The sequence below is a fragment of the Stenotrophomonas sp. CCNWLW162 genome (genome assembly GCF_037203745.1).
In the GTDB taxonomy this organism is placed as follows: Bacteria; Pseudomonadota; Gammaproteobacteria; order Xanthomonadales; family Xanthomonadaceae; genus Stenotrophomonas; species Stenotrophomonas maltophilia_AQ.
In genome coordinates, this window is sequence record NZ_JBBCBL010000001.1 from 238,668 (window position 1) to 352,912 (window position 114,245).

The 114,245-nt window shown below is 66.4% G+C and carries 105 protein-coding genes and 3 tRNA genes (2 of these 108 cut by a window edge); 50 read left to right on the forward strand and 58 right to left on the reverse strand.

The genetic code is table 11. The annotated features are described in order from the left end of the window. From pgsA to V9K93_RS01275, 12 genes are all read right to left on the reverse strand, one after another. A protein-coding gene (pgsA, locus tag V9K93_RS01220) for a CDP-diacylglycerol--glycerol-3-phosphate 3-phosphatidyltransferase (protein WP_004152330.1) crosses the window boundary here: on the reverse strand, positions 1-8 show its beginning. It extends 619 nt beyond the left edge of the window; the window shows 8 of its 627 coding nt (coding positions 1-8); it begins with the start codon at positions 6-8; the stop codon falls past the left edge of the window. 18 nt (positions 9-26) lie between these two features. Next, positions 27-1,871: an excinuclease ABC subunit UvrC gene (gene uvrC / locus V9K93_RS01225; RefSeq protein WP_046984501.1), complete on the reverse strand. Its 1,845-nt coding sequence runs from the start codon at positions 1,869-1,871 to the stop codon at positions 27-29. Beyond that, entirely contained in the window at positions 1,868-3,280 is a 1,413-nt protein-coding gene (locus V9K93_RS01230; RefSeq protein ID WP_046984502.1) for a nhl repeat protein, read from the reverse strand. Before V9K93_RS01230 ends, uvrC begins: the two co-directional genes overlap by 4 nt. Further along, on the reverse strand, positions 3,277-3,765 hold the full coding sequence (locus V9K93_RS01235; protein ID WP_136638763.1) for a low molecular weight protein-tyrosine-phosphatase: 489 nt from the start codon (positions 3,763-3,765) through the stop codon (positions 3,277-3,279). Before V9K93_RS01235 ends, V9K93_RS01230 begins: the two co-directional genes overlap by 4 nt. Then, the gene (gene kdsB, locus V9K93_RS01240) at positions 3,762-4,535 is read right to left on the reverse strand and encodes a 3-deoxy-manno-octulosonate cytidylyltransferase (protein WP_136638764.1); all 774 of its coding nucleotides are present in this window, start codon (positions 4,533-4,535) and stop codon (positions 3,762-3,764) included. Before kdsB ends, V9K93_RS01235 begins: the two co-directional genes overlap by 4 nt. Before the next feature lie 75 nt (positions 4,536-4,610). Further along, positions 4,611-5,630, reverse strand: a complete 1,020-nt coding sequence (gene lpxK / locus V9K93_RS01245; protein ID WP_046984505.1) for a tetraacyldisaccharide 4'-kinase — start codon at positions 5,628-5,630, stop codon at positions 4,611-4,613. Continuing rightward, positions 5,630-7,378 carry a lipid A export permease/ATP-binding protein MsbA gene (gene msbA / locus V9K93_RS01250; protein WP_136638765.1) on the reverse strand — a complete coding sequence of 583 codons (1,749 nt, stop codon included), beginning with the start codon at positions 7,376-7,378 and terminating at the stop codon, positions 5,630-5,632. The genes lpxK and msbA overlap by 1 nt, the downstream gene beginning before the upstream one ends. Then, positions 7,375-7,797 carry an ExbD/TolR family protein gene (locus V9K93_RS01255; protein WP_046984507.1) on the reverse strand — a complete coding sequence of 141 codons (423 nt, stop codon included), beginning with the start codon at positions 7,795-7,797 and terminating at the stop codon, positions 7,375-7,377. The genes msbA and V9K93_RS01255 overlap by 4 nt, the downstream gene beginning before the upstream one ends. Positions 7,798-7,800: 3 nt before the next feature. Then, a complete protein-coding gene (locus tag V9K93_RS01260) occupies positions 7,801-8,463 on the reverse strand; it encodes a MotA/TolQ/ExbB proton channel family protein (RefSeq protein ID WP_046984508.1) in 663 nt (220 codons plus the stop codon). A 3-nt stretch (positions 8,464-8,466) separates the two neighbouring features. Continuing rightward, the gene (locus tag V9K93_RS01265) at positions 8,467-10,866 is read right to left on the reverse strand and encodes a DNA internalization-related competence protein ComEC/Rec2 (RefSeq protein ID WP_337301968.1); all 2,400 of its coding nucleotides are present in this window, start codon (positions 10,864-10,866) and stop codon (positions 8,467-8,469) included. Positions 10,867-10,924: 58 nt separating this feature from the next. Continuing rightward, positions 10,925-12,268, reverse strand: a complete 1,344-nt coding sequence (locus V9K93_RS01270; RefSeq protein ID WP_253078659.1) for a sensor histidine kinase — start codon at positions 12,266-12,268, stop codon at positions 10,925-10,927. 1 nt (position 12,269) lies between these two features. After that, positions 12,270-12,941: a response regulator transcription factor gene (locus tag V9K93_RS01275; protein WP_046984515.1), complete on the reverse strand. Its 672-nt coding sequence runs from the start codon at positions 12,939-12,941 to the stop codon at positions 12,270-12,272. A 143-nt stretch (positions 12,942-13,084) separates the two neighbouring features. On the opposite strand from V9K93_RS01275, the gene V9K93_RS01280 reads away from it, so the two are divergent. Then, on the forward strand, positions 13,085-13,852 hold the full coding sequence (locus V9K93_RS01280; protein WP_046984511.1) for a MipA/OmpV family protein: 768 nt from the start codon (positions 13,085-13,087) through the stop codon (positions 13,850-13,852). Between the two features lie 32 nt (positions 13,853-13,884). Next, entirely contained in the window at positions 13,885-14,169 is a 285-nt protein-coding gene (locus V9K93_RS01285) for a hypothetical protein (protein ID WP_004152241.1), read from the forward strand. 54 nt (positions 14,170-14,223) lie between these two features. Here the strand turns inward: V9K93_RS01285 and V9K93_RS01290 are convergent, their stop codons facing one another. Then, the gene (locus V9K93_RS01290; RefSeq protein WP_162838403.1) at positions 14,224-14,364 is read right to left on the reverse strand and encodes a hypothetical protein; all 141 of its coding nucleotides are present in this window, start codon (positions 14,362-14,364) and stop codon (positions 14,224-14,226) included. A gap of 182 nt (positions 14,365-14,546) precedes the next feature. Between V9K93_RS01290 and V9K93_RS01295 the strand changes: the two genes are divergently transcribed. Next, positions 14,547-14,879, forward strand: coding sequence for a hypothetical protein (locus tag V9K93_RS01295; protein WP_046984512.1), 333 nt, complete (start codon positions 14,547-14,549; stop codon positions 14,877-14,879). 98 nt (positions 14,880-14,977) lie between these two features. Here the strand turns inward: V9K93_RS01295 and V9K93_RS01300 are convergent. From V9K93_RS01300 to uvrB, 3 genes are all read right to left on the reverse strand, one after another. Next, positions 14,978-15,052 (reverse strand) — tRNA-Val (locus V9K93_RS01300). A 98-nt stretch (positions 15,053-15,150) separates the two neighbouring features. Continuing rightward, positions 15,151-15,225 (reverse strand) — tRNA-Val (locus tag V9K93_RS01305). A 106-nt stretch (positions 15,226-15,331) separates the two neighbouring features. Continuing rightward, complete coding sequence (gene uvrB, locus V9K93_RS01310) at positions 15,332-17,356, reverse strand: excinuclease ABC subunit UvrB (protein WP_046984513.1); 2,025 nt, start codon at positions 17,354-17,356, stop codon at positions 15,332-15,334. Positions 17,357-17,484: 128 nt separating this feature from the next. Between uvrB and V9K93_RS01315 the strand changes: the two genes are divergently transcribed. After that, complete coding sequence (locus V9K93_RS01315) at positions 17,485-18,021, forward strand: GspH/FimT family protein (RefSeq protein ID WP_337301969.1); 537 nt, start codon at positions 17,485-17,487, stop codon at positions 18,019-18,021. A 49-nt stretch (positions 18,022-18,070) separates the two neighbouring features. On the opposite strand, the gene V9K93_RS01320 is transcribed toward V9K93_RS01315, so the two are convergent. From V9K93_RS01320 to grxD, 11 genes are all read right to left on the reverse strand, one after another. Continuing rightward, positions 18,071-18,147: transfer RNA gene (locus tag V9K93_RS01320), tRNA-Asn, on the reverse strand. 47 nt (positions 18,148-18,194) lie between these two features. Beyond that, the gene (locus V9K93_RS01325; protein WP_046983310.1) at positions 18,195-18,620 is read right to left on the reverse strand and encodes a type IV pilin protein; all 426 of its coding nucleotides are present in this window, start codon (positions 18,618-18,620) and stop codon (positions 18,195-18,197) included. A gap of 13 nt (positions 18,621-18,633) precedes the next feature. Further along, complete coding sequence (locus V9K93_RS01330; RefSeq protein WP_337302153.1) at positions 18,634-22,446, reverse strand: pilus assembly protein; 3,813 nt, start codon at positions 22,444-22,446, stop codon at positions 18,634-18,636. An 11-nt stretch (positions 22,447-22,457) separates the two neighbouring features. Continuing rightward, the gene (locus V9K93_RS01335; RefSeq protein ID WP_046983312.1) at positions 22,458-22,979 is read right to left on the reverse strand and encodes a pilus assembly PilX family protein; all 522 of its coding nucleotides are present in this window, start codon (positions 22,977-22,979) and stop codon (positions 22,458-22,460) included. A gap of 3 nt (positions 22,980-22,982) precedes the next feature. Further along, positions 22,983-24,152, reverse strand: coding sequence for a PilW family protein (locus tag V9K93_RS01340; RefSeq protein WP_046983313.1), 1,170 nt, complete (start codon positions 24,150-24,152; stop codon positions 22,983-22,985). After that, entirely contained in the window at positions 24,149-24,649 is a 501-nt protein-coding gene (gene pilV / locus V9K93_RS01345; protein WP_046983314.1) for a type IV pilus modification protein PilV, read from the reverse strand. The genes V9K93_RS01340 and pilV overlap by 4 nt, the downstream gene beginning before the upstream one ends. Beyond that, entirely contained in the window at positions 24,646-25,161 is a 516-nt protein-coding gene (locus V9K93_RS01350; RefSeq protein WP_046983315.1) for a GspH/FimT family pseudopilin, read from the reverse strand. The genes pilV and V9K93_RS01350 overlap by 4 nt, the downstream gene beginning before the upstream one ends. Before the next feature lie 173 nt (positions 25,162-25,334). Then, on the reverse strand, positions 25,335-26,723 hold the full coding sequence (gene ppnN, locus V9K93_RS01355; protein ID WP_004152180.1) for a nucleotide 5'-monophosphate nucleosidase PpnN: 1,389 nt from the start codon (positions 26,721-26,723) through the stop codon (positions 25,335-25,337). A 252-nt stretch (positions 26,724-26,975) separates the two neighbouring features. Beyond that, entirely contained in the window at positions 26,976-30,224 is a 3,249-nt protein-coding gene (locus tag V9K93_RS01360; RefSeq protein WP_136638771.1) for a TonB-dependent receptor, read from the reverse strand. A 230-nt stretch (positions 30,225-30,454) separates the two neighbouring features. Continuing rightward, positions 30,455-31,231 (reverse strand): SDR family NAD(P)-dependent oxidoreductase, encoded by a 777-nt coding sequence (locus tag V9K93_RS01365; RefSeq protein ID WP_046983317.1) that lies wholly within the window; start codon positions 31,229-31,231, stop codon positions 30,455-30,457. Next, entirely contained in the window at positions 31,228-31,548 is a 321-nt protein-coding gene (gene grxD / locus V9K93_RS01370) for a Grx4 family monothiol glutaredoxin (RefSeq protein WP_004152129.1), read from the reverse strand. The genes V9K93_RS01365 and grxD overlap by 4 nt, the downstream gene beginning before the upstream one ends. 119 nt (positions 31,549-31,667) lie before the next feature. On the opposite strand from grxD, the gene V9K93_RS01375 reads away from it, so the two are divergent. Next, positions 31,668-32,246, forward strand: a complete 579-nt coding sequence (locus V9K93_RS01375) for a superoxide dismutase (protein WP_046983318.1) — start codon at positions 31,668-31,670, stop codon at positions 32,244-32,246. 37 nt (positions 32,247-32,283) lie between these two features. On the opposite strand, the gene V9K93_RS01380 is transcribed toward V9K93_RS01375, so the two are convergent. From V9K93_RS01380 to purE, 3 genes are all read right to left on the reverse strand, one after another. After that, positions 32,284-32,625: a carboxymuconolactone decarboxylase family protein gene (locus V9K93_RS01380; RefSeq protein WP_046983319.1), complete on the reverse strand. Its 342-nt coding sequence runs from the start codon at positions 32,623-32,625 to the stop codon at positions 32,284-32,286. Positions 32,626-32,737: 112 nt separating this feature from the next. Continuing rightward, positions 32,738-33,886, reverse strand: a complete 1,149-nt coding sequence (locus V9K93_RS01385) for a 5-(carboxyamino)imidazole ribonucleotide synthase (protein WP_136638774.1) — start codon at positions 33,884-33,886, stop codon at positions 32,738-32,740. Beyond that, on the reverse strand, positions 33,883-34,386 hold the full coding sequence (purE, locus tag V9K93_RS01390) for a 5-(carboxyamino)imidazole ribonucleotide mutase (RefSeq protein WP_005412808.1): 504 nt from the start codon (positions 34,384-34,386) through the stop codon (positions 33,883-33,885). Before purE ends, V9K93_RS01385 begins: the two co-directional genes overlap by 4 nt. Positions 34,387-34,444: 58 nt before the next feature. Between purE and V9K93_RS01395 the strand changes: the two genes are divergently transcribed. From V9K93_RS01395 to V9K93_RS01410, 4 genes are all read left to right on the forward strand, one after another. Then, positions 34,445-34,714 (forward strand): Trm112 family protein, encoded by a 270-nt coding sequence (locus V9K93_RS01395; protein ID WP_032128883.1) that lies wholly within the window; start codon positions 34,445-34,447, stop codon positions 34,712-34,714. After that, complete coding sequence (gene nadC, locus V9K93_RS01400; RefSeq protein ID WP_012510596.1) at positions 34,711-35,562, forward strand: carboxylating nicotinate-nucleotide diphosphorylase; 852 nt, start codon at positions 34,711-34,713, stop codon at positions 35,560-35,562. The genes V9K93_RS01395 and nadC overlap by 4 nt, the downstream gene beginning before the upstream one ends. 115 nt (positions 35,563-35,677) lie before the next feature. Further along, positions 35,678-36,679, forward strand: a complete 1,002-nt coding sequence (locus V9K93_RS01405; protein WP_308518087.1) for a DUF2272 domain-containing protein — start codon at positions 35,678-35,680, stop codon at positions 36,677-36,679. Positions 36,680-36,746: 67 nt separating this feature from the next. Continuing rightward, positions 36,747-37,097 carry a DUF3301 domain-containing protein gene (locus V9K93_RS01410; RefSeq protein WP_012510594.1) on the forward strand — a complete coding sequence of 117 codons (351 nt, stop codon included), beginning with the start codon at positions 36,747-36,749 and terminating at the stop codon, positions 37,095-37,097. Positions 37,098-37,250: 153 nt separating this feature from the next. Here V9K93_RS01410 and V9K93_RS01415 read toward each other — a convergent pair whose 3' ends face one another. The 7 genes from V9K93_RS01415 to V9K93_RS01445 form a co-directional block, all read right to left on the reverse strand. After that, positions 37,251-37,703 carry a ClpXP protease specificity-enhancing factor gene (locus V9K93_RS01415; protein WP_046983322.1) on the reverse strand — a complete coding sequence of 151 codons (453 nt, stop codon included), beginning with the start codon at positions 37,701-37,703 and terminating at the stop codon, positions 37,251-37,253. Between the two features lie 84 nt (positions 37,704-37,787). Continuing rightward, on the reverse strand, positions 37,788-38,423 hold the full coding sequence (locus V9K93_RS01420; protein ID WP_046983323.1) for a glutathione S-transferase N-terminal domain-containing protein: 636 nt from the start codon (positions 38,421-38,423) through the stop codon (positions 37,788-37,790). Between the two features lie 134 nt (positions 38,424-38,557). Beyond that, positions 38,558-39,307 carry a cytochrome c1 gene (locus V9K93_RS01425; protein ID WP_046983324.1) on the reverse strand — a complete coding sequence of 250 codons (750 nt, stop codon included), beginning with the start codon at positions 39,305-39,307 and terminating at the stop codon, positions 38,558-38,560. After that, positions 39,300-40,559, reverse strand: coding sequence for a cytochrome b (locus V9K93_RS01430; RefSeq protein WP_046983325.1), 1,260 nt, complete (start codon positions 40,557-40,559; stop codon positions 39,300-39,302). The genes V9K93_RS01425 and V9K93_RS01430 overlap by 8 nt, the downstream gene beginning before the upstream one ends. Continuing rightward, complete coding sequence (gene petA / locus V9K93_RS01435; RefSeq protein WP_004151998.1) at positions 40,559-41,179, reverse strand: ubiquinol-cytochrome c reductase iron-sulfur subunit; 621 nt, start codon at positions 41,177-41,179, stop codon at positions 40,559-40,561. The genes V9K93_RS01430 and petA overlap by 1 nt, the downstream gene beginning before the upstream one ends. 211 nt (positions 41,180-41,390) lie before the next feature. Then, positions 41,391-42,317 (reverse strand): lytic transglycosylase domain-containing protein, encoded by a 927-nt coding sequence (locus tag V9K93_RS01440; RefSeq protein WP_337301970.1) that lies wholly within the window; start codon positions 42,315-42,317, stop codon positions 41,391-41,393. 46 nt (positions 42,318-42,363) lie between these two features. After that, entirely contained in the window at positions 42,364-43,332 is a 969-nt protein-coding gene (locus V9K93_RS01445) for a helix-turn-helix transcriptional regulator (protein WP_046983327.1), read from the reverse strand. An 80-nt stretch (positions 43,333-43,412) separates the two neighbouring features. Between V9K93_RS01445 and V9K93_RS01450 the strand changes: the two genes are divergently transcribed. Both V9K93_RS01450 and miaB read left to right on the forward strand, forming a co-directional pair. Further along, positions 43,413-44,033 carry a glutathione S-transferase family protein gene (locus V9K93_RS01450; protein ID WP_012510589.1) on the forward strand — a complete coding sequence of 207 codons (621 nt, stop codon included), beginning with the start codon at positions 43,413-43,415 and terminating at the stop codon, positions 44,031-44,033. 187 nt (positions 44,034-44,220) lie between these two features. After that, entirely contained in the window at positions 44,221-45,639 is a 1,419-nt protein-coding gene (miaB, locus tag V9K93_RS01455) for a tRNA (N6-isopentenyl adenosine(37)-C2)-methylthiotransferase MiaB (RefSeq protein WP_136638778.1), read from the forward strand. An 88-nt stretch (positions 45,640-45,727) separates the two neighbouring features. Here the strand turns inward: miaB and V9K93_RS01460 are convergent, their stop codons facing one another. From V9K93_RS01460 to V9K93_RS01470, 3 genes are all read right to left on the reverse strand, one after another. After that, positions 45,728-46,840: an ABC transporter permease gene (locus tag V9K93_RS01460; protein WP_046983329.1), complete on the reverse strand. Its 1,113-nt coding sequence runs from the start codon at positions 46,838-46,840 to the stop codon at positions 45,728-45,730. Continuing rightward, entirely contained in the window at positions 46,837-47,715 is an 879-nt protein-coding gene (locus V9K93_RS01465) for an ABC transporter ATP-binding protein (RefSeq protein WP_046983330.1), read from the reverse strand. The genes V9K93_RS01460 and V9K93_RS01465 overlap by 4 nt, the downstream gene beginning before the upstream one ends. A gap of 65 nt (positions 47,716-47,780) precedes the next feature. Next, positions 47,781-48,737, reverse strand: coding sequence for an HlyD family secretion protein (locus V9K93_RS01470; RefSeq protein WP_337301971.1), 957 nt, complete (start codon positions 48,735-48,737; stop codon positions 47,781-47,783). 502 nt (positions 48,738-49,239) lie between these two features. Here V9K93_RS01470 and V9K93_RS01475 point away from each other — a divergent pair. The 7 genes from V9K93_RS01475 to V9K93_RS01505 all read left to right on the forward strand — a co-directional run bounded on the left by V9K93_RS01475 (position 49,240) and on the right by V9K93_RS01505 (position 55,197). Then, a complete protein-coding gene (locus V9K93_RS01475) occupies positions 49,240-50,226 on the forward strand; it encodes a PhoH family protein (RefSeq protein WP_032969420.1) in 987 nt (328 codons plus the stop codon). Further along, on the forward strand, positions 50,223-50,708 hold the full coding sequence (ybeY, locus tag V9K93_RS01480; protein ID WP_019659039.1) for an rRNA maturation RNase YbeY: 486 nt from the start codon (positions 50,223-50,225) through the stop codon (positions 50,706-50,708). Before V9K93_RS01475 ends, ybeY begins: the two co-directional genes overlap by 4 nt. A gap of 54 nt (positions 50,709-50,762) precedes the next feature. Next, positions 50,763-51,371, forward strand: a complete 609-nt coding sequence (locus V9K93_RS01485; protein WP_136638779.1) for a hypothetical protein — start codon at positions 50,763-50,765, stop codon at positions 51,369-51,371. Between the two features lie 28 nt (positions 51,372-51,399). Further along, on the forward strand, positions 51,400-51,975 hold the full coding sequence (locus tag V9K93_RS01490) for a hypothetical protein (protein ID WP_337301972.1): 576 nt from the start codon (positions 51,400-51,402) through the stop codon (positions 51,973-51,975). A 64-nt stretch (positions 51,976-52,039) separates the two neighbouring features. Continuing rightward, complete coding sequence (locus tag V9K93_RS01495; RefSeq protein WP_004151956.1) at positions 52,040-52,921, forward strand: CorC family transporter; 882 nt, start codon at positions 52,040-52,042, stop codon at positions 52,919-52,921. Then, on the forward strand, positions 52,918-54,168 hold the full coding sequence (locus V9K93_RS01500; RefSeq protein ID WP_337301973.1) for a lipoprotein N-acyltransferase Lnb domain-containing protein: 1,251 nt from the start codon (positions 52,918-52,920) through the stop codon (positions 54,166-54,168). The genes V9K93_RS01495 and V9K93_RS01500 overlap by 4 nt, the downstream gene beginning before the upstream one ends. A gap of 6 nt (positions 54,169-54,174) precedes the next feature. Further along, on the forward strand, positions 54,175-55,197 hold the full coding sequence (locus V9K93_RS01505; RefSeq protein ID WP_046983335.1) for a magnesium and cobalt transport protein CorA: 1,023 nt from the start codon (positions 54,175-54,177) through the stop codon (positions 55,195-55,197). A 74-nt stretch (positions 55,198-55,271) separates the two neighbouring features. On the opposite strand, the gene V9K93_RS01510 is transcribed toward V9K93_RS01505, so the two are convergent. The 4 genes from V9K93_RS01510 to V9K93_RS01525 form a co-directional block, all read right to left on the reverse strand. Next, on the reverse strand, positions 55,272-56,636 hold the full coding sequence (locus V9K93_RS01510; RefSeq protein WP_337301974.1) for an NAD-dependent succinate-semialdehyde dehydrogenase: 1,365 nt from the start codon (positions 56,634-56,636) through the stop codon (positions 55,272-55,274). Positions 56,637-56,719: 83 nt separating this feature from the next. Next, positions 56,720-57,562, reverse strand: coding sequence for an ABC transporter permease subunit (locus V9K93_RS01515; RefSeq protein ID WP_337301975.1), 843 nt, complete (start codon positions 57,560-57,562; stop codon positions 56,720-56,722). Continuing rightward, positions 57,559-58,491 carry an ABC transporter permease subunit gene (locus tag V9K93_RS01520; protein ID WP_012510577.1) on the reverse strand — a complete coding sequence of 311 codons (933 nt, stop codon included), beginning with the start codon at positions 58,489-58,491 and terminating at the stop codon, positions 57,559-57,561. Before V9K93_RS01520 ends, V9K93_RS01515 begins: the two co-directional genes overlap by 4 nt. After that, the gene (locus tag V9K93_RS01525; RefSeq protein WP_046983338.1) at positions 58,488-59,624 is read right to left on the reverse strand and encodes an ABC transporter ATP-binding protein; all 1,137 of its coding nucleotides are present in this window, start codon (positions 59,622-59,624) and stop codon (positions 58,488-58,490) included. The genes V9K93_RS01520 and V9K93_RS01525 overlap by 4 nt, the downstream gene beginning before the upstream one ends. 273 nt (positions 59,625-59,897) lie before the next feature. Between V9K93_RS01525 and V9K93_RS01530 the strand changes: the two genes are divergently transcribed. Continuing rightward, complete coding sequence (locus tag V9K93_RS01530; protein ID WP_337301976.1) at positions 59,898-61,298, forward strand: flavin-containing monooxygenase; 1,401 nt, start codon at positions 59,898-59,900, stop codon at positions 61,296-61,298. A 39-nt stretch (positions 61,299-61,337) separates the two neighbouring features. Here the strand turns inward: V9K93_RS01530 and V9K93_RS01535 are convergent, their stop codons facing one another. The 3 genes from V9K93_RS01535 to V9K93_RS01545 all read right to left on the reverse strand — a co-directional run bounded on the left by V9K93_RS01535 (position 61,338) and on the right by V9K93_RS01545 (position 64,691). After that, entirely contained in the window at positions 61,338-62,447 is a 1,110-nt protein-coding gene (locus V9K93_RS01535) for a polyamine ABC transporter substrate-binding protein (RefSeq protein ID WP_295379778.1), read from the reverse strand. 91 nt (positions 62,448-62,538) lie between these two features. After that, positions 62,539-63,933 (reverse strand): glutamine synthetase family protein, encoded by a 1,395-nt coding sequence (locus V9K93_RS01540; protein WP_046984963.1) that lies wholly within the window; start codon positions 63,931-63,933, stop codon positions 62,539-62,541. Next, positions 63,930-64,691 (reverse strand): gamma-glutamyl-gamma-aminobutyrate hydrolase family protein, encoded by a 762-nt coding sequence (locus tag V9K93_RS01545; RefSeq protein ID WP_337301977.1) that lies wholly within the window; start codon positions 64,689-64,691, stop codon positions 63,930-63,932. Before V9K93_RS01545 ends, V9K93_RS01540 begins: the two co-directional genes overlap by 4 nt. A 161-nt stretch (positions 64,692-64,852) precedes the next feature. Between V9K93_RS01545 and V9K93_RS01550 the strand changes: the two genes are divergently transcribed. From V9K93_RS01550 to V9K93_RS01570, 5 genes are all read left to right on the forward strand, one after another. After that, positions 64,853-66,130, forward strand: coding sequence for an NAD(P)/FAD-dependent oxidoreductase (locus V9K93_RS01550; protein ID WP_317233344.1), 1,278 nt, complete (start codon positions 64,853-64,855; stop codon positions 66,128-66,130). 51 nt (positions 66,131-66,181) lie between these two features. Further along, complete coding sequence (locus V9K93_RS01555; RefSeq protein ID WP_046984960.1) at positions 66,182-67,786, forward strand: MASE1 domain-containing protein; 1,605 nt, start codon at positions 66,182-66,184, stop codon at positions 67,784-67,786. 188 nt (positions 67,787-67,974) lie between these two features. Continuing rightward, positions 67,975-69,555, forward strand: a complete 1,581-nt coding sequence (locus V9K93_RS01560; RefSeq protein ID WP_337301978.1) for an MASE1 domain-containing protein — start codon at positions 67,975-67,977, stop codon at positions 69,553-69,555. A gap of 890 nt (positions 69,556-70,445) precedes the next feature. Beyond that, positions 70,446-71,789: a diguanylate cyclase gene (locus tag V9K93_RS01565; RefSeq protein WP_136638789.1), complete on the forward strand. Its 1,344-nt coding sequence runs from the start codon at positions 70,446-70,448 to the stop codon at positions 71,787-71,789. An 85-nt stretch (positions 71,790-71,874) separates the two neighbouring features. Next, entirely contained in the window at positions 71,875-72,336 is a 462-nt protein-coding gene (locus tag V9K93_RS01570; protein ID WP_065722369.1) for a bacteriohemerythrin, read from the forward strand. Here the strand turns inward: V9K93_RS01570 and V9K93_RS01575 are convergent. Then, positions 72,317-73,618, reverse strand: a complete 1,302-nt coding sequence (locus V9K93_RS01575; protein WP_253079633.1) for an MFS transporter — start codon at positions 73,616-73,618, stop codon at positions 72,317-72,319. The genes V9K93_RS01570 and V9K93_RS01575 overlap by 20 nt on opposite strands. A gap of 147 nt (positions 73,619-73,765) precedes the next feature. On the opposite strand from V9K93_RS01575, the gene V9K93_RS01580 reads away from it, so the two are divergent. Then, complete coding sequence (locus tag V9K93_RS01580) at positions 73,766-74,407, forward strand: hypothetical protein (RefSeq protein ID WP_337301979.1); 642 nt, start codon at positions 73,766-73,768, stop codon at positions 74,405-74,407. 43 nt (positions 74,408-74,450) lie between these two features. Here the strand turns inward: V9K93_RS01580 and V9K93_RS01585 are convergent, their stop codons facing one another. After that, the gene (locus tag V9K93_RS01585) at positions 74,451-75,947 is read right to left on the reverse strand and encodes an aldehyde dehydrogenase (protein WP_337301980.1); all 1,497 of its coding nucleotides are present in this window, start codon (positions 75,945-75,947) and stop codon (positions 74,451-74,453) included. 104 nt (positions 75,948-76,051) lie between these two features. On the opposite strand from V9K93_RS01585, the gene aptA reads away from it, so the two are divergent. The 7 genes from aptA to V9K93_RS01620 all read left to right on the forward strand — a co-directional run bounded on the left by aptA (position 76,052) and on the right by V9K93_RS01620 (position 84,651). Continuing rightward, entirely contained in the window at positions 76,052-77,404 is a 1,353-nt protein-coding gene (gene aptA / locus V9K93_RS01590; RefSeq protein WP_337301981.1) for an omega-aminotransferase AptA, read from the forward strand. Between the two features lie 63 nt (positions 77,405-77,467). After that, positions 77,468-78,346 carry a plasmid replication/partition related protein gene (locus V9K93_RS01595; protein ID WP_046984954.1) on the forward strand — a complete coding sequence of 293 codons (879 nt, stop codon included), beginning with the start codon at positions 77,468-77,470 and terminating at the stop codon, positions 78,344-78,346. A gap of 118 nt (positions 78,347-78,464) precedes the next feature. Continuing rightward, on the forward strand, positions 78,465-79,751 hold the full coding sequence (locus V9K93_RS01600; RefSeq protein ID WP_136638794.1) for a DUF445 domain-containing protein: 1,287 nt from the start codon (positions 78,465-78,467) through the stop codon (positions 79,749-79,751). 292 nt (positions 79,752-80,043) lie between these two features. Continuing rightward, complete coding sequence (locus V9K93_RS01605; RefSeq protein ID WP_337301982.1) at positions 80,044-82,269, forward strand: TonB-dependent siderophore receptor; 2,226 nt, start codon at positions 80,044-80,046, stop codon at positions 82,267-82,269. 107 nt (positions 82,270-82,376) lie between these two features. Then, positions 82,377-82,691: a DUF3649 domain-containing protein gene (locus V9K93_RS01610; RefSeq protein WP_295381634.1), complete on the forward strand. Its 315-nt coding sequence runs from the start codon at positions 82,377-82,379 to the stop codon at positions 82,689-82,691. Further along, the gene (locus V9K93_RS01615; protein WP_337301983.1) at positions 82,688-84,325 is read left to right on the forward strand and encodes a PepSY-associated TM helix domain-containing protein; all 1,638 of its coding nucleotides are present in this window, start codon (positions 82,688-82,690) and stop codon (positions 84,323-84,325) included. The genes V9K93_RS01610 and V9K93_RS01615 overlap by 4 nt, the downstream gene beginning before the upstream one ends. Beyond that, positions 84,322-84,651, forward strand: a complete 330-nt coding sequence (locus V9K93_RS01620) for a DUF3325 domain-containing protein (RefSeq protein WP_337301984.1) — start codon at positions 84,322-84,324, stop codon at positions 84,649-84,651. The genes V9K93_RS01615 and V9K93_RS01620 overlap by 4 nt, the downstream gene beginning before the upstream one ends. Before the next feature lie 120 nt (positions 84,652-84,771). Here V9K93_RS01620 and rlmKL read toward each other — a convergent pair whose 3' ends face one another. Then, positions 84,772-86,910, reverse strand: coding sequence for a bifunctional 23S rRNA (guanine(2069)-N(7))-methyltransferase RlmK/23S rRNA (guanine(2445)-N(2))-methyltransferase RlmL (gene rlmKL, locus V9K93_RS01625; RefSeq protein WP_046984948.1), 2,139 nt, complete (start codon positions 86,908-86,910; stop codon positions 84,772-84,774). Positions 86,911-87,054: 144 nt separating this feature from the next. Beyond that, on the reverse strand, positions 87,055-87,582 hold the full coding sequence (locus V9K93_RS01630) for an alpha/beta hydrolase (protein WP_100434353.1): 528 nt from the start codon (positions 87,580-87,582) through the stop codon (positions 87,055-87,057). Between the two features lie 72 nt (positions 87,583-87,654). Here V9K93_RS01630 and V9K93_RS01635 point away from each other — a divergent pair, with 72 nt between their 5' ends. Then, complete coding sequence (locus tag V9K93_RS01635; RefSeq protein WP_253077618.1) at positions 87,655-88,221, forward strand: N-acetylmuramoyl-L-alanine amidase; 567 nt, start codon at positions 87,655-87,657, stop codon at positions 88,219-88,221. A gap of 326 nt (positions 88,222-88,547) precedes the next feature. Here V9K93_RS01635 and V9K93_RS01640 read toward each other — a convergent pair whose 3' ends face one another. The 3 genes from V9K93_RS01640 to V9K93_RS01650 form a co-directional block, all read right to left on the reverse strand. Continuing rightward, a complete protein-coding gene (locus V9K93_RS01640) occupies positions 88,548-89,450 on the reverse strand; it encodes a sulfurtransferase (RefSeq protein WP_253077619.1) in 903 nt (300 codons plus the stop codon). Further along, positions 89,447-90,250 carry a CoA pyrophosphatase gene (locus V9K93_RS01645; RefSeq protein ID WP_046984944.1) on the reverse strand — a complete coding sequence of 268 codons (804 nt, stop codon included), beginning with the start codon at positions 90,248-90,250 and terminating at the stop codon, positions 89,447-89,449. Before V9K93_RS01645 ends, V9K93_RS01640 begins: the two co-directional genes overlap by 4 nt. Positions 90,251-90,495: 245 nt before the next feature. Then, positions 90,496-91,197: an FKBP-type peptidyl-prolyl cis-trans isomerase gene (locus V9K93_RS01650; protein WP_004151465.1), complete on the reverse strand. Its 702-nt coding sequence runs from the start codon at positions 91,195-91,197 to the stop codon at positions 90,496-90,498. A gap of 167 nt (positions 91,198-91,364) precedes the next feature. On the opposite strand from V9K93_RS01650, the gene V9K93_RS01655 reads away from it, so the two are divergent. From V9K93_RS01655 to nth, 3 genes are read left to right on the forward strand one after another with little or no spacing between them, the layout of a single operon-like run. Beyond that, positions 91,365-92,147, forward strand: a complete 783-nt coding sequence (locus tag V9K93_RS01655) for an enoyl-CoA hydratase/isomerase family protein (RefSeq protein ID WP_136638635.1) — start codon at positions 91,365-91,367, stop codon at positions 92,145-92,147. A gap of 4 nt (positions 92,148-92,151) precedes the next feature. After that, a complete protein-coding gene (locus V9K93_RS01660; RefSeq protein ID WP_337301985.1) occupies positions 92,152-92,505 on the forward strand; it encodes a hypothetical protein in 354 nt (117 codons plus the stop codon). Beyond that, positions 92,505-93,197 (forward strand): endonuclease III, encoded by a 693-nt coding sequence (gene nth, locus V9K93_RS01665; RefSeq protein ID WP_253077621.1) that lies wholly within the window; start codon positions 92,505-92,507, stop codon positions 93,195-93,197. Before V9K93_RS01660 ends, nth begins: the two co-directional genes overlap by 1 nt. 80 nt (positions 93,198-93,277) lie before the next feature. On the opposite strand, the gene V9K93_RS01670 is transcribed toward nth, so the two are convergent. Beyond that, on the reverse strand, positions 93,278-94,510 hold the full coding sequence (locus tag V9K93_RS01670) for a porin (RefSeq protein ID WP_337301986.1): 1,233 nt from the start codon (positions 94,508-94,510) through the stop codon (positions 93,278-93,280). Between the two features lie 552 nt (positions 94,511-95,062). Here V9K93_RS01670 and pstS (V9K93_RS01675) point away from each other — a divergent pair. The 11 genes from pstS (V9K93_RS01675) to rnt all read left to right on the forward strand — a co-directional run bounded on the left by pstS (V9K93_RS01675) (position 95,063) and on the right by rnt (position 104,631). Beyond that, positions 95,063-96,079, forward strand: coding sequence for a phosphate ABC transporter substrate-binding protein PstS (gene pstS / locus V9K93_RS01675; RefSeq protein WP_337301987.1), 1,017 nt, complete (start codon positions 95,063-95,065; stop codon positions 96,077-96,079). A gap of 323 nt (positions 96,080-96,402) precedes the next feature. Next, the gene (pstS, locus tag V9K93_RS01680; RefSeq protein WP_065722382.1) at positions 96,403-97,491 is read left to right on the forward strand and encodes a phosphate ABC transporter substrate-binding protein PstS; all 1,089 of its coding nucleotides are present in this window, start codon (positions 96,403-96,405) and stop codon (positions 97,489-97,491) included. An 82-nt stretch (positions 97,492-97,573) separates the two neighbouring features. Then, positions 97,574-98,542: a phosphate ABC transporter permease subunit PstC gene (gene pstC, locus V9K93_RS01685; protein WP_337301988.1), complete on the forward strand. Its 969-nt coding sequence runs from the start codon at positions 97,574-97,576 to the stop codon at positions 98,540-98,542. After that, positions 98,542-99,405 carry a phosphate ABC transporter permease PstA gene (pstA, locus tag V9K93_RS01690; protein ID WP_004151398.1) on the forward strand — a complete coding sequence of 288 codons (864 nt, stop codon included), beginning with the start codon at positions 98,542-98,544 and terminating at the stop codon, positions 99,403-99,405. Before pstC ends, pstA begins: the two co-directional genes overlap by 1 nt. 19 nt (positions 99,406-99,424) lie before the next feature. Further along, positions 99,425-100,255 carry a phosphate ABC transporter ATP-binding protein PstB gene (gene pstB, locus V9K93_RS01695; RefSeq protein WP_005408788.1) on the forward strand — a complete coding sequence of 277 codons (831 nt, stop codon included), beginning with the start codon at positions 99,425-99,427 and terminating at the stop codon, positions 100,253-100,255. Positions 100,256-100,325: 70 nt separating this feature from the next. Continuing rightward, complete coding sequence (gene phoU / locus V9K93_RS01700) at positions 100,326-101,039, forward strand: phosphate signaling complex protein PhoU (protein ID WP_136638638.1); 714 nt, start codon at positions 100,326-100,328, stop codon at positions 101,037-101,039. A gap of 258 nt (positions 101,040-101,297) precedes the next feature. Next, positions 101,298-101,657, forward strand: a complete 360-nt coding sequence (locus tag V9K93_RS01705; protein ID WP_136638639.1) for an HvfA family oxazolone/thioamide-modified RiPP metallophore — start codon at positions 101,298-101,300, stop codon at positions 101,655-101,657. After that, positions 101,644-102,519: an HvfB family MNIO-type RiPP peptide maturase gene (locus tag V9K93_RS01710; protein ID WP_136638640.1), complete on the forward strand. Its 876-nt coding sequence runs from the start codon at positions 101,644-101,646 to the stop codon at positions 102,517-102,519. Before V9K93_RS01705 ends, V9K93_RS01710 begins: the two co-directional genes overlap by 14 nt. Further along, positions 102,512-103,267, forward strand: a complete 756-nt coding sequence (locus tag V9K93_RS01715) for an HvfC family RiPP maturation protein (protein ID WP_337301989.1) — start codon at positions 102,512-102,514, stop codon at positions 103,265-103,267. Before V9K93_RS01710 ends, V9K93_RS01715 begins: the two co-directional genes overlap by 8 nt. Before the next feature lie 22 nt (positions 103,268-103,289). Continuing rightward, the gene (locus tag V9K93_RS01720; protein ID WP_337301990.1) at positions 103,290-103,811 is read left to right on the forward strand and encodes an HvfX family Cu-binding RiPP maturation protein; all 522 of its coding nucleotides are present in this window, start codon (positions 103,290-103,292) and stop codon (positions 103,809-103,811) included. 169 nt (positions 103,812-103,980) lie between these two features. Continuing rightward, on the forward strand, positions 103,981-104,631 hold the full coding sequence (gene rnt / locus V9K93_RS01725) for a ribonuclease T (RefSeq protein WP_004151343.1): 651 nt from the start codon (positions 103,981-103,983) through the stop codon (positions 104,629-104,631). A 285-nt stretch (positions 104,632-104,916) separates the two neighbouring features. Here rnt and V9K93_RS01730 read toward each other — a convergent pair whose 3' ends face one another. The 3 genes from V9K93_RS01730 to V9K93_RS01740 form a co-directional block, all read right to left on the reverse strand. Beyond that, entirely contained in the window at positions 104,917-107,943 is a 3,027-nt protein-coding gene (locus V9K93_RS01730; RefSeq protein ID WP_046983108.1) for a two-component regulator propeller domain-containing protein, read from the reverse strand. A gap of 177 nt (positions 107,944-108,120) precedes the next feature. Next, on the reverse strand, positions 108,121-109,530 hold the full coding sequence (locus tag V9K93_RS01735; RefSeq protein WP_046983109.1) for an ATP-binding protein: 1,410 nt from the start codon (positions 109,528-109,530) through the stop codon (positions 108,121-108,123). A 6-nt stretch (positions 109,531-109,536) separates the two neighbouring features. After that, a complete protein-coding gene (locus tag V9K93_RS01740; protein WP_004151313.1) occupies positions 109,537-110,265 on the reverse strand; it encodes a response regulator in 729 nt (242 codons plus the stop codon). Between the two features lie 204 nt (positions 110,266-110,469). Between V9K93_RS01740 and V9K93_RS01745 the strand changes: the two genes are divergently transcribed. The 3 genes in view from V9K93_RS01745 to V9K93_RS01755 are tightly spaced (each overlapping or abutting the next) and all read left to right on the forward strand, a layout consistent with a single transcriptional unit that may run on beyond the window. Then, positions 110,470-111,711, forward strand: a complete 1,242-nt coding sequence (locus V9K93_RS01745; protein WP_337301991.1) for an efflux RND transporter periplasmic adaptor subunit — start codon at positions 110,470-110,472, stop codon at positions 111,709-111,711. Further along, a complete protein-coding gene (locus V9K93_RS01750; protein ID WP_337301992.1) occupies positions 111,708-113,666 on the forward strand; it encodes a MacB family efflux pump subunit in 1,959 nt (652 codons plus the stop codon). Before V9K93_RS01745 ends, V9K93_RS01750 begins: the two co-directional genes overlap by 4 nt. Beyond that, positions 113,663-114,245: the 5' portion of a TolC family protein gene (locus V9K93_RS01755; protein WP_337301993.1), read on the forward strand. 857 nt of this gene lie beyond the right edge of the window; only the first 583 of its 1,440 coding nucleotides appear in the window; it begins with the start codon at positions 113,663-113,665; its stop codon lies beyond the right edge, outside the window. The genes V9K93_RS01750 and V9K93_RS01755 overlap by 4 nt, the downstream gene beginning before the upstream one ends.

Consider the following 114,245-nt stretch of genomic DNA (forward strand, 5'->3'; position numbering starts at 1 on the left):
AACTTCATGCTTGCGTGCTTCTCTCTCTACTCGGCCGGATCAGGCGTGGCCAACCCGTGCAGGTTAGCGTAGATACGTGCCGCGAGGGCGTCATTGATGCCTTCCACCTTGGCGATTTCCGCTTCACCAGCGGCTTTCAGGCCTACAAGACCACCGAAATGCTTGAGCAGGCTGGCACGGCGGCGCGGGCCGATACCGGGAATGTCCTCCAGCTTGCTGGTCATCCGTGCCTTCTGGCGGCGGCCGCGGTGCCCGGTGATGGCGAAGCGGTGGGCCTCGTCGCGCACCTGCTGGATGAACTGCAGCGCCGGGTTGGCCGCGCCAGGACGCAGCTCGCGGCCATCGGGCATCACCAGCGCTTCGTGGCCGGCACGGCGCTCCACGCCCTTGGCCACGCCCACCAGCAGCACGCCTTCCACGCCGAGGTCGGCCAGCGCGGCCTGCGCCTGCGCAAGCTGGCCGGCACCACCATCGATCAGCAGCACGTCCGGCAGCACGCCCTGCTCTTCCACTGCACGGCGGAAGCGGCGGTCGATGGCCTGGCGCATGGCGGCGTAATCGTCGCCCGGCTCGATGCCGCTGATGTTGAAGCGGCGGTACTGCGCACGCACCGGGCCGGCGGCGTCGAACACCACGCACGACGCCACGGTGGCCTCGCCCAGCGTATGACTGATGTCGAAGCATTCGACCCGCTTGACCGGCTCTGCCAGACCCAGCATGTCGCGCAAGGCATCGCTGCGCGCGTGCTGCGCATTGCGGCTGTTGAGTTCGGTGGCCAGGGTCAGCTGCGCGTTGCGGCTGGCCAGTTCCACGTAGCCGGCGCGCTCGCCGCGCACGTTCCACTTCAGCTGCACCTTGCGCTCGGCCGAGGCCGACAGCGCAGCGACCAGCAGGTCGGCGTCGGGAATCTCGCGGTCCAGCAGGATCTCGCGCGGCGGTTCGAATTCGATGTAGTACTGCGAGACAAAGGCGGCCAGCACTTCTTCCGGGCTTTCTTCGCCATTGGTGCGCGGGAAGAACGGGCGGGTGCCGAGATTACGACCATCACGGAAGGCCAGCAGCAGCACGCAGGCCTGCGAGCCCTGCATGGCCACGGCCAGCACGTCCAGGTCGGCGGCGCGGCCATCCACGTACTGGCGGGTCTGCATGCTGCGCAGTGAAGAAATCAGGTCGCGCAGGCGTGCGGCCTGCTCGAACTCCAGCGCCTCGCTGGCGGCCTGCATCTGTTCGCCCAGTTCGCGGGTCAGCTCGTCGCTCTTGCCTTCCAGGAACAGCGCGGCGCGGCGCACCGATTCGGCGTACTCCGGCGCCGGCACCAGCTCCACGCAGGGCGCGCTGCAGCGGCCGATCTGGTACTGCAGGCACGGCCGCGAGCGGTTGCGGAACACGCTGTCCTCGCAGCTGCGCAGCTTGAACAGCTTATGCATCAGGTTCAGCGTTTCGCGTACTGCGGTAACGCCGGGGTACGGCCCGAAGTAGCGACCGGGAATGGCACGCGGCCCACGATGCAGCGCGATGCGCGGCCAGTCCTCGCGGGTCAGCAGCACATGCGGATAGGTCTTGTCGTCGCGCAACGAGACGTTGTAACGCGGCGACAGTGATTTGATCAGCTGGTTTTCCAGCAGCAACGCCTCGGCTTCCGAGCGCGTCACGGTCACGTCCATGCGCGTGATCTGCGAGATCATCGACATGATCCGCGCGTTCTTCGGGCTGCCGTTGAAGTAGCTGCCGACACGGTTGCGCAGCGCGCGCGCCTTGCCTACGTACAACAGGGTGTCGTCGGCAGCGTACATGCGGTACACGCCGGGGGCGGTGCTGAGCTGGGCCGCGAAGGCCTTGCCGTCGAAGACCGGAGCGGATACGTCGGTCATTCGCTGATCGGGACTTCGCTGAGCACGCCGCTGTCGGGGTCGAAACGCAGCACGGCGTGGGCATCGGTCTCGGCGATCCACACCGCGCCCGCACCGGCTGCCAGACCGGCCGGACCATGCAGGCGGCGCGGCAGCGGCTGGGTGGTCAGTTCACCACCGCCGAGGCGCAGGGTGCGCAGGCGGCCGTTGCCCGTATCCGCGATCCACAGCAGTGGCGCATCCGGGCTCAGTGCCATCGCCTGCGGAAACTGCAGGCTGGCCTGGGTGCGTGGGCCGTCCTCATTGCCGAAGCGCCAGGGCCCCTGCCCGACCAGCGTCTGCACCAGGTCGCCACGCAGCTGCAGCGCACGGATCGAGGAACCCAACGCGTCGGCCACGTACAGCACCTGCTGCACCACGGCCAGTGCGGTGGGCTGGGCAAAGGCAGCCAGGTGACCGCTACCATCGCGTTCGTCGATGGAACCGCTGCCGGCGCGCCACTGCAGGCTGCGCTGGCCCAGGTGGTAGCTCCAGATGCGGTTGTCGCCGGCCATGGCGATGTGCAGCTGGTTGTCGGCGATGGCCAGGCCGACCGGATGATCCAGCGACACCTGCCTGGCCTGTGCGACCGGACCTTCCACCGGCGCACCGGGACGGCCGTTGCCGCACAGGGTATCGACGATCCCGGTCAACAGGTTGATGCGGCGCACGGCATGGTTGCCGGTGTCGGCGACGTACAGCGAATCGCGCTCCAGCACCAGCGCCTGCGGGCGGTGGAAGGCCGCCTCGGCGAGGTTGCCATCCATGAAATCGGCGGTACCCAGCCCGAACTGGCGCAGGATGCGGCCACCGTGGCTGCATTCGAGGATGCGGTGATGGCCGCTGTCGGCGATGTACAGGCGTTCGGTGCTGACCGCCAGGCCGAGCGGGAAGCGCAGCGCGTGGCGCGGCTCCGGATGCAGTTCGCTGCCACCGCGCGGCGGCGCCGATGGCGCGCCCTCGCACAGTGCATTCAAGGCACGCTCCAGTTCACCCGGCGCGCCCTGCCCGACCAGCCGTTGTTGTTCGCGCCCCTGCGCATCCAGCAGCACCATGGTCGGCCAGGCGGTGACACCAAAGCGGCGCCAGCCATCCCAGTCGGCATCAAGCAGCACCGGCATCGTCAGCCCCTGGCGGCGCAGCAGCTTCAGTGCGGCACCGGCCTCGCGTTCGAAATCGAAGCGAGGCACCTGCAGCACCAGCGGTTGCAGCTTGCCGGGGTGGCGCGACAGCCATTGGCCGAACTCGGCCAGGCGTTGCGCGCTCCAGGCGGAAGCCGCGTTGACGAACAACAGCGCCACCGGCCGACCGCGCAGTTCGGTCAGGGTGCAGGGGGTGGCATTGAGCCAGGTGGCGAACTCGGGCAGGTCCGGGACGGGCTGGACGTTCATGGCCCGATTATGCCGGAGTCGGCGTCATGCAACAGTCGTGCCACGGCACGTTTTGCAGCATCGTCGACCAGTGTCCAGACCTGTTCGAAGTGATCGTTGCCGCCGGTGTAGGGGTCCGGGATCGCAACCCGGCCCTCTCCGCCGGACCACGGCAGGTACAGCGCCAGGCGTTCGCGCTGGGCGGGTGTGGCCAGGCGACCTGCATCGCGCAGGTTGGCTTCGTCGGCGCACAGAATCCAGTCGAAGCGGTCGAAATCCACGGCCTGCAGCTGGCGCGCACGCAGGCTGCCAATGCCCACGCCGTGCCCGGCCGCGCAGGCGATCGCGCGCCGGTCGGGCGGCTCACCCACGTGCCAGTCGCCGGTGCCCGCCGAATCAACCTGCACCCGCCCCGCCAGCGGCGAGGCCTCCAGGCGTGCGCGCAGCGCACCTTCGGCCATCGGCGAACGGCAGATGTTGCCGAGGCAGACGACCAGCAGCTTCATCGTGCGGCCATTGCCTGCAGCAGCACTTCGGCGCGCTCCAGGTCTTCCGGGGTGTCGATGCCGGGCGGGAACGGTTCCGGCGAGATCGCCACGCTGATCGGATAGCCAGCTTCCAGCACGCGCAGCTGCTCCAGTGACTCGACCTGCTCCAGCCGGCCCGGCGGCATCGCGGCGAACTGCTGCAGGAAACCGGCACGGTAGCCGTAGATGCCGATGTGGCGCAGCCAGGCATGGCCCTCCGGCAACGTGTCCCGGCTGCGCGCGAAACCATCGCGGTGCCAGGCGATCGGTGCGCGGCTGAAGTACATCGCCTCGTTGCGCACGTTGCGTACCAGCTTGACCACATTGGGGTCGAACAGGGTGTGCGCGTCTTCAACAGTGGTCGCCAGGGTCGACATCGGCGCATTGCCACCGACCAGTGCCTCGGCCACCGCACGGATGCCGGCCGCGGGTGCGAACGGCTCATCGCCCTGCAGATTGACCACAACGGTGTCGTCGGCCCAGCCGGCAATGCGCGCGCATTCGGCCAGGCGGTCGGTGCCGGACGCATGCGAGGCGGCGGTCATCGCCACCTTCACTTCGGCCAGGCCGGACAGTGCGTCGGCGATGCGTTGATCGTCGGTGGCGACCCAGACCTCGCCGGCACCGGCCTGCAGCGCGCGGCGCGCCACATGCAGCACCAGCGGCTCACCGCCCAGCAGGCGCAGCGGCTTGCCCGGCAGCCGCGAGGCGGCATAGCGGGCCGGAATGGCGACGACGAATTCGGTCATGCGGGCGGTACTCGGCAGGCTCGTTACAACGGGAATGCGGCCGGCGGCGCGTGAATGCAAGCGCCGCTGCGCCACTCAGTTCGGTCGCAGCTTGTCCAGGCGGTCGGTCAGCGCCACCCAGAACGCGGCAGGCAGCTCGGCACGCAGCGGAACCGCGTAGTGCCAATCATTGCCAAACGCACGGCATTTCACCGCGTCCTTCTCGGTCATCAGCACCGGCAGCTGGCTGCCGAAGGACAGGTCCTGCGGCTGGTAGGCCTGATGATCGGCGAAGGCATGCGGCACCACGCCGATGCCACGCGCGCGCAGCATGTCGAAGAAGCGCTGCGGATGCGCGATACCGGCCACGGCGTGCACGCGCTGGCCCTTGAAGTACGCCAGTGGGCGCGCACGGCCACCGGCCAGTGGCTGCGCGCTGTCGATGTGCAGCGCCATCGGCCATTGGCCGAAGCCACAGGCCTGCGTCGCGGTCTCTTCGTCGGCCTGGCCCAGATTCACTACACGGAAGTCGCATTCGCTGGCACGGCTGACCGGTTCGCGCAGCGGCCCGGCCGGGATCATCCGGCCATTGCCGTAGCGGCGCTGGGCATCGACTACTTCAATCTCGATGTCGCGCGCCAGCCGATAGTGCTGCAGGCCGTCGTCGCAGACGATCACGTCGCAACCGGCTTCGATCAGGGCCTTGCCTGCAGCCACTCGGTCGCGGTCCACCCGCACCGGCACGCCGGTCTTCCAGGCGATCAGCACCGGCTCATCACCGCCCTTGGCGGTCGGCGTGTCGGCCTGTACCCACAGCGGTTTGTCGGCGTCTTCGCGGCCGTAGCCACGGCTGGCCACGCCCGGCTTCCAGCCAGCGGCTCGCAGGCGCTCCACCAGCGCGATGGTCAGCGGCGTCTTGCCGGTGCCACCGGCGGTGATGTTGCCTACCACGATGACCGGCACCGGCAGCGTGTAGTGCTTGCGCCAGCCGCGCCGGTAGGCACGCCGGCGCAACGCGGTGACACCGGCGTACAGCGGCGCCAGCAGGCGCATCGCCCACGGAACCGGGCTGCCGTCGTACCAGTACGGCGGGGTCTGGGTACCCTTGCCGGCCATCAGTCCTGCCTTTCGCGGAACTGCATGCTGTGCAGATGCTGGTACAGGCCGCCCATGGTCAGAAGCTCCTTGTGGGTGCCACGCTCGACGATGCGGCCGTGGTCCATCACCAGCACCTGGTCGGCATGCTCGATGGTCGACAGGCGGTGCGCGATGACCAGCGTGGTGCGCTCGGGCATCAGGCGCTGCAGCGCGTCCTGCACCAGGCGCTCGGATTCGTTGTCGAGCGCGGCGGTGGCTTCGTCGAGGATCAGGATCGGCGCATCGCGCAGGATCGCGCGGGCGATCGCCAGGCGCTGGCGCTGACCGCCGGACAACAGCGCGCCGTTCTCGCCGACCGGGGTCTGCAGCTGCTGCGGCATGCGCGCGATGAACTCCCACGCATTGGCCGCTTCGGCCGCCGCACGGATCTGTTCGTCGGTCGCGTCCATGCCATAGGCGATGTTGGCGCCAATGGTGTCGTCGAACAGCATGACCTTCTGCCCGACCATTGCCACCTGGCGGCGCAGGTCGGCCAACGGATAGTCGTCCAGCGCCACACCATCCAGCGTGATGCGCCCGCCGCTGGGCTCGTAGAAGCGCGGCACCAGCCGGATCAGGCTGGTCTTGCCACTGCCGGAACGGCCGACGATGGCGGTGACCGTGCCCGGCTTGGCGACGAAGCTGATGTCATCCAGGGCAATGCCACTGTCTTCGCGGTAGCGCAGCATGACGTGCTCGAAGGCCAGTTCGCCGCGTACGCGCTGCGCTGCATTGCGGCCTTCGTCGCGCTCGACCGGCATGTCGAGGATGTCGAACAGGCGCTCGGCAGCGGACACGCCACGGGAAATCGAGGACTGCACGCTGGTCAACCGGCGCAGCGACGGAATGATCGCGGTCATCGAGATCATCAGGCCCATGAACTGGCCGGCGTTCAGGCGCCCCGCCAAGGCTTCACGGGTCGACACCCACACGATCACCGCCAGGGCCAGCGCAGCCAGGAACTGGACCACGCTGGAGGCACCGGCACGGGTGATTTCCACCTTCATGTTCAGTGCCAGCATGCGGTTGGCCAGGCGCGAGTAACGCGACATCTCATGCTGCTGGGTGCCGTGCACCTTCACTTCCTGCTGCGCGGCCAGCGACTGCTCGGCGGTCTGCGCCATCGTACCCATGCCGTCCTGGATGCCGCGGCTGATACGGCGGTAGCGCTTGCCGACGTAGGACACGATCACGCCGATCATCGGCACCACCACCAGCATCGCCACGGTGACCTTGACGCTCATCTGCAGCATCACTGCCAGCATGGCGATGATGGTCAGGGTATCTGCCACCACGGTCTTGAGCGCATCGGCGCTGGCCTGGGTGACCTGCTCGGTGTCGAAATTCAGGCGACTGACCATCACCGGCGTCGATTCCGTATCGAAATGCGAGGACGGCAGGTGCAGGTACTTGGCCAGCACCTGCTCACGCAGGTCGCGCACCACGCTGCGGCCGGTCTTGGCCAGCGCGTAGTCGCTGACCCAGGTGGCGGCACTGCGCATCAGGAACAGGCCGAGGATGGTCAGCGGCAGGATCACCGCCATTCTGGGCTCGGGATTGACGAAGCCGCGATTGACCAGCGGCTCCATCAGCTTGGTGAAGTGGTAGCCGGCCACCGACTCCACCACCATGGCGATGACGGCGGCAACCATCAGGCCCCAGTAGGCGCGGGTATACCCCAACAGACGTTTGTAGATCGGCCACACCGGCGCGTGTTTGGAACTCATGGACGCACCTCGGGTGCTGTTGCAATGGCAATACGGCGGAAACCGAGCTGACCCAGCGCATCCTGCGCGGTCACCACGGCCTGGTAGGGAGTGCGTGCGTCGGCGCGTAACAGCACCGGCTGCGTGCGGTCGCTGCCGGCCACGGCGGCGATGGTCTGCTTGACCGACTCGACGTCGCTGCGCAGCACTTCCTGGTCATTGATGAAATAGCGGCCTTCGGCGTTGATCAACACGCTGAGCGAGCGCGGCGGTTCGTTGCTGGGCTGATCGCTGGCGGTCGGCAGCTGCACCTGCAGCGTCGAGCGCGCATCGAAGGTGGTGGTGACCACGAAGAAGATGATCAGCACCAGGATGACGTCGATCAGCGGCACCAGGTCGATATGCGGCTCATCCTGGGATCGGTCGTTGCCGATACGCATCGATCAGGCCTTTGCCGTGGCAGCATTGGCTGGACGTGCGGCCGGGGCCGGGTTCAACACCCCGGGACGGCCGTCGAGCGTATCCAGCAGCGCGCTGGCTTCCTGCTCCATCTCCACCACATAGCCGTGGATGCGGCCCTTGAAGTAGCGGTGGAACATCAGTGCCGGAATGGCCACGATCATGCCGGTGGCGGTGCACACCAGCGCCTTGCCGATGCCACCGGCCAGCTGGTTCACATCACCCACGCCGTGGTCGAGGATGCCCAGGAACATCTGGATCATGCCGATCACCGTGCCCAGCAGGCCCAGCAACGGGCCGGCCGAAGCAATGGTGCCCAGCGCGTTGAGGAAGCGTTCCATGCGGTGCACCAGGTGGCGGCCGGTGTCTTCGATGCGTTCACGGATCTGGTCACGCGGCCGGTTGCGCGCTTCCAGCGCAGCGGCCAGCAGCGCGCCCAGCGGCGAGTTGCTGCGCAGGGTCTGCAGGTGGGCCGGGTCGAGCTTGCCGCGTGCCGCCCAGTTGCGCACTTCCTGGCCGAGGCCGGGCGGCAGCACTTCAGTACGCCGCAGGGACCAGAAACGCTCCAGGATGATCGCCAAAGCCAGTACGCCCAACAGCAGCAGCGGCACCATCGGCCAGCCACCGGCCTTGACCAGTTCCCACACGTTTCAACCCTCCGGCCCAGCGGCCGCTTGTTCAATCGGCGATAGGATAGCAGCCGACCGCGCCCGCCCAGCGGCATCCCACCACCGGGATGCGTGGATACGCTGTTCACGCAGCTGCAGCCCTTGTGCGCCAAGCCATACGCGGATTGCACCGGAATCGGCCGTGGCCAGCACTTCGGCCCCCTGCGCCTGCCAGCGCCGGACCACGTCCGGGCGGGGATGGCCGAAGCGGTTCTGGTGGCCGGCCGAAACCAGCGCCAGCCGTGGTGCTACCGCGGCCACCCACGGGCCGCTGGAGCTGCCGCCGCTGCCATGGTGCGGCACCAGCACCACGTCCGCCTTCAGTGCCGTTGGGGACGCCTGCAGCAGCGCCTGCTCGGCCGGCTGACCGATATCGCCGGCCAGCAGCACCACGCCATGGCGGCTGGCGATGCGCAGCACGCAGCTGTCCTCGTTCTCGGCGTGGCGGCTGCCGGGCGCCGGGTGCAGCACCTGGAAATCGACCCCGTCCCACTGCCAGCGCAGCCCCTGCTGGCACGGCCGGGTACCGGCGATGGCGCTGCCCGGTGGCGCCAGCAGCTGCAGCCCCGGCAGCTGGCGACGCAGGCTGGGCAGGCTGCCGGTGTGGTCGAGGTGATCGTGGCTGAGCATCACCTGCTGCGGCGGCGCCTGCCCCAGCGCGCGCAGGGCCGGGACCAGGATCCGCTCGTTGCCATCGCCGCCGGTCGGCGGCCCGACGTCGTACCAGAGTGCGTGCCGCGCGGTGCGCAGCAGCACCGCCGTGCCCTGGCCAACATCGTGCACCAGCAGTTCCAGCTCCCCTTCCGCCGGTGTCTCACGTGCCGGCCACAGCAGCGGCAGGCATAACAGCAGGCCGGCCAGGCCGCCGCCGTTCCCGCGAGGCAGCAGCCACCAGAACACCCCCAGCAACGCTGCGGGTACCGCCCAGCGCGGCGCCTCGGCCAGCCACCACATCGCCTGCGGATGCAGGGCCAGCGGCTGCAGGGCCTGCCAGCTGAGCTCGAACAGCCCAGCAGCGGCGCGCCATGCCCAGCGCCCCGCCCCGTCGTGCAGCGCATGCAGCCCGGTCCCCAGCAGCGACAGCGGCACTACCAGCAGCGTCCACCAGGGGATGATCGGCAGGTTGACCAGCGGGCCCAAGCGGGCAGTGCCGCCAAACAGCGCCACGCACAATGGCAGCAGGCCGAGGCTGGCCACCCCCTGGGCGGACAGGAATCCGCGCAGGCCACCACCGACGCCCTCCGGCCCGCTGCGGGGCAGGCACCACAGCAGCCACAGCACGCCACCGAAGCTGAGCCAGAAACCGGCGGCCAGCACCGACAGCGGTGCCGGCAGCAACATCACCACGGCAGCCAGTGCCAACCCCTGCCCCGCGCCGACCGGACGACGCCCGGCGCGGGCCAACGCAACCACGCCGATCATCAGCGCGGCGCGCACCGTGGGCAACGCGCCGCCGGAGACCACCGCGTAGATTACCGCCCCCAATGCGGCGCCCCACGCGGCCGCCTGCGGCCGTGGCCAGCAGCGGGCCAACCATGGGCACAGCCACCACAGCCCCCGGCACAACATCACGCCAAAGCCGGCAACCACACCGACATGGAATCCGGAGATGGCGACCAGATGGGTCAGGCCCAGTGCGCGCAGGTGTTCCCAGTCGGTATCGGACAAGCCGCGGGTATCGCCCAGTGCCAGCGCCTGTACGAAGCGAGCGGCAGGACGGGCCACCTGGGTGGCGATGGCAGCACTGCTGCGCTCGCGCCAGGCCGGCAGGCCGTGCGCGGGTCGCCGCTCACGCGCACTCGCCGGATCGCGCACCGTACCGGTGCCGGATATACCCCGCAGCAATGCATGGCGCTCGCCGTCAAAGCCTCCAGGATTGATCCGCGAACGCGGTGCCCGCACCCGCAGCGACAGCTCCCAGTGCGCGCCAGCTTGAACCGCATGGCGCCCACCATCGGTACCGCTCGCAGGCGGTCCACGCCATGGATCGTTCCAGGTGATCTGCAGGCGCTTGCCACGCAACGAGGGCAGCGCATCGGCCTCGTCGACCTTCAACACGAAACGGGTATAGCCGGGGCCACTGTGTGGAAGATCAACCACTCGGCCAAGGACCTGCACGTCCTGCGCGGGCCCTCCGGGTAGAAGCTGGCCCTGCAGGACCCAGTGTCCGTGCAATGCCGCCCACGACAGGCCGAACAGCGCAGCCGCCCAGGCGCGGCCGCGCCAAGGCACGATCCAGCCTGTGGCGCTGGCAATGGCCAACGGCATGCACAGCCACAGCGGCGGCAGCACCGGCAGCTGCACGCAGGCCAGCGCACCCAGCACCAGACCGGCGGCACAACCACTGCCAAACAGCGGTGGGGCGGATCGTTCGGCGACCATCACCCCAGCCTGGCGCCGGGGCAGCAGCTTGCCTATCGGGTTTTAGCCCGTATTGGCGTCAGCGGCGGACGCTACCGCGATGGAAATTGACACGGAAACTGGCGCCACCACCGGCCGCCTCGCCGACGCTGACCGATCCGCCATGGTGCTGCACGATCTCCTTGACCAGATGCAGGCCCAGGCCACTACCACTGCCGGCCGCACGCAGCCGATGGAACGGCTCGAAGATCGCCTCGCGGTCACCGACCGGAATGCCGGCGCCCTGGTCACTGACTTCCAGCAGGCCGCGCGCGTCCAGCCGTACGCAGATGGTTCCGCGCCCGCCACCATGGACGATGGCGTTGTGGACCAGGTTGGCGATCACCCGCCCCAGCGCCAGGCTGTCGCCGTGGATCCACACCGGCACTTCCGGCGCATCCACTTCAAAGCCATAGCCGGCGCCGACCACCAACGGCGCAAGATCCGCGGCCGCTTCGCGTACCAGCAGCGCCAGGTCCAGCCGCTGCAGTGCGCCGACATTGCGGTCGAGCCGCTGCAGGTCCAGCAGATGCTCGGCGACGTTGCCGAGGCGGGCGACATCGGTCAACAGCTGCGACTTCAACTCGCCCTGCGGCAGCTGCGACAGCCGCGCCTGCACCACTGCGATCGGCACGCGCAGTTCGTGCGCGGCATCGGCGAGGAACTTGTCACGCGCGGCATACCCCTGCTGCACCTTGTCGATTGCGTCGTTGAAGGCTTCCACCAGCGGTGCGACCTCGGTCGACACCAGCTGCGCATCCAGACGCGCACCCGGCTGGCCGATATCCAGCTCCTTGGCCTGCTGCGCGGAGCGGCGCACCCCGCGCATCGCGCGGTGGATCACCGTCGGCATCACCAGCAGCGTGACCACGATCAACGGCAGGAAGAACCACAGGCCGATCAGGCGCAGCACCATCAGCGCGCCATCCAGCAGGCCGCCCTTCGGCGCGCCACCGACCATCACCGTGATGCGGCGACCATCTTCCTTGCGGATCATCACCCGCGCCACGTCCAGGTACGGCGGCACCAGCGAGCCGAGCTCGGTGGCACCCAGCGTCGGCAGACGCGCAAGCAGCGGTGCGTGGATCGCAGGGATCGTGCCGCGCTCCAGCCAAACGCCCTTGTCATCGACGGCCGCGAACCACAGGTTACCGCCTGCCTCCGCGTCCAGCCTGCGCCAGCGCGCTTCGTCCAGGACCAAATGGCCGCCGTCGCTGTGCACCGCCTTGGCGACTGCCTCGGCCATGAACATGTCCATGCCCCAGGTGTCCTTGTCGCCCCAGGTCAGGATCAGCGCGACCACCGCGAACAGCACGGTGAAGGCCTGCGCGAGGAACAGGCGCCAGGCCAGACCCAGCGTGATGGAACGGATCGGACGCGCCATCTCAGCCCTCCGCCAGCAGATAGCCGACACCGCGGATCACATGAATTTCCACGCCCGCCCCGGCCTGCTGCAGCGCCTTGCGCAGCTTGGATATATGCGCGTCGAGCGCATTGGACTGAATCTCATCATCGAACCCGTACACCGCCGCCTCCAGCGCGCTGCGGGTGACGGTCCGCCCCTGCCGCATCGCCAATGCCTGCAGCACCAGCACCTGGCGCCGTGGCAACGCCAGCGGCTGGCCCTCCACCTGCGCCTGCAGCGACTCGAAGTCAAATTCCAGCCGGCCCAGGTGCAGGCTCGGCGTCACCATCGCCGACGGCCGCCGCGACACCGCGCGGATGCGCGCCATCAGCTCCTCGATCGCCACCGGCTTGACCAGGTAGTCATCGGCGCCGACATCCAGTCCTTCAACCTTGTCCGACAACGTGCCCTTGGCGGTCAGCATGATCACCGCCAGGTTCGGCCGCAGCGAACGCGCGGTGGCGACGAAACCTGCGCCATCGCCATCGGGCAGCTGCCGGTCGAGCAGCATCAGCTGGTGCACCGGCTCGCGCAATGCGATCGCCGCCTCGGCCAGGCTGCCGACCACGTCGGCGACCACGCCCTGCCGCTCCAGGCCCGATTGCAGGGCACGGGACAGATCGGGATCGTCTTCGACCAGGAGGATGCGCATCAGCGGCTCGGTTACGGAAACGGTGCCGATCATAGTGCCTGCTGCCAGCTTTTTCCCCCAGGCGTGCCGATTGCACCGGCGCAATGTTCTGACAATGTTGAGCCCTCACCATGCGCAGCCATCCCCCGCAAAGTGGTTGATCGATGCCGTCGCTGCCCCCGAAACTGCTGCGCCCGTTGCTGTTCTCCGCCGCCATTGGCCTGCCACTGGCAGCGTACGCCGGCGAGCAGAACCCGGGCGTGCAGGCCGGTATAAGCGCAGGGGCGACCTCTGGGGCCTACGCCCACTATGACGTCAAGCCGCTGGTCGTACCGTCCATTGCCTGGCAGGGCCAGCGCTTCTTCGCCAGCCCCGGCTCGCTGGGCATGTACCTGTACAAGGGCCAGGGCCTGCGCCTGTCGGCTGCGGTCACCCCGTACACGCTGCGCTTCAAGACCGACGACGTGAACGATCCGCAGCTGCGCCGCCTGCACAGCCGGCAGATGTCGGCCATGGCCGGCCTCAACGGCGAATACAGCGCTGACTGGGGCATCGTCGAAGCCAGCGTGATGCGCGAGGTCACCGGCCATGGCGGCGGCATTGAATCGCGCCTGCATTACAGCTATCCGATCCAGGCCGGACGCTTCACCTGGGTGCCCCGGGTGGGTGTGGTGCATTCCAGTGCACGCCTGCTCGACTACTACTACGGCATCAGCGACGCGGAAGCAGTGCGCTCGGGGCTTGCCGCCTACAACCCGGGCAGCGCGACGTCGCCGAGCCTGCAGATCGCGGTGAGCACGCCCTTGGGCACGAAGTGGCGCGCGACCGGCGTGGTCGCCAACCAATGGTTCGGTGATGCAGTGAAGGACAGCCCGATGGCGCGACGCGGTACACAGACGTCAGCCTTCGTTTCCCTGATGCGCTCGTTCTGATCGAGCGCCCGTTACGGACAAGGACACCCCACATGGCCTCCGTCTCCCCCACCACCGAAGCGCACGCGATCCTGCGTGCGCCCGACCTGGACAGCGCCGAGCGCGCCTACCTCGTCCTCATGCCCGACCTTGAGCACGTGAACGCACTGGCACGACGGGCGCTGGGCCTGTCCCGCGTGGCCGATGCGGCACGCGGCTACGCGCTGTCGATGACCCTGGTCGGGCTGCGCCTGCAGGAACTGGAAATGGGCGAAGCGACGGCCAAGGAACATCGCCAGGCGACGCTGCGCAGCCTGCGGCAGGCCTTCAGCGCCTGATCTCCAGCGTTCAGTGCCGGCGCATGCCCCCGTGCCGCGCCGTGCGGTTTACACTCAGCGGAAGGTGGTCCAGGCCAGTACCGCCGCCAGCAGGGCCACCCAGATCACCGCCTTGAACGTGCCTTCCAGCATGTTGCCGCCGAACAGCAGTTCGAAAAACGGATTGGGCCTGGAAACCGGGACGTGATCGCTCATGCGGCAGCTCCTTGCAGTGACGGCGCGATTGCGCGGTAGACCGGAGTCTACGCCTGCACGGCCCGGATTCATCGCTCCCCGGCCGTCTTTGGCGGTTCAATTCCGGCCTTCGTCGCAGGCCGGCTGCAGCACCCCACATGTCATGCCAGCCTGCGTGCACTTTCCCGCTGGAGCACCGTGCCATGCCGATGCTTGCCTTGATGCTGCTGCTCTCCAGCCTGTTCAGCGCTGGCAACGAGCCCACTGAAGAGGCCCTTCGCAGCCAGATCCTGCTTGCCGAAACCCAGCAGCCGGAAGCCGCACGACAGGATTGCGGCTCGCCCTCCCTGCTGCTGTACCGGCTGCGCCAGGACCGGGTCCTGCGGCTGGCCAACCAGCCCCTGCAACACGCCCCCGCCGATGCCCAGCCCACGCGTGGCGCGACGGTTCGCGTTGCCCAGCTCTGGGAGCGCGTGGACGGCCACTGGAAGCTGCAGCGGATGATCAGCGTCGAAGACCTGGTCGTGCAGCACTGACCATGTGCAACTGTGGCCGATGCCAAAAACGAGAAAAGCCGGCCCAGGGCCGGCTTTCATCGTAATCCACCGCTGCACCGGCAGTGCCGGGAGCCAGGTGGTGGGCGGTACAGGGTTCGAACCTGTGACCCCTACCATGTCAAGGTAGTGCTCTACCGCTGAGCTAACCGCCCATCTTGTTCTTGCCGCCCGAAAGCTGGCCTTGCTACGTAAAAACCCGGCGCCAGGGCCGGGCTTTGCAGTTCACGACAACCCTCCTGCGAGGACTTCGTGGTGGGCGGTACAGGGTTCGAACCTGTGACCCCTACCATGTCAAGGTAGTGCTCTACCGCTGAGCTAACCGCCCGTATTGCTTCTGCATTTCCGCGAATGCGTCGGTGCAGGCCGCGTATATTACGGATGCCGGCGGTTGAGCGCAATACTTTTGTGAAGATGATGCTGCACTGCCGCGTTCAGCCGAGGCTGGCCTCCTTCAGCTGCCGGATCTGGTCGCGCACGCGCGCGGCGTCCTCGAATTCCAGGTCCTTGGCGTGCTGGTACATCTTCTGCTCCAGCGCCTTGAGCCGGGCCGCCAGCTGGGCCGGGCTGAGCGAACGATAATCGGCCGCTTCCTCGGCCACGCCGGCCTTGCCCTTGCCTTTACCCTTCTTCGCCTCTTTCTCGGCTGCATCCGAACGTGCACCTTCCAGCACGTCGACGATCGGGCGCGCCACCGAGCGCGGCACGATGCCGTGCTCCTCGTTGTACTCGACCTGCTTGGCACGACGGCGGTCGGTCTCGTCGATCGCCGCCTGCATCGAGCGGGTGATCTTGTCGGCGTACAGGATCGCCTTGCCGCGAACGTTGCGCGCGGCGCGGCCGATGGTCTGGATCAGCGAGCCGGTGGAGCGCAGGAAGCCCTCCTTGTCCGCGTCCAGGATCGCCACCAGTGACACCTCGGGCATGTCCAGGCCTTCGCGCAGCAGGTTGATGCCCACCAGCACGTCAAACTTGCCCAGGCGCAGATCGCGGATGATTTCCACACGCTCGACGGTATCCACGTCCGAGTGCAGGTAGCGCACGCGGATGCCATGTTCGGTGAGATATTCGGTGAGGTTCTCGGCCATGCGCTTGGTCAAGGTGGTGACCAGCACGCGGTCGCCAGCCTTGATGCGCTCGTTGGCTTCGCTCATCAGATCATCGACCTGGGTGCCGACCGGGCGGATCTCCACCACCGGGTCGATCAGGCCGGTCGGCCGCACCACCAGCTCAGTGATTTCTTCGCCGGCCTCCCGATACTCGTACGGTCCCGGCGTCGCCGACACATAGATGCTACGCGGGCAGCGCTCTTCCCATTCCTCGAAGCGCAGTGGACGGTTGTCCAGCGCCGACGGCAGGCGGAAACCGAACTCCACCAACGTCTCCTTGCGCGAACGATCGCCCTTGAACATGGCGCCGATCTGCGGGATGGTCACGTGCGATTCGTCGATCACCAGCAGCGCATCGGGCGGCAGGTAATCGAACAGGGTCGGTGGCGGTTCGCCGGCATTCTTGCCGGTGAGGTGCCGGGAGTAGTTCTCGATGCCGTTGCAGAAGCCGACCTCGGCCATCATCTCGATGTCGAACTGGGTGCGCTGGGCCAGGCGTTGCGCTTCGACCAGCTTGTTCTGCGCATACAGCTGCTCAAGCCGCTCCTTCAGCTCGACCTTGATGGTTTCCACTGCTGCCAGCACGCGTTCGCGCGTGGTTGCATAGTGGGTCTTCGGGTAGACCGTGAAGCGCATCAGGTTGCGCATCGTCTCACCGGTCAGCGGATCGAACAGGGTGATCTTCTCGACCTCGCCATCGAACAGTTCGATGCGCAGCGCCTCGCTGTCCGACTCGGCCGGGAACACGTCGATCACCTCGCCGCGTACGCGGAACGTACCGCGCTGCAGCTCGTACTCGTTGCGCGTGTACTGCAGCTGGGTCAGGTGATTGATCAGGTCGCGCTGGTCGATGCGCTCGCCCTTGGACAGGATCAGGCGCAGCGACAGGTAGTCTTCCGGCGCGCCCAGGCCATAGATGGCCGACACCGTCGCCACCACGATCGCATCCGGGCGCGACAGCAGGGTCTTGGTCGCGGCCAGCCGCATCTGCTCGATGTGCTCGTTGATCGAACTGTCCTTCTCGATGAAGGTATCCGACGACGGCACGTAGGCTTCGGGCTGGTAGTAATCGTAATAGCTGACGAAATACTCCACCGCGTTGTGCGGGAAGAACGCCTTGAACTCGCCATACAGCTGCGCCGCCAGCGTCTTGTTCGGCGCCATGATCAGCGTCGGCTTCTGCACGTTCTGGATGACATTGGCGATGGTGTAGGTCTTGCCCGAGCCGGTGACGCCCAGCAGGGTCTGCTTGGCGATGCCTGCCTCGAAATTGCTGGTCAGCTTGGCGATGGCATCGGGCTGGTCGCCTGCCGGCGAATACGGCGAGACGAGTTCAAAACGGTCGCTCATGGTGTTGCCAGTTCCCGGGAAAGGTAAGTATACGAGGCAAGCAGTGACGGCCGGCTGAGGGGTTTCCGGGCAGGCGGGCGCGGCGGTGCCTGATGGCGGCGCCGGCGCCGGCCGGGGAGTCTGGACACATGCGCCGCCCCCTCTTCCCCCGCCCTCCCCTGCCGCGAGGCATGCATCTGGTCGAACTGCTGGTGGTCGTGGCCGTACTTGCCGTGCTGCTGGCAGCAGGCTGGCCCGCCCTGCATCCGATGTTGTTGCGCCATCGCGCGGATGCCCTGCAACTGACCCTGCACGCCAGCCTTTCCAGTGCCCGCAGCGAAGCCCTGATGCGGCGGGAACTGATCGGGCTGTGCGCCAGCGATGACGGTGAGCACTGCACCCGCGACTGGAGCGCCGGATGGATCATCTATCGCAGCGGCGGAAAGCGGGGCACACCGGAATCCAGGGAGGACATCCTGGCCCATCATCAAGGCCGCTCAGATGTCTCGATCGTTGCACAGACCAGCAGTGGACGGCCGTTGCTCTTCTTCCAGCCTGACGGACGCAGCCCCGGCGCCAATCTGACCCTGCGCATCTGCGCGGGAAGTCGACTGCATGGCAGGCTGGTGGTCAACAACGGCGGCCGCACCCGCAGCGAACGCGTCGACCGCGCGCTGCCCTGCTGACAGGCCTGAAAAAGCAAAAGCCGCGATTTCTCGCGGCTTCTGCAGTATCTGGCGCCCGAAGTTGGACTCGAACCAACGACCCCCTGATTAACAGTCAAGTGCTCTAACCGGCTGAGCTATTCGGGCGGGGAGGCGCATTGTACTGACCGTTTACGGGAAGATCAACACCTGATTTACCAGCAGTCGGAAACGGTACCGCTGGCGGTTTTGCGGTTGGCCTGGTCCACGCCCAGCGTCCCGCAGCTGTCCTTGGTCTGGTTGCCCTGGGGCGTCGCAGTCAGCGTGAACGAGGACGCCTTGCCATCAAACGTGATCGCGTAGCGCGTGGTCCCACCCTCCCGCGGCGACACTTTGCTGGGCAGAGCAAAGCCGGAATACGTGTTGTTCACCGAGTAGTAGCGCTCGGCGCGCTGTGCGTACTCCACCAGATCCGCTTTGGCCACGCCACGGTGGGACTGTCGGATGTACTGCTGGTACGAGGGAACGACGATGGCCGCCAGGATGCCGAGCACGATCACCACGATCATCAACTCGATGAGGGAGAAACCGTGCTGCCTGCCGGGACGACGCAGAGTGCGGGAAAGAGTGTTCAGGCTCATGGGATTGTCTTGGTTACTGGATCTGACGCCAGGACTGGCGGCCACAGGGATAAGGCACGTACATCGTCGGAGCACCTGCCACGTTGATCGCCATCCAGCAGGCGCGGCCGCCTCCCTTGTCCAGGCGCGGCATCACTGAAGTGTTGACGTCCCTCACCGGGGCGGTGCCGCCGGTATCCAGGCTGACCGCTGCCGTGCCCGATCCATACGCCGCCCCGTCAATGGATCCGACGCGCGCGAGCTCCAGCGACGCACCGCCCGAGATCGGATCTAGGCCGAACAACCAGTTGCTGCCCTCCGTCGAACAACCACGACCGCCGGACGTTGGCATGTAAGTGGGCATGAACACCGTGCCCGACGCAACCGCGGGATTGCCGACGAAGCGTTCGCCCGAACCCGGTAGCGCAATGCTCCACCCGCGCGCGGCCCCGCTGAACGGCTTGGCGGCGATCGAGCGCTGCTTTCCATTGGTGGCCACCGAATAGGCCACCAGATCGGACGGTACGATCGTCGTCTCGGGCTGCCCCTTGCTGGTGTCGTTGACACCGTACAGGGACTGCGCGGTGACGTCCTGCGGATCATTGTCGAACGAGAAACTGCCGGTCCCCAGAACCAGCATCACACCGCCGCCGGATCCGGTCACTGCGGTCATCCCGCCGGTGATCGGCTGGCGGTATACCTGGTTGTTGTTGTTGGTCTGGCGCGCGGTGGTGAATACCGGCGCGGTGACGGACGTCGCCGCATCTTCCAGGTCGAATTTCCAGAGCGCACCACGTTGGTCGGCCGCGTAGACCGTATCGGCCAGGCCATCGCGGCCGCGCACACGTCCCGTTCCACCACTGCTGTCGGCACGCCAACGGTCAACCGCCACGATGTTGCCCAGGCCATTGTCACCGGCCGGCGCGGTTGCCGCGGCCTCATTGGCGCTGATCATCCGTACCGCACCAGAGCCGAGGTCAACCACGAACAGCACCGCCTTGCGGTTGAGGCTGTTGTAGCCGTTGCCGAAGATCGCCTTCCACGCCACACCGTTCCCGTCCTTCACCGGCACGATCACCGGCTTGCCGAGAACATGGCCGATGTTGGCCTTCACGGTGGCATCCAGACCCGGAGCCACGTCACTGATTTCCCACAGGCGGTTGCCGGTGCCGAAACTGGACGGGGTGGTCACATCCAGCGCGAACACCGAGCGCCCACCGGCGCCCGCCGTACCCACCAGCGCCGTGGCCCATTTGCCATCGATCTGCGCGTCTGCCACTGCAATCGGTCCATCCACGTAATAGCGATGGCGGAAGCGCTGGTCGGACTTGTTGGCCGCCACGTAGGGATACAGCAGGTTGGCCATGTGCCCCAGCGCCGTGCCGGGGATGTAGGCGAAGGTCTCGCTGCCACCGGCACTGTCACTCACGCCGCTGCCGTTCATGCCACCATCGAAGGCATGCAGCATGCCGTCGTTGGCGCCGACGTAGACCATGTATCGGCCGTTGTTGCGCTTGCGGGTCAGATACGTGGCATACGAAGTGGCCATGTCAGTGCTGATGCGCTGATAGCCATAGTCATCGCGCGGCGAGCTGATCACCGGACTGGAGTTCACGATGTCACCCAGCACGGTGGTACGGGTCCGGTAGATACCGCCCGAGTTGCGTACTTCACGTGATGCATCGCCGCCCAGGTAGGCAATCGCCGTGCTGATATCCCCGCCCAGCTTTTCGGCCTCAGTGGGGGCACAGCGTGCGATGCCTGGATACTGCTTCTCGTCCTTGCTGCAGAGGTCGGTGAAGGAGATGTTGGTGCTGTTGAATACGACAGCCGCATTGCCCTTGGCCGCGACGATGTTGCGCGAACGCTGCGCGCCCAGCTTCTCGGCCGCATCCCACACCTGCGTGTACTCGGTCTGGCGGGTCGTGTTGTTCACCGTGAGCTTGGAGGCCTTCAGGCGGCTGAACCAATCGGTTTCCTCGTTGGCCACTTCGAACTGGGGCGTGACTGCCAGCGAGCCGGTGCCGATGCGCGCGCCGGTCAGCCCCTGGCTGCCCGAAGGCGCCGGCCCTGACGTAACCGACGACAGCACCCGGCGCATGGCGGTGGTGATGTCTGCCGGCGTGCGCGCGTTGATGTACTCGCCGCGGGTATTGGTTGCAGCGTGCCAGATGTCATCCACGGTGCTGGGGTTGTTGTCCTGGCGTGGCGGCCAGTTGTTGTAGATGGCCGAACTGGTATACGGATTCTGCTGCTTGTCCGGATCGAACAGGTTGCCACGTGCACCGAGGGTGATGCCGTAGAAATTGATATGCAGATTCTTGTTGCAGTCCAGCGACTTGTCGGTACTGGTCGCGCACTGCTCCGGCACCGGCACCTGCCCCTTCGGCATCCTGTCGTCGGTGCGTAATGGGTTGACGTAGTAGTACGCGGCGATGTCGGCCATCGTATCGGCGTTGCTGTCCGAGAACGGGGTCCCCATAGCACCGTCAATGTTCCCAGGGGTGGGGATTGAACTTGTCGGGAATCCATTGCCATTGTTGCTGTAACCATCGGTAAACAGCATCACGGCGTTCTTCTGGCAGGAAAGCTTGATGGGGGCCGAATCGTCGGTCCGCATGAACTGCAGGCCGGCCGCATTGACCGCATGTCGATTAGGCGTACCACCATTGGCGGTCAGCGCGATCATGTCGCTGTACAGTTGCGCTTTCTGTGAGATCAGGCTCATGTCCTGGATCGCGAGACGCTTCGCAGAATCTGACGAGCTGTTGTATTTCTGGAAATCGTTGATCTTGAAGTAGCCGACATACATGTCGTTGACGTTCAACGCATGTGTCATGCCCGCGATCATCGCGCGGTTCCGGTTGCCGTAGTAGGAGTACCAGTTGGCGAAATTCTGAAGTGCGGCAACATCATTGGAAGTGATGACATATTTCCACATGTCACATCCTGTGCCACAGGCCCCCGCAATCTGGGTACGCGCGACGCCCGCATATGCATTTGCCGTACCCGGCAACTGCGGCCAAGGGTCAGCTTTACTGATGAAGGGAGTGTAGAACGTCGCCGGTACGTACCTGAGGGACGCGTAATCCGCGGAAGTCCAGCTTCGGCCACTGCCAGAGTTATTGCTGTTTTCGGTGCCGAATGTGTAGGTTACGTTCCCTCGGCTATCCACACGCCGGGTCGCATTCGCGTAGGCCTGCCCCTTGGGTGCAATCATGCCCTTTTGCATCCGCTGGACATCCCAGCTGGATCTCCCCAGGTAGCTCGCAGCAAGCGACAGCGAATTGCCCGTGTCACGCGGATCAATGAGCGTCGCTGTCAGATCAGCCTGCGGATAGGACACGACCTCTTCCTTGACGATGTTCAGCCAAGGCTCGTACTTGATGGTCGGATCGTAGTACGCCGGGTTGTAGGCCGCCGACCGTGCGAACCCGAATACATCCAGCGCAGGAATACCGCTGTTGTCGTTGATCCGGGAGCCGGGCAGGACATAGAAGTAATCGCACTCACCCGCGTCATAGATGGGATTACCCCGCCGATCGTAGCCACTGATGATGTCGTCAACGGTGTTGAGTACACCTTTGGACCTGAAAAAGCTCTGCCGGTCATAGTTCCAGCACGCCGTACCATCCTGCCCTGGGAACTGGGTCTGGAAGGTCATCGAGCCCGAGTCGTCCACCGCCATGATGAACGACGGCGGCGCGGACACCTTCAGGTTCATCGGACGCTGCGACAGCGTGCCCTGCGCCTGCGCGGCGAACAGGCTCATCGCAAGCCAGGTACCGCCGGCCACCGCCAGCAACAGCCCGGAGCCGGCCAGGATCTTGATCTTTCGGGTCGCCATGACCGGGTTCCTCAAAGCTTGAAAACAGTGTCGACAGCCGCCGAGGAGGTCCCCTCGTTGCTGGTGGCGGCATCGCGGTCGGAGCCGAACGCGGTGATCTGGTAAACGCGTGTGGGCTCTTCGCTTTCCGGCGTGCCCATGCCGAGCGGCGTCTCGCCCAGGATGCAGGAATCGATACGGCGCACGCTGACCACCGGTGCCGCCGAAAGTTTCTGCTGGCCCACCCAACGGGTGGGGTCGAAGCCGTCATCGCAGATGCGTTTGATGGCGTCGGCCTTCAACGAGCCGCCATCGCCGGTATTGTTGTCGATCTGTTCTATCGACCGCTCGGCGTCGCGGACGGCGCGCTCAGTCGCCTGGAACGCGACGTTGGCCGCCCGGTAATTGGACGACATGCGCTCCTGCATGCTGGCCACCTGCATGCCGACCACGCCGATCAGCGACAGCAGGATCAACAGCATCAGGGCCACATACAGCACCGCGCCACGCTGCTGCGCGCGCCCCTGGAAACGACGGGAGACGGAGGGCTTCATGGGTCAGTTTCCGAACAGTCGGTTGCGCAGCGCCACGGACACCTCATACGAGGCGCGATAGCGATCGTCGTAGGTCGTGGGCGGATTGAAACCAACGCCCAGCACGCCCAGCTGGGCCACCGCGGTGTTGGCCTGCTCGGCGGCGGCCCGCTGCGGGCTGCGTACCAGCAGACCGAACTGCACCAGGCCAACCCGGCGCCACGCGGCGACGGCGGCGTCATCGGTGCCGGTGCTGACGCCGCTGGCAGTCTTCTGGAAGGTGATCGCACCGGTCGGCGGCGTGGTGCTGCTGATCGCAGTCTCGGTGTCCTGGCCGTACAGGAACTGCAGGTTCTCGATGCCTTCCACCAGCTCTTCGCCGTTGGCAAAGGTGTTGTTGCCGGTACCGCGCGCACGATACAGCGCAGGTTCGCCGGCCGTGTTCGTGGCCACGTAGTACGCCATCGATTCCACACGGTAGACCATGGTCACTGCATTGTTGGCCGAATAGGCCGAGAGATCGGCGTTGCTGGCCGTGATCGTGCTGCCGGCGATTTTCCCGGCGAACACGTTCACCCTGCTGCAATCAGCTACGGCAAATGCCGAAGGCGTCGTGACAGCACCAGCCGACAAGCGTGCGGCCGCATCCGCGGCAATGGTGATGTCCGGCGAAGCGCCGGAGCCAATGGCAAGCACCGGCGAGCCTTCCGGCGCCAGATAGCGCATCACGATGATGTCACTGCCAGCACGGGGTGCGGGCTTGAGGTTGGTGACCGCCGACGGTGTGCTGCCGGCCGCTCCCCAGGTTGCGCCGAGGGTCAGCTTGTTGCCCGGCGCCGTACCATCCGCCTCGTATCCCTGGATCGGCACGGAGAAGTCCATCGGACTGCCGTCTCCCTGCTTCACGCCGGCGATGTTGACCTTGATGCTGTTCTGCCCGCGCACGATGTGTGCCTGATCATTCACGCAGCCCATGTGCCCGGCCATGCGGATGTCGCGCTCGAGGAACTCAAGTGCGAATCGAGCATTCTCCTGGGTGCGCGCGACGCCTTCGGACAGCTGCGAGGCCGCGCGTGAGGCCATGAAGATCTGGGTCACGCCAAGCATCAGCACCAGGCCGATGACCAGCGAGATCAGCAGTTCAACCAGCGAAAGGCCGGCCGCATGGGTGGCAGCGAAGGGGGCGCGCTTCATAGGCGGGTAACCAGAGTGAACGTGGTGATGCTGTCGGGATTGGCGGCATTCCAGCGCTCGTCCCCCCAGCCGATGCCGACGGTGACCAGACCGTCGTTGACGCTCACGTTGGCACTGGCCTTGCCCCCCAGCACCTTGACGACCTGGCACTGCCAGCGCGCCACGTTCGCCTTGGATGTTGTCTGGTCGGTACTGTTGGGCCAGGTGCATGGGCCAGCCGGCGCAGTGACCGAGCCTGCAGTGAAGGAAGCCTTGGTGTACTCGCCACCCTTGAGGGTTTCACTGCGCTGCACACGCATCAGTTCGATAAGGTCGTAGGCCAGGCTGGTGGCCTGGGTACGCTGGCTGGCGCTCTGCACGAAGCGGACATTCATGGTCTGCAGCAGCGCGAAGCCCAGCAGGCCGAACGCCAGCACCAGCAGCGCGATCAGCACCTCGATCAGGCTGAAGCCACGACTGCGGGCATGCCCCCCCAGGCCGGAAAGACGACGTTTCATTTGCAGGTTCCTGCAGTGGAGCGGACCTGCCCGGAGAACAGCACGGTCAAGGTCCGCATGGGGTCACCCGCCTTGCAGCCTTGCGGCACCAGGCTCACGGTCTGGTCGGCGGAAGCGCGGCGGCGCCCCTGGGAATCGAAGGCGATGACGGCCTGGCTGGGAACCTCGACGGCCAGGCTGTTGTTGCCCTTGGAAAAACGAAGCACGCTTTCGCTTCCGCTGAGCGAACCATCGCCATCGGCGTCGCCCCAGGCCAGCATGCCCTTGCTCCAGTCACCGTCGCAGGACGTGCCGTTGCTGCTGCCGCAGACCGCGCCTCCGTGCCGGTTGCGGATGGCCTCGCTGCGAGCGAGCGACAGCAGACCGATCACCTCGTTGTTGGTGGTGGTCAAACGGTTGGAACGCATCGCGGTGCGGAAGCTGGGATAGGAGATGCTGGCCAGAATGACCAGGATGACCAGCGTGATCATCAACTCAACCAGCGTGAAGCCGTTTGGCCGGCGCAAAGACATTGGACGCTCCCCAGCGTGTTGATGGCCACGATGGGCCATCGCCCTGCCACCGGCAAGCGGCGGCAGGACGAACGGTCAATCCGGGGCGACGGGCGTCAAAGCCTTGACGACCGCTGCCCTGTCGGCCGCCCGTGGCGGGGGTCGGAGCCCGATGGGATCCGACCCCGGGCCGATCAGGCCAGCACCTGGTAGCAGGGCTGGTACTCGCCGGAGATCTTCATCCGGCGCTGCTCGACGAAGGCACGCAGCAGCCCATCCAGCGCCTGCATCATGTCCGTATCGCCGTGGATCTGGAACGGCCCGAACTGCTCGATGCGGCGCATGCCATCTTCCTTCACGTTGCCAGCCACGATGCCCGAGAACGCCCGGCGCAGGTCGGCCGCCAGCGCGTGCGGGGCACGCCCGTGGTGCAGATCCAGCGCAGCCATCGCCTCGTGGGTCGGCACGAACGGCTGCTGGTACTCCCACGGAATCTCGATCGACCAGTTGAAGAAGAACGAGTCCTTCTGCGCCAGGCGGTGCTCACGCACGCGCTTGATGCCGTTGGCCATCTTCTTGGCCACCGCCACCGGGTCGCCGATGACGATCTCGTAGCGCTCGGCGGCCGCATCGCCCAGGGTCAGGCGGATGAACCGGTCGATCTGCTCGAAGTACGGCGCTGCCACCGTCGGGCCGGTCAGGATCAGCGGGAACGGCAGGTCCTTGTTTTCCTCGCGCAGCAGGATGCCGAGCAGGTACAGGATTTCCTCGGCGGTGCCGACGCCACCGGCGAACACGATGATGCCGTGGCCAATGCGGACGAAGGCCTCCAGGCGCTTCTCGATGTCCGGCATGATCACCAGATGGTTGACGATCGGGTTCGGCGACTCGGCGGCGATGATGCCCGGCTCGGTCAGGCCGATGTAACGCGTCACGGTGCGGCGCTGCTTGGCATGGGCGATGGTGGCGCCCTTCATCGGGCCCTTCATCGCGCCCGGACCACAGCCGGTGCAGATGTCCAGACCGCGCAGGCCCAGCTCGTAGCCCACCTGCTTGGTGTACAGGTATTCGTCGCGTGAGATCGAGTGGCCGCCCCAGCACACCACCAGGTTCGGGTCGCCCGGGTTGAGGATGCGCGCGTTGCGCAGCAGGCCGAACACCGCATTGGTGATGCCCTCGGACGACTCCAGCTCGGCCGCGTAGGCCGGGCCCATCTCGATGGCCATGTAGGCCAGGTCACGCACCACTGCGAACAGCAGTTCGGCGACGCCGCGGATGATCTCGCCATCGACAAAGGCCATCGCCGGTGCATTGACCAGGTCGATGCGCACGCCGCGATCCTGCTGCGCCACCTGGATGTCGAAATCGGGATACAGATCGCGCGCCGCGCGCGGATCGTCAGAGGCGCTGCCGCTGGTCAGCACGGCCAGCGCGCAGCGGCGCAGCAGCTCGTGCATACCGCCGGCAGACGCATCGCGCAGGCGGGCCACTTCGGCCCGCGACAGCACATCCAGCCCACCGCGCGGGTAGATCCGCGCGTCCTGCACCGGCAGTGCACGGGCTGATTTTTCGTTCGTGGTCATGTCCAATTTTTCGCTTCCTTCAAGGTTTCCGACTGTACTGCCGCCCCCTTAAAAAGCAAAACGGCCGGGAAGCCCGACCGTTGGATGTGTGCTTCCCGCGTTCGCCTTTCCGGGACCGCATCGGCGGCGTTGGCACCGCGCACATTTCTGGATGCTACGCCGATGCCAGGTGACCTGCAAGAACTTTCGCCTGAACGGAAAACGGCCGGGTTTCCCCGGCCGTTCTCACTCACTGCTTCAGGCTCTGACGGATCAGAACTTGTACTTCACGGTCAGCTGCATCGACCAGCGCGACACGGCGGTGTTGCCCTTGTCGTTGTTGTTTTCCTGGATCGACGAGTTGTCGGTACGGCCGGTGAAGTTGTACAGGTACTTGCCGGTAGCCGGGTCGATACCCGAGTAGTTGGCAACGCGACGGGTGGCGTAGAAGCCGTAATCGTCGATCAAACCCCACTTCTTGTTGAGCAGATTGCCGACATTCATGATGTCCAGTGCGATCTCGCCCTTGTGGGTCTTCGCGAAGCCAGGGAATTCCTGGCTGATGCGGACATCGAAGCTGTTGACCCACTTGGCGCGGTGCGCGTTAGCCGGGACCACGCTGCCACGGTAGGCATCGAGCTCCGGATTCTGCGCCAGCCATTCGAAGAACTTCTTCTCCATGTCGGCACCGCCAGTGAAGATCACGTCACCCGGACCCTTCGGCACGTAGAACAGATCGTTGGTACCTGCGCCGTCGCCGTTCACGTCGTTATAGAACACGTAGCTGTACGGACGACCCGAACGGCCTTCATAGAACAGGCCGACGCGGGTGGCATTGTCACCGAAGAAGTTGTGCTTCCACTCCAGGGTGCCGGTGATGCGGTCCTTGATCGCATAGCGCGAGTTGTACGCAACATTGTCGTTGGCGTTCAGGCTGAGCGTGTTGTTCCAGTTCGAGGTGTTCTGCGAGCTGGACAGCGGGCTCACTTCCTTCGCCTGGGTGTAGGTATAACCCAGCGACCAGCCCCAGTTCTCGGTCAGCGGCTTGGCCAGCGAGAACGTAGCCTGGGAACCACGCCCCTTGTCGGTGTTGCGCAGCAGGATCACGTCGCCGATATCGCTCGGACGGTTGACACGGTCACTCGGGCAGGTCTGATCGGTGGCGGTACAAGCACGGCCATTCTTCTGGCCAGCCTGCATGCCGTTCGAGCCAGCATTGGCACCGTTCATGCCGTAGTCGTTCCAGTACAGCGCACGACCGTCCTGACCAACCGAGCGGTTGGCGTTCGGGGTCATGACGTCCAGACGATCGAAGTACAGACCATCCTTGACCTTGGTGACCAGCAGCTCGGCCGACGCCACGATGCCGTACCACGGCAGTTCGTGATCAAAGGCCAGGTTGGCCTTCCACACCGACGGCAGGCGGGTACCGGGAGCGATCAGGTCGACGTTCTGACGTGCCGAAGCCAGCGACGGGTCCGGGATGAACGGATTGTCAGCATCGAAGCTGAAACCACCCGGATTGCGGGTCAGGTTGTACTCGGCGTAGTTCAGGCCGGTGTTCTGGTAAGCACCTGCCAGCCACACGTTCGGGGCAGCACCGCCGAACAGGCCCACGCCACCGCGCAGCTGGGTCGGGCGGTCGCTATCGAAGGTGTAGTTGAAGCCGACGCGCGGCTGGAACAGCTTCTTGTCGACCAGCTTGGTGTTGTTGAAGCCGTACAGCTGCTCGATGCGCGGGTTGTACAGGCGCTGGGTGCTGAAGTCCGGCATGTCAACGCGGACACCGAACATCAGGCTCAGGTTGTAGTTGATCGCCCAGGTATCCTGGATGAACAGACCCGTGTTCTTCAGGTGGAACTTCGCCGGAATGTCATCCAGGCTGCCACCAGCACGCGGCACGCGCACCTGGTACGCGGACGGGGTGCCAGCTTCAAACGCAGCCAGGTTGGCGAACTCATACGCGCCGTACAGGTTGCGGCCGTAGAAGTTCATCAGGTCGTTGTCGGTGTAGTCAAAGCCGAACTTGACGGTGTGGTCACCGACGTACCAGGTACCGGCACCAAATGCGCTCAGTTCCTTCGACTCGACCAGGTTGGTGTGGGTGTTCTGCTCGGTACCGAGGTACAGCGAGTTGTTGTTGTCGAAGCGGACGCGGATCTGCGGCAGGTGCGAAGCAGCAACACGGTTGGACGAGTAGTCCTTGTGCGAGACCTTGAATTCGGTGGAGAAGTTCTCGGACCAGTCACTGAACAGTTCACCCATCCAGGTTTCATACTCGGTCGGCTGGGTGTACCAGAAGTCGCTCAGCGAAATTTCGCTGTTGCTGACCTTCGGGAAACGCACCACGTCCTGCTTCATCTTGTTGTAACGCAGGGCCGCACGGTGGTTCTCGTTGATGTTCCAGTCCAGCTTGACCGCGTACTCTTCGATCTCGGTCTTGTTGTTCAGCGCGCCTACGCCGCCGACCTGATAGCCAAGATCGGACATGCGCTTCTGAACGCGGGCGATATCAGCATCGCTGATGCCGCCAGCCTTGTTGTAGGGGCTTTCGCCAAGGCTGACGCCGCCACCGCTACGCTCGTACTTTTCGTAGTTGGTGAAGAAGAACAGCTTGTCCTTGACGATCGGGCCGCCGAAGGTCATGCCGTAGGTCTTCTCGTCCTTGAAGCCGTTGAAGTCCTGCTTGTCACCTTCCAGGCGCGAACGGACCATGTCCTTGTCGCGGTACGAACCGTACACGGTGCCGTGGAATTCATTGGTACCCGACTTGGTCACGGCGTTGATCACCGCACCGGTACCACCAGCGATGGTGGTGTCGTAGTTGGCCAGGTCGATGTTGATTTCCTGGATGGCATCCATCGACACCGGCTGACGCTCGGTCGGCAGGTTGTTGGAGCCCAGGCCGAACGGATCGGAGGCGCTGATGCCGTCGATGCGGATGGCGTTGTAACGGGTGTTCTGGCCACCGGCCGAGATCGCGCCGTCAGCCTTGCTGACCTGCGAGATGCGCGGATCCAGGCGGATGTAGTCCTGGATGTTGCGGTTGGCCGACGGCAGCGCGTCCATCGTTTCGCGGGTCACGTTGGTGCCGCTGCCCATCTTGGTGGCGCTGAACAGGTCCAGTCCGCCGGCGGTGGCGACGACGTTCACGGCGTCCAGGTTGGTGGCGGCCAAGTCGCCGCCGAGGCTGGCGTTGACCGTGTTGACCTGATTCAGGTTCAGGAAGACACCTTCTTCGGTCTTGGTGCCTTCACCGGACTTGGTGATGGTGATGGTGTACGGGCCACCCACGCGCAGGCCGCGCGCGTTGTAGCGACCCGACGCATCGGTGGTGGCACGCGAAACAGTGCCCGACTCGGTGTGGGTGATGGTGACTTCAGCGCCGGCGACAGGCTGGCCTGCAGCGGACATGACCTGGCCGCCGACACCGGCAGAGGTGCTCTGGGCGAAGGCAGGAGCGGCAGCAAGTGCAGCCACGAGACCAAGGGTGAGCTTGGACATCCGGAGTGGGTGAGTCATTTTTCGGTAGCCTCGATGCGAGTTGGCGATGGCGGAAAAAAAGCGCATCCAAGCAGCCTTGCGGGCGGCTGTTCGGACATTTATCTGGGGTTCCCTACCGTGAACGGCAGCTGCCGAAACGGTTAACACTAGATTAACACGCTACGCCCTGGATGTGACGGTTGTGCGACAAACGGCACCGGATCGCAACGCAATCGTGACGGGTTCTTCACTCCGTCTTTCCCCGGGACTTACTCGACCGGGCTCATTCCACTGGCGTCAAGGACCTGCCCGCGCCACGCGCTGCCCGCGCTGGACAGCAAGGTCACGGCCGCCGCCGCGGCCGCTTCCGGGCCCTGGGCGGCCGGATCCTGGTCGACCGAATAGGCACGGGCGCGCAGCGCCGTGCGCAGCGGGCCGGGATACAGGCCGCTGACCCGCACCGGGCTGCGGCCGAGTTCGTCGTGCAGGCTGGCGATCAGGCCGCGCAAGCCATGCTGGGCCACGCCGTAACCGCCCCAGTAGGCCTGCCCAACCCGTTCCGGCGCATCGACGGCGAACACCATCGCTGCATCTTCACGCTGCCGCAGCAGCGGCAGGCAGGCTTGGGCCAGCCAGGCCGGGGCAGTCAGGGTGACATGGACGGCACGGGCGAAGCTGGCCGGATCGGCCAGCTCGAACGGGGTCAGGCCCGGGAAGTGGGCGGCGCAGACCAGCAGGCCGTCCAGGCGGCCCAACTCGCGCTGCAGGGCCTGAGCCAGCTCGGCATAGTCATCGGGGCCGGCTCCCTCAAGGTCCAGCGGGTAGAGCAGAGGCTCCGGACCGACGGCCTGGACCTGCGCATAGACGCGATCCAGCCGGCGCGGCTTGCGCCCCATCAGGACGACAGTGGCCCCGGCGGCGGCCGCTGCGACCGCTGCGGCACTGCCCAGCCCGCCACCGGCACCGGCAACCAGCACCACGCGGTCCTGCAACGGGCGGCCATCGAGCGCCCCGTCAGTCGGTGACGTCGATGGCCAGGCACTCATCCCTGGGTCGCCTCTTCGACGATGCGCTTCAGCTCGCCGGCTTCGAACAGTTCCATGACGATGTCGCAGCCGCCGATCAACTCGCCGTTGATGAACAGTTGCGGGAAGGTCGGCAGATTGGAGAAGCGCGGCAGATTGGCGCGGATCTCCGGCTCTTCCAGCACGTTGACGGTGCGCAGGGTGACGGCGCCGGCAGCCATCAACGCCTGTACGGCGCGGCTGGAGAAGCCACACATCGGGTATTGCGGGGTGCCCTTCATGAACAAGACGAGCGGGTAACGATCGACCTCGGCCTGGATTTGCTGCATTACCGCCACAACCACACTCCTTGCTTCGCCGGACAAACCGACCGCGATGGTCGGCTAGACTGCCCAAGGTAGCCGCCATTGTAAGCCGATGGAACCGGCTGCCGCCGCCCCCTGCCACGAACCTGTCCATGCCCGTCGAATTGCCTGCCCTGCCCTACCTCTCTGGCTCCCTGCTGCCGCACCTGTCCGCGCAGACCGTGGAACTGCACCACGGCCGCCACCATCGCGCCTATGTCGATGCGGTCAATGCCGGCATTCTCGGCACCGAGTGGGAGGAGGCGTCACTGGAAGAGATCGTCCGCCACACCCAGGGCAGACTGTTCGACGCTGCGGCCCAGGCGTGGAACCACGGCTTCTACTGGCAATGCCTGCGCCCACGCGGCGGTGGCGAGCCACAGGGCCGGCTGGGCGAGCTGGTCAAGCGCCAGTTTGGCGACACGCAGCGCCTGCGCGAGGAGTTCAACCGTACCGCGCTGGGGCTGTTCGGCTCAGGCTGGGTGTGGCTGGTGCAGCATCCCGGCGGCCAGCTGGGCATCCAGGCCACCCGCAATGCCGGCACGCCGCTGACCGGCGAGAGTACGCCACTGCTGTGCTGCGATGTGTGGGAACACGCCTACTACACCGACTACCAGAATGATCGCGCGCGTTATCTGGACGCGTTCTGGCAGATGGTCAACTGGGAATTCGCCGAAAGCCAGCTGCGCTGAGGACATCCGCCGGGCATGGCCCGGCGACACGTGGACCTCACGCGCTCTCGTGCGCGGCCACGGCATCCATCACCCGCGCCGAGTAGACCAGCGCTGCACCGGCATTGAGCGACACCGCCACGCCCAGCGCTTCGGCGATTTCCTCGCGGCTGGCGCCGTGCTTCAGCGCAGCATCCACGTGCACGGTGATGCAGCCATCACAGCGGGTGGTGACCGCCACCGCCAGCGCGATCAGCTCGCGGGTCTTGGCATCGAGATGGTGGGTCTGCGCGCCGGCATTGGCCAGCGTCGCGTAGCCCTTGACCGTATCCGGTGAAAGCTTGCCGATCTCGCCGATGCGGCCCTTCAGTTCCTTGCGGTAGGCATTCCAGTCGAGCATGGGGATGAGTCCTGTGAAAGGAGCTCCACGCTACCACCGGGAATGTTGCGCCGATGCCTGCACCGGCGCGCCACAGCGTTGCATTGCCGGCCAGCGGCCGGCACTACCCTCCTCAGCGATTGCGCAGCGCGTGTACCGCCGGTGCCACCTGGGCCTGGCGGTCCAGCTCCAGGCCGACCTGCTCCAGCGCATCGGCCAGCGCATCGGCATCATCGTCGCGCAAGGTGGCGTGGCCAACCTTGCGGCCATCGCGCGCTTCCTTCCCGTAGTCGTGCCAGTGGCCGCTGGCCTGGGCCAGCACCGGCAACGGGTCGGGCATCGCGCCCAGCCAGTTCAGCATGCAGGCATGGCCGAGCATGCGGGTGCTGCCCAGCGGCAGGCCGAGCACCGCGCGCAGGTGGTTCTCGAACTGCGAAGTTTCACTGCCTTCGATGGTCCAGTGGCCGGAGTTGTGCACGCGCGGTGCCATCTCGTTGGCCAGCAGTTCGCCATCGCGGCAGAACAGCTCCAGCGCGAACACACCGACATACTGCAGGTGCTCCGCGATGCGGCGCGCATAGCCGATCGCGGCCTCATGCTCGGCGGCCGACAGCACGGCCGGGGCCACGCTGGCCGACAGCACCCCGTCGACGTGCCAGTTACCGGTGACCGGCCAGGCCTGGAAGCTGCCATCGCGGCCACGCACGGCAACCACACTGACCTCGCGCTGGAAGGCCACGAAGCCCTCCAGGATCAGGCCAGTGCGTTCGACCTGGGCGCCCAGCGCATCCCATGCCGCGTCGATGTCGGCTTCGCTGCGCAGGCGGAACTGGCCCTTGCCGTCATAGCCGAGGCGGCGCGTCTTGAGAATGCACGGCAGGCCGAACTCGGCGGCCTTCGCGGCCAGCTCGTCACGGCTGCGGATGTCGGCAAAGGCCGGCAGCGGGATGCCCAGCTGCTGGAACAGGGTCTTCTCACTCAGCCGGTCCTGGGCCACGGCCAGTGCGGCCGGCGGCGGGTAGACCGGCACGCGATCAGCCAGGAACTGCGCGCTGTCGGCAGGCACGTTCTCGAAATCGAAGGTGACCACATCGACCCTGGCGGCGAAGTCCGCCAGAGCCTGGCGGTCGTCAAACGCGCCGACGGTGAGCGGCGCCAGCGGGCCACTGCAGGCGTCGGCCGCCGGGTCATACAGTTCGAAGCGCAGTCCCAGCGGCGCACCAGCCAGAACCATCATGCGGGCGAGCTGGCCGCCGCCCAGGATGCCGACGGTCAAGCTCATTGGCGCGGATCGTCGTGGGCCATCACGTCTTCGGTCTGGCGTGCGCGGAACGCGTCAAGCGCCTGGCCGATCGCCGGCTGGTCGCTGGCCAGCATCGCGGCGGCGAACAGGGCGGCGTTCGAGGCACCTGCATTGCCGATGGCGAAGGTGGCGACCGGGATGCCGGCCGGCATCTGCACGATCGACAGCAGCGAATCCATGCCGTTGAGGGCCTTGGACTGCACGGGCACGCCCAGCACCGGCACCGCGGTCTTGGCCGCGATCATGCCCGGCAGGTGCGCGGCCCCGCCGGCACCGGCGATGATCGCGCGCAGACCACGCGGGCCCGCCTGCTCGGCGTAACTGAACAACACATCCGGCGTCCGATGGGCGGACACCACCTTCACTTCGAACGGAACACCCAGGGCTTCAAGCTTCTGGGCGGCGTGCTGCATGGTTTCCCAGTCGGAGCGGGAACCCATGACGATGCCGACAAGCGGCGCGATCGGGTTGGGGGTCATTGGCCGTCACCTGCCTTAAAGACGTATTCTAGCCATCTTCCACGCAAGACGAAGAACCATGGATCGCAAGCTGCTCGACCTGCTGGTGTCGCCGGACACCCGCCAGCCCCTGTCCCTGCTGGATGGCAAGGGCCTGGAAGCCCTCAACAAGGCCATTTCCACCGGCGCGGTGAACAAGGCCGATGGCAACCCGCTGGCGCAGCCGCTGCGCGAGGCGCTGGTCACCCGCGACCGCAAGCAGGTGTTCCGCGTCGACGATGGCATCCCGGTACTGCTGGCCGAGGAAGCCATCCCCACCGCGCAGATCGCCGACTTCCCGGCCGCATGAGCACGCTGCCGACGCCGGATGCGGCCGTGGTCGCCGCCGATGTCGCGCGTGCGCTGGCCGAGGACCTCGGCAGCGGCGACGTCACCGCCGCCCTGTTGCCTGACCAGGCCGACAGCGCCTATCTGCTGTGCAAGCAGGATGCGGTGATCGCCGGCCGCCCCTGGTTCGACGCCACCCATCGTGCACTCGACCCCGACGTGCGCATTGAATGGCGCGTTGCCGACGGCGATGCAGTCACCGCCGGCACTGTACTGGCCCTGCTGCATGGCCGCAGCCGCAGCCTGGTCAGCGCCGAGCGCACCTCGCTGAATTTCCTGCAGACGCTGTCCGCCACCGCCACCACCACCGCCCGCTACGTGGCGGCCGTGGAAGGCACCGGCACGCGCATCCTCGACACCCGCAAGACGCTGCCCGGCCTGCGCCTGGCGCAGAAGTACGCAGTGCGCTGCGGCGGTGGCGAGAATCACCGCTTCGGCCTGTACGACACGGTGATGCTGAAGGAAAACCACATCCGTGCCGCCGGTTCGCTGGCTGCCGCCGTGGCGGCTGCACGCCGGCAATGGCCGCAGCTGCCGCTGGTGGTCGAGGTCGAGGATCTGGAGCAGTTGCGGCAGGCACTGGAAGCCGGCTGCGAACGCATCCTGCTGGATGACTTCAGTCCCGATCTGCGCCGCGAGGCGGTGCGCATTACGGCGGGACGCATTCCGCTTGAGGTCTCCGGCAGCGTCGGCCTGGGTGGCCTGCGTTCGATCGCCGAAGACGGCGTGGACTGCATCTCGATCGGTGGACTGACCAAGCACGTGCAAGCGATTGATCTGTCGCTGAAGCTGGGCCCGCCGCCGGGCTGAGGCCGGGGCTGGGGTCAGATCCCTTTTCCTCGGGAAAAGGGATCTGACCCCGATCTCACACCCGGCGTTCACGACGGCACTGCGACGCTGCGGCCATCCCCCACAGGAGCCGCGCATGCGCCGGACGCTCTTGCCTGCCTGCCTGCTACTGGCAGCCGCCCCCCTGTCTGCGGCTGCCGCCGAAGCCTGCGATGTACCGCCACGCTTTGGCCTGAGCCCCTTGGCGGTGGCCATCCGCAATACTGCCTGCAACGAACACCGTCTGTGGTACCGGCCCTTCATCGACCGTGATGGCCGCGCCGCAAGCCTCAGCGTCACCGAAGCCGAAAGCGATCACCTGGCCGACAACGGGCTGATCGCCTGGCAGCGCGTGGCCGGCTACTGGCGCAACAGCGGCACGCTCAACGCGATGGGCAGCATCGCGGGCGCCAGCAGCTGTCTGGCACCTCTGGGCACGCGCTACACCGACAGCGACTGCCGCGCCTTCCTGATCGACAACCCGTGGTCGGCCGCGTTCATTTCCTGGGTAATGGTGCAGTCCGGCGTTCCCGGCTTCAACACGTCGCCACGCCACATCGACTACATCCGTGCCGCCTACCAGGGTGGCCCGTCGGGCGTGCCCTACCGGCTGGTCGACCCCGCCACGGCCAAACCCGCGCCGGGCGACCTACTGTGCTTCCTGCGCGACCGCAGCAGCACGCTCAGCTACGGCGGGCTGGTGCAGGCGCTGGGCAACGGTTCGGTCGGCCACTGGAAGTCGCACTGCGAGGTCGTGGTCGCGGCCAATCTCGGCGGCGACCAGACCCTGTACCTGATCGGTGGCAACGTCATGAACACCGTGGCGATGCGCCTGCTGCCGCTCGACCGCACCGGACTGATCAAGCTGCCGCCCGCGCGCGAACGCAACAGCACCGGCATCGACCCCAGCTGCACGCCGGGCCGCGAGGACGAGTGCAGCTTCAACCGCCAGGACTGGGCGGCGCTGCTGCAGTTGACCGCAACTGCGCCGTCGGTGATGCCCACACCAACAGCGACGCCGATGCAGCCCTCACCCGCGCCACAGCCGGTCGTCATACCGCCGCAACCGGTCTCTGGTGGCCCGCAGCCAACGCATTGAATCCGGCGCTTGATCCAGCGCGCGTTCGCCGCCATCTTTGCAGGATCGACACCTGACGGCTGACGCCATGCCCACCCTGCTGCTGTTGCTGATTGCCGGCGGAATCATCTACTTCTTCTGGAACGCCGCGCGTTCGGCTGCCGAGCGCGCGGTCGAACTGGGCCGCAACGCCTGCCGTGCCGCCGATGTGCAATGGCTGGACCAGGCGGTGCACGCTACCGGCCTGCGCCTGTCGCGCGGCGAGGACGGCCGGCTCGGTTTCGAGCGCACCTTCAAGTTCGAGTATTCCTACGATGGCATCGACCGCCATGTGGGGCGCATGGTGCTGCGCGGCGATCAGCTGATTTCGTTCACTGGCCCGGGCGCGGCGCGAATCAGCCAGATCCGCGCGGACGTGGATGATGCCGAAGACATCTAGGCGGTAGCGCCGGGCCATGCCCGGCGAGCACAGCGGCATCGGTGTGCCGACCAACGGTCGGCACCCACCCCATCTAGCCCCCACAACCTGACGGCAACCGGCGCTACGCCATCAAACGAAAAACGCCGCCCTTGAGGGGCGGCGTCGGAGAGGTTACTTGACCACGCGCAGGTTCGGGCGCCCCTTCGGCGGCGGACTGGCCGGCGGCGTATCGTCCGGTGGCGTGTCTTCGTCGTGCAGCAGTTCGTCGCTGGTCGGCGCGGTTTCGGCGCCGGGAATGTCATCCGGCAACGCCATGCCCTGCCCGGTCTCGCGGGCGTAGACGGCCAGCACGGCGCTGATCGGCACCTGCACCGGATAGCTGGTGCCAGAGAAGCGCGCCGAGAAGCTCACCATCTCGTTGTCGATCATCAGCCGCACGACGGCGCGCTCGGCGATGTTGAGCACCACCCGGCCATCCTTGACCGCCGAAGGCGGGACCTGCACGCCGGGGACGCCGGCGTCGACCAGGATGTGCGGGGTCAGCTGGTTGTCGTTGATCCATTCCACCAGCGCCCGCAGCAGGTACGGGCGGTGGCTGGTCATGTGGAAGAAGTCTTCGGTCATGCGTGAAGTGTACGCGCCCGGCGCCCTGCCTGGGCAGATCGCCTGCACGCCGGTCGGCGTGCAGACGGGTAATCGCGCACCGGATCAGACCGGCAGATCGCGCAGTTTCTTTTCCTGTTCGGTCAGGCTGCGGATGAAACCAGGGTGACGGAAGATGCGGTTGCCGTAGTCCTCGATCGCCTTGCCGTCCTTCGGCAGCGGCACATCCAGCGACTGCAGGCGCCAGATGATCGGGGCCATCGCGCAGTCGGCCAGGCTCATTTCCGGATTGAGGAAGAATTTGCTGGCCTTGAACAGTGGCAGCGAAGCCGTCAGCAATTCTTTCAGGCGCTTGCGCCCCGCTTCGGCCTGCGTCTTGTTGCCCAGCTGGATGGCCTGCACCTGCGGCACCCAATCGTGCTCGATTCGCAGCATGGCCAACCGGATGCGGGCACGCGACAGCGGATCGACCGGCATCAGCGGCGGATGCGGATAGCGCTCATCGAGGTATTCGCTGACCACCGATGCCGCGTACAGCACCAGCTCGCGCTCGACCAGGGTAGGCACCGAATGGTACGGATTTAGGTCGATCAGGTCTTCGGGCGGGTTCTGTGGATCGACCGGAACGAAGTCGAAGCTCACACCCTTGGCCGCCAGGACCAGACGTACACGGTGGCACAGTACATCGTCGTTCGAGGAAAACAGCGTCAGTGTATTGCGCATGCGTACGCTCGCCGCCATCAAAGGCTCTCCCACGACAGGAGACCGCCTGCCGCATCGGCGCCGCCGGCACCGTGCCGGCGATCGACTCCTCCCCGAGTGTGCAACCGACCATCACAAAAGCCAATAGGCCCGTGCGATGGCCGGCGGCAGAATCAGTGAACGTCCTTCCAGTATTCCTTCTTCAGCAGGTACAGCAGGAAGGTCAACAGGGCCAGGAACAGGATCACCCACACGCCCAGTTGCTGGCGCTTGAGTGCGGCCGGTTCACCGGCATATTCGAGGAAGTTGGTGATGTCACGAACTGCCTGGTCGTACTGGCCGGCATCGACCGAGCCCGGACTGTCGATGCGCAGGGCGGTCACCGGCGGGTCCATGCCCGGCGCTTCCGGCTTTCCATGCACGGCGTGCTGCAGGCCCTGCATCTCCCACAGCGGGTTGGGCATGGAGGCGTTGGCGAACAGCGCGTTGTTCCAGCCCAGTGGCCGGCTGCTGTCCAGATAGAACGACTTGAGGTAGGTGTAGACCCAGTCGCTGCCACGCACGCGCGAGATCAGGCTGAGGTCCGGCGGCATCTTGCCGAACCACTTTTCAGCGTTCTCCTTGGGCATTGCCACCGGGATCGGGTCACCGATCGCCGAGCCGGTGAAGTTGAGGTTGTTCATCACCTCTTCCTCGGTCAAGCCCAGGTCCTGCGCCATCCGCGAATAGCGCAGGTACTTCAGTGCATGGCAGCCGGAGCAGTAGTTCATGTACAGCTGCGCGCCGCGCTGCAGCGATGCGCGGTCACCGAGGTCGTTGCCGGCCTGCAGCAGTTTGGTGCCGCCTTCGGCGGCGGAGGCCAGGAAACTTCCCAGCATCAGGGTGGCCGCCAGGGCCAGCCGGACCATCCAGCGCTCAGTCATGGGTGGTCACCCTCTCCGGTACCGGCTTGGTCCTGTCCAACCGGGTCCATAGCGGCATGGTGATGAAGAACGCGAAGTACAGGAAGGTCAGCACTCGCCCGATGTAGGTCTCGTGCGCGTCGGTGCCCGGGCCGGAGCCGATCACGCCGAGCCAGACGAAGCACACCGCGAACACGCCCAGCAGCACCTTCGAGAGCACGCCGCGATAGCGGTAGGACTTCACCCGCGCGCGGTCCAGCCAGGGCACCAGGAACAGGATGGCGATGGCCGAGAACATCACCAGCACACCACCCAGCTTGTTGGGCACCACCCGCAGCATCGCGTAGTACGGGGTGTAGTACCAGACCGGCTTGATGTGCTCCGGGGTCACCAGGCGGTTGGCCTCGGTGAAGTTGTCGTGCTCCAGGAACAAGCCGCCGAATGCAGGTGCGAAGAAGATGATGAAGGCGGCGATGATCAGCAGGAAGCCGGCGCCGACGCCATCCTTGAGCGTGTAGTACGGGTGGAACGGGATGCCGTCGGCCGGTGCGTTCGGCGACCAGCGGTTGCCCTTCGGCCCCTTCTTGATCTCCACCCCGTCCGGGTTGTTCGACCCCACTTCATGCAGCGCGCCCAGATGCAGCACCACCAGCAACAGCAGCACCAGCGGTAGTGCGATGACGTGCAGTGCGAAGAAGCGGTTGAGCGTGGCGTCACTGGGCAGGTAGTCGCCCATGATCCATTCGGTCAGGCCGTTGCCGATCACCGGTATGGCGCCGAACAGCGAGATGATCACCTTGGCGCCCCAGAACGACATCTGGCCCCATGGCAGCACATAGCCCATGAAGGCTTCGGCCATCAGCACCAGATAGATCAGCATGCCGAGGATCCACACCAGCTCGCGCGGCTTCTGGTAACTGCCGTACAGCAGGCCGCGGAACATGTGCAGGTAGACCACGATGAAGAACAGCGAGGCCCCGGTGGAGTGCATGTAGCGGATCAGCCAGCCCCACTCCACGTCCCGCATGATGTATTCGATGGAACCGAACGCCTCGGCGGCGTTGGTCTTGTAGTGCATCGTCAGGAAGATGCCGGTGACGATCTGGTTGACCAGCACCAGCAGCGCCAGCGAACCGAAGTAGTACCAGATGTTGAAGTTCTTCGGCGCGTAGTACTCGCTGACGTGCTTGCGGTAGACCGGCATCAGGCCCGGTGCGCGGGCGTTGACCCAGTCGGCCACGCCGCTGGCGGTACGGCTGAGGATATTGGCCATCAGGCAGCCCCCTGCGGATCGACACCGATGATGATGGTGTTGTCGTCCTGGTAATGGTGCGCGGGCACCTTCAGGTTGATCGGCGCCGGCACGTCCTTGAAGACGCGGCCGGACATGTCGAAGCGCGACTTGTGGCAGGGGCAGAAGTAGCCGCCCTTCCACTGCGGGTCGTAGGGTTCAGGCCGGATCTCGGCGACCATCTCCGGCGAGCAGCCCAGGTGCGTGCACAGGCCGACCAGCACGGAAATGTCCGGCTTGATCGAACGCAGCTCGGGATTCTGCTTCAGCACGTAGTCCGGCTGCTGGTCCTTCTCGCCGGACTCGGGGTCCTTGAGACGGCCATCCAGCCCATGCAGCGCATCGAGGATGGCCTTGGACCGCTTGACGATCCAGATCGGCTGGCCACGCCACTCCACGATCAGGCGTTGGCCTTCCTGCAGCGCGCTGATGTCGGCCACCACAGGTGCACCGGCAAGCTTGGCCCGCGCACTGGGATTCCAGGATTTGATGAAAGGGACTGCGGTGAATCCGACGCCGACGGCGCCCACCACGGCTGTGGTGGCAGAAAGAAAACGCCGACGTCCGGTGTTGACTGGATCGTGTACCCCATCGTTTGCCATCCGGCACTCCGATATTGATTAGGTAGCTTTAAGGCTGCCAACGGTTCCGGTGGGGGCCAGAGCCGCATTGAATCATGGCCGAGTGTAGCGGAACCGTCGCGCGCCACACAACGCATTGCAACAACATTGATTGCGGGGTTGCCGGCCAGCGGCCGGCACTACCTTTCAAATGAGTGCCGACCAACGGTCGGCACCCATCAGTTAGCGGCACCTACTGGTGACTCAGGGCAGTGCGGTAACGCTCGGCCAGCTGGCCGACCCGGCGCACGTAATACTGGGTTTCGCTGTATGGCGGCACGCCACCGTGGCGGTCGACCGCGCCTTCGCCGGCGTTGTAGCCGGCGGCAGCCAGGGTCAGATCGCCGTTGAAGCGCTTCAGCAACCACGCAAGATACTGCACGCCGCCGCGGATGTTCTGTCCGGCATCGTAGGAATCACCAACCCCGAAGCGGGCGGCGGTGGGGGGCATCAGCTGCATCAGGCCCTGGGCGCCGGCGCGGCTGAGCGCGGTCGGGTTGTAGGCCGACTCGGCATGGATGATCGCGCGCACCACCGCCTCGTCGACGCCGAACTCGCGTGCGGCCGAGGTGATCTCGCTCTGGAATGCCGTGGTGTTCAAGCGCACCGTGCCGAAGTCCACGCGCGGATTGACCCCGCAGGCGTAGCAGCGCTCCATGAAGCTGTAGCGGATGGTGCGTACCGGGCCGAGATTGGCCACCTGGGTCGGCCGGGCGCTGGTGTAGTGGCGCACGCCGTCCTTCATGAAGGAATAGACCTGGCCGCTGACCATGCGGCCGCCACGCGGGGTAGCCTGGGGCACCGGAACAGCTGCAGGTGTTGGCGTTGGTGCTGGCCCGACCACGGCCGGCGCCGCCACACCGGCCGCCACAGCGACCGGATTGCGCTCGATGCTGGCCACGGTGGCCGGAGACGGTTTCGGCGCGGAAACCACCGGGCGCGGTGCCGGGCGGCTATCGCGGCTGTAGCTGATGGTGCTGCAGCGGGCCCCGGCCACACGCTTGCTGACATAACTGGTGACGCCATCGGCGCCCTGGCACTTGTACAGGCTGCCGGCGCTGGCCGGCGCAGCGGTCAGCGCAGCGATGATGATCGCCGTTGTCCCCAGTATCCCCTTCATGGCGGCGAGTGTCCCAGCTTCGCCTGAGCTTGCCAAGCGATGCGGCTCAGGCTGTGACCGGCGCCACAGCCAGCACCTGGCCCAGCCCGGCCAAGCGCTGCGCCAGCTCGTCGCGCAGGCCTGGTGGCGTGGTCCACAGCGCCACCGGCACGCGGTCCAGGCTGAGGATCTGCGCCAGCATCATGCCGCGGCTCTCGGCGCCCATGCGCAGCAGGCAATGGTGGGCGCCATCGGCCTCCAGCACCCCGCACCACGGCGGAATGCGCCCTTCCAGCTCGGCGCGGCTGCCGGCCAGGCGCAGGATCGCCTGCAGCGCGAACGGGGCCTGGCTGACTGCCTGCCGCACCATCACATCCGGCGGTGCCGGGGTACGTCGGTGCATGCCCGGCTCGGAGCATTCGCGTACCGCGCCCATCCGGTCCACGCGCAGGGTGCGCCAGTCCTGGCGCCCCAGATCCCAGGCCAGCAGGTACCAGCGCCGACCGTAATTGACCAGATGCTGGGCCTCGACCTCGCGCTGGGTCACCGCGTCCTGCGCGCTGCGGTACTCGAAGGCCAGCCGCGCCGCCTGCCGGCAATGCAGGGCCAGCCGTCCCAGCAGCCGTGCATCGGTGGACGGAAGATCTGACAGGGTGGCCGTCGCTGCATGCACCTCGCCCGCCTGCTGGCGACGGCGGGCCGGCACCAGCGGGTCGAGCTTGGACAGCAGCCCACGCGCGGTGTCGTCGATTCCGGCGACGGTGGCCGATGCCGCACGCAGCGCGATGGCCAGGGTGGTCGCCTCCTCCTCATCCAGCAGCATCGGCAACACTGGCGCGCCGGACCCCAGCTGGTAGCCGCCGCCGACGCCGGCCGAGGCCTGCACCGGGTAACCCAGCTCGCGCAGGCGCTCGATGTCGCGGCGGATGCTGCGCCGGTCCACGCCCATGCGCTCGGCCAGTTCGGCGCCGGACCACTGGCGACGGGCCTGCAGCAGGGCGATCAGGCGCAGCAGTCGATGGGCGGTGTGGCGCATGAAGGATCGAGGACAGAAGTCGTCCGCAATAGTGCCTCAGGATGGCCTCCAGTTCACCACCCACCGCAAGGAGCAATGCCATGACGTCACGCCAGATCACCCTGTACCACGCCGCCCGTTCACGCTCGAGCGGCGCCGTGGCCCTGCTGGAAGCGCTGGGTGCCGACTACCGCATGCAGGTGCTGGACCTGAAGGCCGGCGCCAACCTGGCCCCGGCCTACCTGGCCATCAACCCGATGGGCAAGGTGCCGGCCATCGTCCACAACGGCGCCCTGGTGACCGAACAGGTGGCGATCTACCTGTACCTGGCCGACCTGTACCCGGAAGCCGGGCTGGCCCCGCCGATCGGCGACGCCCTGCGCGGCCCCTACCTGCGCTGGATGGCCTTCTATGGCGCCTGCTTCGAGCCGGCGATGATCGACAAGGCGATGCATCGCGAGCCGCCGCCGCGACTGATGTCGCCCTACAACGACGCGGAGACCGTGCTGCAGGTGATCGAAGCCCAGCTGGCGCAAGGCCCGTATCTGCTCGGCGAGACGATGAGCGCCGCCGACGTGCTGTGGGGCAATGCACTGGCCTGGACCACCGCCTTCGGCCTGGTGCAGCCGGCGCCGGCCACGGCTGACTACATCGCGCGAATGAGCGCGATGACCGCCTTTGACCGCTCGCGTCAGATCGATGCGGAGCTGGCAGCGGCTTAAGCAGAGCCCCCTTGTAGAGCCGAGCCCACGCTCGGCTTGGGTTTCAGCAGAGCCAGGCCATGCCTGGCTGCCACGTAGGTGATGGAGGAGCAGCCTAGCGTGGGCTCGGCTCTACACAGGCGCGGCGGGGGGCGCAGGATGCGGGTAGAATTGCCCGCTTTCCCGCCACCCGAATGGATTAAGCGCCATGACCGGGACGCCAGACGTCTTTCCGCCCGCCGCGCCGGGCGGTACCCCGCTCGTTGCCCTGCCCGCTGGTCCGCGCAAGCCTGACCAGGTCAAGGGCAAGCTGTACATCAAGACCCACGGTTGCCAGATGAACGAGTACGACTCGGCCAAGATGGCCGACGTGCTTGCCGCCAGCGATGGCCTGGAACTGACCGACAGCCCGGACGACGCCGACGTCATCCTGGTCAACACCTGCTCCATCCGTGAGAAGGCGCAGGAAAAGGTATTCAGCCAGCTGGGCGTGTGGAAGGGCCTGAAGAACAAGGGCCGTGAAGTCATCATCGGCGTGGGCGGCTGCGTCGCCTCGCAGGAAGGCGAAGCGATCATCAAGCGCGCGCCGTTCGTCGACCTGGTGTTCGGCCCGCAGACCCTGCACCGCCTGCCGGAACTGATCCGCGCACGGCGCGAGCAGAAGCGTCCGCAGGTGGACATCAGCTTCCCCGAGATCGAGAAGTTCGACCGCCTGCCCGAGCCGCGCGCCGACGGTGCCTCTGCCTTCGTCTCGATCATGGAAGGCTGTTCCAAGTACTGCTCGTTCTGCGTGGTGCCTTACACCCGCGGCACCGAGGTCAGCCGCCCGTTCGAGGACGTGGTGGTGGAAGTGGCGCAGCTGGCCGCGCAGGGCGTGCGCGAGATCAACCTGCTCGGCCAGAACGTCAATGCCTACCGCGGCCCGTATGGCGACGGCGAATTTGCCGACCTCGGCCTGCTGATCCGCACCATCGCCGAGATCGACGGTGTCGGTCGCATCCGCTTCACCACCTCGCACCCGCTGGAATTCAGCGATTCGCTGATCGATGCATTCCGCGACGTGCCGCAGCTGGCCAACTTCCTGCACCTGCCGGTGCAGGCCGGCAGCGACCGCGTGCTGTCGGCGATGAAGCGTGGTTACACCGCACTGGAATTCAAGTCGAAGATCCGCAAACTGCGCGCGGTGCGCCCGGACATCTCGATCAGCTCGGACTTCATCGTCGGCTTCCCCGGCGAGACCGATGCCGACTTCGAGAAGACCATGAAGCTGATCGAAGACATCGGCTTCGACCACAGCTTCTCCTTCATCTATTCGCGTCGCCCGGGCACCCCGGCTGCGGACCTGGAGGACACGATCAGCGACGCCGAGAAGCACGCACGCCTGTCGCGTCTGCAGGAACGCATCAATGCGCATGCCGCCGGCATCTCCGAGAAGATGGTCGGCACCGTGCAGACCGTGCTGGTGGAAGGTCCTTCGCGCAAGAACCCGAACGAGCTGACCGGCAAGACCGAGAACATGCGTTCGGTGAACTTCCCGGCACCGGCGCGGCTGATCGGCCAGTTCGTGGACGTGGTGATCACCGAAGCGCTGACCAATTCGCTGCGCGCGCGCGTGGTCGCGGGCTGACCGGCAGGGTCGGATCCCCGCAGGGGCTCCGACCCGTTGCACCGATCATTGGGGTCAGAGCCCCTGTGGGGATCCGACCCCGGCCACGTCAATCCAGCCGCTTGCGGAAGCGCAGGATCGCCAGCGTCATCATCACCACGATGAAGGCCAGCAGCGCCAGCGCGTCGTGCCACAGCTCCCACAGCGAGGCCCCGCGCAGCATGATGCCGCGCACCAGTCGCAGGAAATGGGTCAGCGGAAGCACCTCGGCCAGCCACTGCACCGGCCGCGGCATGCCCGCGAACGGGAACATGAAGCCCGACAGCAGGATCGACGGCAGGAACAGGAACAGAGTCATCTGCATGGCCTGGAACTGCGAGCGTGCGCGCGTGGAAATCAGCAGGCCCAACGCCAGGTTGGCCAGCACCAGCAGCACCGCCGCCAGGTAGATGTCCAACAGGCTGCCGCGGATCGGCACCTGGAACAGCCATGTGCCAAGCAGCAGCACCAGCGTAGTCTGCAGCAGGCCGATGGCCGCATAGGGCAGCACCTTGCCGACCATCAGTTCGCTGCGTGACACCGGCGTGGCGATCAGCAGTTCCATGTTGCCGCGCTCGCGTTCGCGCACCACCGCCACGGCAGTGAACATCACCAGGGTCATGGTCAGGATCACCCCGATCAGGCCCGGCACGATGTTCACTGCCGAACGCCGCTGCGGGTTGTAGAAACTGGTCACACTGATCGGACCACCGGCGATGCTGCCTTCGCGTAGTGGCCGCGTGTTGCTGGTCGGTCGTGTCTCCAGCGGCACCTGCGCCAGCTGGATCGCCGCGCTCTGTACAACCGTGTCGCTGCCATCGACCAGCACCTGTACCGCCTCGCGTCCATCGAAACGGCGCCGCTCGAAGTCGGCCGGCACCACGATGCCGACACTGATCTCGCCACGGCGCAACGCCTGCATCAGCTCATCAGGCGTGTAGGTGTCGCTGCGCGGCGTGATCACACCAGTGGCCACCATGTCCTGCACCAGCGCACGCGACGCCGCACTGTTGGCCTGGTCGGCGACACCGGCGTTGAGATGGCGCAGGTTGAGATTGATCGCGTAGCCGAACAGCAGCAGCTGCATTACCGGAATGCCGACGATCATCGCCAGCGTGATGCGGTCGCGGCGCAGCTGCCGCAGTTCCTTGAGCATGATCGCCCACAGCCGGCGCAGGTTCATGCCGCCGGCTCCCGGCCGCGGCCGCGGGTGGCGGCCACGAAGACGTCTTCCAGGTTCGGCGCCACCGGCTCAATGCTGGCCTGCGGATCGGCACCGGCCAGTGCATGGCGCAGCTCAGCAACATCTGCCATCTCCTCACTGCACAGCACGCGAAGCTGAGTGCCGATCTGCGCCACGCTCAGCACGCCAGGCAATGCGGCCAGCGCGCGGCTGGCCTGACGCGGTTGCACCGACGTGACCTGCAACGTGCGGCCTTGCAGCTGTGCACACAGCTCGTCCGGCGTGCCGTCGGCCACCAGTGCGCCACGATCGAGAATCGCCAGCCGGTGGCAGCGCTCGGCCTCGTCCATGTAATGGGTTGAAACCAGCACGGTGGTACCGGCGTCGGCCAGCTCGAACAGGGCCTCCCAGAAATCGCGGCGCGATTCCGGATCGACCGCACTGGTCGGCTCGTCCAGGAACAGCAGTTCCGGCCCATGTATCACCGCACCGGCCAGCGCCAGGCGCTGCTTCTGCCCACCGCTGAGGGTGCCGGCCAACTGCGGCTGCCGGTCCTGCAGGCGGTACTGCTGCAGCAGCGCTTCGATCCGCTGTCGGGCCTGCGCGCGCGGCAGGTCCTGGATGGCGGCGAGGAATTCCAGGTTCTCGCGCACCGACAGGTCTTCGTACAGCGAGAAGCGCTGGGTCATGTAGCCGATGCGCCGGCGCAGCGCCTCTGCCTGCTCGGGCACTGCCAGTCCCAGCACCTCGATCTGCCCTGCGCTGGGTTCCAGCAGGCCGCACAGCATGCGGATGGTGGTCGACTTGCCGGACCCGTTCGGGCCCAGGAAGCCGTAGACCTGGCCGCGCGGCACGGTCAGGTCGACGTTGTCCACGGCCAGAAGTTCGCCGAAGCGACGCGTCAGCCCTCGTGCGCGGACCGCGATGTCCTCACTGGTGTTCAGAAGCGCACCTGCACCGGCAACCCGGCCGGGAGCTTCTGCATGTCCGCAGCCTCGTCCACTTCGATCTCGGCCAGATAGCTCAAGCGCGCGACGTCGTCGCCGGTCAGTGCGTAGTACGGCGTGAACGAGGGCTCGCTGCGGATCGAACGCACGCGCCCCTTCAGCACGGTGCCGCCCCCTTCCAACTGCACCTGTGCGGCCTGCCCCACGGTGACCTGCAGGCGCAGCGGCTGCGGCAGGTAGACACGCGCGTAGGGACGCTCGCCGACCAGCATCACCGCCAGCGGTGCGCCGATGGGGGCCTGGTCACCCTGCCGATACGGCAAGGCATCGACCACGCCATCGCGTGGCGCGCGCAGCTGCAGCTTCTGCAGATTGACCCCCTGCACGACCTGTTGTGCCTGTGCGGCTTCGGCGGTGGCCTGGCCCTGGGCGATGTCCTGCACGCGACTGCCGTGCACCAGCTCCAGCCAGGCCTGCTCGGCAGCATGCACGCTGGCCTCGGCATTGCCGGCGGCGGCGCGTGCGCGGTCCAGTTCGGCGGCGGCGATCAGGCGCTGCTGCGCCAACGGCTGCACCCGGCGGTAGTAGGCACTGGCCTCGGCGGCCTGTGCGCGCAATGCGGTCAGCTGTGCCTTTGCCTGCGCGATCTGCTCCTGGCGCGGTCCGATCTTCAGTTCTTCCAGTTGCGCCTGCGCTCGGGCCGTGTCGGCCTGAGCGGCAGCGAACTGCGCGTCGCCGCGGGCCGGGTCGAGCTGCATCAGCACCGCGCCGGCCTTGACCTGCTGGCCTTCGTGCACGTCCACCGTGGCGATTACTTCGGCTGCCGGCGCCGGCACCGTGATCCGGTCCCATTCCAGCGTGCCCAGTGCGATGGGCGGTGCCTGCCCACATCCTGCCAGCAGACCGATGCCTACCAGCCCAATTCGACGCATGCCGTTGCCTATATCCATGCCAGCCCCTACTGCGACGGCGCTACGGTGCCATGTGCTCCGTGCACCCACAATGATCCCGATCAGCCCTGACGGTTTTTTCACCACGGCGTGGCGAAGCCCTTGCGACAAGGGTCTGAGCCACCTATCCACAGGTTGATTCAGCATCATTCCACAGCGGGTGTGGAAAACCGGCACGGCACGCTGCCGTTGCTCGCCTGGCAGTGGAACATGCGCTGCCATCACGATGAATCCCGGAGTGCGCTGCGAAGTAGCCTCCTTGCGACGCGTTTGTCCTTTCGATGCGGGAGCCCTTGCGGCCGTGACGATTTTTTCACCACCTTCTCATGAGGCTTGTGGCACAAGCACTGCAGAGGTCTATCCACAGGTTTCCTCAGCTCCCGTCCACACCGGGTGTGGAAAACGCTGTATCGCCCTCCTGCTGGCCGTGCGCCCCGTGCGCGCGCTACCCTTGTCCTCCCTGAATACACTGCGGTGGAAGGCTTCCGCCCCACCCAAAGCAATGAAAAGCATCGATCATCGAGACTTCACCCTGTCGCCGGAAGACAACGAGCGATTGGCCAACCTGTGCGGCCCCTTCGATGGCCACCTGCGCCAGATCGAGCTGAAGCTCGGCGTGGAGATCGCCAACCGTGGCTTCGTGTTCCGCATCAGCGGGCCGAACGAGGCCATCGTCGAGGCGCAGAAGCTGGTCGAGGCGCTGTACGCCGAAGCCGGTGAGACCACCTTCGACAACCACGCCATCCATCTGCGCCTGGCGCAGGCCAATGTCGAGCAGATCGCCGAGCGCTCCTACGAAGCACAGGACGTGGCAATCAAGGTCAAGCGCGGCACGGTGCGCGGACGTGGCGCCAACCAGAGCCGCTACCTGCACCAGATCGCCAGCCACGACATCAACTTCGGTATCGGCCCGGCCGGCACCGGCAAGACCTTCCTGGCCGTAGCCAGCGCGGTCGAGGCGCTGAACGAGTCGCGGGTGCAGCGGCTGATCCTGGTGCGCCCGGCAGTGGAAGCCGGCGAGAAGCTGGGCTTCCTGCCCGGCGACCTGAGCCAGAAGGTCGACCCCTACCTGCGACCGCTGTACGACGCCCTGTACGAGATGATGGGTGTGGAAAAGGTGGTGAAGCTGCTCGAGCGCAACGTCATCGAGATTGCACCGCTGGCCTATATGCGCGGCCGCACGCTCAACGATGCGTTCGTGATCCTGGACGAGGCACAGAACACCACCATCGAGCAGATGAAGATGTTCCTGACCCGCCTGGGCTATGGCTCGACCGCAGTGGTCACCGGTGACCTGACCCAGACCGATCTGCCCAAGCATGTGAAGTCCGGCCTTCGCGATGCCATCGATGTGCTGCGCGAGGTCGAGGGCGTGAGCTTCACCTTCTTTGAATCCCGCGACGTGGTGCGCCACCCGCTGGTGGCGCGTATCGTCAGTGCGTACGACCGCCGCGACCTGCATCAGATCCAACCTGGAGCAACTCCATGACCCGTGGTCCCGTGCGACTGGACGTCGCCGTCAGTTACGCCCTGCCGCGTGCCGGCCTGCCGGCGGCCGTCAGCTTCCGCAAGTGGGTGGCCGCTGCGCTGAAGGGCCGCATCCGCGAGGCCGACCTGGCCATCCGCGTGGTCGATGCCAAGGAAGGGCAGTCGCTGAACCGCCATTACCGTGGCAAGGACTACGCGACCAACGTGCTCAGCTTCCCGGCCGAAGTGCCCGAAGGCCTGCCCAAGGGCGTGAAGTTCCCACTGCTCGGTGACCTGGTGATCTGCGCACCGGTGGTGGCCCGCGAGGCCGACGAACAGGGCAAGGCGCTCAACGCGCACTACGCGCACCTGACCGTGCACGGCGTGCTGCACCTGCTCGGCTGGGACCACGAAGACGACAAGGAAGCCGAGGCGATGGAACAGCTGGAGCGTGACATCCTGGCCGAGCTCGGCATCGCCGATCCGTACGCTGGCGAGCGCTGAGCGGGAAACGCCCCCAATGCCCCATGCCCGGGGCCAGAAACCGGAGGAACAAGGATGACCTCGCACGGCAGCTTCATTCCGTTTCTGATTGGCGCCAGCCTGTTTGCCGTCCTGGTGGTGCTCGGCGCCTATGCCGTTCAACGCATCGGCGCCCGTGATCCCGCCGGCAGCCACTGGCTGCTGCGCGGCCTGGCCCTGCTGTCGCCCGTCTGTCTGCTGATCGGGCTGGCGATCGGCTTGATCGGCCCGCATCTCACCGGCGAACGCGAGCCGGTCCATCTTCCCGGAATGTGGGAAACGTCGATGGTGCTGGTGCTGGTGGGTGCACTGACCCTTCCGGTCCTGTGGCGAATGATCCTGCACCGCCGTCTGGGCCGCTCCGTAAACGCGCTGCCGTTCTTCCATGCCAGCCGCACCGCGCTGCTGGTGCTGTTCGTGCTGGCCGTGATCTACATGAAAGTGGCCAGGATCGCGGCAGCGGAACTGATGCCCTGGCTGACCAGCCCGGGCCTGTGGCCAACCGTGGCGCGCATCGCGGGGCAGTTGATGCAGGTCGCCATGCTTGCGGTCGTGCTGACCCTGTCGCTGATGGTCGTACGGCGGGCGATGGTCGGCTTCCTGCGCCTTCTCACCCGGCCTTCCGGGCGTTCGCCGGAGCTATGATGGCGGCCCCCGACCACGGAAACCGCTCGTGTCATTGCGCTGCTGCCTGCCCCTGCTGTGTGCCCTTGCGGCCCCGTCTGCCGTCGCCTCCAGCCTGGACCTGCCGGCGCTGATCGAATGCCGCCAGGGCATGGCCGAGTACGCCGCACTGGCACCGCTGCTGGCCGACCCGCTGAAAGCCGTGGCCCAGGGCCTGCAGCCGCTGCCGCAGGGCAACCAGTTCATGAGCGAGTACCGCCTGGCCCAGCCGATCAGCGTATTTGGCACAGTCACCGAGCGGGTGGCCGTGGCCGGCGCCAGCATCATGGCCGTCCTCGACCAGGCCGACCCGCGGCCGCTGGCCAAGCAGCTGGAACTGGAGACCGGCTACGACCAGGACGGCAAGTTCATGGCCGGGCGCGAGCTGGTCAGCCGCGATATGACCGACCCGAAGACCGGCGAGGCCCAGATCGAGTCGATCATCCTCAGCGTCTCCACCGTGGCCTCCCACCCCGGCAAGACCCTGGCCGGCTGCACCTACAGCCTGGACCTGCCCGAGGAGGAAGCCCCCCGGCCCGAACTGGCCCCGCCGCCGATCACTGGACCGGGCAGCGTCGGTCACTGACAGGCCGCCACATCCTGCTAGACTTGGGCCAACGCCCGGCCTGCCGGGTGCCTTTTTTCCAGAGATGTCAGAAGACGACAGTAGTAGCTCCCCCGCGGAGCACAGTGAAAAGAAGCGCGGCTGGCTTGAACGCCTGACCTCCGCCTTCTCCGGCGAACCCCACACCCGCGACGAGCTGGTCGCTGTCCTGCACACCGCGCAGGAAGAGGGTCTGATCGCCGCCGATACCCTGAAGATGATGGAAGGCGCCATTTCGGTGGCCGAGCTGACCGTGGGCGACGTGATGATTTCGCGCTCGCAGATGGTCTCGCTGCCGGTCGAAGCGCCCTTCCTGGAACTGATGAAGCAGGTGGTCGAATCCGGCCATTCGCGCTTCCCGGTGCACGGCGAGAACAAGGACGACATCCTTGGCATCCTGCTGGCCAAGGACCTGCTGCGCGGCGTGGTTGCCGACAACGGCCCGGCCAACGTGCGTGAGCTGCTGCGCCCGGCGGTGCTGATTCCGGAGGCCAAGAAGCTCAACGTGCTTCTCAAGGAGTTCCGCCTGTCGCGCAACCACATGGCCATCGTGGTCGACGAGTACGGCGGTGTCGCCGGCCTGGTCACCATCGAAGACGTGCTGGAACAGATCGTCGGCGACATCGACGACGAGCATGACGAAGCTGAAGATCCCTCGGCACAGATCGCCATCCAGTCCGACGGCCAGTACGTGGTCGACGCGCTGACCCCGATCGGCGACTTCAACGAGCGATTCGGCGCGACGTTCTCCGACGAGGACTACGACACCATCGGCGGCCTGGTCACCGAGGCCGTGGGCCATCTACCGGAAGTCGGTGACGAGCTGGCGCTGGACCGTTTCATGTTCCGTGTGGCCCGCGCCGATGCGCGCCGGGTGCAGGCCTTCCACGTGACCGTGCTGCCGCCGGACGCGCAGGACGACGCTTGAAGCGCCGCGGCCTGATCCTGACGCTGTGGCTGGCACTGTGCGTGCTGGCCATGGCCCTGCCGCTGGCCGCCTTCGCGCAGCCTGCGGCAGCCACGCCTGCCGTACCCGCGCCCCACGCCGAAGCCCCTGCCCCGCGCATCGGCGTGGTGACCATGCAGCCGGGCACGGTGTTCTTCGAACGCTTCGGCCATGACGCCATCGTGGTGCTTGATCCGGTCAGCGGCGAGGCGACCTCCTACAACTTCGGCTACTTCGACCCGTCCGAGGACGATTTCATCAGCCGCTTCGCACGCGGCGACATGATGTATTACCTGGTGGCGCTGCCGTTGCAGCAGGACCTGTCGTACTACGACGAGACCGGCCGTGGCGCCAGCGTGCAGTGGCTGGACCTGCGCCCGGACCAGGCACGTGCGCTGGCCGCCGACCTGGCCGAGCGGGCCAAGCCGGAAAACGCGCGCTACCACTACGACTACTACACCGCCAACTGCGCGACGATGGTGCGCGACACGGTGGACAAGGCACTCGGCGGTGGCCTGCACTCGCAGCTGTCGGGCCGCTCGCGTGGCAATACCTACCGCAGTGAATCGGTCCGCCTGGCATCGCCGGCACCGTGGATGTGGCTGGGCTTCGATGTAGGCCTCGGGCCGTTCGCCGACCAGCCGCTGTCGCGCTGGCAGGAAGCCTTCGTGCCGATGCGCCTGGCAGATGCACTGCGCCAGGCACGCAACAGCGATGGCCGTCCGCTGGTGCAGTCCGAACAGGAACTGCTGCCGCACCGCATCGACCCGGAGCCGAAGGAGTTCGCACGCCGTTGGTGGCCGTGGCTTCTGTGCGGCCTGGTAATCGCCGCTGGCGTGCTGGCGCTGCGCAACCGCCCGCGCCTGCTGGCGGGGCTGGCCCTGCCGTTCTGGCTGCTGTGCGCCCTGTTCGGTGGCGTGCTGGTGTTCCTGTGGGGCTTCAGCATCCACTACGCCGCATGGGCCAACCGCAACCTGCTGTTGCTCTCGCCGCTGGCGGTGCTGCTGCTGCCGGGTGCGATCGCCCTGCTGCGCCGACGTGTGCCGGGCCGCATGTTCAGGATCGTGCTGTGGCTGCTGGCGGTACAGGCCGTAGCGGCGCTGGTGCTGCACTGGCTGAGCCTGCAGGCGCAGTACAACGTGCAGTGGATCGTGCTGCTGCTGCCGGTCCATGTGGCCCTGGCCTGGGTACTGGGCCGGCGTCCTCACTTGTCGGAAACACGGCACTGACGCACGATGGCGGGCATGTCATTGCCCGCCTCCGCTTCCGCACCTGCTTCGGCCAACCCCGCCTGCGTCATCAACTGCGTCCACTACGATGACGAGGGCAAACGCCACGACATCAGCCTGGATGCCATCAGCGACGTCATCGCCAGTGGCAACGGCTTCGTCTGGGTCGGCCTGTACGACCCCAACGACGATGTGCTGCTGAAACTGCAGGAGGAATTCTGCCTGCACGACCTGGCCATCGAGGATGCGCGCAACGCGCACCAGCGGCCCAAGGTCGAAACCTACGGCAACTCAATGTTCGTGGTGGTGACCACCGCGCAGATGGTCGACGAGCGTATCCAGTACGGCGAAACCCACGCCTTCCTCGGCCCGCGCTTCCTGGTCACGGTGCGCCATGGTGCTTCGCTGTCCTATGCACCTGTGCGCGCACGCGTGGAACGCGAGCCGCAGCTGCTGAAGATGGGCCCGTCGTACTGCCTGTACGCAGTGGCCGACTTCGTGGTCGACAACTACCTGCCCATCGTGCACCGCTTCCGCGACACCCTGGACCTGCTGGAAAAGGACATCTTTGCGGACAACTACAAGCGCAGCACGGTGGTGCGGCTGTACGAGCTCAAGCGCGAACTGAACAAGATGCGGATGGCGGTGGCGCCACTGCAGGACGTACTGGCTCAGCTGCGCCGCTACCAGGGCGAACTGATCCCCGACGAAGTGAAGCTGTACATCCGCGACGTGCACGACCACGCAGTACGCATCAGCGATGTGATCGACACCCTGCGCGAGATGCTGGGCACCGCACTGAGCGTAAACCTGTCGCTGGTGACGCTGGCGCAGGGCGAGACGGTGAAGCGGCTGGGTGCATGGGCGGCGCTGCTGGCGGCGCCGACGCTGATCACCAGCTGGTACGGCATGAACTTCAGCCACATGCCGGAGCTGAGCGAACCGTGGTCCTACCCGCTGATGATCGTGGGCGTGGGTGGCGTGTGCGTGGGGTTGTACCGGTTGTTCAAGCGCGCGAAGTGGTTGTAGCCCGCTTTGGGTAGTGCCGGCCGCGGGCCGGCAACCAGGCAATGCCGGCCAGCGGCCGGCACTACCCTTCGGCATCAAGCCACGTAGACGGTCTTGATGTTCATGAACTCATGGATGCCGTGGTCGGCCAGTTCACGGCCGAAGCCGGACTGCTTGCTGCCACCGAACGGCAAGCGCGCATCGCTCTTGACGATGGCGTTGACGAACGCCGCGCCGCATTCCATGCGTTGCGCGAAACGTTCGCCGCGCACTGGATCGCGCGTCCACACGCTGCCGCCCAGGCCAAAACGGGTGTCGTTGGCCACGCGCAGCGCCTCGGCCTCGTCCTTGACCCGGATCACCGCAGCGACCGGACCGAACAGTTCCTCGTCGTAGGCAGGCATGCCCGGGCCGACCTGATCGAGCACGGTGGCCGGATAGCCGGCATGCGTGCCCGCAATCGGCTCACCACCCACCAGCACCCGCGCGCCCTTGGCCACACTGGCCTGCACCTGCTTGTGCAGTTCGTCGCGTAGATCAGCGCGGGCCATGGGTGCCAGCGTGGTGCCGCGCTCGCCGGGATCACCGTATTGGCGCTCGCCCGCAGCTTCAACGAAACGACGGGTGAACTCATCGGCCACCGCGTCCACCACGATGAAGCGCTTGGCCGCGATGCAGGTCTGACCGCTGTTGTCGAAACGCGACTTCACCGCCGTCGCCACGGTCTTGTCGAGGTCGGCATCGTCTAGCACCACGAAGGCATCGCTGCCCCCGAGCTCCATCACCGACTTCTTCAGCTGGCTGCCCGCGTTGGACGCAATCGAGCGCCCTGCCCGTTCGCTGCCAGTCAGGGTCACCGCCTTTACCCGTGCATCGCGCAGCACGTCGGCCGCCTGGTCGTTGTCGATGTGCAGTACATCGAACACGCCATCCGGCAGGCCACCGTCACGGCATACCGCCAGGATCAGGTCGGCACACTGGGGCACATTGCTGGCGTGCTTGAGCAGGGCCACGTTGCCGGCCATGAACGCCGGAGCGAGGAAACGGAACACCTGCCAGATCGGGAAATTCCACGGCATCACCGCGAACACGCAGCCGATCGGCTCGTAGCGCACATAGCTGCGCTGGGCTTCGGTGTCGATCAGCTGCGGCTTGAGGTAATCGGCGGCGTGGTCGGCGTAGAACTCGCAGGCCGCCGCGCACTTGTCGACCTCGGCCAACGCCTCTGCCTTGAGCTTGCCCATCTCGTGGGTCATCGCCTGCTGCAGATCATCGCAGCGCGCACGCAGTTGGCCAGCGATCTGCTTGAGGATCGCCCCCCGTTCCTGCAGCGAGCGCTCGGCCCAGCCGGGGAATGCATCGGCGGCGGCCTGCAGGCGCTGCTCGATGTCGGCAGCACCCATCAGTTCATGGCGGTAGGTCACCTGGCCGGTGGCCGGGTCGACAATCTCGACGGTCATGGGGGATCTCCATCTGGTAGACCCCCATTGTGCGCCGCCGGCCGTGAGCCGGATGTTGCCGACGCTGTCGACAAACCGTGTGCTCAGCCGTTGTCCTGGCGTGCCAGCTGCAGGTCGCGCTGGCGCCGTTTCTCGGCACGCGCGTTGATGTACCAGCCGATCACCGCGGCGATCGACACCGCCGACACCAGCAGGGTGGCCAACGCGTTGATCTTCGGGCTGATGCCCATGCGCACCGAGGCGAACACCTTCATCGGCAGCGTAGTCGAGCCCGGCGTGGCGACGAAGCTGGCCACCACCACGTCATCCAGCGACAGGGTGAACGCCAGCAGCCAACCGGCCACCAGCGCCGGTGCGATGATCGGCAGGGTGACGCGCCCGAACACGGTCAGCCGGCTCGCGCCCAGGTCCATTGCGGCTTCTTCCAGCGACAGGTCCATTTCCTGCAGGCGCGAGGACACCACCACGGTGACGAAGCACAGGGTGAAGGTGACGTGGGCGATCCAGATGGTGGTCAAGCCACGTGCCGGGAAGCCGGGAATCGCACCCATCGAGGCCAGCAGCGCCATCAGCGAGAAGCCGAGGATCACATCCGGCATCACCAGCGGCGCGGTCACCAGCGCGCCGAACAGCGGCTTGCCACGGAAGCGCTTGAAGCGCGTCATCACCATCGCCGCCAGCGTGCCTAGCACGGTGGCGGTACAGGCGGTCCAGAACGCAACCACCAGGCTGGTCCACATCGCATCCATCAGCGCGCGGTCGGCGAACAGGTCGCTGTAGGCGCGGGTAGAGAACCCTGCCCAGACCATCGCCAGCCGCGAGCTGTTGAACGAATAGAACATCAACAACAGGATCGGCAGGTACAGGAAGGCAAAGCCGAGCAGCAGCACGCCCAGCCCCAGGCCCTTGGCGGAACGCGGGCTCATGCCTGCTTCCCTTCCAGCAGGCGCTGCTGGGACCGGTTGAACAGCAGGATAGGCACCAGCAGCAACAGAATCATCGCCACCGCCATCGCCGAGGCGCCCGGCCAATTGCGGTTGTTGAAAAATTCATTCCACAGCTGGCGGCCAACCATCAGCGTTTCCGAGCCACCCAGCATTTCCGGAATCACGAATTCGCCAATCGCCGGGATCATCACCAGCATGCAACCGGCGATGATGCCGGCCTTGGACAGCGGCAGGGTGATGCGCAGGAACGCCTGCCACGGCTTGGCACCGAGGTCGTAGGCCGCTTCCAGCAGGCGGTGATCGTGCTTGACCAGGTTGGCGTACAGCGGCAGCACCATGAACGGCAGGTAGCAGTAGACGATGCCGATGTAAGCGGCGGTCGGGGTGTCGATCAGCTGCAGCTTGGGCAGGCCCATGCTGGTCATCAACGATTGCAGGCCGGTGAACTGCAGGAACTGGTCGAGCAGGCCGTTGCGGTCCAGGATCGCCTTCCACGCATACACGCGGATCAGGAACGAGGTCCACGACGGCAGCACCACCAGCATCATTGCCACGTTGCGCGCGGCCGGCGACAGGCGGGCGATGGCATAGGCCATCGGGTAGCCGATCAGCAGGGTCAGGAAAGTGGAGATGGCCGCGATCTTGATCGAGCTCAGGAAGGCCTGCGCATAGATCGAGTCGCGGAACAGGGCCAGGTAGTTCTCGAGGTTGAGCTTGAGCGAGAACGCGCCGTCCACGTACTGCAGCAGCCAGGTGTACGGCGGCGAGCCGACCCGGCTGTGCGAGAAGCTGATCATCAGCACGATCAGGAACGGCACCGCGAAGAACAGCAGCAGCCACAGGTACGGAATACCGATCACCGTGGCACGCAGCCCCGGCAGCCAGCGCTTCAGGCCGGCGACGCTCATGAGGTCAGCACCACGCCATCGTTGTCGCGCCAATGCACCCACACTTCGTCGCCCCAGGTCAGGCCATCGCTGGCCCAGCGCTGCGAGTTGGCGAAGTTGGCCAGCACCTTGGCGCCGCTGGGCAGCCGCACGTGGTAGACCGAGTGGCTGCCGAAGTAGGCGATGTCTTCGATCACGCCCTGCGCCTTGTTGGTGTGCCCTTCCGGCTCGTCCTTGCCGATCATCACCTTCTCGGGGCGCAGCGCGAACGCAACCGGTTGCCCTTCATAGCAGGTGATGCCATGGGCGATGTAGATCGGCGCGGGGAACAGCGGGGTGCGCACGGTCACGTACTCGGGCAGGTCCTCGTCGATCACGCCGTCGAAGGAATTGACTGAACCGATGAAGCCCGCGACGAAGCGGTTGGCCGGCTGCTCGTAAACCTCGTCCGGCTTGCCGACCTGCTGGATCCAGCCGGCATCCATCACTGCGATGCGGGTGGCCATGGTCATCGCTTCTTCCTGGTCGTGGGTGACCATCACACAGGTCACGCCCGACGATTCGATGATGCTGACCAGTTCAAGCTGCATCTGCGAGCGCAGCTTCTTGTCCAGCGCGCCCATCGGCTCGTCCAGCAGCAGCAGCTTCGGCCCCTTGGCCAGCGACCGCGCCAGCGCCACGCGCTGCTGCTGGCCGCCGGACAGCTGGTGCGGCTTGCGCTTGCCCAGGTGACCCATCTGCACCAGGTCCAGCATCTCGCCCACGCGCTTGCTGATCGCGTCCTTTGCCATCCCGTCCTGCTTTAGGCCGAAGGCGATGTTCTGCTCGACCGTCATGTGCGGGAACAGGGCGTAGGACTGGAACATCATGTTGACCGGCCGCTGGTACGGCGGCAGCGCGTCCAGGCGCTGGCCATCGAGGGTGATGCTGCCCTTGGTAGGCGTCTCAAAGCCGCCGAGGCAGCGCAGCAGGGTCGATTTGCCACTGCCGGAGCCACCGAGCAGGGCAAAGATCTCGCCCTTGCGCACGTCCAGATTGACGTCGTCGACGGCGACGAAACCGTCGAATTCCTTGCGCAGGTCACGAATGGAGAGATAGCCGGGCGCACCGGTCGTGTCGACGACGGCGGCTACCGGCTGGGCTTCAACGGGCATGGGGGCTCCGGGAGCGGGCGGTGGACAGCGGCCGCCATTCTAACGGCCGGTGGGCGCAGGGGATATGACGGCGGCAGGCGGAAGCGGCCGCTGGCCGGCTCCGGGGCTCCGAGGGGTGTCGGTTTTCCCCCGCAATGGTGGCCTGTCCGCTCAAAGGCCGCGGCTCGCCCGGACGCCCATGCCGCCGTCCCGACCAGACAGCACGGGCGACGGCCCGTTCTGCAACGTTTTTCAGAACCGGATCTGTTGAAGGCACGGGGCATTCCCCGCGCAATGGCCCTGATCAAGGCCTTGCATGGACCCACCCTGGTGATTTCCCCGGACAACCCCTCCCCCTTCCTGCCCCGCCTACCGGACTCCCTGCCTGCCAGGCTGCCGCTGGTCATCATCGGCGCCGGCCAGGCCGGGCTGTCCCTCAGCGCGCTCCTGCAGGAGGCCGGAATCGAGCATCGCGTGCTGGAGGCCGAAACCGTGGGCGCCAGCTGGCAACGGCGCTGGGACTCGTTCCAGACCAACACCGCCAACGCGACGATGGCCCTGCACGGCCACGCTTACGCGGGCGATGACCCGGAAGGCTTCATGGGGGCCTCGGAGGTGATCCGGCGGCTGCGCGACTATGCCCGCGAGCGCTCGTTGCCGATCAACGAGGGATGTGGGGTACGTCGGGTCGCACCTGAGTCCGGTGCCTACGCCATCGACAGCAGCCAGGGGCCGATCCACGCCCGCGCAGTGGTGGTCGCCACCGGTGAATACCGCCGCGCGCGGATGCCCAGGGTCCCTTTCGCGCCCGCGCCGGGTCTGACGGTGCTGCACTCCGGCGACTACCGCAGCCCCCGCCAGCTGCCCGACGGCGGCGTGCTGGTCATCGGTGGCGGCCAGTCCGGTGCGCAGATCACCCAGGACCTGCGCGACAGCGGTCGCAGCGTGTACTGGTCACTGGACCAGCGGCATTCGCATACCCGCCGGCTGCGCGGCAAGGACTCGATGACCTGGTGGGACATGGCCGGGCGCATCCACCAGCACGTGAGTGAAGCGGCCGCCGTACTGGCCGGCGAACCGGATGCGCTGCGCATGGCCCGCACCGCGGAGTTCCCGCTGATTTCCGGGAAGGGAAGTGCCGGCCTGGGGAGCTCGATCAGCCTGCTGGCGATGCACCGCGCGGGCATCAGACTGTTGGGCCGGTTGCAGGGCTTCGAAGGAAACGTCGCCCGCTTCGCCGATGTGCGCCCGCAGCTGCATACCGCGATCAAGGCCACGCGCGCCGAGTATGCCTATCTCGATTCGCTGGCCAGCGCGTACTACGCCACGCGGCCCGAACCGCGTACCGACGATGCCCGCTACATTCCCGAAGAGGTCTATCTGCACTGGGAGCCGGACGCCGCTCCGCTTGAACTGGATCTGCAGGCGGAAGGCATCCGCTCGGTGGTGCTGGCCACCGGCTTCGTTGCCGAATGGCCGTGGCTCGACGTGCGGGGCGCGCTGGATGCACACGGCTATCCGCTCGGCGAGTTTGGCGTTTCCCCGCAGCCGGGGCTGTTCTTCATCGGCATGCACAACCTGCAGCGGATGAGTTCGTCGTTCCTGTGCAACGGCGGCCGCGATGCGCGCGACCTGTTGCCGGCGATCCTGCGACACCTTGGCCAGGGCGGCGGTACCGCGCCGGGCCAAGGATGAAGCAATCCGACGGGCATGGCCCGCCGGCGCCAGACCGGCTTAACGGCCGGTCTTCACCTCGGTCCACAGCCGGGTGTAGAGCTTGTCGGTCTCCGGCGTGTTGATCGAGTACGTGAACATCTTCTCGGCCACGTCGGCCGGCGGGTAGATGGTCGGGTCGGTGCGGATCGCTTCATCCACCAGCGGGGTCGCAGCCGGCACCGGGTTGGCGTAGTGGATGAAGTTGGTGTTGGCCGCGGCAACCTTCGGCTGCAGCAGGTAGTTGATGAACGCGTACGCGGCTTCCGGATGCTTGGCATCCTTCGGGATCGCCAGCATGTCGAACCACTGCGGGGCGCCTTCCTTCGGGATCGAGTAGGCCACGTGCACGCCATTGCTGGCTTCCTCGGCGCGGTCGCGGGCCTGGATGATGTCACCCGACCAGCCGACCACCAGGCAGGTGCCGCCATTGGCCAGCGAACCCACGTACTGCGAGGAGTGGAAGTTCTGCACGTACGGGCGGATCGACTTCAGCAGATCGGCCGCCTTCTGCAGCTCGGCCGGATCACCGCTGTGCGGGTCCAAGCCCAGGTAGTGCAGCGCGATCGGGATCATGTCCGCCGGCGTGTCCAGGATGGTCACGCCGCAGTCCTTCATCTTGCTGATGTTCTCCGGCTTGAACACCAGGTCCCAGCTGTTGGCGATGTCGGCGCTGCCGCCGAAGCGTTCCTTCAGCATCTCCACGTTGTAGCCGATGCCGGTAGTGCCGATCATGTACGGCACGCCGTACTGGTTGTCCGGATCCTGGGTGGCGATGCGCTTCATCACCGCCGGGTCGAGGTTGGCCAGGTTGGGAATCTTGCTCTTGTCCAGCGGCAGGAACACGCCGGCCTGGATCTGGCGACCGAAGAAGTTCAGCGTCGGCACCACCACGTCGTAGCCGCTGTTGCCGGCCAGCAGCTTGGTCTCGACCATCTCATCGCTGTCGAACACATCGTAAGTCACCTTGATCCCGCTCTCCTTCTCGAAGGTCGGGATGGTGTCCTCGGCGATGTAGTCGCTGTAGTTGTAGACGTTCAGGACCTGGCTGTCCTGCGCGCCGCCGTTGCCACCGCTGCAGGCGGCAAGCATGGCGGAGGCCAGGCCGAGCGTGAGGATACGCAGCTTCATCGGGTGCTCCAGAATGCGGGAAGGGGGGCCGGCGGGGCCGGCGACGGGTGCCAGCCTACCCCCCGGCGGCGGATTTTTCTATTCCAGATGCTCAGACGTTCAGCAGCAGGAACTCGCGCTCCCACGAACTGATGACACGGAAAAAGGTCTCGTATTCCTTGCGCTTGACCGAAATGTAGGCACGGCAGAAGCGCTCGCCCAGCAGGGCCTGCAGCTCGCTGCACTGCTCCAGCCCGTCCAGCGCTTCACCCAGCGAGCGCGGCAGGTTGTAGCCCAGCTCCTTGGCGCTGCCGGTCACCGGTGCATCCGGTGCCAGCCGCTCGCGGATACCGAGCAGGCCACAGGCCAGGGTCGCAGCCATCGCCAGGTAAGGGTTGGCGTCGGAACCGGCGAAGCGGCTCTCCACACGCATGTTCTCCGGCGTATCCAAGGGCACGCGCAGGCCGCAGGTGCGGTTGTCGAAGCCCCAGTGCACGTTGCTCGGCGAGACCTCGCCAAACACCAGCCGGCGGTAGGAATTCACGTTCGGCGCGAAGAACGCCATGGCCATCGGCACATACTTCTGCAGGCCGGCCAGGTAGTGGGCGAACAACGGGCTGAAATCTTCCCCGCCATGTTCGCCGGTGAACACGTTCTGACCATCGCTGATCCGCAGCAGGCTCTGGTGGATGTGCATGGCACTGCCCGGCTCGTTCTCCATCGGCTTGGCCAGGAAGGTGGCATACACCCCGTGACGCATCGCCGATTCGCGCATGGTGCGCTTGAACAGGAACACCTGGTCGGCCAGGTCCATTGCATTGGCATGGGTGAAGTTGACTTCCAGCTGCGCCGCGCCGGACTCGTGGATGAGCGTATCCACGTCCAGCTTCATCGCATCACAGTAGTCGTACATCAGGTCAAGGATGGGGTCGAATTCGTTGACCGCATCGATCGAGTAGGACTGGCGGGCCGTTTCCGGCCGCCCCGAGCGACCGGCCGGCGGCAGCAGCGGGAAATCGGGATCGGTGTTCTTCTGCACCAGGAAGAACTCCAGCTCCGGCGCCACCACCGGGCGCAGGCCCAGCTCCGTGTAAGCGTCCAGCACCCGTCGCAGCACGTTGCGCGGCGCCAGCTCGTGCGGCTCGCCGGTCTTGGTGTAGCAATCGTGGATGACCTGCGCGGTCGGATCGGTGGCCCACGGCACCATGCGCACGGTATCCGGATCCGGACGCAGGATCATGTCCGAATCCGAAGGCGAGGTCAGGTCGTAGTAATCGTCCGGGAACTCGCCGGTGACGGTGGTCGCGAAAATGCCTTCCGGCAAGCGCGTCCCGTAATCATGCGAGAACTTATCGGCGGGAATGATCTTGCCGCGGGCATTGCCGGTGATATCCGGCACCAGGCATTCGACCTCGGTGATGCGCCGCTCCTTCAGCCAGCGCAGCAGACTGCTTTCCTGCGGTGCGGGGGGCGTGGCCGTCTTGCGCGGGCGCGTTCGGGAACTCATCGGGAATCCAGTCGGTTCTGTTGGTGCTGCCGGCAAGCTTGGCCGAACGCACGGAAAATAGCGTGATAGAACGGCGCCTGCATGACACGCCACTCCGGGTGCCACTGTACGCCGAGCACGAAACGACGGTGCGGACTGCGTGCGGCCTCGATCAGACCATCGTCGGCCCAGGCCTCGACCTGCAGGCCTTCGGCGAGGCGGGCGATGCCCTGCCCGTGCACCGAATTGACCTGCGCGCGATCGCTGCCCTGCCACGTGGCCAGCCAGCCATCGGCGGCCAGGGTGACCGCATGGGCCGGCCCGTACTGCACCTCCACCGGCGCCTGCGGGTCTTCGCGGTGGTCGGCCAGGCCTGGCACCGCATGCACCTGCGGATGCAGGCTGCCACCGAGCGCGACATTCACTTCCTGGAAGCCGCGGCAGATCGCCAGCACTGGCAGATCCAGCGCCAGCGCCTCGTGCAGCAACGCAAAGGCATTGGCATCGCGCGCCGGGTCGTGCGGATTGCCGGGCCAGCTGCGGCCGCCCTCGTAGTGCTGCGGTTCGATGTTGCTGACCGCACCGGTCAACAGCAAGCCATCAAGTCCGTGCAGCCAGTCGCCATCCGGCAACGGAGGCTGCAGGCTCGGCAGTACCACCGGTGTGACCTCGGCTGCATCGGCCAGCGCGCGCACATACTTCTCGCCGGCCACCGCGAAACGATGATGGCCGAGCACGGTGCTGTCGGTGGGCAGGCCCACCCAGGGCAGGCGGCGCATGGGAAAACTCCTTGGCGTGCCGACACGTTACCCGTCGGCCCGCGAATGCGGCAAGTCGTCGCCGTCACACCATGGCCGTCACGCATCGGCGAAACTAGTCGTGTGAACGTTGATCGTCCTCCCCCGCTCCGTCCTTCCGTACTGCGCCTGCGAGGCCGGCGGTGAGCGCCGCCTTCCCGCCCAGCTGGTATGCCGCCAGCCTGCCCGAACCACCCGCACTGCCCCCACTGCAGGGTGACGTGCAGGCCGATGTCGCGGTGCTTGGCGCCGGCTACACCGGCCTGACCGCCGCGCTGGAGCTGGCCGCAGGTGGACAGCGCGTAGTGGTGCTGGAGGCGCAGCGGATCGGCTGGGGCGCGTCCGGCCGCAACGGCGGCCAGGCACTGGTCGGCTATGGTTGCGAGGTGGACGAACTGGAGCGCCAGCTCGGCCGCGACGACGCGCGCCACCTGTTCGACTGGTCACGCGACGCGGTGCAGGCGATGCGCGCACGCATCGATCGCCATGGCATCAACTGTCATTGGGTGCAAGGCCACGCCAGCGTCGCGATCCGCGAACGCCATGAGCGCGACCTGCGGGCCAACTGCGAGCATCTGCAACGCCACTACGACTACCCCATGCAGTGGTGGGACCGTGATGCCCTGCGCGCACAACTGGACAGCCCGCGCTACCGCGCAGCGATGTTCGATCCGTTCAGCGCGCACCTGCAGCCCCTGGCCTATGCCCGCGGACTGGCCGATGCAGCGCGCGCCGCTGGCGTGGTGATCCACGAGAACTCCCCAGTGACCCGCGTGCAGCGCGGACCGCAGCCTGCCCTGCATACCGCTCAGGGCAGCGTGCGCGCTGCGCATCTGGTGGTGGCCGGCAACGCCTGGCTGCAGGGCCTGCTACCTGAGCTGGAGCGGCGGATCATGCCGGTCGGCACCTATATCGGTGCCAGCGAACCGCTGGGTGCTGAACGCGCCCGGGCGCTGATTGGCAACAATATGGCCGTGGCCGACACCGCTTGGGCACTGGATTACTTCCGTCTCAGCCACGACCACCGGCTGCTGTTTGGCGGCCGCGCCAGCTACTCGGCCCTGCCCCCACCCGGCCTGCGCGGCGTGATGCAGCGGCGCATGCACCAGGTGTTCCCGCAGCTGGCCGACGTGGCCCTGGACCAGGTCTGGGGCGGTTACGTGGACATCACCCGCAACCGCGCCCCGCACTGGGGCCGGCTGGATGGCAACCTGTACTTCGCACAGGGCTTCTCCGGCCATGGCGTGGCCTCCGCCGGGCTGGCCGGCGAGGTGATCGCCGCCGCGATTGCCGGCCAGAGCGAGCGCCTTGACGTGTTCCAGCGCCTGCGGCATGCCCCCTTCCCCGGCGGCCGGCTGCTGCGCACACCGCTGCTGGTGGCGGCGATGTCCTGGTACAAATTGCGGGATGCGCTGTGGTAGCGGGACCCTTCCCAACCACATAATCAGGGCAGGAGCTGGGGGAGCACGTGGATGCAGTGGTGGAAGGACGGCCTGCTGGTGAGGATACGGGTCAGCCCCGAGGGGCTGGCGCTGGCGCTGATCTATGCCCTCGCGTGCTGGGGCGCGCGCAAGCTGTCGCTGGATCAATTCTTCCTGCCTGCCGGCGTGCGGGTGGCCGCACTGCTGTTGTGCCCGCCCCGTCTTTGGCCCTACCTGCTGATTGGTGAATACGCCTACTTCGCGCATCTGCGCATCCCCCTGATCAGCAAATACAACCTGACCTGGGTGATCCTGGCCTCGGTGTTCCTGATGCCCGCCGTGATGCTGATCGTGCGCCTGCACCGGAAGCTGCTTGCGCGCACCACGATCCTCGGCGTGATCTCCATCGCGGTATGCGCTGCGACGATCATCAGCCTGCTCAACCTGGGAATCTCGTACCTGCTCTGGGAGCCCTTGCATAACGCGACATTTCTCACCAACGTGTTGCGCTATGCGCTGGGCGACTTCACCGGCATCCTGATCCTCGCGCCTCTGGCGTTGCTGTGGATCCGCCGCGCCGAGGAAAAATGGACGGCCCGGTCTGTTGCTGCTGTGGCAGGAGCACTCGCAGCCATGCTGGTCGTTGGCCTGCAGGCGACTCCGGTACCTGCCTCGATCACGGCGCCTGGCTCGCTGCAGTTGTTGTTGATCCTGCCTATTCCCGCAATCGCCCTGACCTGCCTGCTGGGATGGCGCGGTGCGGCCATCGGTGTCGCCGCCGTGAACACCATTCTTGGTCTGAGCGCCCCCGCCGACCATCCGACGGCATTCGACCCGGCCACTTTCGCTACCCAGCAGGCCATGGCCATCGCCAGCATCGCCCTGCTGCTGCTGGGTGCGCGCATCACCCACTTCCAGAACCAGCACCGGTTGCGCGAGGAAGATGGCAGAGCGGCCCTGCAGCTCGCACGGAATTCGCATCTGGCCAGCGAGATGGACCTGCGTGAGCGCGCGGCCCATCTGCGCCAGCTGGGCGATGGCATGGATCTTTCACTGAATGAAATGGTGAACTGGCTGCATGCGCAGGGTCATCACGCTGTGGCCGACAGCCTGCGGCATACCTCGGAGGTACATTCGCGCCTGTTCCGGGCACAGGCCAGCATGATCTATCCCGCTGCTCTGGAACGGCTGGGCTTGTACGTGGCCTTGCAGGCGGGTGGAGTGCGTGAGGCGTGGAATGCCACGCATCGAATCGGGCAACCCAGGTTGATGGGTGATCCCTGCGCGCTGGGAGTCGGCCTGCAGCTTGCGGCCTACCGGCTCGTGGTTGACGCGGTATCACTCCTACTGAGATGCGAATCCGGACAGATTTCGGTCAGTATTCGCTGCGGATATTTCGCCCGAAAGTCGGGTGTATTCATCTGCGTAGCCCTCGTGGGTCGGAACGAATCTTTGGGAATCCGGACCACGGAACTGGCAAATGAGCAGTTGCTGGGCCGAATTCTTGTGCATGGTGGCCACATGGTCGTGAGTGGCAACAGACTCAGGATCGTGTTGACGGAAGCGCCGGGAGATTCCAGCCAAGAGAGCGCTACCGAAGCTTTGGGGGGACTTACACGCTCCATCGATCCAGGTGCTCCGCGGGCCGCGACCTGACACCCCCATAGAAACGAGATGCAGATCACTACTCGAGGGTGATCTTTGTTCGGCGCACCCCTTGCTCCCCGCCAAGGCGGTCCAGCTCGTGTGATTGCGCCCCCGAGCTTCTATGGATACTGTCACCCAATGGCGCGTTCAAACAAGCAATGGGGCCGCCGCCATGTCACGAGCAATGGAGGCTTGGGTTGAATTGGTGGAAGAGGGGAATTGAACTGACGTTCCGCGTGCGGCCCTTGGGGCTGGCGATTGCCGCGATGTACGCGATTACTTGTTGGGCCGCTTGGCGGGTCTCGCTGGACCAGTTTTACCTGCCTGCCGGCATCCGTGTAGCAGCTTTGCTTGTGTGTCCACCTCGCCTCTGGCCCTACCTGCTTATTGGTGAATACGCGTACTTCGCACAACTGCGGTACCCGTTGATAGATGAGTATGGGCTGGCATGGGTAATCCTGGGTTCGGCATTCCTGCTGCCAGCCGTTGCTCTGGTTGTGTATGCGCATCGAAAATTCATGACTGCCAGGGCAGATGGATGGCTGCTTTCGGTCGCAGTGTCAGCCGCCGTGATTGCCACCGCCCTGAAGCTTGGACTGTCTCACCTGCTTTCAGAGAACCCTTCAAGCGTGCCGGTTGCGACAAGGGCTGTACGCTTCGTCCTTGGTGACTACATCGCCATCCTGACGGTTGCGCCACTGGCAGTTCTCTGGAGCAGGCGCCATGCAATGGACGAATGGGGACGCTGGCGCTCTCCTCCAACAGTCGCCGCTCTTGCAGTAATGCTGGGGCTGGGTCTGATTACCGCAATGGCCCCGGGCTTGTCGGATGCAAGCAAGACAAGTCTGCAGTTGACCATGGCGCTGCCAGTGATCGTGTTGACATGTATTCATGGCTGGCAGGGAGCAGCCATTGGCGTTCCCCTGTTGAACATTCTCATTGCAGTGGTTACTCCTACATCCGGCCTCCTTGGCTCATACGATGAGCGAACCTTCACAACACAGCAGCTGATTGCCATTGCAGGCACCGGGCTGCTGGCACTCGGCTCACGCATCAGCCGGCACTATCATCAGCGGGGGCGTAGAGACGTAGACGGGAACCAGGCCGCTCGACTATCAAGGTCCGCTCATATGGCGAGCGAAATGGATCTACGGGAGCGTGCCCTGGACCTCAGGAGAATCGCGGACGGCATTGAAGCCTCCTTGAGCAGGACAGCCGACCTGTTGAAGACACATGGCCATCACTCTCCGGCACTGGATCTACTTCTCACATCCACCGCACATTCCCGCCAGTTCCGCGAATTGACCAGCATGGTCTATCCGACCGAGGTCGAGCACGTTGGTCTCTACCTGGCCCTGCAGGTCAGCGGCATTCGTGAAAGCTGGAATCAGACACACAGGGTCACATCTCCCTTCCTGACCGGGGATCCCTGCAAACTGAGTATTGCCTTGCAGCTGGCGGCCTACCGCACTCTCACCGAGGCTGTCTCATTGCTGCTCAAGCAGGAACAAGGACAGATCCAGATACGTGCTCGTTGCGGGAAACTGAAAGGTCAACAAGGAATTTTGCTCAGAATCGCACTGCTGGACCCTGATCGCGATCTGCTCGTCGACACAACAAGGCTGGCTGTTGAACGTCTGAGCTCCCGCGCACAAGCCTATGGAGGGAAAGTGCACTGCGAAGGGAACTGCGTACGTGTGCTGCTCCTGGAGACAGCAGCCGGCAGCGCGCAAAGCAGCATGCAGGCTGCCTGGACAAGCCGAGCGGACATAGCCTGACTGTCGCCAGCCACTAGAACGGAAGGCCCGGATGATCAGAGCATGGCAGGAGCCGCCCCCCCGGCTCCTGCTTCTTCGATATGCGCAATCGTGGCGCCAACGAAAGTGTCCTCAGCCTGCGGTACCCACAGACTCGACGACCCATACAGCGCTCGCACCTTCTCCATAGACAACCAACGAGAACTGAGCACTCTGGAACACCACGCGTCGGACAACCCTCTCGGGCAAACTCAGTCGATGCGAAGGCAAAGATACCTTTGCGGCACTCTTACCAGCCGGCAGCGTCCAGAACGTGGCGTCGACATTTCCCACGATCAGCACGACCTGACCCGAGAGATCATTCACTTGGTAGTAACTGATCCCATCACGCTCGAACCCATAGACAAGCCAGTTTGGGTTCAAACTCAGATTCGTGGCTTCCGGCAGAGATTCTCCCAGACCGCTCCGAGCCATATGAATTCCGTTGTCGCCACTGGGGCAACACGCTGATGCGCTGAAAGCGGACACAGAAAGCAGGACAGCGGCAGGAAGCAACACTCGCAATTCAGAAAATCTCACGCTCACCCCCATGGATGGTTGGAAAGACAGCTCCAGGCAATTCCGTTTCGCCACCCCACGACTGGACGGCGCTCGACCTCGCTTGAAGGGTTCCTTCGTTCGACGCAGTCGTGTCCAAGACACCAGTAGGGGTGGTGCGACCCAGCATAACCATGCCGCACTGTGAGCGCCATGAAGGCAGCCTTCGAACCTGACTCTATCGTCCCAAAGATAACCGATGCACTGCTCCGAACCACGCAGGGCAGATATGTCCACAAGCGAGGGCTCCGGCTAAAGTTACGCCCGAAACCGCCGCTATCCGTGCCGAGCCCTCCTTCGTGAGCCACCGCATCATGCCCGTCCTGCCGCAGGCCGCCGTCGATGGCGACCTGGCCGATCCGTTGCCACAGCGGATCCTGCTGGTCGAAAATTCCCGTGCCTTTACCGGCATGCTGCGCGAAGCCATCGAGCAACGCCTGGAACTGCCGGTGGTGATCGCCTCCACCCTGGCCGAGGCCGACCGCCTGCTCAGCGAAGGGGGCGGCTGGTTCCTTGTGCTGACCGGGCTGGTGTTGGCCGATGGCGACCGCGACACGGTGGTCGAGTTCTTCCTCAAGCGTGACCTGCCCACCGTGGTGGTCAGCGGCGTGTATGACGAGGACCTGCGCAAGCGCGTGCTGCAGCAGCAGATCATCGACTACGTGCTGAAGAACACCCCCGGCAGCATCGACTACCTGGTGTGGCTGGTACAGCGGCTGGAACGCAACCGCCGCATCGCCGCGCTGGTGGTGGACGATTCGCCGTCCGCGCGTGGCTATGCCGCGGCCCTGCTGCGCATGTACGGCCATGAGGTGCATGAAGCCGCCGACGGCAACGAGGGCCTGGCCGCGATCGAGGCGCATCCGGCAATCCGCCTGGCGGTGGTCGACCAGGAAATGCCCGGCATGCAGGGCGTGGAATTCACCCGCCGCCTGCGCACCCTGCGCTCGCGCGACAAGGTGGCGGTGATCGGCATCTCCGGCAACACCGACGCCTCGCTGATCCCGCGCTTCCTAAAGAACGGTGCCAATGACTTCCTGCGCAAGCCATTCTCGCGCGAAGAGTTCTTCTGCCGCGTCTCGCAGAACGTGGACCAGCTGGAACTGATCGGCACCCTGCAGGATCTGGCCACCCGCGACTTCCTTACCGGCCTGCCCAACCGCCGCTGCTTCCTGGAACAAAGCCAGCGCCAGTTGCCGCAGCTGCAGCTGCATGGCCAGTGCGTGGCGGTGGCGATGATCGACATCGATCATTTCAAGCACATCAACGACACCCACGGCCACGAGGCCGGCGATGATGCGCTGCGCGCGGTGGCCGGTGCGGTGGCCGCGCATGCACGCAGCCAGGACCTGATCGCACGCTTCGGTGGCGAGGAGTTCTGCCTGCTGGTGCCGGACATGGAACAGGACGAGGCACTGCAGTACTTCGAGGAACTGCGTCAGCGCATTGCCGCACTGGAAGTGGACATCGGCACCGCCACCCTGCGCATGACGGTCAGCATCGGCCTGTGCTGCCTGCGCCCGCAGCGTGATGCACTGCACCGGCTGATCTCCGAGGCCGACCGCCAGCTGTACCTGGCCAAGGCCGGTGGCCGCAACCGGGTCACCTGCACCACGGTGGCCAGCCAGCTGCGCCCGCGCGAGCCCGCCCTGCCCTGACCGGCCTGTTTTGATCCAGATCAACGCCGCCCAGGCGCGGCGGCCCTACAGTCGGCCCCGACATACGCATGAAGGGGAGCCGGGGATGGCACTACTGGTCTGGCAGGACGATCTGAACATCGGCATCGATGTGATCGATCAGCAACATCGCCGCATCATCGAGATGCTCAACCACCTGCACGTGGCACAGACCAGCATGCAGCGTGCGGCGGTGGGTGAAGTGATCGACGAGGTGGTGGACTACACCATGTCGCACTTCGCATTCGAAGAAGAACTGATGGAGGAAGCGGGCTATCCGTTCTGTGCCGCGCACAAGCGCGTGCATGAGGTCTTCATCAAGCGGGTATCGGAATACCGCATGCGCTTCCAGGCCGGCGAAGACATCAGTGACGAGCTGCGCACCATGCTCTCGCGCTGGCTGTTCAATCACATCCGCGGCGATGACCAGGCCTATGCCGAACAGGTCAAGGCGCACCTGAACCAGTTCGCCCGCGAACACCAGGGCGGCGGTTGGCTGGGGCGCACGCTCAAGCGCTTCTTTGGTTGAGCCTCAGGGCGCGCCGATGCAGCGCGATCAGCGCGCACAGGGTCGCCACCGCGGTCAGGCACAGGTAGTAGCCCACCGCGACCAGGCCGAAGCGTTCGGCCAGCCAGGTGGCCAGGTACGGCGCCGGCGCCGCACCAAGGATGCCGGCCAGGTTGAACGACAACGAGGCACCGGTGTAGCGCACTTCCACAGGGTAGATCTCGGCCAGGAAGGTGCCGCAGGGGCCGTAGGTCAGGCCCATCAGGAACAGGCCCAGGCACAGGAAACCGGTGACCAGCCACGGGCTGTGCGGCTGGAACAGCGGCGCGAACAGTACGCCGAAACCGATGATCAGCAGACTGGCGACGATCATCGTGCGGCGCGTGCCCCAGCGGTCGCCATAGCGTGCCGACAGCGGAATGCCCAGCGCGAAGAACAGCATGCCGGCCATCTGCATCAGCAGGAACTGCTCACGGCTGTAGCCGAGCACCGCCGTGCCATGGCCAAGGCTGAACACCGTCATCAGGTAGAACAGCACGAAGGTGGCGAACGCACCCAGCGTGCCCAGCAGCATTGGCACGGCGTGGTCGCGCAGGACGATCCACATCGGCAGGCGCACCGGCGCCTTGCGCTCCAGCGCCTGCTTGAAATCGGGCGTCTCGTGGATGTTCAGGCGCACCCACAGGCCGAGGCCGACCAGCAACGCGCTGGCCACGAACGGAATGCGCCAGCCCCATTGCAGGAAGTCGTCCTGGCTCAGGCAGCGGCCCAGCACCAGGAAGATGCCGGCCGACAGCAGGAAGCCCAGCGGTGCGCCCAGCTGCGGGAACATGCCGTACCAGGCGCGCTTGCCCGGTGGTGCGTTCTCGGTGGCCAGCAGCACCGCCCCACCCCACTCGCCGCCCAGCCCCAGGCCCTGGCCGAAACGGCACAGCGCCAGCAGTGCCGGCGCCCACAGCCCAATCTGCGCATGGGTCGGCAGCAGGCCGATCAGCACCGTGGACACGCCCATGGTCAGCAACGCGGCCACCAGCGTGGCCTTGCGGCCGATGCGGTCGCCGAAGTGGCCAAACACCGCCGAGCCCACTGGGCGCGCGATGAACGCGACCGCGAAGGTCGCCAGTGATTGCAGCAGCGCCGCCTGATCACTGCTGTCCGGGAAGAACAGGTGCGGGAACACCAGCACCGCGGCCGTGGCGTAGATGTAGAAATCGAAGAACTCGATGGTGGTGCCGATCAGGCTGGCCAGCAGGACACGGCGGGGGGAATTCACGGGCGGTGCGGCAGCGGTGATCGTCGACATCGGCAACACGGGTAACGGCGGATCGCCCGATTCTGCCACGGGCCGGTGGCCGCACGGGGCGATGGTTTCAGCCGACACCGATGCCAACGGAATTTTTCGGGCCGCCCGCTAGGCTGCGCCACCGGTCCCTGCATGGATGCTTTGCCGATGACTGCAGTCGCACTGTCGTGGTCCGATTCGCCGAAGCTGCCGCGCATGGCGGCATGGCTGGTGGTGCTGCTGGTGCATGGGTTGATCGCAGTGTGGCTGCTGGGCAGTGGCAGGATGACGCTGCGCAGCGACGAAGGCGCCAGGATGACGTTGTACTGGCTGCCACCGAAGCAGCCCGTGCCTGCGCAACCGCACCCGGCGCAGCCCACCGCAGAGGCAGCGCGCCCGGCCGCATCGACAGCGCCACGCCCGCCCCCGGCGGCACCTAACGATGCCAGCACACCCGCGTTCGAGGAATCGCCTGCAATGGCGCCACTGATGCTGGACCTGCCTGCGGGCAGCATCGATGGCGGTGACGGCATCAGTGCAGCGGGCGTGGCGCCGCGCCTGATCGGTCGGCGCGGGGTCCATCCCGCGTTCGCGCCGCGCCGCAATTACTTCCGGATCCGTCGGCAGATGACCCCCGAGCAGATCGTGCATGGCGTGGCACAGCTGCTGGGTTTGTGGCCACCGGGGTACATCGTCGACCCGTGCGAGCTGGGCAAGCAGGACATGGACTATTTCCAGAACGCCGTCGAAGAAGCCGACCGCGACGTGCTGCGTGCGGCAGTGCTGCAGGTGAGCGCCCGCTGCCGGTAGCTCGGCAGCTGTATGCTTTATGTAGAGCCGAGCAGCCGCGTCGTTACAACTGGATCCAGGTAGCCTTGATCTCGCTGTACTTGTCGAACGCATGCAGAGACTTGTCACGGCCGTTGCCGGACTGCTTGTAGCCGCCGAACGGTGCGGTCATGTCCCCGCCGTCCCAGCCATTCACCCATACACTGCCGGCGCGCAGCTGGCGCGCGACCCGATGGGCGCGACCCAGGTCACGCGTCCACAGTCCGGCGGCCAGGCCGTAGCGGCTGTCATTGGCCACGCGCACCGCTTCGGCCTCGTCCTCGAAACCGAGCACGGCCAACACCGGCCCGAACACTTCCTCGCGTGCCAATGCCTGCTCCGGCCGCACCTGGTCGAACACGGTGGGCTGCACGTAGCAACCACCCGCCTCGACCTCGGCACGATGGCCTCCCAGCAACAGCCGGGCACCCTCGCCTTCGGCCCGCGCGATGTCGGCCAGCACCTTGTCCACGTGCGCGGCATCGACCAGCGCGCCCATCGGTGCATCGGGCTCCAGTGGATGACGCGGCTGCATGTGCTGGCCATAAGCGATCACCTGGTGCACGAAATCCTCGCGGATCGAGCGTTGCACCAACAGCCGCGAACCGGCGGTACAGACTTCGCCCTGGTTGAAGAAGATGCCCTGCGCCACGCCCTTCGCCGCTGCATCGAGGTCGGGCGCGTCGGCGAACACCACGTGCGGGCTCTTGCCGCCGCATTCCAGCCAGACCCGCTTGAGATTGGACCGGCCTGAGTACTCCAGCAGCTTGGCGCCAGTGGCAGTGGAGCCGGTGAACGCCAGCACGTCCACGTCCATGTGCAGGGCCAGCGGTTCGCCGACGCGCGCACCCTGGCCCGGCAGCACGTTCAGCACACCCTCGGGCAGGCCCGCTTCGGCGGCCAGCGCCGCCAGCCGCAGCGCACTCAGCGGCGACCGCTCGGAAGGCTTGAGCACGACCGAGTTGCCCATCGCCAGTGCCGGCGCGATCTTCCAGCAGGCCATCAGCAGCGGGAAATTCCACGGCACGATGGCGGCCACCACGCCGGCAGCCTCGCGCGTGACCAGGCCCAGCTCGTGCGGGCCGGTGGGCGCGATTTCGCCATACAGCTTGTCCACGGCTTCGGCGGTCCAGGTCAGGCAGCGCACCACGCCGGGCAAGTCGATACGGCGGGCGTCACGCACCGGCTTGCCCATGTCCAGGGTTTCCAGCAGGGCCAGTTCATCGGCGTGCGCTTCCACCAATGCCGCCAGCGCCAGCAGCACGCGCTTGCGATGCGCCGGGCTCGCCTGCGACCAGTGGCCCGCCTCGAAGCTGCGCCGCGCGGCGAGTACCGCGCGTTCGACATCCTGCGCGTCGCAGTCGGCGACCGCGCCCAGCACGCGACCGTCGATCGGGCTGATGCAGTCGAAGCGGGCGCCGCTGGCGGCATCGACATAGCGGCCGTCGATGAAGGCCTGGCCCGGCATCGACAGCTGGAGGACCAGCGCCTGCCAATGGCTGCGGTCGGGGAAATCGGCCATGGGAAGCTCCAACATTCAACGAGCCTTGGTTATACCGGGGCCGCCGCGACTCCGCCGTGACGCAGCTGCGCTACATTCATCGCATCGGACCCGATGGAGCTGGCATGAAGCGTCCCGAAAGCGACCTGCACGACCTGGCCACCCAGCGCCCCGAGTCACTGGACGCGTACTGGATGCCGTTCACCGCCAACCGCCAGTACAAGGCCGCACCGCGCATGCTGGTACGGGCCGAAGGCATGCACTACGAGGACGTCGACGGCCGCCAGATCCTCGACGGCACCGCCGGCCTGTGGTGCTGCAATGCCGGCCACGCGCGGCCGCACATCGTCAACGCCATCGTCGAGCAGGCGCGTACCCTGGATTACTCGCCCGCGTTCCAGATGGGGTCGCCGCCGGCATTCGCGCTGGCACAGCGGCTGGCGGCATTGGCGCCGCCTCCGCTCAACCATGTGTTCTTCACCAGTTCCGGCTCCGAGGCGGTCGATACCGCGATGAAGATCGTGCTGGCCTACCACCGCCAGCGCGGCGAGGGCCAGCGCACCCGTTTCATCAGCCGCGAGAAGGCTTACCACGGAGTGGGCTTCGGCGGCATGGCGCTGGGTGGGCTGCCCAACAACCGCAAAGCGTTCGGCCTGCAGCTGGGTGGTGTGGACTACCTGCGGCACACCCTGGACCTGCCGCGCAATGCGTTCAGCAAGGGCCTGCCGCGCCAGGGCGCGGAGCTGGCCGACGACCTGGAACGGCTGATCGCCCTGCACGATGCCTCGACCATCGCGGCGGTGTTCGTTGAACCCATCGCCGGATCTGCCGGGGTGATCCTGCCCGCGCCGGGCTACCTGCAGCGCCTGCGCGAGCTCTGCGACCACCACCGCATCCTGCTGGTGTTCGACGAGGTCATCACCGGTTTCGGCCGGGTCGGCATGCCCTTCGCCGCGCAGCGCTTCGGGGTCACTCCGGACCTGCTGACCTTCGCCAAGGCGGTCAGCAACGGCGCGGTGCCACTGGGCGGCGTGCTGGTCAGCGATGCCGTGCATGCGGCCCTGATGCAGGCGCCGCCGCAGGCCATCGAGCTGTTCCATGGCTACACCAACTCTGGCCATCCACTGGCCTGCGCGGCGGCGCTGGCCACGCTGGACGTCTACGCGGAAGAACGCCTGTTCGAGCGTGCCATCGAGCTGGGCGAGTACTGGCAGGAGCGGCTGCATGCCCTGCAGGCCCTGCCCAACGTGATCGATATCCGCAACTTCGGGCTGGTCGGTGCGGTCGAACTGGCGCCGCGCCGGGATGCGCCGGGCAGCCGCGGCTACGAGGTGTTCCGGCGCTGCTTCCACGACGGCCGGCTGCTGGTGCGCTGTACCGGCGACATCATTGCGCTGTCGCCGCCGCTGATCGTGGACAAGGCGCAGATCGACCAGATCACCGGCACCCTGGGCGAGATGATCCGGGCCACCGCCTGAGCCCGGGCCGGCGGCGTCGAGCGGGTACAATGGTCGGTTCCGCTCCTGCTCGTTGCCGTGCCCATGGATATCGTCGTCAAAGAAGAACTCAAGGCCTACATCGACCCGCTGACCGCGGACGAACATGACGCGCTGGAGCGCAGCATCCTGGCCGAGGGCTGCCGCGATGCGCTGGTGCTGTGGGGTGATGTGCTGGTCGATGGCCACAACCGTTTCGGCATCTGCCAGAAGCATGGCCTGCCCTTCAATACCGTGCAGAACACCCGCTTCCAGAGCATGGAAGACGTGCACCTGTGGATGATCGAGCAGCACCTGGGCCGCCGGAGCGTGTCCGACTTCCAGCGCGGCGTGCTGGCGCTGCGCAAGCGCGACATCCTGGCCGCCCGCAAGCACGTCGAGCAGGCCCAGCTGCAGCGCGAGAGCGACGGCACCGCCGAGGCGGTCGAGGAGACCGGTGAGGACAGCCCGCCGTGGGAACCGGCGCCGAAGATCAGCCGTGCCGAGTTGGCGCGCGAGGCCAAGCTGAGCACCAGCCAGGTCGGCATGATCGAACGCATCCACGCCCAGGCCGCGGCCGAGGTAGTGGAAGCGGTGAAGGCCGGCGTGATCTCGATCAGCGCCGCCGCTGCCGTGGCGGACCTGCCCGAAGACGAACAGCGCGCCGCTGCCGCTGGTGGCAAGGACGAGCTGAAGCAGGCCGCCAAGCGCGTGCGCGAGTCCAAGCGCAAGCCGCGCGCACCGAAGCCGGAAGCAGCCGAGATGGACTTCGAGGAAGCGGACGAGGAGCAGATCGCCAGCCGCGACGCCGAGGTGCTGTCGGCACTGGAGCAGCTTGGCGAGGATGCCCCGGCGCTGCGCCGCCGCGTGGTCGCGCTGACCCGCGAGAACGACACCCTGCGCGCACAGCTGGCCGCGCTGCGCAAGCAGCTCGAAGCGCTCTGAAGCAACGGGTAGTGCCGGCCGCTGGCCGGCAACCCCATGAACGTACCGGGTGCGTTGCGGATGCCGGCCAGCGGCCGGCACTACCAGATGCTCATGCCGTGCCGGTTAGACTTCCGCCATGACGCCTGCCAACGATCCGCGCCGCGCACAGCTGCGGCGCCTGAAAGCCCTCGCGCTGGGCCTGCTGCTGTTGATGCTGGCCGGTTTCGCGGTCAGCCACTGGCAGGGCGAGCGCGGCATCTGGGCGTGGGTTTCGGCCTTCTGCGAAGCAGCAGCCGTAGGCGCACTGGCCGACTGGTTCGCGGTCGTTGCCCTGTTCCGGCGGCCGATGGGCCTGCCGATCCCGCATACGGCAATCATCCCGCGCAGCAAGGAACGCATCGGCGACAGCCTCGCCCTGTTCGTGCGCGACCAGTTCCTGGAGCCGCAGGTGCTGCTGGCCAAGCTGCAGGTGTTCGATCCGGCCAGCCGCCTCGGCAGTTGGCTGGCCGATCCGGCGCGCTCGCGGATGCTGGCCGACATGGCCCGCGGCTGGGCGCTGCAGGCGCTGGACTTCTTCGACGAAGCCGCCGTGCGCCGGCAGCTCCATGCGTTCGTGGTGCAGCAGCTGCGGCAGTGGAATGCCGCCTCAACCGCCGGTGAGCTGCTGGCCCTGCTGACCGCCGATGGCCGCCACCAGCGCGTGCTGGACGAGGGCCTGCAGCGCCTGGGCCGCTGGCTGGAGCAGCCGGAAGTGAAGGAGCGCGCCTCGCAGCTGATCGTGCGCTACATCCAGCGCGAATGGCCGACATTGTCGAGCACGGTGAACTGGGTCAAGCCGATCGACGAGATCGGCGACAGCCTGGCCGAGCGACTGGCGCGTGCGGTGCTGGAAGAACTGCAGCAGGTGCTGGCCGAGCCGCAGCATCCGTTGCGCCAGGACTACGAGAGCTGGCTGCAGAACTACGTGCAGCGCCTGCGCGAGGACCCGGCCCTGGCCGAACGCGTCGAACAGCTCAAGCAGGAAATGATCGATCACCCGGCCCTGCAGGACTACGTGCAGGGTCTGTGGGCGCGCATCCACGCCAGCCTGCGCAGCGACCTGCAGCGCGAAGACTCGGCGCTGGTCGGCCACCTGCAGCGCAGCCTCGCCTCGCTGGGCAGCAGCCTGCAGGCCGACCCGGCCCTGCGCGAGGCGCTCAACCAGCATCTACTGGAGGGCGCACAGCGCCTCACCGGCCGCCTGCGCGAAGGCGTGACCGCGCACATCGCGCAGACCGTGAAGAGCTGGGACGAGCGGCATCTGGTCGAACAGCTGGAACTGAGCGTGGGCCGCGACCTGCAGTTCATCCGCTTCAACGGCACCCTGGTGGGCGGCCTGATCGGCCTGCTGCTGCACGCAGCGACGGTGGTGTTCAGGTTCTAGGCGCCCGTGCGGTAGTCGATCCCCGCCCTGCGCAAAGGCCGGAATTCATCACGCTTGATTAACGAAATGCGAATGCCTATCATTTGCCGATCGGTTGTACGCTTAGCCAAGCGGGGCACGGAAGCACGCACCCACCCGCCCCTTCGCCCGTGTACATCCCCCGACTACCGGGTCGCCCGCACTACACGGGTGGCGCACCGTCGATGGGACTCGCTGGGCGACGTGCGCGGAGCGCACGGCTGCTGCGTCTGCGCATTCCATCGCTTGTTTCGTCCTGCATGGAATCGCACCGATGGCAATGCCGCTGAACCACCCTCGTCCCACTCTGCTGGCCCTGGCCGTGACCGCACTGATGATCGCCCCGCTGGCCCACGCCGACGGCACTGCCGATCCTTCCGCGCGCACGCTGGATACGGTCCAGGTCACCGCTGACGGCGATATCGTCGACAGCTATACGGTCAAGCGTGCCAGCACGGCCACCAAGCTCGGCCTGTCGCTGCGCCAGACGCCGCAGTCGATGACCGTGGTCACCCGCCAGCGCCTGGACGACATGGGCCTGTTCTCGCTGTCCGATGTGATGGGCCAGGTCACCGGCGTGGCGGTATCGGTCACCGACAGCGAGCGCATCAACTATGTCTCGCGCGGCTACAACATCACCAATTTCCAGGTCGATGGGATGCTCAACACCTTCGGTGGGTACATCAAGACCAACACCGACAGCGTGATCTATGACCGCATCGAAGTGGTGCGCGGCGCAACCGGCCTGACCACCGGTGCCGGCGATCCGTCCGGCACCATCAACTTCGTGCGCAAGCGTCCTACCGACAGCTTCCAGATGAGCGCCAACCTGACCCTCGGGCGTTGGGGCAACCAGCGCCTGGAAGCCGACCTCGGTGGCCCGGTTGCGCTCGACGGCCGCATCCGCGCGCGCGTGGTGGCGGCCAAACAGCAGAGTGACTCGTTCCGCGATGTCTACAAACTGGACAAGGACGTGTTCTACGGCATCGTCCAGGCCGACATTACCGACACGACCCTGCTCGAGGCCGGCTACGAATACCAGTCGCCGCGCACCACAGGCGTGACCTGGGGCGTGGTGCCGTACTGGGGGTCCGATGGCCAGCCCGCCAACCTGCCGCGCTCGACCAACCTGTCCGCCCGCTGGAGCAGTTGGCCGATCATCGAAAAGAGCGCATTCGCACGCCTTGAGCAGCAGTTGGGCAACGGCTGGACCGCTAAGGCCGCCTATACCCGCTCCAAGCGCGAAACCGACGGTGCGGTGTGGTACGGGGCCTCCGGCTACCCGAATGCCGATGGCAGCGGCATCAGCGCCTTCGTCGGCAGCTTCGGCGAGAACGGCGACATGCAGGTATTCGACTTCAACGTTGGCGGTCCGTTCCGGCTGTTCGGCCGCGAACATGAGCTGGTGCTCGGTTTCGGCCAATCGGTGCGCAAGGGTGACGTGCCTGCCACCGACACCGCTGCCTACCCGGACAGCTACACCCGTGTACCGGACTGGCACCGCTGGAACGGCGACGTCGCGCCGCTGCAGGTCACCCGCCTGGGCTATCTGGCATCTGAAGACGAACTGCGCCAGCGCGCGGCCTATCTGGCGACGCGCCTGCAGCTGGCCGATCCGTTGACCGCGGTGCTCGGCGCGCGCTACGGCAGCTGGGAAACGCGCACCTGGAACTACACCCATGACGCCGCCGGTCGCCTGACCGATACGCGTCGCGGCGGCTACAAGCCGGACGACTCGCTCACTCCGTATGCCGGCTTCATCTACGACTTCAACCGCTACTTCAGCGGCTACGTCAGCTACACCGACATCTTCCAGCCGCAGAACTACCGTGACCGGGACAACAACTACCTCGAACCGGTGGTCGGTGACATGTGGGAGGCCGGCGTCAAGGCCGAGTTCTTCGACGGTCTGCTGAATGCTTCCGCGGCCGTGTTCAAGGGCCAGAAGGACAACGTTGCCGAGCTCGACGACTCGGTGCCGGAAAACTCGCTGCCGGGTGGGGTCAGTGCCTACCGCTCCACCGGCAAGGGCAACAAGGTCAAGGGCTGGGAGATCGAAGCACAAGGCAGCCTTGGTGAGAACTGGAACCTGGCGGCCGGCTTCACCCACACCGTCAGCCGCAATGCGCAGGGCGTGCGCCAGAACACCGTCATCCCGGTCGATCTGTTCCGCCTCAACGCCAGCTGGCGACCGGGCGGCGCTGAAGGCCACTTCTGGTTGGGCGGAGGCGCCACCTGGCAGAGCGGTATCTGGAGCCTGAGCAACAAGCCGCGTGCGGATTTCCTGACCAGCGGCAAGCGCGACCGCGTGGCAATCGAACAGGGCGACATCTACCTGCTCAACCTGTCGGCGGGCTATCGCTTTAACGAGAACTTCACCGCGCAGGTAAACGTGAACAACTTGCTGGACAAGAAGTATTACAACCGCGTCGGTTTCTATGACGGCGTGTTCTGGGGCGAACCACGCAATGTCACCGTGACGCTGCGCTGGAAGCTCTGACCCTCGATGGATGGCACCGGTTCTGCGACCGGTGCCCGGCCACGGATGGCCAACCCCGGCGCGCTGCGGTGCGCCGGTTCCTTTTCACTGAAACCTGCAGGAATGCCGTGGACCGCTCGCCCGCAACCGCCAGCCCCCGCACCTTCTTCTCCAGCCCGCGCTGGGGCGTGCTGTCACGCTCGCTGGCGGCGATCTTCGGCGGCTACGCGCTGGCCGCGGTGACCAGCGTGTTCTGCGCGGTGGTCCTGCCCGGCGCACGTGGCCAGACCGTGCTGACCGGCATGCTGCTGGCCATTCTGGTGGCCGCCTGTGCGGCGCTGTGGGCGTTCGCCACCCGCAGCGCGCTGCGTGCGTGGGTCGGCATCCTCGCCCCCACCCTGCTGATGGCAGCCATCGCGCGCATGCTGGGGGCCTGGGCATGAAGAATGGATTCCGCCAGTCGATGGCCTGGCTGCACACCTGGACCGGCCTGCTGGTCGGCTGGTTGCTCCTGCTGATCTTCATGGCCGGCACGGCCAGTTACTACCGCGAGGAAATCAGCCGCTGGATGCGTCCTGAGCTGCCCTCCAGCAACGTCAGCATCGACGTCGCCGCGCAGCGTGCCGTGGATTACCTGCAGGCCAATGCCGCGCAGGCCGAGAACTGGTTCGTAACGTTGCCGCAGCCGCGCAACCCCGCCATGCAGATGTTCTGGCGGCTGCCGCCGGAGCTGGCCGACCCCAGCCGTGGCCGTCGCGGTGGCTTCGGCGACGCAACACTGGACCCGAACACCGGGCAGGCACTGAAGGCCCGCGAGACCCGAGGCGGTGATTTCTTCTACCGCCTGCATTTCGACCTGCACTACATCCCGGTGCTGTGGGCGCGCTACCTGGTCGGCTTCTGCGCGATGTTCATGCTGGTGGCAATCATCACCGGCGTCATCACCCACAAGAAAATCTTCAAGGACTTCTTCACCTTCCGCAAGGACAAGGGCCTGCGGTCCTGGCTCGATTTCCACAACGTCAGCGCGGTGATGGCCCTGCCCTACCACGCGATGATCACCTACACCGGTATCGTCACCCTGATGATCATGTACCTGCCGTGGGGGGTGAAAGTCGCCTACCCACAGGACGAGGACAAGTTCTTCAGCGAAGCCTTCGGCGGCATGCCGGAGGTGACTGCACCTGCCGAAGGCCACGCCACGCCGCTGCCGATCGCGCAGCTGCTGGACAGCGCGCGTGCACACTGGCACGGCGTGGAAGTGGCCGGTTTCACTGTGTCCAATCCGGGCGCCGCCAATGCGGTGATCGACATCCGCCAGCGTGACGGCAAGCGCCTGTCCACCGACACCCCGGCCGTGCGCTACGACATGGTCAACGGCACGCTGCTGGAAGAGACGCCGCCGTCCGGCGGCGCCACCGCTACCCGTGGTGTGCTGTACGGCCTGCATCTGGCGCGCTTCGCCGACTGGGGCCTGCGTGCGCTGTTCTTCCTGTCCGGCCTGGTCGGCTGCCTGATGGTCGCCAGCGGCGTGGTGCTGTGGGCGGTGAAGGAACGACCCAAGCACGCCAAGAGTGGCCGCATCGGCTTCGGCCTGCGCCTGGTCGACGCGTTGAACATCGGCACCGTCGCCGGCCTGCCGATCGCCTTCGCCGCGTACTTCTGGGGCAATCGCCTGCTGCCGCTGGACATCGCCGAACGCTCCACTGCCGAGGCCAACACGTTCTTCTATGCCTGGGGTGCGGCATTGCTGGCCGCCTTCATCTGGCCCAAGCGGATGATGTGGGCCTGGCAGCTGTACCTCGGTGCGGCTGCGTTCGCGCTGGTGCCGGTGGTCAATGCACTGACCACGCATGCGCACCTGGGCATCACCCTGCGCAACGGCGACTGGGTGCTGGCGGGCTTCGATCTGTCGATGATCGCGTTCGGCGCGATGCTGGCGCTGTGCGGCTGGCGCATGCAGCGCTGGACGCCACCGCTGTCTGCAGCCGAGAAGAAGAAGCGTGCCGCCGCCGCAGCGGCACCCAAGGCCCCGGTGGACGCTGCGGAAACCGCCGAAGCGGAGGCCAGCGCATGATGCTGCTGGCGTTGACCCTGTCGTTCTCTGCGTTCACCGCGCTGTCGCTGGCGATGGAGAAACACCAGCACGATCTGCACGGCAAGGCTGCAGCCACCCTGGCACGGCGCACGCAATGGCGGGTGCTGGGTTGGGTACTGCTGGCGGTAGCGTTCGCACTGTGCGTGATCGACCACGGCTGGGCGATGGGCCCGGTGCTGTGGCTGGGCGTGATGACCGTGGGCGGCGTGGTGCTGTCGTTCGGGTTGTACCCGTACCGGCCGAAGTGGATCGCACCACTGGCCCTGGCACTGCCCGTGATCGGGCTGCTGGTGGCGTTGGTGTAGCAGAGCCACCGGGGCCGGATCCCTTGCGCGCAGCGCAAGGGCTCTGACCCCTGGTACGTAGATCCGGATGGGGTCAGAGCCCCTGCGCTTCGCGCAGGGGATCCGACCCCGAACATCGGCTTACCCCAACCGCTTCAGTTCCCACGCGCGGTGGATGCGCGCGTTGCGCTCGAAATCCGGGCCGATGGTGCGCGCGGTGATCTCGCGGCACTGGGCGAATTCGGCGATGGCATTCTCTTCCAGCTTGAAGCGGCGGAAGTTGTTGGAGAAATACAGCACGCCACCCGGCGCCAGTCGCGCTACTGCTGCGCGCAGCAGTTTCAGCTGCTCGCGCTGCACGTCGAAGTCGTCGGCACGCGCGGAGTTGGAGAACGTCGGCGGGTCACAGAAGATCACGTCGTACTGCCCGCGGTCACCTTCCAGCCATGCCATCGCATCGGCCTGCACCAACAGGTGCTGGTTGCCGCCCTGCCCGTTCAACGCCAGGTTGTCGTAGCACCACTGCAGGTAAGTCGCCGACAGATCGACGCTGGTGGTGCTGGCCGCACCGGCCACGGCGGCCTGCACGCTGGCCACGCCGGTATAGCAGAACAGGTTGAGGAAACGCTTGCCACGCGCCTGCTCGGCCATCATCCGGCGCAGCGGGCGATGGTCGAGGAACAGGCCGGTATCAAGGTAGTCGAACAGGTTCACCTGCAGCAGCGCATTGTTCTCGCGCACCACGATGAATTCATCACGCTGTTCGAAACGGCCGTACTTGCTGCCACCCTTGCCGCGCTCGCGCGACTTCATCGACACCTGCTCCGGCGGCACGCCGAACACTTCCCGTGCAGCGGCCAGCAGTTCGTTGCGGCGGCGACGCACGTCGTTCTCTGGAATCGCGGCCGGCGCGGCATATTCCTGCACGTGCAGGAAGGTGCGGCGCTGACCACCGTCTTCTTCGTAGACATCGATGGCCGCCGCATATTCGGGCAGGTCGGCATCGTAGGCACGGAAGCAGGTGATGTCCTCTCGGGCGCGCCAGCTCTTGAACTTCTTCAGGTTCTTGCGCAGGCGGTTGGCCACCATCTGCGCGCCTTCGCTCAGCTCGCGCGGCTGAGCCGGGTCGCGTCCGGGCACGGCGATCGGGTCGCAGATGATCAGCGCGCATTCCAGCGCACCGTTGAACATCTGGTACTTCTTGCCCGCGCGCAGGCCGGTGGCGAAGGCCAGTTCGTCGTTGCCGCACAGCAGGCTCGCGCGCCACTGCGGCACCGCCTTCTGCAGCGCGTTGCCCAGCGCACGGTACAGCGCCGGATCGGCGGCCAGGCGCTCGTCGTACGGCGGATTGCAGACCACCGCACCGATTTCCTGCTCCGGCGCGGCCAGGTCGGCCACATCGGCGCGAGTGAAACGGATCGCATGGGCGACGCCGGCCACCTCAGCATTTTCGCGTGCCGCCTGGATCGCGGTCGGGTCGATGTCGCTACCGTGGATGACCGGCTTCAGCGCGGCCAGGCCAGCTGCTTCGCGGTCACGTGCCTCGCTCTGGATGGTCTTCCAGGCGGCCTTGTCGAAGCCCAGCCAGCGGCTCGGCGGCAGGCTGCCGTGGCGCATCAGGCCGGGCGCAACGTCGGCGGCCATCAGCGCACCTTCGATCAGCAGCGTGCCGCTGCCGCACATCGGGTCCAGCAGGCCACCACCGGCGGCGTGCAGGCGCGGCCACTGCGCACGCAGCAGCAGCGCGGCAGCCAGGTTTTCCTTCAGCGGTGCTTCGTGGGCGGCACCTCGCCAGCCACGGCGGTGCAGCGAGCCGCCGCCGAGGTCGATCGACAGCGAGGCACGGCCCTTGCGCAGTGACAGGTTCACGCGCACGTCCGGCAGGTCGGTGTTGACCGAAGGGCGCTCGAGGCCTTCGTCACGCATGCGGTCGACAATGGCGTCCTTGATCCGCTGCGCAGCGAAGCGCGCATGGGTGATCTTGTCGCCGGACACGTGCGCATCCACCGCCAGGGTCATTTCCGGCTTGATGTGCTCGTGCCACGGCAGGGCGCGCACGCCGTCGTACAGGGCCTGCTCGTCCGGGCACTCGAACGCGTCGATCGGCCACAGCACACGACTGGCCAGGCGCGACCACATCACGATCCGCAGCGCCTGCTCCAGTTCGCCCTCGGCGTTGACGCCGGCAATGGTAGCAGTGGCCTTTTCCAGGCCCAGGGCCGACAGCTCATCGGCAAGCAGGTATTCCAGGCCCTTGGCGCAGGAGACAAAAAATTTCACGGGATCGGTTCACAGGTGGTCAGGCACGGCAGGAAGCCGGGCCATTCAAGAGGGAGGGCCGTGGACACGGCCGGCAGGCCCGCGCCGGGGGCGGCGGGGCTGCCATTGTAGTCAATGCGGGCGGGCGCGCCGTGCGCCCGGGCTTCACAGCTGGCGCAACAGGCGCTCAAAGGCCTGCGCAGAGGCCTCCACATGCCGTTCCAGGCGGTGGCCGTCGTCGACCAGCAGCAGCTGCGCCGAACGCGCCTGGGCCCAGGCAATCACGCCTGCGGCCGGCACCACCTCGTCATGCCAGGCCTGCACCACCGTGGTCGGCACCGGCGCGGCGTCCAGCGCCGGCATCGGACCCATGGTGGTCGGCGGCACCATCAGGAACAGGCCGGCCACCGGCACCTGCAACGAGGCGATGGCGGAGATATAGGCGCCCAGGCTGGAGCCGGCCAGCACCACCGGGCCCTGCTGGGCGGCGATGGCGGTGCGTTCGACCAGGCGGCGCAGGCGGGTCGGCACGTCGCCCACCCGGCTGACCTCGCTCATCGCGTCCAGGTCGGTGTAGTCCGGGCGCTCATGGGTCCAGCCCAGGCGCTGCGCCACGTCGGCCAGCGCGGTGACCTTGGTCGCCTCCGGGCCGCTCTCGAAACCGTGGGACAGGATGCAATGGCCGCGGCTCATGCGCGCGCTCCAGGCGAGCGGGCCAACGAGGAAAGGAAAGGCAGGTTCATGCCGCAATGCTAGCATCGCCAGATGCCCAACCCGCTCCTGCCCGGCCTGCAGCTGCAGCCCCTGCCCTACCAAGACCGCCTGCCGCTGCGCGACCCGGCCACGCTGGAGATGGTGGTGATCCACTGCACCGAGCTGCCCGATCTGGCGATGGCCCGCGAGTACGGCGAGCGCGTGCTGTACGACAGCGGCGCCGGCAACAGCGGTCACTTCTACATCGACCGCGATGGCAGCGTGGTGCAGTACGTGGCACCGGAACGCGTGGCCCACCACGTGCGCGGCATGAACGCACACACGCTGGGCATCGAGCTGGTCAATACCGGCCGCTACCCGCACTGGTTCGACAGCCGCCAGCAGGCGATGGACGAGGCCTACACCGAGGCGCAGCTGCAGGCGCTGGAGCAGCTGCTGCTGGCGCTGGTAGCGCGCTTTCCGTCGCTGCGGCGGATTGCCGGGCACGACCAGCTGGACCTGGAGCAGGTGCCGGCCAGCGATGACCCGGCGCTGATGGTGGCGCGCAAGCGCGACCCGGGGCCGTTGTTCCCGTGGGCACGGATTCTGGCGAAGGTGCCGCTGCAGGGGTTGGAGTAAGCAGCAGGGCTGCGCCCTGCACCTGCAGATGCAACGTCAACGTCAACGTCAACTTCAAACGCTGGCATTGCGTGGGATGGCGAGGTGGGTCCGGTTGCGAGGGACGCCGTAAACCCGTCCATGGGGGCTTGGCGGCGGCATCCATGCCGCGGACACCCTCGCAACCGGACCCACCCCGCCTTCGACAAATCTCCGCGATCTGCCGGATACCCGGGGTCGGATCCCGTTGCTACGCAACGGGCTCTGACCCCAATCTGCATTCGATGGGGTCGGTCGATGGGGGCACAGCCGTTTCCCGCTGGGAAACTGATCCGACCCCGCGCGGCTCAGGCGCCGGTCGCGACCGGGCGGCTGCTGTCGCTCACCCAGCCGCTCCAGGAATCGGCATAGATGCGTGCGCCGGACAGACCGGCCGCTTCCATCGCCAGCAACAGGTGGCAGGCGGTCACGCCGGAGCCGCACATCAGCACCACCTGCTGCGGATCGCGGTTACCAATCACGCCCTGCAGTTCGGCACGCAGTTCCTGTGCATCGCGCAGGTGGCCGTCGACTACGTTCAGCGCAAACGGACGGTTGACCGCACCGGGCACATGGCCGGCGACCGGATCCAGCGGCTCCACTTCACCACGGAAGCGTTCGCCCGCGCGTGCGTCGACCAGCCAACCCGGCGCATGCTTCAAACGGGCGGTGATTTCGTCGGCATTGGCGATCTGAGCGGTGTCGAAACGGCCCGGGTAAGCCGGCAGCGCCGTTACTTCGCCCTGGCCGGTTGCCAACGCATGACCTGCGGCCTGCCAGGCGGCGATGCCACCGTCGAGCACGGCCACCTTGTCGTGCCCGATCAGGCGCAGCAGCCACCACAGACGCGAGGCGGCCATGCTGCCGTCGCTGCCGTCGTAGACCACCACCTGTGTGTCGGGACCGATACCCCATCGACCCAGCGTCGCGGCAAAGGCATCGCTGTCCGGCAACGGATGGCGGCCGTGGCCGACGCGCCCCAGATCGGACAGATCGCGGTTGAGATCGGCATACACCGCGCCCGGAACATGCCCCGCAAGGTACTGGCCGCTGCCGGCCTGCGGATCGGCCAGCGAGGAACGCGCATCGACCACGCGCACTGCCGTGCTGGCGGTGGCACGCGCGTCGACCACGCGTACGTCCTCGCCCAGGGCAGCGGCCAGGGTGGCGACATCGACCAGGGTGGTCCACGGCGGATCGATCGGCTTCATTGCACTTGCTCCAGGCGGCGACGCAGGTTGTACAGGATGGCCGCGGTCGCCCCCCAGATACGCTGGCCCGGCCAGCCGTATTCGAGGACGTGGCGGACGCGGCCGCGATGATTGATTTCGACCTGGCGCAGGTTGTCGGCGGCCATCAGGTAGTCCAGCGGCACCTCGAACACCTCGGCCACTTCGCTGGGTTGCGGCACCGGCACGAAATCCGGATCGACCACCGCCACCACCGGGGTGACCCGGTAGCCGGTGATGGTCACGAACGGATCGAGATAGCCCAATGCCTGCACCTGGCCAGGTGCCAACGCGATCTCTTCCTGGCTCTCGCGCAGTGCGGCCGCCAGTGCGTCGCGGTCATCGGGTTCGGTACGACCACCGGGGAATCCAACCTGGCCACCATGCGTGCGCAGGGTTTCGGTGCGGCGGGTGAGGATCACCTGTGCACCGTTGGCGCGCGGCACGATACCGGCCAGCACCGCCGCTTCCACTGGCGGTCCCGGCGGCAGCAGGTCGATCAGTTCGCTGCGGTTCCAGCCATCGCCCGCGGGGGGATCGGCCAGCGGATGCAGCGCGCGCATCAGACGGTGATGGTCGGCCAGTGAGCCGCGCAGGGATTGCTGGAGTTGTTCGCGCAATGGCTGCACGCGATGCAGGATGCGACTGCGTTCGTCGTTGCTCATCGACGACCACCGTGCGATTTCATCGAGATGGCGCCCGCAGCCGGTGCACTGCCGGTCTGGATCCAGCTTGCACACGCCGATGCAGGGACTTGCGACAACACGCGCCGTTTCTTCCATTGTTTGCACCCGGCAACAGTAGCGCGATTAGGCTGGATTTGCGCGGGGTGAAGATGCGGCGCTCGGCACGCTGGCTGCGAGGTGGAGCGTGAACGGTAGAGTCGACTGTCAGTCGACTATCGCGCGTAGCGCGGGGATTTCCCCAGGCTGGCCGCAGAGCAGTCAACTGACAGTCGACTCTGCGACCGCGCGCAAACAAAAACGCGCCGGTGGGATCACCGGCGCGTTGATGTTGACGCTGTTTCTTACTTGACGCTGACCAGCTTGATCTCGAACTGCACAGCCACGTTCGGCGGGAACGGGGTGCGCGGGTCGGCACCGTAGGCCTGGTCCGGCGGCAGGGTGACTTCCCACTTCGAGCCTGCCGGCATCTGCAGCAGGGTCTCGCGCATGGCCTTCATTTCGACTTCGCTGACCTTGATCGACGGGATCTGCTGGGCCGGGCGGGCTTCGGTCGGGCGCTGGCCGTACGGGAACGGACCGGCCACTTCCAGCTGCACGGTGCTGGCCTGGGTCGGCTTGGCACCCTTGCCGGCTTCGACCACGCGGTACTGGACGCCGCTCGGCAGGGACTGCACGCCGGCCTTGGCCTTGTTCGCCGCGATGAACTGGTCGCTCTTGGTCTTGTTTTCGGCAGCAGCCTTTTCGTACTCGGCCTTGGCAGCCTGGGCACGGCCCTGCTCGCGCTTCTGGAACGCTTCAACGGCCGGCTTCAGCTGCTCGGCGGTGATGGCCGGCTGCTTCTTGGCGTAGGCGTCCTGCAGGCCCTTCACCACCGAGTTGATGTCCAGCTGCTCACCGCGACCGGTCAGCTCCGCCAGGTTGTTGCCGTAGTCGTAACCGAAGTAATAACTCAGCTTGCCCTTCTCGGACGCGATGTCCTGGGCGAAGGCATTGCCCGTCAGGGCCAGGGCCGCGACGGCGACCGCGATAGAACGCAACTTCATCAAACAGTTCTCCAGGGGTGGTAACTCAGGGACGTTCTGCGCCGCCCTGAGGCGACGGGTTAGGATAACGGGCGCAACGTGTAACCGCTACTCACGATGCAGGCTATGACCCGTCTGCGTTTGCAGAGTTCAATATCACTATTTTTTAACGTTTCTGGAGTTTCCCCGTGGCAGATGCCCTGATCGCTGTCGCCGACGACGGCGCCATCCGCACCGTGACCGTCCAGCGCCCGGACAAGCTCAACGCCCTGAACGCCGCGACCCTGCAGTCCCTGGCCGAGGCGTTCAGCGCGGCCGCCGCCGACCCGGAGGTGCGCGTGGTGGTGCTGACCGGTGCCGGCCCTAAGGCCTTCGTGGCGGGCGCCGACATCGCCGAAATGAACACACTCAGTGCGGTTCAGGGACGTGATTTCTCGCTGCTGGGCCAGGCGCTGATGCGCCAGATCGAACGCATGCCCAAGCCGGTCATCGCCCGTGTGAACGGCTTTGCGCTGGGCGGCGGGCTGGAACTGGCGATGGCCTGCCACCTGCGCATCGCCGCCGATAGCGCCAAGGTCGGCCAACCGGAAATCAACCTTGGCCTGATTCCCGGCTTCGGTGGCAGCCAGCGCCTGCTGCGCCTGTGCGGCCGCGCCGCCACCCTGGAACTGTGCCTGCTGGGTGCTCCGATCAACGCCGCGCGAGCGCTGGAACTGGGTATCGTCAACGAGGTGGTCCCCGCCGCCGAACTGGACAATCGCGTGCAGGACGTCGCCCGCCAGTTGGCGCGCTCGGCACCGCTGGCCCTGCGCGGCCTGCTTGATGCCGTGCACGTGGGTGGCGAATGCAGCCTGGAAGCGGGGCTGGAGTACGAAAGCGCGCAGTTCGGCCTGCTGTTCGCCACCGAGGACATGCGCGAAGGAACCAGCGCGTTCCTGCAGCGCCGCCCGCCAGCCTTCCAGAACCGCTGACGCCATGGCATCCCGACCCAACCCCGCGCAACTGTTCGCCCGGGTCCAGGCAGACGATCTCGATGGCGCCCTGCAGGCCGGCCTGATGGACTATGTGGCCCGTACCGGCGACGAACAGCTGGTACCCGGCCACCCGGAGCTTCCACAGCGCCTGCACCAGGCCCAGCAGCAGCTGCAGAACGCCTGGGCCGCACGCGAACGCTACCGCAACCGTGCCGTGCGTCTGGCGCGGCGTGAGGCCGAACGCGACGCAAGGCGCACGCCCGCCGCAGCACCGGATATGAAGCCCGCACTGCCCGCCGCAGCGGCCGCGATTCTCGCCCGGGCCAAGGCCCGCGCCACCGGCAAGGAACAGTAATGGCCACTGCGAAGAAGACCGCGCGCGCACCGGCGCGCCGTGGCAGCATGATGCCGCGCGCCGACGTGGTGGAGATGTTCACCCGCCTCCGCGAACTCAACCCGCACCCGAAGACCGAGCTGGAATACAGCTCGCCGTTCGAACTGCTGGTGGCGGTCGCGCTGTCGGCGCAGGCCACCGACGTGGGCGTCAACAAGGCCACGCGCCGCCTGTTCCCGGTGGCCAATACCCCGGCAAAGATCCTCGCACTTGGCGAGGACGGACTGAAGCAGTACATCGCCACCATCGGTCTGTTCAATGCCAAGGCAAAGAACGTGATCGCCACCTGCGCGATCCTGCTGGAGAAGCACGGCGGTGAAGTTCCGCGCGATCGCGATGAACTGGAAGCGCTGCCGGGCGTGGGCCGCAAGACCGCCAACGTGGTGCTCAACACTGCGTTCGGTGAGCCGGTGATGGCGGTGGACACGCATATATTCCGCGTCTCCAACCGCACCGGCCTGGCACCTGGCAAGAATGTGCGCGAAGTGGAAGACAAACTGGTGAAGGCCATTCCGGCCGAGTTCCTGCTCGACGCGCATCACTGGTTGATCCTGCACGGACGTTATGTATGCAAGGCGCGCAAGCCGGATTGCCCGGGCTGCGTGATCGCCGACCTGTGCCGGTTCAAGGAAAAGACCACGGCCGAGGCGTGACCGCGTTCGTGGTGTGACAGAACAAAGACGGCGGGCACAAGGCCCGCCGTCTTCGTTTGCAGACAAGGTGCTTCAGGTGATCAGAACGACAGGTCGCCCCAGACGCCGAATTCCTTGGTCTTGTCGTTCTTCTTGTCGCCGGCGTTGGCCAGGTGCGTGTACTTGTACACAGTCGACAGCTTGAGGTTCTTCATGACCGGGAACTCGACACCGACGTTCCAGTACTTGTCGCTCAGGGTCGGGTCCAGGGTCTTGCTGACGTCGGTGTCATCGTAACGACCGAACACGTTGATGCCGCCGTCGGTGACGCGCACGCTGCCCCACACCGACCAGCCGCTGGTCTTGTCGGTAGCAACGGTCATCACGTTGTTGAGGTTCTTGGCCTGGAAGTACTCGCCACCGACGCGGAAGTCGCTGCTGGCGTAGGCGACCATCGCATTGGCGCGGGTGTAGGTGTTCTCGGCGCTCTGGATGTCGGTTTCCTTGCCCAGCTTGCCGCTGTAGCCACCGACGGCAACCACGAAGTTCTCGTTCGGGGTATAGGCCGCGCGACCTTCCACGTCCATGCCCTTGCTGCGGGTCGGGTTCTTGTAGCCGGCGCCGGACACGACCGAGATCGCGTAGTTGAAGTTGTTGCCCAGGTTGCCGAAGCCATGCAGGCCCCAGTCGGACGAGTTGCCGTACTTCAGGCGGTCGGTCAGGGTGTTCTCGACATAACGCATGCCGTAGAACTTCTCGACGTACGGGATCCACGGCATGTCGGCGGCACCGACGCGCAGGTTGAAGGCCGGGTCGAAGCTGCCCTGCACGTAGGCCTTCTTGACGAACAGTTCGGTGTTGCCGATGGCCGAGCTGTACTGGAAGTCGGTGGTCAGGTTGGCCGACCAGATGTCGTTGAACTTGTGGTCGACGGTCAGGTAGAAGCGCTTGACGTCCAGACCGGTGCCGCTGGCGGCGGTGTCCTTGCCGTTGCTGGTCTTGTCGATGTTGGTCAGGTCGAAGAACATGCGACCGCCGATCTTGTTGTCATTGACCAGCTTGGCCAGCTTGTCGACGCTGGTCTGGGTCTTCTGTGCACCTTCCAGAGCCTGGGCCTGGGTGATGTTCACTTCGGACTGCGCATCGGACTGTGCCTGCAGCGCCTGCGAATCGTTCTGCAACTGCTGGACCTGGGCCTGCAGGGCAGCGATCTGCGCCTGCAGCTGCTGCAGCTGTGCCTGGGATACGCCCGTGCTGGCGGGAGCTGCGAAGGCGTCGGCGGAAACCAGACCGAGGCTTGCAACGACCGCGGCGGCGAGCAAATGGGAACGCATTTTGGATTTCTCCAGAGGGTTGGAATGGCTTGGGCAGAACGCCACGCCGGCAGGCCGGTCAAGCGTTTTGCGAACATTCCGTTAAAACCATGACAGCCGAATGACAACCTGAGCACCAACCACAGATTTCTTCGTGCCGTCATGCGTACGACTCAATCGAGGCGGCATGTTTGTCGATCCCTTGCGGCATATGGCGTCACGTATCAGCGTTCATGCGCGGACCTGTCGCTGCGGGACCTTCACCGGCACCGCTGGTTTCGCGTGGATGACGCGGCATCACTGCGGAATGCCAGGCCGCGACGGCATTGACGACCACTCCGGACAGGCCATCAGCGACATATAGAACGTGATCGCAACCGGACCACTCCCGTCTCCGGCGCATCGGTCATCGCGTTGCCAGCGGTACGCAGAACCTTCACACCCCTGCTGTGCGGATGCCGGACAACGCTGTAACGGTTGCGTCATACAACGGTCCCTGCGCTGTCATCGAACCGTTATGGAATGTGCGCCGGGCGGGTAACCCCGCATCCCAATCAACCCAGGAGCCACCCCGTGATCCACGCCTTCAAGTCGCGCGTTGCCGTTGCCGTCTTCGCAGCGTCGTCCGTGTTCGCCGCCAACGCCGCTGAAATCACCGGCGCGGGCGCCTCGTTCATCTATCCGGTGATGTCGAAGTGGTCGGCCGACTACAACGCCGCCACCAGCAACAAGGTCAACTACCAGTCGATCGGCTCCGGCGGTGGTATCGCCCAGATCAAGGCCAAGACCGTTGATTTCGGCTCCTCCGACGCCCCGCTGAAGCCGGAAGAACTGGCCGCTGCGGGCCTGGCCCAGTTCCCGTCGGTGATCGGCGGCGTGGTGCCGGTGGTCAACGTTGCCGGCATCGCCCCGGGCGCGCTGAAGCTGGACGGCGCCGTGCTGGCCAACATCTTCCTGGGCAAGATCAAGACCTGGAACGACCCGGCCATCGCCGCGCTGAACCCGGGCGTGACCCTGCCGAGCGCCAAGATCACCGTCGTGCACCGTTCGGATGGTTCGGGCACCACCTTCAACTTCGTCAACTACCTGTCCAAGGTCAGCCCGGAGTGGAAGACCTCGGTCGGTGAAGGCACCTCGGTCCAGTGGCCGGCCGGCATCGGTGGCAAGGGCAACGAAGGCGTTGCTGCCTACGTGAAGCAGATCAAGGGCGGCATCGGCTATGTCGAACTGTCCTACGCACTGCAGAACAAGCTGTCGTACACCGCCATGAAGAACGCTGCCGGCAAGTTCGTGCAGCCGAGCGACGCCTCGTTCGCCGCCGCCGCTGCCAGCGCCGACTGGGCCAGCGCCAAGGACTTCTACCTGGTGATGACCAACGCGCCAGGCGCCGAGTCCTGGCCGATCACCGCCACCAACTTCATCCTGGTGCACAAGAAGCCGAAGAACCCTGCCAACGGCAAGGCCACCCAGGAGTTCTTCCGCTGGGTCTACAAGAGCGGCGACGCCCAGGCCCGCCAGCTGGACTACGTGCCGCTGCCGGACAGCCTGGTGCGCCAGATCGAGACCTACTGGACGCAGAACCTGAAGTAAGCGCGTTCCCCCGCAGGAATGGGATCGGCGGGCCCTCTCTCCCCCGCCGATCCCACCCGGGCGCGAGATCCTCGAGATCTCGCGCTCTTCTTGTTTTTTGGGGTTGGTCGTGAAAGGCGCTGCGCTGTCGCTGGTCCGTAGTTGAGTCGGTGCGCAGATCCGGGGTCTCCGGGCCCCTGCCGGGTCGGAGCCAGCCCTGTGAAACCCTTGTCGGAACGTGATCGAGGACACCTCTGTCATGGTCGTAATACGGCTGTAACAAAAACATCATTTCATAGCCGCATCCGCCGACGCCGTCGGCTCTACCCCGCTATGGAGTGACCATGAAACTGCACTCGGCCGGCCTCGCCGCCCTTTCCCTGGCCATCGCCCTGGGCCTGTCGGCCTGCGGTGGCGACAAGCAGGCCGCGCAGCAGCCGGCTGCCGACGGTGCCGCCGCCCCGGCCGCTGCCGGTGCCAAGGTGACCGCCGAAGTGTCCGGTGCCGGCGCTTCCTTCATCTTCCCGCTGGTTTCCAAGTGGTCGGCTGACTACAACGCCAGCACCGGTGCCAAGATCAACTATCAGTCGATCGGCTCCGGTGGCGGCATCGCCCAGATCAAGGCCGGCACGGTCGACTTCGGTTCCTCCGACAAGCCGCTGAGCAGCGAAGAGCTGGCCCAGGCCGGCCTGGCGCAGTTCCCGTCCGCCATCGGCGGCGTGGTCCCGGTGGTCAATATCGAAGGCCTGGAAGGCGGCAAGCTGCGCCTGAGCGGCGCCCTGCTGGCCGACATCTTCCTGGGCAAGGTCAAGACCTGGAACGACCCGGCCATCGTCGCCGCCAACCCGGGCGTGAAGCTGCCGGACGGCAAGATCACCCTGGTCCACCGTTCGGACGGTTCGGGCACCACCTTCAACTTCTCCAACTACCTGTCCAAGGTCAGCCCGGAGTGGAAGACCAAGGTCGGCGAAGGCACCTCGGTGCAGTGGCCGGACGGCGTCGGTGGCAAGGGCAATGAAGGCGTCGCCTCGTACGTGAAGCAGATCAAGGGTTCGATCGGCTACGTCGAACTGGCCTACGCGCTGCAGAACGGCATGCCGTACACCGCCATGCAGAACGCCGCCGGCAACTGGGTCGAGCCGAGCGCGGAAACCTTCGCCGCTGCGGCCGCCAGCGCCGACTGGGCCAGCGCCAAGGACTTCAACCTGGTCATCACCAACGCCCCGGGCGAGCAGGCGTGGCCGATCACCGCCACCAACTTCATGCTGATGCAGAAGCAGCCGAAGGATGCCAAGCGCAACCAGGACACCCTGGCCTTCTTCAAGTGGGCCTTCGAGAACGGCCAGGCCCAGGCCAACGAGCTGCACTACGTGCCGCTGCCGGCCGACCTGGTCAAGCAGATCGAGGCCTACTGGGCGACCGACCTGAAGTGATGGACATGACGGTGCCCGCCCTGCGCGGGCACCGCCTCTGCCACGCCGTGCCGCCCCGCCCCTTCCTGGCCCCGCCGTCCCCATGAATGCCATCGCCCAGCCTCTAGCCGCCCCGTCCACGCGTGATGCGCGTGATGCCCGCAACGACAAACTGTTCCGATGGGTGCTGGTCGGCACCGTCATCTTCGTCCTCATCGCCCTGGCCTGCGCCGCGCTGTCGATGCTGTGGGGCGGCCGCCATGCCCTGCAGATGCAGGGCCTGAGCTTCTTCTTCTCTGCCGACTGGAATCCGGTCGAAAACAAGTTCGGTGCCCTCGCACCGATCTACGGCACCCTGGTCACCGCCGCCATCGCGATGGTCATCGCCGTGCCGGTCAGCTTCGGCATCGCCTTCTTCCTCACCGAAGTCGCGCCGCGCTGGCTGCGGGGCCCGGTCGGTACCGCCATCGAACTGCTGGCCGGTATTCCCTCGATCATCTACGGCATGTGGGGCCTGTTCGTGCTGGTGCCGGTGATGACCGAGTACGTCACTCCGTTCCTCAACGAGACCCTGGGCGAATGGCCGATCATCGGTCCCATGTTCCAGGGCCCGCCGCTGGGCATCGGCATGCTCACCGCCGGTTTCGTGCTGGCCATCATGGTCATTCCGTTCATCTCCTCGGTGATGCGCGAAGTGTTCCTGACCGTGCCGACCCGCCTGAAGGAATCGGCCTATGCGCTGGGTTCCACCAAGTGGGAAGTGAGCTGGGACATCGTGCTGCCCTACACCCGCTCGGCGGTGATCGGCGGCATCTTCCTCGGCCTCGGCCGTGCCCTGGGCGAGACCATGGCGGTGGCCTTCGTGATCGGCAACAGCGTGCGCCTGTCGCCGTCGCTGCTGGAACCGGGCACCACCATCGCCGCGCTGATCGCCAATGATTTCGGCGAAGCCACTGAAACCTACCGCTCGGCCCTGCTGCTGCTCGGCTTCGTCCTCTTCATCGTCACCTTCGTGGTGCTGGCCATCGCCCGCCTGATGCTGATGCGCCTGTCCCGCAAGGAGGGCAACTGATGTCCAGCACCGCTGATTCGCTGTACCTGCGCCGCCGCATCGGCAATGTCATCGCCATTGCCGCGTCCTGCGCCACCGCCCTGTTCGGCCTGTTCTTCCTGGGCTGGATCCTGTTCACCCTGGCCTCCAAGGGCCTGGCCGGCATCAACCTGGATCTGTTCACCAAGATGACGCCACCGCCGATGCAGGAAGGCGGTCTCGCCAACGCCTTCTTCGGCAGCGCGGTGATGTGTGCGCTGGCAATCGGCATCGGCACCCCGCTGGGCGTGCTGGCTGGCACCTGGCTGGCCGAATACGGCAACGCCCGCAAGGCCGGCACCGTGGTCCGCTTCGTCAACGACATCCTGCTGTCGGCGCCGTCGATCGTACTCGGCCTGTTCGTCTACACGCTGTACGTGATGCAGACCGGCGGCAACTTCTCGGCATTCGCCGGTGCGCTGTCGCTGGCCTTCATCGTGCTGCCGGTGGTGGTGCGCACCACCGACGAGATGCTGCGCCTGGTGCCCTCGCAGATGCGTGAAGCGGCGCTGTCGCTGGGTATCCCGCAGTGGAAGGTGATCGTGCAGGTGCTGTACCGCAGTGCCTCGGCCGGCATCATCACCGGCATCCTGCTGGCACTCGCCCGCATCTCCGGCGAGACCGCACCGCTGCTGTTCACTGCCTTCGGCAACCAGTACTGGAACAACAACATCTTCCAGCCGATGGCCTCGGTGCCGGTGGTGATGAACCAGTTCGCCGGCAGCCCGTATGAATCCTGGCAGGTCCTGGCCTGGGCCGGTGCCCTGGTGCTGACTGTCTTCGTGTTGCTGGTCAGCCTTGCCGCCCGCGGCATCCTGCTGCGCAACCGTATCTCCCATGACTGACCTTTCCGTGGATAACGCCATGAACGACCTTTCCAACGCCGTGCCGATGCAGCGCATCGCCGTGCCGTCCTCGCACGAGAGCCTGCACACGCCGTCGCCGGTGAAGCTGGCTGCGCGTGGACTGGACTTCTACTACGACAAGTTCCATGCCCTGAAGGGCATCAACCTGGAGATTCCGGAAAAGCGCGTGACCGCGCTGATCGGTCCCTCCGGCTGCGGCAAGTCGACCCTGCTGCGCATCTTCAACCGCATCTACGCGCTGTACCCGAAGCTGGAAGCGCGTGGTGAAGTGCTGCTGGACGGCGAGAACATCCTGTCGCCGAAGTACCCGATGAACCGCCTGCGCAGCAAGGTGGGCATGGTGTTCCAGAAGCCGGTGCCGTTCCCGATGACCATCTTCGAGAACGTGGCCTACGGCATCCGCCACCACGAGAAGCTGAGCAAGGCCGACATGGCCGACCGCGTCGAGCAGGCGCTGCGCCAGGGCGCGCTGTGGGACGAAGTGAAGGACAAGCTGGGGCAGAGCGCACTGGGCCTGTCCGGTGGCCAGCAGCAGCGTCTGTGCATCGCCCGTGCGGTGGCCCTGCGCCCGTCGGTGCTGCTGCTGGACGAGCCAACCTCGGCGCTGGACCCGATCTCCACCAGCCGCATCGAGCAGCTGGTGGAAGAGCTCAAGCACGAGTACACGATCGTGATCGTCACCCACAACATGCAGCAGGCCGCGCGCGTGTCCGACTACACGGCCTTCATGTACCTGGGCGACCTGATCGAGCACGACCGCACCGAAGTGATCTTCTCGCAGCCGTCGCAGCGGCAGACCGAGGATTACATCACCGGTCGCTTCGGCTGAAACGTCAGTCGAGCATGGCTCGACTCTACAGACAACGTCAGTCGAGCAAGGCTCGACTCTACAGAGTGGAATGAACATGAATCTTCCCAACGACCACATCGTCAAGAGCTACGACGAAGAGCAGCAGCGCCTGGTGGCCGAAATCGTGCGCATGGGCGAGATGGCCGTCGCCCAGCTGGAAGCGGCGATGGACGTGATCGAGAAGCGCGACGAGAACGCTGCCCATCGCATCATCGCCAACGACGAAGCGATCGATGCCTTGGAGCAGCAGATCAGCCACGACGTGATGCGCCTGGCGCTGCGTGGCCCGATGGCGCGCGACCTGCGCGAGATCCTCGCCGGCCTGCGCATTCCGGCCGACATCGAGCGCATCGGTGACTACGCTGCCAACGTCGCCAAGCGCTCGATCGCGCTGGGCAAGGTGCCGCCGCTGCCGCAGATCCAAGGCCTGCGTGCGCTGGGCCGCCTGGCCGCGCAGCAGGTCCGCCGTGCCATTGCCGCCTACCGCGACAATGACGCCGACGCCGCGCTGGAACTGCGCGAGGACGACGCCCGCCTGGACGCGCAGTACACCGCGCTGTTCCGCGAGCTGCTGACCTACATGATGGAAGACCCGCGCAACATCACCCCGTGCACCCATCTGCTGTTCATGGCCAAGAACCTGGAGCGCGTGGGCGACCATGCCACCAACATCGCCGAGAACGTGTGGTTCCTGGTGCATGGCGAGCAGCCGCTGCCGCCGCGTGAAAAGCGCGACGAGACGTCCAGCACCGGCCAGATCTGATACTGCACTGCAACACCGGAGTTGACTCCAAGGTGGCCGCTGTCCTGCTGACAGCGGCCTTTTTGTTTTGGGCGTTCCGGCGGTTCATCCCCGCATGGCGTGGCCTACCGGGCCGCTGGTCTCCCCTTCTGTAACAAACCTCACGAAAATTTGAGTTCTTGGCGAGGATTCGTTGAGTAGGATCGCTGCACCATCGCTTCCACCGGCATCCCTGCCGGCTACCCGGGCATCCGCCCACACCACCCAGGAGCACCACCGATGAGCAGTTCCAACAAGACCCTGTCCCTGCTGACTGCTACCGCCCTGGCCGCTGGCCTGGGCATGACCGCCAGCGCCTCGGCGCTGAGCATGAGTGACCTGGCCCAGGGCTATCTGGTCGCTGGCCAGGCCGCCAAGGCCACCACCGATGCCAAGGCAGCGGACACCAAGATGGCCGCTGATGCGACCAAGCACGCCGAAGGCAAATGTGGTGCCGACGGCAAGAGCGCTGAAGGCAAGTGCGGCGCCGACAAGGGCAAGGCCGCTACCGGCGCTGCCGCGGGTGCCAAGACCAAGGCCGGCGACAAGAAGTCGGCCGAAGGCAAGTGCGGCGAAGGCAAGTGCGGTGCCAAGCACTGACGTCCGCGCCAGCGTCGTCCACCCGCGGTCGCCGCTTCGTGCGGCGGCCGCCGGGTTGGGCCTGCGCCGGGCGCTGCTGCAGGATCTGCGCGATGCGCCGGCCGGTGACTTCGACTTCCTCGAATGTGCGCCGGAGAACTGGATCCATGTCGGCGGCCCGGCCGGTGATGCACTGGCCGAATTGGCACAGCGCCATCCTCTGAGCTGCCATGGCCTGTCATTGTCACTGGGCGGCAGCGCGCCGCTGGATACGCAGCTGCTGGAGCAGGTCGGCCAGTTCCTCGACACGCACCGCGTGCCGCTGTACAGCGAACACCTGAGCTATTGCAGCGACGACGGCCACCTCTACGACCTGCTGCCGATTCCCTTCACCGACGAAGCCGTGCGCCATACCGCGGCACGCATCGCGTGCGTGCAGGACATTCTCGGCCGCCGCATCGCGGTGGAGAACGTCTCCTACTACCTGGCACCGGAACCGGCGATGGACGAACTTGCCTTCACCAACGCGGTACTTGCCGAAGCCGACTGCGACCTGCTGCTGGACGTCAACAACGTCTACGTCAACGCCTGCAACCACGGCTATGACGCCGACACCTTCATCGCCGGACTGCCCGCGCAGCGCATCGTCTGCCTGCACGTGGCGGGGCACCTGGACGAAGCCCCGGACCTGAAGATCGATACCCATGGCAGTGCTGTGATCGACCCGGTCTGGGATTTGCTGGCGCGTACCTATGCACGCATCGGCGCGCGCCCGACCCTGCTCGAACGCGATTTCAACTTCCCGCCCTATGCAGAACTGCAGGCTGAGCTGCAGACCATCCGCCGCCTGCAGGCCACGCACGCCGAGAAAGCGCATGGCTGATGCTCCCGACAGTCTGCGCGCACAACAGCACGCGTTCACCGCGCACCTGCGTGATCCGCAGGCGGTGGCCGCACCGGCCGGGCTGGAACCCCGGCGGGTGGCGGTGTACCAGCGGCTGCTCTTCAACAACCTGCTCGGCCTGTTGAGCAACGGCTTCCCGGTCTGCGTGCGCCTGCTCGGAGAACCGGCCTGGAGTGCGCTGGTCCGCCAGTACTTCGCCACCCATCGCTGCCAGACGCCGCTGTTCACCGAACTGGCCGCCGAATTCGTGCAGTGGCTGCAGGCGCAGCCACAACTGCCGCACCCGGCGTTGGCCGAACTTGCTCATTACGAGTGGGTGGAGACCGCGCTGTACCAGCTGCAGGCCGAGCCGCTGCCGGCACCCGGCAACTTCGATCCGCTGAAGGTACCGCTGCAGCGCTCACCACTGGCCTGGCCGCTGCTGTACCAGTGGCCGGTGCATCGACTCGGTGCAGAGGATGCACCAACGCAGCCGCCGGCCGAACCGACCGGCCTGCTGGTGCGCCGCGAAGCTGACGGTGAAGTTCGGTTCGCCGCACTCAGTCCACTGGCGGTGTACCTGCTGTCCAGCATCGGCGAACAACCTGGCCTCGATGGACATGCCTATCTGCAGCAACTGGCAAGTGCGCATGGTCTGGCCGAAGACGTACTGGCCGGACCCGGAGCCGCATTGCTGCAGCAGTTCCTGCAGGCCGGCGTGATCGGCCCGCTCACAGCTCCTCCCTGACGCCCCTCCTACGGAGACCCTGATGAACCTTCCGACCCTGGCCGCCGCGCGCGGCCAGCTGGACCGTCTCGCCCCCTGGCTGGCTCCGCTCGGCCTGCGCCTGCTGCTGGCTTGGGAATACTTCGAATCCGGCCGCGAGAAACTGCACGGCCAGAACTGGTTCGCCGACCTGCAGGACGCCTTCCCGTTCCCGTTCGACCAGCTGCCGGCCGCGCTGAACTGGCAGCTGGCGACCTGGTTCGAACTGATCGGCGCGGCCTGCCTGCTGTTCGGGTTCGGCACCCGTTTCGCTGCCGCCAGCCTGCTGGTGCTGACCGTGGTGGCCACCTATGCGGTGCACTGGCCGATGGAATGGAACTCGCTGGCCGACCTCGCCATGGGCTATGCGATCAGCGACCAGGGCTTCGGCAACTTCAAGCTGCCGGTGCTGTTCATGGCCATGCTGCTGCCGCTGATCTTCACCGGTGCCGGCAGGCTGAGCGTGGATGCGTGGTTGGCGCGGTGGTCTCCCTCGGCCACGACGGCGCGGCCCGCAGTCTGGTAATCGCCAACCCTGGTCGGCGCACCGTGCGCCAACCAAGGTTGGCACCTACCGGGATCCCGAGCGTGTGGTGCACCGGTAGGTGTCGACCTGGGTCGACACACCCCCACCCAGGCATCCCGTGCTCCACGGGCCAGCCGGGCGCTCAGGGTCGCTCTGCTAGAATTCACGCATGACTGACCCCACCCCCGCACCTGCCGCCGCTCCCGATTCCGCAGTCCCCCAGGCGCAGCGCGCGATGTCACAACGCTTCCGCGGCTTCCTGCCGGTGGTGGTGGACGTGGAAACCGGCGGCTTCGACAGCCAGCGCAACGCGCTGCTGGAAATCGCCGCTGTGCCGATCGAGATGGACGAGAACGGCCTGCTCTACCCCGGCCAGACCGCCAGTGCCCACGTGGTGCCGGCCGAGGGCCTGGAGATCGATCCGAAGTCGCTGGAAGTGACCGGCATCATCCTCGACCACCCGTTCCGGCTGGCGAAGGAAGAGAAGGCGGCACTGGACCACATCTTCACCCCGGTACGCGCGGCCATGAAGAAATACGGTTGCCAGCGCGCGATCCTGGTCGGTCACAACGCGCATTTCGACCTCGGCTTCGTCAATGCCGCCGTGGCGCGCACCGGCCACAAGCGCAATCCGTTCCATCCGTTCAGCGTGTTCGATACGGTGACGCTGGCCGGTATTGCCTACGGGCAGACGGTGCTGGCACGTGCGGCCAATGCCGCCGGATTGGGCTGGGATGCGAACGAAGCACACAGCGCGGTGTACGACACCGAGCAGACGGCGCGGCTGTTCTGCACGATCGCCAACGCCTGGCCGCGGTGAAGCAGCCAACGGCGGAGCCCCTCGTGGCGAATCGGCATTGCGGGTGAGGCCGGGCAGGATGGATTCGCGGGGGACGCCGTAAACCCATCCTTGGGGGCTTAGCCGCGCCATCCATGGCGCGGATACCCCCGCGAACCCACCCTGCCCGGCCTTTGACAGTTTCCCGGGCGCCACGGGAAGATCAGAAAAGCGGGAGCAACAGCGGGTCGCTGCGCTCGATGGGTGCCGACTGTTGGCACGGCAATGCCAGTAGATCCACGCCATGCGTGGATGCTTTGCATTGGATCAACCGATGCTCGTGCGATCCCGGCCGTCACTCTTCGCACGGTACAACGCGCGGTCGGCGCGCTGGTACAGCAGCGCCGGGGTCCGGTCGTCGGCATCCAGCTCCACCAGGCCTGCGCTGAAGGTCACGCGCAGGCCGTCCACGCCAGCCCAGTCGGAATGGTCGTGGAACAGGCCGCGCAGGCGTGCGCACAGCTGTGCGGCTTCTTCCAGGCGGGTGTCGTTGAGCAGCAGCGCGAATTCTTCGCCGCCGGTTCGCGCCGGCAGGTCCGAGTCACGGCAGGCGGCGGCGATCACCGTTGCCACCTGCACCAGCACCGCATCGCCGATGCTGTGGCTGTGGCGGTCGTTGACGTCCTTGAAGTGGTCGATGTCGAGCACCACCAGGCACAGCGGATGGCCACTGCGCTGCGAGCGGGCGAAATCGCGCGCCAGGGTTTCATCAAAGGCACGACGGTTGGCCAGGCCGGTCAGCGCGTCTTCGCGCGCCTGGCGCTCGAAGGCCTCGGCCTGCCGCGCCAACCGTTCGGCCAATTCGGTCTTTTCCTGGTTCAGCGCCTGCAGGTGCACGGTCTTGGCCTGCAGGTCGAAAGTGGCCTCGTCCACACGCCGCGCCAGGCGCAGGTTGCTGGCCTTCAGCTGCTGCAGCAGCAACCGGTACAACGCCACCAGCGCGGCCAGCAGCAGCAGGCCTCCCAGCGCCTGCACGCTGCGTCGCTGCCACCAGAACGGCTCCACGGTGAAGCTCCACACTGCTTCCTGCTGCGCCCAGCTGCCGCCTGGATGCGCCGCCGCAACGTGCAGGGTGTAATCACCCGGCGGCAGGCCAACGAATTCGACACTGCGCTGCGGGCCGCGCTCGACCCAGCCGGCATCCAGTCCGTCCAGCCGGGTGCGGTAGCGGATGCGATCGGACATGAGGTAGCTCAGGCCGACATAGCTCACCGCCAGCCGGCGCCCGCCGGGGATGTAGTTGCGCTCGGGGCCTTCCCAGTGCACCGGCGCGCCATCCACCTGCACGCTTTCGATCGCTGCCGGTGGCGAGGGGCGTTCGCGGAAACGCTGCAGGCGCTGCGGATCCACCGTACTCAGGCCACCAGCGGTGACCACCCAGAACGTGCCGTCCTGGCGCAGGATCGCCGATGGGCTGGAGCTGCCGTTGGCCTGCGCGTTGGCCATGCCATCGATCTCGTTGTAGCGCTCCACCACCACCCGCGGCGCGCGCCCGTCGGCAACCGCATTGAGCGTGGCCATGTCGGTGCGCAGCACGCCGCGGTTGCTGCTGATCCAGACGTTGCCCAGGCGGTCCGGCACCAGCTGGAACACCGCGTCCACCGGCATGCCCTGCTCCAGCCCGACCCGCGCCAGCGTTCCGTGCTGCCAGCGGTACAGGCCGCGGTCGCTGCTGATCCACATCGCATCGCCCAGCTGGTGGAAACCGAACACGCTGCGGCCACCGCCCAACGGTGCAAGGTCGATCGACTGCACGCGATCGCCGCGCAGCACGCGGATGCCTTCGATGGTGCCGATCCACAGATTGCCCTGGTGGTCATGCTCGAGCGCGGTGATCAGGCCGCTGGGCATGCCCGGCACGCTCGATACCTGCACGCGGTCGCCGTCGATGCGTACCACCCCCTTCTGCGTGCCGGCCCAGACCACGCCCTGCGGGTCGACGCTGATCGCACGGATGTTGCCGCCAGGCATGCCGTCGGCCGCTGCGTAGGTGTGGCGCAGGCGACCATCGCGGCCCAGCCGGTAGACGCCATCGCCGAAGGTGCCGACCCACAGGTCACCGTCCGGGCCCTGCGCCAGGCTCAATACCGACGGTGCCTTGCCACCGCGGTTGTGCAGCGGCACCGCGCGAAAGCGACCGTCCGCCGCCTGCAGGTCCAGGCCGCTGGCACTGCCCACCCACAGCTGGCGGTCGCGATCCTCGAACACAGTGCGCACGTAGTCGCCACTGAGCCCGTCGCGCTCGGTGTAGCTGCTGAACAGCGTTTCGCGCAGGCGGTACAAGCCGCCGTTGGCACCCACCCAGATGCTGCCCTCGGCATCCTCGCGCAGGCTGACCACGCGTCCGCCCGGCAGGTTCAGGCCAGCCGGCAACCGCTCCAGGCCATGTGAGGAGATGCGCAGCAGCCCCTGGTTCTCGGTGCCCAGCCACAGGTCGCCATGGCGGTCCTGCAGCATCGAGGTCAGATGCAACTGGCCCGGCAGGCGATGCACCAGCACCAGTTGATCGTCCTCCACGCGGTACAGGCGCTCGCCGGCGACGATCCACAACGCGCCGTCCGGAGCCCGGTATGGCCATGACAGGCCACTGCCCGCGCCCAGTCCCCAGGCCGCCGGCGCACGCTTGAGCACACCATCGTTGTCGCGCAGCACCAGCCCGTCGAGTGTGCCGATCCAGACCCGGTCCTGTGCGTCGACCACCAGCTTGGTGAAGCTCATCGCCAACGGCAGGTCAGCCGCCGGCGCCTGATAGACAATGCCCTTGTCCGCGGCCAGGTAGCCGATGCCCTTGCCCTCGTACAGCAGCCACAGCCGCCCCTGGCTGTCCATCTGCATGGACTGGATCAGCACCTGCGGGGTACCGGCCTGATGCTCCCAGACCCGCCACTGGCCGTCGCTGCCGCGATGGCTGACGTTGCCGCGTGAATCACTGATCCACAATCCGCCCTGGCGGTCGACCAGCAGCGCGCCGATGCCGTTGTCGCGCAGTCCCGGTCGGGTACTGCGGTCGAACACGGTGAAATCCAGGCCGTTGTAACGCACCAGGCCTTCCCAGGTGGCAAACCACAGGTGGCCTTCAGGGGTCTGCGCGATGTCCCGGAGCGAGTTGTGAGGCAAGCCGTTGCGCGAGGTCCATACATCGATGGCGTAGTCGCGCAGCGGCGGTGCGCCCTCCTGCGCCACCGCCGGCAGGGACAGCATCAGCAGCAGACACAGCAGGCCCTGCCGCAATGCCCGACCGAATCCCGTGCCACAGCGCTCCACCCAGCGCTCGTTGTCCCCCTGTCCGCCCATCAGCGCAGCGGCGGTGGCCAGGTGCGGCTGCCAGGCCTGGCAGCGTGCGGGAACGGCCGGGCAACGCGGTACGGCATGCCGGCGGGTACGGGCTGGCTCATTGAAGAGGAACTGGGGAAGTACGCAGATGATAGGCGAAACCCCGCCCCCGGCGTCACCGCTCGGGGACGGCGATAGTCAGCCGCCGCGCCCCGGTGGCGTCACCTGCGCGCTGGCCGGCCACTGCACCACCGCTTCCAGCCCACCTTCGGCACGGTTGCGCAGCCACAGGCGAGCACCATCCTTTTCGGCCAAGGCGCGGGCGATGGTCAGGCCCAGCCCGGCACCGCCGGTCTCGCGCGAACGCGAGGTCTCCACCCGCACGAAGGGGTCGAATACCGCCTCCAGCTGATCTTCGGCCAGGCCGGGGCCATCATCGGCCACCACCACGGTGATGGCGCCACCACTGCGCTCGACCCGTACCCGCACCCGGTAGGCATACATCACCGCGTTGTCCACCAGGTTGGAGAACAAGCGGTGCATGGCCAGCGGACGCAGCATCAGCACCGCCCCGCTGCCGCCTTCGAAGACCACATCGCCACCGCCCTCGGCCGTGTCTTCGACGATGCTTTCCAGCAGCGAATCCAGGTCCAGCGCGGCGCGCTGCTCGGCACTCTCAGCGCTGCGGGCCAGCTCCAGGCCTTCGCGCACCAGTGCCTGCATCGCTGCCAGATCGCCAATCAGGCGTTCGCGCAGGGTCTCGTCGCTGACGTTCTCCAGGCGCAGGCGCAGCCGGGTCAGAGGCGTCTGCAGGTCATGGGTGATCGCCGCCAGCATCTGCGTGCGTTCGGCCAGGTGCCGCTGCAGGCGGTGCTGCATGGCATTGAAGGCCTCGGCAGCGCGCTGCACTTCACGCGGACCGCGCAGGGGCAGCGGATCGCGCTGCAGGTCGTCGCCAAGATCTTCGGCCGCCGCCGCCAGTTCCTGCAGCGGTGCGCTGGCCATGCGCGCGACGATGTACGCCAGTACGGCAATCGCCAGCACCAGCAGGGTCAGGAACCACGGGTCGACGGCGAGAATGCCGTTGTGCGCCACGGCCGGCGAATCCAGCGCCAGCTTCAGCAGCGTGCCGTCGTTGAGGGTCACGTCCACCGCGCGGCACTTGGGCGGGATGAACGCCGGATCACGCTCGCGCGGACGCTTGCGGTGCCCGGGCGGTGGTGGCGGCAACAGGTCCTGCAGCTTGGGAATGCAGGAGCGGAACGAGGCGAAGTGCACGTGTGCACGCGACACCGGGCCCGGCCGGTCATCCAGCACTTCCATCAACGCGGTATCGGCCCGCCCCAGGCGTGCACCCGGTTGCAGCGCACGCACGCTCGGCCCGCCAATCTCGAGCAGGCGCTCGCGCAGTTCGGGGTTGCCATCGAGCAGGTTGACGTAGCCCTGCAGGCGATCGGCGATGCGGTTCAGGTTCTGCCGCTCGAATTCCTGCTGACGCTTGGAGGTGGCCAGCATGGTCGCGCCGATCGCGGCCACGCTCATGCCCAGCAGCAGGATCACGAACAAGCGCCCGACCATCGAGGACATGAAGTGGCGCAGGCGCTTCATCGCGGCTTATTCCAGGTTGACGGCCGAGGCCAGCACGTAGCCTTCGTTGCGCACGGTCTTGATCAGCCCGTCCGGGCCGCCGTCATCACCGAGCTTGTTGCGCAGGCGGCTGACCTGCAGGTCGATCGCACGGTCCTGCGCCTCGTAGTTGCGGCCACTGCTGAGCGCGACCAGCTGCTCGCGCGACAGCACCTTGTTGGCATGCGCGATGAACACCCGCAGCAGGCGGAATTCGGCGCCGGACAGCACCACCACGCGGTCATCCGGGTCCACCAGGTGACGATGTTCCAGATCGAACACCCAGCGCGAGAAGCGCGCGCGGCGCACCGCCAGCGGCTCAAGGTTGGCCGGCAGCGCCTCGGTCCGGCGCAGCACGTTGCGGATCCGCGCCAGCAGCTCGCGTGGTTCGAACGGCTTGGCCAGGTAGTCGTCGGCGCCCATTTCCAGGCCCAGCACGCGATCGATCGGCTCGGCGCGTGCGGTCAGCATGATCACCGGCGTGTTCGAACGCGCGCGCAGGTCGCGGCACAGGGTCAGGCCATCTTCGCGGGGCAGGTTGAGGTCGAGCACGATCAGGTCCACATGCTCACGGTCCAGCAGCTGCCGCATGGCGGTGCCATCGGCCGCGGTGCTCACCTGGTAGCCGGCACGGCCGAGCTGCTCGGCCAGCAGGGTGCGGATGTCGTTGTCGTCGTCGACGATCAGCAGTCGATGCATCGGGTTTTCAGTCTCCATGTCGCGATCATCCCGTGTCGGCAGCTGAACCGCATCCGGGGCAATGCGTACCAGTGTATCCAGCCATGGGCGGGATACCTGTGGTTACGCGTATTCACCGACAGTGTTACATAGAGACATACCCTGAGGATTGAGCCGTCCATCGCCCGGTCTTCACAATGCCCCCCAACGCCGCCACCGCGGCCCCGAGAGTGAAGCCACGACGTGACGTTCCGCCTGTTGCCTGCGACCCGCCGAGGCCGCCTGATACTGATCGCCCTGCTCGCCCTGATCGTCGCCGTGGCCGCCTGGTGGCTGCTGCGCAAGCCCGCCGCCCCGGCGGTCGCCGCCACCCCGGTCAGCCGTGGTGACATCGAGCAGACGGTGGAGGCCACCGGCGTGATCGACGCCTACAAGCTGGTCAGCGTCGGTGCGCAGGCGTCGGGCCAGATCAAATCGCTGAAGGTGCAGCTGGGCGATACCGTGAAGGAAGGCGACCTGATCGCCGAGATCGACGCCACCACCCAGCAGAACCAGGTGCTCAATGCGCAGGCCTCGCTGGACCAGGTCACCGCCCAGCGCGCCGTGCAGCAGGCCACCCTGCGCCAGGCCGAACTGGAATTCGCGCGCCAGCAGCAGATGCTGGCAGCCGAGGCCACCTCGCGCCAGGAATACGATGCCGCCGAAGCACAGCTGAAGACCGCACGTGCCCAGCTGCAGTCCTACGAGGCACAGATCAAGGGCCGCGAGACCGAGCTGGGCACCGCCCGCGCCAACCTGGCCTACACCCGCATCACTGCGCCGATGGATGGCACCGTGGTGGCGGTGGTGGCCGAGGAAGGCCGCACCGTGAACGCCAACCAGACCGCACCGACCATCGTCATGCTGGCGCGGCTGGACGTGGTCACCGTCAATGCCGAAATTTCCGAAGCCGACGTGGTCAAGATCAAGGCCGGCATGCCGGTGTACTTCACCACGCTGGGCGATCCGGACCGCAAGTACCACGCCACGCTGCGCCAGATCAATCCGGCGCCGGCCTCGATCGCCAACGAGAGTTCGTCCAGTTCCAGCAGCTCGTCCAGTTCCAGTTCCAGCAGCGCGGTCTACTACAACGCACTGTTCGACGTGGAGAATCCGGATGGCACCCTGCGCATCGACATGACTGCGCAGGTCTCGGTGCTGTTGAAGCAGGCCAAGGGCGTACTGATGGTGCCGGCGGTTGCACTGGGGCCGAAGCGTCGTGGCGACGAGCGCATGGTGCGGGTGCTGGATGGCAACGGCCAGCCGCAGCCGCGCAAGGTCACCGTCGGCATCAACAACGGCGCCTCGGCCGAGATCCTGTCCGGATTGAAGGAAGGCGAGCGCGTGGTGGTCGGCGAAGCCGGGGCGGCCGGTGCCAGCGCCAGCGGTGGCAACCGCGGCGGCATGCAGATGCGGGTCGGCGGCCCGGGCATGGGGCGCCGATGAGCACGATGGCGCCGCTGCTGCGCCTGCGCGACCTGCGACGCGAATTCCCGGCCGGCGACGATGTGATCGCCGTGCTGCGCGACGTCAATCTCGACATCCACGCCGGTGAGATGGTGGCCATTGTCGGCCAATCCGGCTCGGGCAAGTCGACGCTGATGAACATCCTCGGCTGCCTCGACCGCCCCACTCGTGGCAGCTACCAGGTGGCCGGCCGCGAAACCGGGAAGATGGAACCGGACGAGCTGGCCGAACTGCGCCGCGAGCATTTTGGCTTCATCTTCCAGCGCTATCACCTGCTGGGCGACCTCGATGCGCGTGGCAACGTGGAGGTGCCGGCGGTGTATGCCGGCAGCCCCGGCCCGGTGCGCAACGCGCGTGCCGAGCAGCTGCTGCAGCGGTTGGGCCTGAGTGACCGCATGCATCACAAGCCGGGCCAGCTGTCCGGTGGCCAGCAGCAGCGCGTGTCGATCGCGCGCGCCTTGATGAACGGCGGCGAGGTGATCCTGGCCGACGAACCGACCGGTGCGCTCGACACGAAATCGGGTGAGGAAGTGATGGCGATCCTCGGCGAGCTGCACGCCGAAGGCCACACCATCATCATCGTCACCCATGACATGAGCGTGGCCGAGCACGCGCAGCGCATCATCGAGATCCGCGACGGCGAGATCATTGCCGACCGCGCCAACCCGAACGCGCCGACCTACCGGGCGCAGCGCGAGGCCAGCACCGGCGTCGCCCGCGGCAACAGCTGGCGCGCCGCCCGCGACCGCTTCACCGAAGCGTTCCGCATGGCGCTGCTGGCGATGAACGCACACCGCCTGCGCACCTTCCTGACCATGCTCGGCATCATCATCGGCATCGCCTCGGTGGTTTCGGTGGTCGCGCTGGGCAACGGCTCGCAGCAGCAGATCCTGCAGAACATCAGTGCGCTGGGTACCAATACCATCGACGTCTACCCCGGCCGCGGGTTCGGCGACATGCGCTCGGCCCGCGTGCAGACGCTCAAGGCCAGTGATGCCGATGCGCTGGCCCGGCAGAGCTACGTCGACAGCTCCACGCCCAGCGTATCGACCTCGGTCACCGCGCGTTACCGCAACCAGTCCTCCACCGCCCAGGTCAGCGGCGTTGGCGAGCAGTTCTTCCGGGTCAAGGGCGTGACCCTGCTCAGTGGCAGCTTCTTCGACAGTGACGCGGTGAAAGGCCTCGGCCAGGTCGCAGTGATCGACGAGAACACCCAGACCCAGTTCTTCCCCGATACCGACCCGATCGGCCAGGTGATCCTGCTCGGCAACGTGCCGGCGCGCGTGGTCGGCGTGGCCAAGCGCCAGAGCTTCGGGTTCGGCGGCAGCACCAGCCTGAGCGTGTGGCTGCCCTACACCACGGTGATGTCGCGCATGCTCGGCCAGAGCCACGTGTCCAGCATCACCGTGCGCGTGGACGACGCCACGCCGATGGATGCGGCGCAGGAAGCGATCACCCGCCTGTTGACGATGCGCCATGGCACCGAGGACTTCTTCCTCAGCAACAGCGCCGAGATCCGCCAGACCATCGAGCAGACCACGCGCACGATGACCCTGCTGATCGGCGCCATCGCTGCCATCGCGCTGCTGGTGGGCGGCATCGGCGTGATGAACATCATGCTGGTGTCGGTGACCGAACGTACCCGCGAGATCGGCGTGCGCATGGCCGTCGGTGCACGGCAGAGTGATATCCGCCAGCAGTTCCTGATTGAAGCGGTGCTGGTGTGCCTGCTCGGTGGCCTGCTCGGTATCGGCCTGGCCCTGCTGCTGGGCTCGATGATCGGCCGTTTCGCCAGCGACTTCCAGGTGCTGTTCTCCACCGCCTCGATCGTGGCCGCGTTCGCCTGCTCGACCCTGATCGGCGTGGCGTTCGGCTTCCTGCCCGCGCGCAATGCCGCGCAGCTCGACCCGGTGGAGGCCCTGGCCCGCGAATGAAGATGATGACCCCACTTCCCTTCCCTGCTCCCTCGCGCCTGCTGCTGGCGGGCGCCGTACTGCTCGCCCTGTCCGGCTGCGCATCGATGGGCCGCTATCCGGTGGCAGACCCCAGCGTGGCGGCTGCCTATGGGCGTGGCGATGCCAGCCTCAACGCACCGGCCGATGAGCCACGCAGCAGCCTGGATACCCCCGGCCGCGACATCCGCCAGGACACCTGGTGGACCGGCTTCGGCGATGAGCGCCTGGACCGCCTGGTGGCACAGGCGCTGGCCGCCAACAGCGACCTGGCCGCTGCCGGTCTGGCCGTCCAGCGTTCGCGCCTGCAGGCCGGCCTGGCCAGCAACGCGCTGTGGCCGCAGCCCTCGTCCTCGGGCGTAAGCGGCAGCGCCAGCCGCGCCACCGACCAGACAGACGACTGGCGCCGCAGTTATTCCACCGGCGTGTCGCTGGGCTGGGAGGTCGACCTGTGGGGCCGCCTGCGCACCCAGCGCGACATTGCCCGCTGGGAAGCCGAGGCCAGTGAGGAAGACCGCCAGAACACCGCGCTGCTGGTAATCGGCGACAGCATCACCCAGT

Coding starts and splice junctions, on each gene's coding strand:
- uvrC (WP_046984501.1), bottom strand. CDS start 1,871: ATGACCGACGTATCCGCTCCGGTCTTCGACGGCAAGGCCTTCGCGGCC.
- V9K93_RS01230 (WP_046984502.1), bottom strand. CDS start 3,280: ATGAACGTCCAGCCCGTCCCGGACCTGCCCGAGTTCGCCACCTGGCTC.
- V9K93_RS01235 (WP_136638763.1), bottom strand. CDS start 3,765: ATGAAGCTGCTGGTCGTCTGCCTCGGCAACATCTGCCGTTCGCCGATG.
- kdsB (WP_136638764.1), bottom strand. CDS start 4,535: ATGACCGAATTCGTCGTCGCCATTCCGGCCCGCTATGCCGCCTCGCGG.
- lpxK (WP_046984505.1), bottom strand. CDS start 5,630: ATGGCCGGCAAGGGTACCCAGACCCCGCCGTACTGGTACGACGGCAGC.
- msbA (WP_136638765.1), bottom strand. CDS start 7,378: ATGAGTTCCAAACACGCGCCGGTGTGGCCGATCTACAAACGTCTGTTG.
- V9K93_RS01255 (WP_046984507.1), bottom strand. CDS start 7,797: ATGCGTATCGGCAACGACCGATCCCAGGATGAGCCGCATATCGACCTG.
- V9K93_RS01265 (WP_337301968.1), bottom strand. CDS start 10,866: ATGGTCGCCGAACGATCCGCCCCACCGCTGTTTGGCAGTGGTTGTGCC.
- V9K93_RS01270 (WP_253078659.1), bottom strand. CDS start 12,268: ATGGCGCGTCCGATCCGTTCCATCACGCTGGGTCTGGCCTGGCGCCTG.
- V9K93_RS01275 (WP_046984515.1), bottom strand. CDS start 12,941: ATGCGCATCCTCCTGGTCGAAGACGATCCCGATCTGTCCCGTGCCCTG.
- V9K93_RS01280 (WP_046984511.1), top strand. CDS start 13,085: ATGCCGTCGCTGCCCCCGAAACTGCTGCGCCCGTTGCTGTTCTCCGCC.
- V9K93_RS01285 (WP_004152241.1), top strand. CDS start 13,885: ATGGCCTCCGTCTCCCCCACCACCGAAGCGCACGCGATCCTGCGTGCG.
- V9K93_RS01290 (WP_162838403.1), bottom strand. CDS start 14,364: ATGAGCGATCACGTCCCGGTTTCCAGGCCCAATCCGTTTTTCGAACTG.
- V9K93_RS01295 (WP_046984512.1), top strand. CDS start 14,547: ATGCCGATGCTTGCCTTGATGCTGCTGCTCTCCAGCCTGTTCAGCGCT.
- uvrB (WP_046984513.1), bottom strand. CDS start 17,356: ATGAGCGACCGTTTTGAACTCGTCTCGCCGTATTCGCCGGCAGGCGAC.
- V9K93_RS01315 (WP_337301969.1), top strand. CDS start 17,485: ATGCGCCGCCCCCTCTTCCCCCGCCCTCCCCTGCCGCGAGGCATGCAT.
- V9K93_RS01325 (WP_046983310.1), bottom strand. CDS start 18,620: ATGAGCCTGAACACTCTTTCCCGCACTCTGCGTCGTCCCGGCAGGCAG.
- V9K93_RS01330 (WP_337302153.1), bottom strand. CDS start 22,446: ATGGCGACCCGAAAGATCAAGATCCTGGCCGGCTCCGGGCTGTTGCTG.
- V9K93_RS01335 (WP_046983312.1), bottom strand. CDS start 22,979: ATGAAGCCCTCCGTCTCCCGTCGTTTCCAGGGGCGCGCGCAGCAGCGT.
- V9K93_RS01340 (WP_046983313.1), bottom strand. CDS start 24,152: ATGAAGCGCGCCCCCTTCGCTGCCACCCATGCGGCCGGCCTTTCGCTG.
- pilV (WP_046983314.1), bottom strand. CDS start 24,649: ATGAAACGTCGTCTTTCCGGCCTGGGGGGGCATGCCCGCAGTCGTGGC.
- V9K93_RS01350 (WP_046983315.1), bottom strand. CDS start 25,161: ATGTCTTTGCGCCGGCCAAACGGCTTCACGCTGGTTGAGTTGATGATC.
- ppnN (WP_004152180.1), bottom strand. CDS start 26,723: ATGACCACGAACGAAAAATCAGCCCGTGCACTGCCGGTGCAGGACGCG.
- V9K93_RS01360 (WP_136638771.1), bottom strand. CDS start 30,224: ATGACTCACCCACTCCGGATGTCCAAGCTCACCCTTGGTCTCGTGGCT.
- V9K93_RS01365 (WP_046983317.1), bottom strand. CDS start 31,231: ATGAGTGCCTGGCCATCGACGTCACCGACTGACGGGGCGCTCGATGGC.
- V9K93_RS01375 (WP_046983318.1), top strand. CDS start 31,668: ATGCCCGTCGAATTGCCTGCCCTGCCCTACCTCTCTGGCTCCCTGCTG.
- V9K93_RS01380 (WP_046983319.1), bottom strand. CDS start 32,625: ATGCTCGACTGGAATGCCTACCGCAAGGAACTGAAGGGCCGCATCGGC.
- V9K93_RS01385 (WP_136638774.1), bottom strand. CDS start 33,886: ATGAGCTTGACCGTCGGCATCCTGGGCGGCGGCCAGCTCGCCCGCATG.
- purE (WP_005412808.1), bottom strand. CDS start 34,386: ATGACCCCCAACCCGATCGCGCCGCTTGTCGGCATCGTCATGGGTTCC.
- V9K93_RS01395 (WP_032128883.1), top strand. CDS start 34,445: ATGGATCGCAAGCTGCTCGACCTGCTGGTGTCGCCGGACACCCGCCAG.
- nadC (WP_012510596.1), top strand. CDS start 34,711: ATGAGCACGCTGCCGACGCCGGATGCGGCCGTGGTCGCCGCCGATGTC.
- V9K93_RS01405 (WP_308518087.1), top strand. CDS start 35,678: ATGCGCCGGACGCTCTTGCCTGCCTGCCTGCTACTGGCAGCCGCCCCC.
- V9K93_RS01410 (WP_012510594.1), top strand. CDS start 36,747: ATGCCCACCCTGCTGCTGTTGCTGATTGCCGGCGGAATCATCTACTTC.
- V9K93_RS01415 (WP_046983322.1), bottom strand. CDS start 37,703: ATGACCGAAGACTTCTTCCACATGACCAGCCACCGCCCGTACCTGCTG.
- V9K93_RS01420 (WP_046983323.1), bottom strand. CDS start 38,423: ATGGCGGCGAGCGTACGCATGCGCAATACACTGACGCTGTTTTCCTCG.
- V9K93_RS01425 (WP_046983324.1), bottom strand. CDS start 39,307: ATGACTGAGCGCTGGATGGTCCGGCTGGCCCTGGCGGCCACCCTGATG.
- V9K93_RS01430 (WP_046983325.1), bottom strand. CDS start 40,559: ATGGCCAATATCCTCAGCCGTACCGCCAGCGGCGTGGCCGACTGGGTC.
- petA (WP_004151998.1), bottom strand. CDS start 41,179: ATGGCAAACGATGGGGTACACGATCCAGTCAACACCGGACGTCGGCGT.
- V9K93_RS01440 (WP_337301970.1), bottom strand. CDS start 42,317: ATGAAGGGGATACTGGGGACAACGGCGATCATCATCGCTGCGCTGACC.
- V9K93_RS01445 (WP_046983327.1), bottom strand. CDS start 43,332: ATGCGCCACACCGCCCATCGACTGCTGCGCCTGATCGCCCTGCTGCAG.
- V9K93_RS01450 (WP_012510589.1), top strand. CDS start 43,413: ATGACGTCACGCCAGATCACCCTGTACCACGCCGCCCGTTCACGCTCG.
- miaB (WP_136638778.1), top strand. CDS start 44,221: ATGACCGGGACGCCAGACGTCTTTCCGCCCGCCGCGCCGGGCGGTACC.
- V9K93_RS01460 (WP_046983329.1), bottom strand. CDS start 46,840: ATGAACCTGCGCCGGCTGTGGGCGATCATGCTCAAGGAACTGCGGCAG.
- V9K93_RS01470 (WP_337301971.1), bottom strand. CDS start 48,737: ATGGATATAGGCAACGGCATGCGTCGAATTGGGCTGGTAGGCATCGGT.
- V9K93_RS01475 (WP_032969420.1), top strand. CDS start 49,240: ATGAAAAGCATCGATCATCGAGACTTCACCCTGTCGCCGGAAGACAAC.
- ybeY (WP_019659039.1), top strand. CDS start 50,223: ATGACCCGTGGTCCCGTGCGACTGGACGTCGCCGTCAGTTACGCCCTG.
- V9K93_RS01485 (WP_136638779.1), top strand. CDS start 50,763: ATGACCTCGCACGGCAGCTTCATTCCGTTTCTGATTGGCGCCAGCCTG.
- V9K93_RS01495 (WP_004151956.1), top strand. CDS start 52,040: ATGTCAGAAGACGACAGTAGTAGCTCCCCCGCGGAGCACAGTGAAAAG.
- V9K93_RS01505 (WP_046983335.1), top strand. CDS start 54,175: ATGGCGGGCATGTCATTGCCCGCCTCCGCTTCCGCACCTGCTTCGGCC.
- V9K93_RS01510 (WP_337301974.1), bottom strand. CDS start 56,636: ATGACCGTCGAGATTGTCGACCCGGCCACCGGCCAGGTGACCTACCGC.
- V9K93_RS01515 (WP_337301975.1), bottom strand. CDS start 57,562: ATGAGCCCGCGTTCCGCCAAGGGCCTGGGGCTGGGCGTGCTGCTGCTC.
- V9K93_RS01520 (WP_012510577.1), bottom strand. CDS start 58,491: ATGAGCGTCGCCGGCCTGAAGCGCTGGCTGCCGGGGCTGCGTGCCACG.
- V9K93_RS01525 (WP_046983338.1), bottom strand. CDS start 59,624: ATGCCCGTTGAAGCCCAGCCGGTAGCCGCCGTCGTCGACACGACCGGT.
- V9K93_RS01530 (WP_337301976.1), top strand. CDS start 59,898: ATGGCCCTGATCAAGGCCTTGCATGGACCCACCCTGGTGATTTCCCCG.
- V9K93_RS01535 (WP_295379778.1), bottom strand. CDS start 62,447: ATGAAGCTGCGTATCCTCACGCTCGGCCTGGCCTCCGCCATGCTTGCC.
- V9K93_RS01540 (WP_046984963.1), bottom strand. CDS start 63,933: ATGAGTTCCCGAACGCGCCCGCGCAAGACGGCCACGCCCCCCGCACCG.
- V9K93_RS01545 (WP_337301977.1), bottom strand. CDS start 64,691: ATGCGCCGCCTGCCCTGGGTGGGCCTGCCCACCGACAGCACCGTGCTC.
- V9K93_RS01555 (WP_046984960.1), top strand. CDS start 66,182: ATGCAGTGGTGGAAGGACGGCCTGCTGGTGAGGATACGGGTCAGCCCC.
- V9K93_RS01565 (WP_136638789.1), top strand. CDS start 70,446: ATGCCCGTCCTGCCGCAGGCCGCCGTCGATGGCGACCTGGCCGATCCG.
- V9K93_RS01570 (WP_065722369.1), top strand. CDS start 71,875: ATGGCACTACTGGTCTGGCAGGACGATCTGAACATCGGCATCGATGTG.
- V9K93_RS01575 (WP_253079633.1), bottom strand. CDS start 73,618: ATGTCGACGATCACCGCTGCCGCACCGCCCGTGAATTCCCCCCGCCGT.
- V9K93_RS01580 (WP_337301979.1), top strand. CDS start 73,766: ATGACTGCAGTCGCACTGTCGTGGTCCGATTCGCCGAAGCTGCCGCGC.
- V9K93_RS01585 (WP_337301980.1), bottom strand. CDS start 75,947: ATGGCCGATTTCCCCGACCGCAGCCATTGGCAGGCGCTGGTCCTCCAG.
- aptA (WP_337301981.1), top strand. CDS start 76,052: ATGAAGCGTCCCGAAAGCGACCTGCACGACCTGGCCACCCAGCGCCCC.
- V9K93_RS01595 (WP_046984954.1), top strand. CDS start 77,468: ATGGATATCGTCGTCAAAGAAGAACTCAAGGCCTACATCGACCCGCTG.
- V9K93_RS01600 (WP_136638794.1), top strand. CDS start 78,465: ATGACGCCTGCCAACGATCCGCGCCGCGCACAGCTGCGGCGCCTGAAA.
- V9K93_RS01605 (WP_337301982.1), top strand. CDS start 80,044: ATGGCAATGCCGCTGAACCACCCTCGTCCCACTCTGCTGGCCCTGGCC.
- V9K93_RS01615 (WP_337301983.1), top strand. CDS start 82,688: ATGAAGAATGGATTCCGCCAGTCGATGGCCTGGCTGCACACCTGGACC.
- V9K93_RS01620 (WP_337301984.1), top strand. CDS start 84,322: ATGATGCTGCTGGCGTTGACCCTGTCGTTCTCTGCGTTCACCGCGCTG.
- V9K93_RS01630 (WP_100434353.1), bottom strand. CDS start 87,582: ATGAGCCGCGGCCATTGCATCCTGTCCCACGGTTTCGAGAGCGGCCCG.
- V9K93_RS01635 (WP_253077618.1), top strand. CDS start 87,655: ATGCCCAACCCGCTCCTGCCCGGCCTGCAGCTGCAGCCCCTGCCCTAC.
- V9K93_RS01640 (WP_253077619.1), bottom strand. CDS start 89,450: ATGAAGCCGATCGATCCGCCGTGGACCACCCTGGTCGATGTCGCCACC.
- V9K93_RS01645 (WP_046984944.1), bottom strand. CDS start 90,250: ATGGAAGAAACGGCGCGTGTTGTCGCAAGTCCCTGCATCGGCGTGTGC.
- V9K93_RS01650 (WP_004151465.1), bottom strand. CDS start 91,197: ATGAAGTTGCGTTCTATCGCGGTCGCCGTCGCGGCCCTGGCCCTGACG.
- V9K93_RS01660 (WP_337301985.1), top strand. CDS start 92,152: ATGGCATCCCGACCCAACCCCGCGCAACTGTTCGCCCGGGTCCAGGCA.
- nth (WP_253077621.1), top strand. CDS start 92,505: ATGGCCACTGCGAAGAAGACCGCGCGCGCACCGGCGCGCCGTGGCAGC.
- V9K93_RS01670 (WP_337301986.1), bottom strand. CDS start 94,510: ATGCGTTCCCATTTGCTCGCCGCCGCGGTCGTTGCAAGCCTCGGTCTG.
- pstS (WP_065722382.1), top strand. CDS start 96,403: ATGAAACTGCACTCGGCCGGCCTCGCCGCCCTTTCCCTGGCCATCGCC.
- pstC (WP_337301988.1), top strand. CDS start 97,574: ATGAATGCCATCGCCCAGCCTCTAGCCGCCCCGTCCACGCGTGATGCG.
- pstA (WP_004151398.1), top strand. CDS start 98,542: ATGTCCAGCACCGCTGATTCGCTGTACCTGCGCCGCCGCATCGGCAAT.
- pstB (WP_005408788.1), top strand. CDS start 99,425: ATGAACGACCTTTCCAACGCCGTGCCGATGCAGCGCATCGCCGTGCCG.
- phoU (WP_136638638.1), top strand. CDS start 100,326: ATGAACATGAATCTTCCCAACGACCACATCGTCAAGAGCTACGACGAA.
- V9K93_RS01705 (WP_136638639.1), top strand. CDS start 101,298: ATGAGCAGTTCCAACAAGACCCTGTCCCTGCTGACTGCTACCGCCCTG.
- V9K93_RS01715 (WP_337301989.1), top strand. CDS start 102,512: ATGGCTGATGCTCCCGACAGTCTGCGCGCACAACAGCACGCGTTCACC.
- V9K93_RS01720 (WP_337301990.1), top strand. CDS start 103,290: ATGAACCTTCCGACCCTGGCCGCCGCGCGCGGCCAGCTGGACCGTCTC.
- rnt (WP_004151343.1), top strand. CDS start 103,981: ATGACTGACCCCACCCCCGCACCTGCCGCCGCTCCCGATTCCGCAGTC.
- V9K93_RS01730 (WP_046983108.1), bottom strand. CDS start 107,943: ATGGGCGGACAGGGGGACAACGAGCGCTGGGTGGAGCGCTGTGGCACG.
- V9K93_RS01735 (WP_046983109.1), bottom strand. CDS start 109,530: ATGAAGCGCCTGCGCCACTTCATGTCCTCGATGGTCGGGCGCTTGTTC.
- V9K93_RS01740 (WP_004151313.1), bottom strand. CDS start 110,265: ATGGAGACTGAAAACCCGATGCATCGACTGCTGATCGTCGACGACGAC.
- V9K93_RS01750 (WP_337301992.1), top strand. CDS start 111,708: ATGAGCACGATGGCGCCGCTGCTGCGCCTGCGCGACCTGCGACGCGAA.